The organism is Acinetobacter sp. AND/436 (assembly GCF_049546925.1).
GTDB classification, from domain to species: domain Bacteria; phylum Pseudomonadota; class Gammaproteobacteria; order Pseudomonadales; family Moraxellaceae; genus Acinetobacter; species Acinetobacter indicus.
The window spans coordinates 173,015-276,946 of record NZ_JBMXBO010000002.1 but is presented as its reverse complement, the minus strand read 5'-3'; the positions used below and the strand labels follow the sequence as shown (position 1 = coordinate 276,946).

General features: G+C 45.3%; 97 protein-coding genes, 2 tRNA genes and 3 pseudogenes (1 of these 102 running past the window's edge). 37 read left to right on the top strand and 65 right to left on the bottom strand.

What is annotated here, in order from left to right; all coding sequences use genetic code 11:
* Window positions 1–482 precede the first annotated feature (482 nt).
* Together ACPEPR_RS03100 and ACPEPR_RS03095 are read right to left on the bottom strand one after the other, a co-directional pair.
* Window positions 483–590, bottom strand: a pseudogene (locus tag ACPEPR_RS03100) (transposase domain-containing protein); the annotation flags it as partial.
* A gap of 26 nt (window positions 591–616) precedes the next feature.
* A complete protein-coding gene (locus ACPEPR_RS03095) occupies window positions 617–940 on the bottom strand; it encodes a helix-turn-helix domain-containing protein (RefSeq protein WP_166138935.1) in 324 nt (107 codons plus the stop codon).
* A 286-nt stretch (window positions 941–1,226) separates the two neighbouring features.
* On the opposite strand from ACPEPR_RS03095, the gene ACPEPR_RS03090 reads away from it, so the two are divergent.
* A complete protein-coding gene (locus tag ACPEPR_RS03090; RefSeq protein WP_004782586.1) occupies window positions 1,227–1,535 on the top strand; it encodes a hypothetical protein in 309 nt (102 codons plus the stop codon).
* Window positions 1,536–1,753: 218 nt separating this feature from the next.
* On the opposite strand, the gene ACPEPR_RS03085 is transcribed toward ACPEPR_RS03090, so the two are convergent.
* From ACPEPR_RS03085 to efp, 12 genes are all read right to left on the bottom strand, one after another.
* Window positions 1,754–2,113 carry a hypothetical protein gene (locus ACPEPR_RS03085; protein WP_168406044.1) on the bottom strand — a complete coding sequence of 120 codons (360 nt, stop codon included), beginning with the start codon at window positions 2,111–2,113 and terminating at the stop codon, window positions 1,754–1,756.
* A 140-nt stretch (window positions 2,114–2,253) separates the two neighbouring features.
* Window positions 2,254–2,577: a hypothetical protein gene (locus tag ACPEPR_RS03080; RefSeq protein WP_323126876.1), complete on the bottom strand. Its 324-nt coding sequence runs from the start codon at window positions 2,575–2,577 to the stop codon at window positions 2,254–2,256.
* 22 nt (window positions 2,578–2,599) lie between these two features.
* Entirely contained in the window at window positions 2,600–2,893 is a 294-nt protein-coding gene (locus tag ACPEPR_RS03075) for a helix-turn-helix transcriptional regulator (RefSeq protein WP_086043923.1), read from the bottom strand.
* 125 nt (window positions 2,894–3,018) lie between these two features.
* Window positions 3,019–4,185, bottom strand: coding sequence for a tyrosine-type recombinase/integrase (locus ACPEPR_RS03070; protein ID WP_423561910.1), 1,167 nt, complete (start codon window positions 4,183–4,185; stop codon window positions 3,019–3,021).
* A gap of 95 nt (window positions 4,186–4,280) precedes the next feature.
* Window positions 4,281–5,480, bottom strand: a complete 1,200-nt coding sequence (locus ACPEPR_RS03065) for a tyrosine-type recombinase/integrase (protein WP_086043925.1) — start codon at window positions 5,478–5,480, stop codon at window positions 4,281–4,283.
* 181 nt (window positions 5,481–5,661) lie between these two features.
* Window positions 5,662–5,738, bottom strand: a tRNA-Val gene (locus ACPEPR_RS03060).
* 31 nt (window positions 5,739–5,769) lie between these two features.
* Entirely contained in the window at window positions 5,770–7,779 is a 2,010-nt protein-coding gene (locus ACPEPR_RS03055; protein ID WP_423561909.1) for a transglutaminaseTgpA domain-containing protein, read from the bottom strand.
* 2 nt (window positions 7,780–7,781) lie between these two features.
* Window positions 7,782–8,693 (bottom strand): DUF58 domain-containing protein, encoded by a 912-nt coding sequence (locus ACPEPR_RS03050; RefSeq protein WP_005176842.1) that lies wholly within the window; start codon window positions 8,691–8,693, stop codon window positions 7,782–7,784.
* 2 nt (window positions 8,694–8,695) lie between these two features.
* Window positions 8,696–9,646 carry an AAA family ATPase gene (locus tag ACPEPR_RS03045; RefSeq protein WP_005176839.1) on the bottom strand — a complete coding sequence of 317 codons (951 nt, stop codon included), beginning with the start codon at window positions 9,644–9,646 and terminating at the stop codon, window positions 8,696–8,698.
* A 97-nt stretch (window positions 9,647–9,743) separates the two neighbouring features.
* Window positions 9,744–10,043, bottom strand: coding sequence for a YbdD/YjiX family protein (locus ACPEPR_RS03040; RefSeq protein ID WP_005176838.1), 300 nt, complete (start codon window positions 10,041–10,043; stop codon window positions 9,744–9,746).
* Window positions 10,044–10,054: 11 nt separating this feature from the next.
* A complete protein-coding gene (locus ACPEPR_RS03035; RefSeq protein ID WP_423561908.1) occupies window positions 10,055–12,154 on the bottom strand; it encodes a carbon starvation CstA family protein in 2,100 nt (699 codons plus the stop codon).
* A gap of 172 nt (window positions 12,155–12,326) precedes the next feature.
* Complete coding sequence (efp, locus tag ACPEPR_RS03030) at window positions 12,327–12,896, bottom strand: elongation factor P (protein ID WP_005176835.1); 570 nt, start codon at window positions 12,894–12,896, stop codon at window positions 12,327–12,329.
* A gap of 378 nt (window positions 12,897–13,274) precedes the next feature.
* Here efp and epmB point away from each other — a divergent pair, with 378 nt between their 5' ends.
* From epmB to ACPEPR_RS03015, 3 genes are read left to right on the top strand one after another with little or no spacing between them, the layout of a single operon-like run.
* A complete protein-coding gene (gene epmB / locus ACPEPR_RS03025; RefSeq protein ID WP_104471883.1) occupies window positions 13,275–14,291 on the top strand; it encodes an EF-P beta-lysylation protein EpmB in 1,017 nt (338 codons plus the stop codon).
* Between the two features lie 20 nt (window positions 14,292–14,311).
* Window positions 14,312–16,057, top strand: coding sequence for a GTPase (locus tag ACPEPR_RS03020; RefSeq protein ID WP_423561906.1), 1,746 nt, complete (start codon window positions 14,312–14,314; stop codon window positions 16,055–16,057).
* A complete protein-coding gene (locus tag ACPEPR_RS03015) occupies window positions 16,039–18,156 on the top strand; it encodes an EAL domain-containing protein (RefSeq protein ID WP_168381852.1) in 2,118 nt (705 codons plus the stop codon). The genes ACPEPR_RS03020 and ACPEPR_RS03015 overlap by 19 nt, the downstream gene beginning before the upstream one ends.
* A gap of 71 nt (window positions 18,157–18,227) precedes the next feature.
* Here the strand turns inward: ACPEPR_RS03015 and rpmE are convergent, their stop codons facing one another.
* The 4 genes from rpmE to ACPEPR_RS02995 form a co-directional block, all read right to left on the bottom strand.
* Window positions 18,228–18,455, bottom strand: coding sequence for a 50S ribosomal protein L31 (gene rpmE, locus ACPEPR_RS03010; protein WP_005176824.1), 228 nt, complete (start codon window positions 18,453–18,455; stop codon window positions 18,228–18,230).
* A 206-nt stretch (window positions 18,456–18,661) separates the two neighbouring features.
* Window positions 18,662–19,642: a bile acid:sodium symporter family protein gene (locus tag ACPEPR_RS03005; RefSeq protein WP_104488747.1), complete on the bottom strand. Its 981-nt coding sequence runs from the start codon at window positions 19,640–19,642 to the stop codon at window positions 18,662–18,664.
* Between the two features lie 156 nt (window positions 19,643–19,798).
* Window positions 19,799–20,200, bottom strand: a complete 402-nt coding sequence (gene gloA / locus ACPEPR_RS03000) for a lactoylglutathione lyase (protein WP_005176820.1) — start codon at window positions 20,198–20,200, stop codon at window positions 19,799–19,801.
* A 1-nt stretch (window position 20,201) separates the two neighbouring features.
* Complete coding sequence (locus tag ACPEPR_RS02995; RefSeq protein ID WP_423561905.1) at window positions 20,202–22,358, bottom strand: AmpG family muropeptide MFS transporter; 2,157 nt, start codon at window positions 22,356–22,358, stop codon at window positions 20,202–20,204.
* 201 nt (window positions 22,359–22,559) lie between these two features.
* On the opposite strand from ACPEPR_RS02995, the gene ACPEPR_RS02990 reads away from it, so the two are divergent.
* A complete protein-coding gene (locus ACPEPR_RS02990) occupies window positions 22,560–25,172 on the top strand; it encodes a Lon protease family protein (RefSeq protein WP_216075273.1) in 2,613 nt (870 codons plus the stop codon).
* Window positions 25,173–25,227: 55 nt separating this feature from the next.
* Here the strand turns inward: ACPEPR_RS02990 and grxD are convergent, their stop codons facing one another.
* Entirely contained in the window at window positions 25,228–25,569 is a 342-nt protein-coding gene (gene grxD / locus ACPEPR_RS02985) for a Grx4 family monothiol glutaredoxin (protein WP_005176812.1), read from the bottom strand.
* A 162-nt stretch (window positions 25,570–25,731) separates the two neighbouring features.
* Here grxD and ACPEPR_RS02980 point away from each other — a divergent pair, with 162 nt between their 5' ends.
* Window positions 25,732–26,943, top strand: a complete 1,212-nt coding sequence (locus ACPEPR_RS02980) for an aspartate aminotransferase family protein (RefSeq protein WP_005176809.1) — start codon at window positions 25,732–25,734, stop codon at window positions 26,941–26,943.
* Window positions 26,944–27,025: 82 nt separating this feature from the next.
* Here ACPEPR_RS02980 and ACPEPR_RS02975 read toward each other — a convergent pair whose 3' ends face one another.
* The 3 genes from ACPEPR_RS02975 to surE all read right to left on the bottom strand — a co-directional run bounded on the left by ACPEPR_RS02975 (window position 27,026) and on the right by surE (window position 29,772).
* A complete protein-coding gene (locus ACPEPR_RS02975) occupies window positions 27,026–27,955 on the bottom strand; it encodes a LysR family transcriptional regulator (protein ID WP_005176807.1) in 930 nt (309 codons plus the stop codon).
* A 93-nt stretch (window positions 27,956–28,048) separates the two neighbouring features.
* A complete protein-coding gene (locus ACPEPR_RS02970) occupies window positions 28,049–28,885 on the bottom strand; it encodes a peptidoglycan DD-metalloendopeptidase family protein (RefSeq protein ID WP_045795088.1) in 837 nt (278 codons plus the stop codon).
* A 110-nt stretch (window positions 28,886–28,995) separates the two neighbouring features.
* Window positions 28,996–29,772 carry a 5'/3'-nucleotidase SurE gene (gene surE, locus ACPEPR_RS02965; protein WP_075174788.1) on the bottom strand — a complete coding sequence of 259 codons (777 nt, stop codon included), beginning with the start codon at window positions 29,770–29,772 and terminating at the stop codon, window positions 28,996–28,998.
* Between the two features lie 110 nt (window positions 29,773–29,882).
* Between surE and ACPEPR_RS02960 the strand changes: the two genes are divergently transcribed.
* The 4 genes from ACPEPR_RS02960 to ACPEPR_RS02945 all read left to right on the top strand — a co-directional run bounded on the left by ACPEPR_RS02960 (window position 29,883) and on the right by ACPEPR_RS02945 (window position 32,765).
* A complete protein-coding gene (locus ACPEPR_RS02960) occupies window positions 29,883–30,254 on the top strand; it encodes an MCR_0457 family protein (protein ID WP_005176804.1) in 372 nt (123 codons plus the stop codon).
* A gap of 198 nt (window positions 30,255–30,452) precedes the next feature.
* On the top strand, window positions 30,453–30,848 hold the full coding sequence (locus ACPEPR_RS02955) for an MCR_0457 family protein (RefSeq protein ID WP_016658407.1): 396 nt from the start codon (window positions 30,453–30,455) through the stop codon (window positions 30,846–30,848).
* Between the two features lie 119 nt (window positions 30,849–30,967).
* Window positions 30,968–32,116, top strand: coding sequence for a D-alanyl-D-alanine carboxypeptidase PBP5/6 (gene dacC, locus ACPEPR_RS02950; protein ID WP_160241460.1), 1,149 nt, complete (start codon window positions 30,968–30,970; stop codon window positions 32,114–32,116).
* Window positions 32,117–32,222: 106 nt separating this feature from the next.
* On the top strand, window positions 32,223–32,765 hold the full coding sequence (locus tag ACPEPR_RS02945; RefSeq protein ID WP_423561903.1) for a gamma carbonic anhydrase family protein: 543 nt from the start codon (window positions 32,223–32,225) through the stop codon (window positions 32,763–32,765).
* Window positions 32,766–32,860: 95 nt separating this feature from the next.
* Here ACPEPR_RS02945 and ACPEPR_RS02940 read toward each other — a convergent pair whose 3' ends face one another.
* Window positions 32,861–34,078: a glycerate kinase gene (locus tag ACPEPR_RS02940; RefSeq protein WP_423561902.1), complete on the bottom strand. Its 1,218-nt coding sequence runs from the start codon at window positions 34,076–34,078 to the stop codon at window positions 32,861–32,863.
* 20 nt (window positions 34,079–34,098) lie between these two features.
* The gene (locus tag ACPEPR_RS02935; RefSeq protein ID WP_423561901.1) at window positions 34,099–35,544 is read right to left on the bottom strand and encodes an SLC13 family permease; all 1,446 of its coding nucleotides are present in this window, start codon (window positions 35,542–35,544) and stop codon (window positions 34,099–34,101) included.
* A 410-nt stretch (window positions 35,545–35,954) separates the two neighbouring features.
* Here ACPEPR_RS02935 and ACPEPR_RS02930 point away from each other — a divergent pair, with 410 nt between their 5' ends.
* The 5 genes from ACPEPR_RS02930 to ACPEPR_RS02910 all read left to right on the top strand — a co-directional run bounded on the left by ACPEPR_RS02930 (window position 35,955) and on the right by ACPEPR_RS02910 (window position 40,552).
* Window positions 35,955–36,440, top strand: coding sequence for an NUDIX hydrolase (locus ACPEPR_RS02930; protein WP_005176771.1), 486 nt, complete (start codon window positions 35,955–35,957; stop codon window positions 36,438–36,440).
* A gap of 4 nt (window positions 36,441–36,444) precedes the next feature.
* Entirely contained in the window at window positions 36,445–37,578 is a 1,134-nt protein-coding gene (mnmA, locus tag ACPEPR_RS02925) for a tRNA 2-thiouridine(34) synthase MnmA (protein WP_075166642.1), read from the top strand.
* 14 nt (window positions 37,579–37,592) lie between these two features.
* The gene (hflD, locus tag ACPEPR_RS02920) at window positions 37,593–38,324 is read left to right on the top strand and encodes a high frequency lysogenization protein HflD (RefSeq protein WP_423561900.1); all 732 of its coding nucleotides are present in this window, start codon (window positions 37,593–37,595) and stop codon (window positions 38,322–38,324) included.
* Between the two features lie 50 nt (window positions 38,325–38,374).
* Window positions 38,375–39,763, top strand: a complete 1,389-nt coding sequence (gene purB, locus ACPEPR_RS02915; protein ID WP_075166641.1) for an adenylosuccinate lyase — start codon at window positions 38,375–38,377, stop codon at window positions 39,761–39,763.
* Between the two features lie 150 nt (window positions 39,764–39,913).
* The gene (locus ACPEPR_RS02910; protein ID WP_411688411.1) at window positions 39,914–40,552 is read left to right on the top strand and encodes a DUF2238 domain-containing protein; all 639 of its coding nucleotides are present in this window, start codon (window positions 39,914–39,916) and stop codon (window positions 40,550–40,552) included.
* A gap of 32 nt (window positions 40,553–40,584) precedes the next feature.
* Here ACPEPR_RS02910 and sohB read toward each other — a convergent pair whose 3' ends face one another.
* The 7 genes from sohB to ACPEPR_RS02875 all read right to left on the bottom strand — a co-directional run bounded on the left by sohB (window position 40,585) and on the right by ACPEPR_RS02875 (window position 50,296).
* Window positions 40,585–41,547, bottom strand: coding sequence for a protease SohB (gene sohB, locus ACPEPR_RS02905; RefSeq protein WP_075174762.1), 963 nt, complete (start codon window positions 41,545–41,547; stop codon window positions 40,585–40,587).
* Between the two features lie 397 nt (window positions 41,548–41,944).
* Window positions 41,945–42,874 (bottom strand): phosphate ABC transporter ATP-binding protein PstB, encoded by a 930-nt coding sequence (pstB, locus tag ACPEPR_RS02900; protein WP_005176754.1) that lies wholly within the window; start codon window positions 42,872–42,874, stop codon window positions 41,945–41,947.
* 13 nt (window positions 42,875–42,887) lie between these two features.
* Window positions 42,888–44,282: a phosphate ABC transporter permease PstA gene (gene pstA, locus ACPEPR_RS02895; protein WP_423561899.1), complete on the bottom strand. Its 1,395-nt coding sequence runs from the start codon at window positions 44,280–44,282 to the stop codon at window positions 42,888–42,890.
* Window positions 44,282–45,661, bottom strand: coding sequence for a phosphate ABC transporter permease subunit PstC (gene pstC, locus ACPEPR_RS02890; protein ID WP_423561898.1), 1,380 nt, complete (start codon window positions 45,659–45,661; stop codon window positions 44,282–44,284). The genes pstA and pstC overlap by 1 nt, the downstream gene beginning before the upstream one ends.
* 101 nt (window positions 45,662–45,762) lie before the next feature.
* Window positions 45,763–46,788 (bottom strand): substrate-binding domain-containing protein, encoded by a 1,026-nt coding sequence (locus ACPEPR_RS02885; RefSeq protein WP_005176746.1) that lies wholly within the window; start codon window positions 46,786–46,788, stop codon window positions 45,763–45,765.
* 598 nt (window positions 46,789–47,386) lie between these two features.
* Window positions 47,387–48,919, bottom strand: a complete 1,533-nt coding sequence (locus ACPEPR_RS02880; protein ID WP_005176744.1) for a pyridoxal phosphate-dependent decarboxylase family protein — start codon at window positions 48,917–48,919, stop codon at window positions 47,387–47,389.
* Between the two features lie 3 nt (window positions 48,920–48,922).
* On the bottom strand, window positions 48,923–50,296 hold the full coding sequence (locus ACPEPR_RS02875) for a diaminobutyrate--2-oxoglutarate transaminase (protein WP_005176742.1): 1,374 nt from the start codon (window positions 50,294–50,296) through the stop codon (window positions 48,923–48,925).
* A gap of 468 nt (window positions 50,297–50,764) precedes the next feature.
* On the opposite strand from ACPEPR_RS02875, the gene ACPEPR_RS02870 reads away from it, so the two are divergent.
* Window positions 50,765–51,469 (top strand): SIMPL domain-containing protein, encoded by a 705-nt coding sequence (locus tag ACPEPR_RS02870; protein ID WP_104469874.1) that lies wholly within the window; start codon window positions 50,765–50,767, stop codon window positions 51,467–51,469.
* An 83-nt stretch (window positions 51,470–51,552) separates the two neighbouring features.
* Here ACPEPR_RS02870 and proB read toward each other — a convergent pair whose 3' ends face one another.
* Complete coding sequence (proB, locus tag ACPEPR_RS02865; protein WP_005176735.1) at window positions 51,553–52,686, bottom strand: glutamate 5-kinase; 1,134 nt, start codon at window positions 52,684–52,686, stop codon at window positions 51,553–51,555.
* Between the two features lie 29 nt (window positions 52,687–52,715).
* A complete protein-coding gene (gene cgtA, locus ACPEPR_RS02860) occupies window positions 52,716–53,927 on the bottom strand; it encodes an Obg family GTPase CgtA (RefSeq protein ID WP_016660051.1) in 1,212 nt (403 codons plus the stop codon).
* A 266-nt stretch (window positions 53,928–54,193) separates the two neighbouring features.
* Here cgtA and ACPEPR_RS02855 point away from each other — a divergent pair, with 266 nt between their 5' ends.
* Window positions 54,194–55,381 carry an MFS transporter gene (locus tag ACPEPR_RS02855; RefSeq protein WP_423561897.1) on the top strand — a complete coding sequence of 396 codons (1,188 nt, stop codon included), beginning with the start codon at window positions 54,194–54,196 and terminating at the stop codon, window positions 55,379–55,381.
* Between the two features lie 500 nt (window positions 55,382–55,881).
* On the opposite strand, the gene ACPEPR_RS02850 is transcribed toward ACPEPR_RS02855, so the two are convergent.
* A complete protein-coding gene (locus tag ACPEPR_RS02850) occupies window positions 55,882–56,256 on the bottom strand; it encodes a winged helix-turn-helix transcriptional regulator (protein ID WP_016660049.1) in 375 nt (124 codons plus the stop codon).
* A 115-nt stretch (window positions 56,257–56,371) separates the two neighbouring features.
* Between ACPEPR_RS02850 and ACPEPR_RS02845 the strand changes: the two are divergent.
* Window positions 56,372–57,223, top strand: a pseudogene (locus ACPEPR_RS02845) (SDR family oxidoreductase).
* 13 nt (window positions 57,224–57,236) lie between these two features.
* Here ACPEPR_RS02845 and ACPEPR_RS02840 read toward each other — a convergent pair.
* The 6 genes from ACPEPR_RS02840 to uvrB all read right to left on the bottom strand — a co-directional run bounded on the left by ACPEPR_RS02840 (window position 57,237) and on the right by uvrB (window position 64,331).
* Window positions 57,237–57,911, bottom strand: a complete 675-nt coding sequence (locus ACPEPR_RS02840) for a hypothetical protein (RefSeq protein WP_423561896.1) — start codon at window positions 57,909–57,911, stop codon at window positions 57,237–57,239.
* A gap of 12 nt (window positions 57,912–57,923) precedes the next feature.
* Window positions 57,924–58,634 carry an MFS transporter gene (locus ACPEPR_RS02835; RefSeq protein WP_423561914.1) on the bottom strand — a complete coding sequence of 237 codons (711 nt, stop codon included), beginning with the start codon at window positions 58,632–58,634 and terminating at the stop codon, window positions 57,924–57,926.
* 173 nt (window positions 58,635–58,807) lie between these two features.
* A complete protein-coding gene (locus ACPEPR_RS02830) occupies window positions 58,808–60,265 on the bottom strand; it encodes a glyceraldehyde-3-phosphate dehydrogenase (RefSeq protein WP_075167798.1) in 1,458 nt (485 codons plus the stop codon).
* Window positions 60,266–60,534: 269 nt separating this feature from the next.
* Window positions 60,535–61,464, bottom strand: coding sequence for an EamA family transporter RarD (rarD, locus tag ACPEPR_RS02825; protein WP_005176706.1), 930 nt, complete (start codon window positions 61,462–61,464; stop codon window positions 60,535–60,537).
* Window positions 61,465–61,597: 133 nt separating this feature from the next.
* Complete coding sequence (locus tag ACPEPR_RS02820) at window positions 61,598–62,185, bottom strand: lipocalin family protein (RefSeq protein WP_005176705.1); 588 nt, start codon at window positions 62,183–62,185, stop codon at window positions 61,598–61,600.
* Window positions 62,186–62,309: 124 nt separating this feature from the next.
* Complete coding sequence (gene uvrB / locus ACPEPR_RS02815; RefSeq protein WP_035362953.1) at window positions 62,310–64,331, bottom strand: excinuclease ABC subunit UvrB; 2,022 nt, start codon at window positions 64,329–64,331, stop codon at window positions 62,310–62,312.
* A 309-nt stretch (window positions 64,332–64,640) separates the two neighbouring features.
* Between uvrB and ACPEPR_RS02810 the strand changes: the two genes are divergently transcribed.
* Both ACPEPR_RS02810 and ACPEPR_RS02805 read left to right on the top strand, forming a co-directional pair.
* Window positions 64,641–65,420, top strand: a complete 780-nt coding sequence (locus tag ACPEPR_RS02810) for an A1S_2505 family phage non-structural protein (RefSeq protein WP_045795109.1) — start codon at window positions 64,641–64,643, stop codon at window positions 65,418–65,420.
* Between the two features lie 160 nt (window positions 65,421–65,580).
* A pseudogene (locus ACPEPR_RS02805) lies at window positions 65,581–67,029 on the top strand (diguanylate cyclase domain-containing protein).
* Between the two features lie 46 nt (window positions 67,030–67,075).
* On the opposite strand, the gene ACPEPR_RS02800 reads toward ACPEPR_RS02805, so the two are convergent.
* Entirely contained in the window at window positions 67,076–67,258 is a 183-nt protein-coding gene (locus ACPEPR_RS02800; protein ID WP_005176699.1) for a hypothetical protein, read from the bottom strand.
* 219 nt (window positions 67,259–67,477) lie between these two features.
* On the opposite strand from ACPEPR_RS02800, the gene ACPEPR_RS02795 reads away from it, so the two are divergent.
* On the top strand, window positions 67,478–68,713 hold the full coding sequence (locus ACPEPR_RS02795; protein WP_005176698.1) for a pyridoxal phosphate-dependent aminotransferase: 1,236 nt from the start codon (window positions 67,478–67,480) through the stop codon (window positions 68,711–68,713).
* Window positions 68,714–68,788: 75 nt separating this feature from the next.
* On the opposite strand, the gene ACPEPR_RS02790 is transcribed toward ACPEPR_RS02795, so the two are convergent.
* Complete coding sequence (locus ACPEPR_RS02790) at window positions 68,789–69,268, bottom strand: hypothetical protein (RefSeq protein WP_423561895.1); 480 nt, start codon at window positions 69,266–69,268, stop codon at window positions 68,789–68,791.
* A gap of 236 nt (window positions 69,269–69,504) precedes the next feature.
* On the opposite strand from ACPEPR_RS02790, the gene ACPEPR_RS02785 reads away from it, so the two are divergent.
* Window positions 69,505–69,580, top strand: a tRNA-Asn gene (locus ACPEPR_RS02785).
* A 272-nt stretch (window positions 69,581–69,852) separates the two neighbouring features.
* On the opposite strand, the gene ACPEPR_RS02780 is transcribed toward ACPEPR_RS02785, so the two are convergent.
* The 11 genes from ACPEPR_RS02780 to ACPEPR_RS02730 all read right to left on the bottom strand — a co-directional run bounded on the left by ACPEPR_RS02780 (window position 69,853) and on the right by ACPEPR_RS02730 (window position 79,101).
* Window positions 69,853–70,506: a tRNA-(ms[2]io[6]A)-hydroxylase gene (locus ACPEPR_RS02780; protein ID WP_005176696.1), complete on the bottom strand. Its 654-nt coding sequence runs from the start codon at window positions 70,504–70,506 to the stop codon at window positions 69,853–69,855.
* 15 nt (window positions 70,507–70,521) lie between these two features.
* On the bottom strand, window positions 70,522–71,247 hold the full coding sequence (pdxJ, locus tag ACPEPR_RS02775) for a pyridoxine 5'-phosphate synthase (RefSeq protein ID WP_016660036.1): 726 nt from the start codon (window positions 71,245–71,247) through the stop codon (window positions 70,522–70,524).
* Window positions 71,248–71,260: 13 nt separating this feature from the next.
* Window positions 71,261–71,971 (bottom strand): DNA repair protein RecO, encoded by a 711-nt coding sequence (gene recO, locus ACPEPR_RS02770; protein ID WP_016660035.1) that lies wholly within the window; start codon window positions 71,969–71,971, stop codon window positions 71,261–71,263.
* A gap of 17 nt (window positions 71,972–71,988) precedes the next feature.
* Window positions 71,989–72,177, bottom strand: coding sequence for an NF038104 family lipoprotein (locus ACPEPR_RS02765; RefSeq protein ID WP_005176688.1), 189 nt, complete (start codon window positions 72,175–72,177; stop codon window positions 71,989–71,991).
* A gap of 21 nt (window positions 72,178–72,198) precedes the next feature.
* On the bottom strand, window positions 72,199–73,227 hold the full coding sequence (era, locus tag ACPEPR_RS02760; protein ID WP_423561893.1) for a GTPase Era: 1,029 nt from the start codon (window positions 73,225–73,227) through the stop codon (window positions 72,199–72,201).
* Window positions 73,224–73,925, bottom strand: coding sequence for a ribonuclease III (rnc, locus tag ACPEPR_RS02755; RefSeq protein ID WP_005176685.1), 702 nt, complete (start codon window positions 73,923–73,925; stop codon window positions 73,224–73,226). Before rnc ends, era begins: the two co-directional genes overlap by 4 nt.
* Window positions 73,897–74,268, bottom strand: coding sequence for a DUF4845 domain-containing protein (locus ACPEPR_RS02750; protein WP_005176678.1), 372 nt, complete (start codon window positions 74,266–74,268; stop codon window positions 73,897–73,899). Before ACPEPR_RS02750 ends, rnc begins: the two co-directional genes overlap by 29 nt.
* Window positions 74,269–74,293: 25 nt before the next feature.
* Window positions 74,294–75,121 (bottom strand): signal peptidase I, encoded by an 828-nt coding sequence (gene lepB, locus ACPEPR_RS02745; protein WP_005176674.1) that lies wholly within the window; start codon window positions 75,119–75,121, stop codon window positions 74,294–74,296.
* A gap of 23 nt (window positions 75,122–75,144) precedes the next feature.
* Window positions 75,145–76,962, bottom strand: coding sequence for a translation elongation factor 4 (gene lepA, locus ACPEPR_RS02740; RefSeq protein WP_005176673.1), 1,818 nt, complete (start codon window positions 76,960–76,962; stop codon window positions 75,145–75,147).
* A 174-nt stretch (window positions 76,963–77,136) separates the two neighbouring features.
* Window positions 77,137–77,598 carry an acyl-CoA thioesterase gene (locus ACPEPR_RS02735; RefSeq protein ID WP_005176672.1) on the bottom strand — a complete coding sequence of 154 codons (462 nt, stop codon included), beginning with the start codon at window positions 77,596–77,598 and terminating at the stop codon, window positions 77,137–77,139.
* Between the two features lie 117 nt (window positions 77,599–77,715).
* Window positions 77,716–79,101: a Do family serine endopeptidase gene (locus ACPEPR_RS02730; RefSeq protein ID WP_411687347.1), complete on the bottom strand. Its 1,386-nt coding sequence runs from the start codon at window positions 79,099–79,101 to the stop codon at window positions 77,716–77,718.
* Window positions 79,102–79,329: 228 nt separating this feature from the next.
* Here ACPEPR_RS02730 and nadB point away from each other — a divergent pair, with 228 nt between their 5' ends.
* Complete coding sequence (gene nadB, locus ACPEPR_RS02725) at window positions 79,330–80,976, top strand: L-aspartate oxidase (RefSeq protein WP_075174747.1); 1,647 nt, start codon at window positions 79,330–79,332, stop codon at window positions 80,974–80,976.
* Window positions 80,977–81,081: 105 nt separating this feature from the next.
* On the opposite strand, the gene mtlD is transcribed toward nadB, so the two are convergent.
* The 5 genes from mtlD to pabC all read right to left on the bottom strand — a co-directional run bounded on the left by mtlD (window position 81,082) and on the right by pabC (window position 86,566).
* On the bottom strand, window positions 81,082–83,226 hold the full coding sequence (gene mtlD / locus ACPEPR_RS02720; protein WP_423561891.1) for a bifunctional mannitol-1-phosphate dehydrogenase/phosphatase: 2,145 nt from the start codon (window positions 83,224–83,226) through the stop codon (window positions 81,082–81,084).
* A 372-nt stretch (window positions 83,227–83,598) separates the two neighbouring features.
* The gene (locus tag ACPEPR_RS02715) at window positions 83,599–84,018 is read right to left on the bottom strand and encodes a PaaI family thioesterase (RefSeq protein WP_005176662.1); all 420 of its coding nucleotides are present in this window, start codon (window positions 84,016–84,018) and stop codon (window positions 83,599–83,601) included.
* Window positions 84,019–84,079: 61 nt separating this feature from the next.
* Entirely contained in the window at window positions 84,080–84,691 is a 612-nt protein-coding gene (tmk, locus tag ACPEPR_RS02710; protein ID WP_423561890.1) for a dTMP kinase, read from the bottom strand.
* Between the two features lie 2 nt (window positions 84,692–84,693).
* Window positions 84,694–85,752 (bottom strand): endolytic transglycosylase MltG, encoded by a 1,059-nt coding sequence (mltG, locus tag ACPEPR_RS02705; protein WP_104505507.1) that lies wholly within the window; start codon window positions 85,750–85,752, stop codon window positions 84,694–84,696.
* 1 nt (window position 85,753) lies between these two features.
* Window positions 85,754–86,566: an aminodeoxychorismate lyase gene (pabC, locus tag ACPEPR_RS02700; RefSeq protein WP_180006692.1), complete on the bottom strand. Its 813-nt coding sequence runs from the start codon at window positions 86,564–86,566 to the stop codon at window positions 85,754–85,756.
* 161 nt (window positions 86,567–86,727) lie between these two features.
* Here pabC and ACPEPR_RS02695 point away from each other — a divergent pair, with 161 nt between their 5' ends.
* The 7 genes from ACPEPR_RS02695 (at window position 86,728) to ACPEPR_RS02665 (ending at window position 93,728) form a co-directional block, all read left to right on the top strand.
* Window positions 86,728–87,738, top strand: a complete 1,011-nt coding sequence (locus tag ACPEPR_RS02695) for a sulfate ABC transporter substrate-binding protein (protein ID WP_423561888.1) — start codon at window positions 86,728–86,730, stop codon at window positions 87,736–87,738.
* A gap of 47 nt (window positions 87,739–87,785) precedes the next feature.
* Window positions 87,786–88,391, top strand: coding sequence for an alpha/beta hydrolase (locus tag ACPEPR_RS02690; RefSeq protein WP_423561887.1), 606 nt, complete (start codon window positions 87,786–87,788; stop codon window positions 88,389–88,391).
* Between the two features lie 83 nt (window positions 88,392–88,474).
* The gene (gene cysT, locus ACPEPR_RS02685; RefSeq protein WP_005176654.1) at window positions 88,475–89,308 is read left to right on the top strand and encodes a sulfate ABC transporter permease subunit CysT; all 834 of its coding nucleotides are present in this window, start codon (window positions 88,475–88,477) and stop codon (window positions 89,306–89,308) included.
* Entirely contained in the window at window positions 89,305–90,198 is an 894-nt protein-coding gene (gene cysW / locus ACPEPR_RS02680) for a sulfate ABC transporter permease subunit CysW (RefSeq protein ID WP_075167788.1), read from the top strand. The genes cysT and cysW overlap by 4 nt, the downstream gene beginning before the upstream one ends.
* 11 nt (window positions 90,199–90,209) lie before the next feature.
* Window positions 90,210–91,271 (top strand): sulfate/molybdate ABC transporter ATP-binding protein, encoded by a 1,062-nt coding sequence (locus tag ACPEPR_RS02675; protein WP_005176652.1) that lies wholly within the window; start codon window positions 90,210–90,212, stop codon window positions 91,269–91,271.
* Between the two features lie 54 nt (window positions 91,272–91,325).
* Window positions 91,326–92,249 (top strand): CysB family HTH-type transcriptional regulator, encoded by a 924-nt coding sequence (locus ACPEPR_RS02670; protein WP_075167787.1) that lies wholly within the window; start codon window positions 91,326–91,328, stop codon window positions 92,247–92,249.
* A 264-nt stretch (window positions 92,250–92,513) separates the two neighbouring features.
* Entirely contained in the window at window positions 92,514–93,728 is a 1,215-nt protein-coding gene (locus tag ACPEPR_RS02665; RefSeq protein ID WP_423561886.1) for an OmpP1/FadL family transporter, read from the top strand.
* Between the two features lie 44 nt (window positions 93,729–93,772).
* Here the strand turns inward: ACPEPR_RS02665 and carO are convergent, their stop codons facing one another.
* Window positions 93,773–94,507: an ornithine uptake porin CarO gene (gene carO, locus ACPEPR_RS02660; protein ID WP_168399850.1), complete on the bottom strand. Its 735-nt coding sequence runs from the start codon at window positions 94,505–94,507 to the stop codon at window positions 93,773–93,775.
* A 305-nt stretch (window positions 94,508–94,812) separates the two neighbouring features.
* Here carO and dapD point away from each other — a divergent pair, with 305 nt between their 5' ends.
* The 5 genes from dapD (at window position 94,813) to ACPEPR_RS02635 (ending at window position 98,255) form a co-directional block, all read left to right on the top strand.
* The gene (dapD, locus tag ACPEPR_RS02655) at window positions 94,813–95,634 is read left to right on the top strand and encodes a 2,3,4,5-tetrahydropyridine-2,6-dicarboxylate N-succinyltransferase (RefSeq protein ID WP_005176646.1); all 822 of its coding nucleotides are present in this window, start codon (window positions 94,813–94,815) and stop codon (window positions 95,632–95,634) included.
* 95 nt (window positions 95,635–95,729) lie between these two features.
* Window positions 95,730–96,440: a 7-carboxy-7-deazaguanine synthase QueE gene (gene queE / locus ACPEPR_RS02650; RefSeq protein ID WP_423561885.1), complete on the top strand. Its 711-nt coding sequence runs from the start codon at window positions 95,730–95,732 to the stop codon at window positions 96,438–96,440.
* Between the two features lie 98 nt (window positions 96,441–96,538).
* Complete coding sequence (gene queC / locus ACPEPR_RS02645) at window positions 96,539–97,207, top strand: 7-cyano-7-deazaguanine synthase QueC (protein WP_160241482.1); 669 nt, start codon at window positions 96,539–96,541, stop codon at window positions 97,205–97,207.
* Window positions 97,208–97,223: 16 nt separating this feature from the next.
* Complete coding sequence (locus tag ACPEPR_RS02640; RefSeq protein WP_005176638.1) at window positions 97,224–97,637, top strand: hypothetical protein; 414 nt, start codon at window positions 97,224–97,226, stop codon at window positions 97,635–97,637.
* A 156-nt stretch (window positions 97,638–97,793) separates the two neighbouring features.
* A complete protein-coding gene (locus ACPEPR_RS02635; protein WP_005176635.1) occupies window positions 97,794–98,255 on the top strand; it encodes a peroxiredoxin in 462 nt (153 codons plus the stop codon).
* A gap of 75 nt (window positions 98,256–98,330) precedes the next feature.
* Here ACPEPR_RS02635 and ACPEPR_RS02630 read toward each other — a convergent pair whose 3' ends face one another.
* Both ACPEPR_RS02630 and ACPEPR_RS02625 read right to left on the bottom strand, forming a co-directional pair.
* Entirely contained in the window at window positions 98,331–98,915 is a 585-nt protein-coding gene (locus ACPEPR_RS02630) for a YceI family protein (RefSeq protein WP_423561884.1), read from the bottom strand.
* Window positions 98,916–98,974: 59 nt separating this feature from the next.
* Window positions 98,975–99,544 carry a nicotinate-nicotinamide nucleotide adenylyltransferase gene (locus ACPEPR_RS02625; RefSeq protein ID WP_423561883.1) on the bottom strand — a complete coding sequence of 190 codons (570 nt, stop codon included), beginning with the start codon at window positions 99,542–99,544 and terminating at the stop codon, window positions 98,975–98,977.
* A 100-nt stretch (window positions 99,545–99,644) separates the two neighbouring features.
* Between ACPEPR_RS02625 and ACPEPR_RS02620 the strand changes: the two genes are divergently transcribed.
* Both ACPEPR_RS02620 and ACPEPR_RS02615 read left to right on the top strand, forming a co-directional pair.
* Window positions 99,645–100,445, top strand: coding sequence for an enoyl-CoA hydratase (locus ACPEPR_RS02620; protein WP_005176626.1), 801 nt, complete (start codon window positions 99,645–99,647; stop codon window positions 100,443–100,445).
* A 97-nt stretch (window positions 100,446–100,542) separates the two neighbouring features.
* Window positions 100,543–101,334, top strand: a complete 792-nt coding sequence (locus tag ACPEPR_RS02615; protein ID WP_104488222.1) for a nitroreductase family protein — start codon at window positions 100,543–100,545, stop codon at window positions 101,332–101,334.
* A gap of 108 nt (window positions 101,335–101,442) precedes the next feature.
* On the opposite strand, the gene ACPEPR_RS02610 is transcribed toward ACPEPR_RS02615, so the two are convergent.
* From ACPEPR_RS02610 to purL, 4 genes are all read right to left on the bottom strand, one after another.
* A complete protein-coding gene (locus tag ACPEPR_RS02610; RefSeq protein ID WP_005176621.1) occupies window positions 101,443–101,760 on the bottom strand; it encodes a hypothetical protein in 318 nt (105 codons plus the stop codon).
* 274 nt (window positions 101,761–102,034) lie between these two features.
* Window positions 102,035–102,298, bottom strand: a complete 264-nt coding sequence (locus tag ACPEPR_RS02605; RefSeq protein ID WP_423561882.1) for a hypothetical protein — start codon at window positions 102,296–102,298, stop codon at window positions 102,035–102,037.
* 21 nt (window positions 102,299–102,319) lie between these two features.
* The gene (locus ACPEPR_RS02600; RefSeq protein ID WP_423561881.1) at window positions 102,320–102,901 is read right to left on the bottom strand and encodes a carboxypeptidase-like regulatory domain-containing protein; all 582 of its coding nucleotides are present in this window, start codon (window positions 102,899–102,901) and stop codon (window positions 102,320–102,322) included.
* Between the two features lie 126 nt (window positions 102,902–103,027).
* Window positions 103,028–103,932, bottom strand: partial view of a phosphoribosylformylglycinamidine synthase gene (purL, locus tag ACPEPR_RS02595; RefSeq protein WP_423561880.1) — the end only. Its footprint extends 2,929 nt past the window's final position; 905 of the gene's 3,834 nt are visible here — the last part of the coding sequence; its start codon lies off the right edge, out of view; the stop codon is at window positions 103,028–103,030.

Sequence of the window (103,932 nt, the reverse complement as noted above, 5' to 3'; positions counted from 1 at the left end):
TCATGAAAGACCACATCAAGCTAACAAAGGAAAGCCACCTCTAATGGCTGCTTAACCTCTACTTTTAACTTCGGTTATTTATGGGAGGATTACCACACTATATTTGGCATTTCGTTACACTATAAAAATCAGGCTCAAAAAGTTAATTATTTAAAAAAAAATTCTCTATTTCCACTGTGCAATTTTGGCAGTGAATTACCACAAAATGGTTATGCATTTACACCCTATTGGCAGTAAAAAACACCCGATTGGATCTGTAAGAACACCCTATGATGACACTAAAGTAACAAAGAATGTAAGAGAAATAACATCAAGTACCTGTCTATTCCACTCAATGGATAGGTTTTGCTATGAATTGTCTGCTAGAACCACTTATTGGTATTTAAGTGTAAATAACTGACAATAAAATCCAAGTCCTGGTAATTTAATCAAACCTAATGGCATGAATAAAATAAACATCCGCTGAACACCATAGCTATTTTTTAATTCAATTCAGGTTTCCAGCGGTATGGCAGTAATTCTTTAATCTGGGTCACTTTATGTGTCAGCAATCTTTTCAGGACATCACTTAAATAGGCATATGGATCTAGCATTCAGCTTTACTGAGACGCTCACATTACTTTTGCAAAGACAAGATAAATTTCTGAATCATCTCTTTCTCCAACTCAGGTAACTCTTGAATTGATTTAGCAATAGGATCGTTACCTACATCTGAACAACGTTCTGTACGCCCTAGTAGATAGTCAGCAGACACATTTAAGACAACCACGAGCTTATAAAAATTTTCTAAAGAGGGCTTACGAGAGCCAGCTTCAATATGGGAAATCGACGTAGATGGAATACCAGACTTTTCAGCAAGTTCTTGCTGAGTCAATTTTCTTTGTTTTCTTATTTCTTTGAGCCGAGCACAAAACAACTCAGAATCCATTTCAGCCAGCATAAAACACCACAAATCGACAATAAAACTTGACTATATAGACAATTTTAAATATATATATTGTCAGTATTTTATTGTCTATTTCGACAAAAAGACATCATCAAAAGAAATTAAAAGAGGAAATTTAATATGAAGAATAGTATATGTGCATGAGTGCCTTATCTCGACAATAAAGCACTCATGCTTTTCATCTCAAATCACTGAAATGAAAAGAATGTAAAATTTCGACATTTTACCTTTGCATTCTTTCATAACAGACCATTTAAGTAAAATTATCTTGGAATCTATTATGAGCAGTTCACCGAGTCATATCCCTTTTTCGATCCATCCAGTAATTCGAAATTTAAATGTCCGTCAAATTTCTAAAATTATTGCGACAAAAATCATTGAAGCTACGGCGCTACAACTTCAGTTCAATCCGATATTTTGCAACAAGTTAGATGTAGCACAACACCTCAATACTTTTGAAGCAGTTGCTTACTTTACAGACAACCAGTACTTTGAAAAATATGGCTTTAACAAGCAAGGGATTATCAATTACCAAGAACTCTCTAATGAGTTATTATCAATTTTTTATATGGTTATACAGTCTGAATAAATCATAGTTTTTAGAATAGAGAGCACCCCTAAGAATGCTTATCTGCAATTTGGGTGCTCATCAAGAGATAAAACTGCATACTCAATTTTACCGATACCAAACGATTCATACTCACACCATGATCCGCATCTTCAGACAATCAATAATTGTTTATTTTTTAAATAACTGAAATAAAACCACCCGAAGGTGGCTCATAATTTCATCATGTATTAACTTGTTTAAATTGTTGCTAAGAAATCTACCTCTTGAGGTGATAAGGGTTTATTACCAAACAAGTGACCATATTGGTCTACAACACTATCTTCATTCAAAGTCTCATAAACTTCAGCCATGGTCATGCCTAAATAAAAAATTCCCTCACCACCTGCTTGCATCCAAAATCTACCCTTTAGGTCGTATCTCTCTTTACTGACATAATCTTCATTTTCCTCCCCATATAAATCTTCTTCATCACAAAGGCGGTCATATTCTTGTTGATATGCTCCTGTCAAAAGATAAATATTAGGCTTTTTAAAAACTTCACATCCAGATTCTTTAGCATGATTCACAAGAGTGGTGAATGCTTTGAATTTTTTCATTTTTAACCTACGCTTATTTCAATATTATTGATGTGTACTTTTTATCGATGCCAGTACATCTCTTACACTAACAAGGTTTAAATTTTCATAATTTTTTCATGTAATATTTCCATTTTTTAGCTAAAACCCATAATTAATTTTTAGCAGTATTTCATCGTCTGTAGCTCGTATTGTTCGTCGTCAATTAATGCTTTTTTGCCATATAACTGTTTTACGATTTCATCCATTCCGACGTATTTAAGATGCATGTACATACACAACGCCGTATAGCCACAAAATAGATACATCCCCTTCTTATCCTCAATCCAGAAGCCCTCTTGTAATATGACTGGCTTTTTATTCTTATTTTCTAATATGTCATCAATATCAATTTGATTAACGGTCATATTGATATATGGCTGATACATTTTGGTGACTACAGCGTATTGTTTACTTATCTGACATTTACCATTTTTTTTGGCCACTTCTAGAATCCTCTCTAACTTCTTAAATTTTCTCATTTTGACCTCGGCATCTTTCTTTAAACCCTTGATACCAGGCTTCAATTTCTTCCCGATCAAAATAGACAGCTGCTTGACGTGATAATCCCATTTTTAATGGTTTCGGAAAGCGATCATCTTTCTTCATTAATCTTCGCAATGCGTTTCTTTCTATACCTAGAAGCTTACATACCGTGTTGTAACTCAATAAGAAAGGCTTTATCTGAACAATGTTTAATACTTCAGTCTGTTCAGTGTTCTCAATTAAATTTGATTCGTTTCTATCAATCACACAATCCATTTCTAATCTCAAATAAAGATATTAAATAGAGCGTATCAGAGACCAAAATTTTAAAATTATTTTGATATAAAACTGGAAAAAAAAGTCACCCCATGGGGTGACTCTTAAATTTTCTCAGGGATTGATTAACTCAGTGAATAGACATAGTCTGCCCACCACTGCATTAGATCAACTCGTTCTTGGAAATGCTCTGCTTTATCGTATATACCTTTTGTACCCTGTTTAACGTGAGATAGTGCAGATTCGATAATTTGATACTTATCACTAAATTCATTATTAAGCGTTGTTGATGCCAAATGCCTAAAACCATGTGCATGCTGTTTATTCTCATAGCCTAAAGATATTAACGCTTCATTGAAGGTATCCACACTCATTGCCATCATTGGGTCATTTCGTAAGGGAAATAAATATGGGGATGGTGTCTGTATCTCTTTTAATCTTTTTAACAATATAATTGCTTGGTCTGGCAAAGGCACACGATGTTCTTTTTTATTTTTCATCATCTCTGCAGGTTTAATCCAAATCTTCCGATGAAAGTCGAATTGTTCCCACTTCGCCTGTTGTAACTCACCAGGGCGTGGGAAGAGTAAAAGCAATAATTCTAAACCTATTGCTGTACTACGACTAGAATATGAACGAATTGCAGACAGAAGGTCTGGCAATTCAATTAAATCGACAAATTTGAAATTTCCACTTTTATAACGTTCAAAAAATCCCTGTACCTCTCGCACAGGATTTTCTTTATATTCACAATATATACAAGCCCAATCGTACGCCTCTCTTGCAAAGCTAAGTAGTTTGCGCATTTGTACTGGGATTTTTAAATCATATTCTAATCTCGCAAAAAATTCGTACCATTCCATGGTTTTAATCGTTCTTAAATCACGATTTCCAAATTCAGGATAAATATGTTTTTTAATCGATAATTGCATCTTATAAAAATTTTTAGGGCTCAATTTTTTTTGTTTTTTATCAAGTAAGCTTTCTATAAGTGAAGATAACTTGTACTTATCAACTTCTAAAAATGTACCTGCTTCTATTTCTTTCAGATAGCCGCTCGCAATTACCCTTGCCTCTTTAGCTTTAATAGTCGGGTAAGCTCCTACCCCTTTCCACCCCCATTTTCCATTTCTTTTTTTATACCTAAACTGCCAACTTTTGCTGCCATTTGCTTTTACAAAAAAATATAAATTTGGACTGTCCCATAATCGATAGTCTCGCATTTCCACTTCTAGTGCAGTAAGAACTGTATCTGCCAAATAACCTTTTTTCTTTAACTCGGTACGTCTCATTACTATGTCTGAAAAATTACGTTAATAGCAGTTGATCACAGCTCTTAAAATCTCCAGAGATTTTTTATTCTAAGTTCAAGAAAAAGGTTTACTTTTTAATTGACCAATTCATCTAAATAATCAGCCCACCACTGCATCAACACACGGCGTTCATCTAAATGCTGTGATTTATCATAAACACCCTTGACACCTTTTTTCTTATGCGCCAAACATACTTCTATCACTTGTTCTTGATTACTGAATGCGTCATTCAAAATGGTACTTGCAAGATGTCTAAAACCGTGAGGATTCTGTTTTCCTTTATACCCCAAGCGATTCAGAGCTAGATTGAATGTCATATCACTAATCGTTTTATTGACAGAAAGACGGCTCGGAAACAAGAACTCAGACTCTGGCTGAATGGATCTTAACTCTGTGAGTAATGTAATGACTTGCTTAGATAGTGGGACTTGATGTTCCTGACGTGTTTTGGTCATTTCTGCAGGTTTGGTCCATAAGGCTTTTTTAAAATCGAATTGCTCCCACTTTGCTATCCTTAACTCACCTGGACGTGGGAATAGCATCATAAGCAGCTCAAGACCAATGCCGATGGCGCGCTTTTTATTATTACGAATTTTCTTAAGTAAAGCTGGTAATTCATCAACAGTCACGAAATCCATGTTCCCTGACTCGTAGGCATCTAGATGTTTGCTCATGCCTTCTATTGGATTTGAATTTATCTTGCCTTTAAACTTTGCCCAGTCATAGCAACCACGTACGTATGAAACCAATTTCTCAATCTGAGTATGAATGCCTAAAGTACGTTGTAGTCCTTGGAAAAAATCAAACCACTCTTTTGGCGTAATCTCTTTGTAATTACCTTGACCAAATACTGGAATAATGTGCTTCTCAATAGATTTTTGAGCTTTCGTGTATGTTGCCTCACCCCACTTACTTGATTTAGTGTCCAACCACTCTCTCATTAGGTTTTCAAAGTAAAAGCTTTCAAGCTCTTTTCGTTCCTCGAGCAGTACTTTCTTCGACTTCAGGCTTTCACCTTTAGAAAGAGCTGAAGTAAATTCTCGTGCTTTTTGACGAGCAAGTTGAGCACTCACTTGAGGGTAAGAACCAAGACCCATCCAAGCCCATTTACCTTCAGAATTCTTGTAACGATACTGCCAATTTTTAACACCTGATTTTTTGACTAAAAAATATAAGCCAGCGCCGTCGAGTTCTCTATAGTCTTTTTCCTCAGGTACTAAAGAAGATAATGTTTTTTCACTGAGTGGTCGTTTCTTTATATCTTTCCGTAACATGCCCTATACCTTGTATCACCGAGTTAGATTATTAAACAGTGATACACGTGGTGATACAAATAGGGCTGTATTATATAGATCCATATAAATGCATAGAATATAAAAAAAGCCCCTAAATTGTTGAATTTAGGGGCTTTTAGTGACTATATAAGTACATATAAATACATCTATAATCTAATTTTGGTAGGCATATCCAGACTCGAACTGGAGACCTCTACGATGTCAACGTAGCGCTCTAACCAACTGAGCTATACGCCTATATGTGACGCATCATATTCACTTTTAAATTTTATGACAAGCCTTTTCTATGATTTTTCAATGCAGATGCACAAGAATTCAGCAATGCTTTGAATTTTTTCAAATCTGCCTCAGAAACCTGCTCAGATGCATACTGCATCTGCTCATATAACTGCACGGTCTGCTTAAACACATGATGCTGCTGTGACTCAGCCTGAGCCGCCAAACGAGACATCCACATGTTAAACGTTTCAGCAGGCTTTTTCTGTAATTCAGGCGGTAACGGCTTCGAAAACGTCTGCAACAGCTGGGCAAGTTTTGGCTGCCGGCGAAGATGCTGATAATACAACCAGGCCATATATAGCCCCAGCAGACCTAAAATAGTCAGTATCAGCATCAGGATATTGGCATAGCTGGAATGCAGTCCCAGTTTGGCCAGCCAGCCCCGCTGCGATTCGGCGTTATAACCCACCACCTTGCTTTGCCATTGATAGCTGGCATAGTCGCTCCAGATACGCAGTTTATTCATTAAATGATAATGCCGATAAGTCCAGCCACTGCCGCGCTCGCCCAATACCGCCTGATCTTCCGCAATCAGGTTTTGCATGCCCTGCTCAACCCGCTGCGGGCTAATCATTGCTGTGGGGTCAAAACGCTGCCATTTGCCGTTTAACAGCACTTCGGTCCAGGCATGCGCATCTAACTGGCGTACTTCCCAACTTTTACCATCTGGGGCCAGCTTTCCACCCTGATAACCGGTGACCACCCGCGCCGGAATTCCGACATAACGCATCAGCATCACAAAACTGGAAGCATAATGTTCACAAAAGCCCTGACGTGACTGAAACAGGAACTCATCAACACGATGTTGCCCTAATCGCCCCGGGGTTAAGGTATATACAAAGCCATTTTCCCGATACCAGCGCAGCACCTGCTGCACATAACGCTCAGGATCTTGTCCGCTGTGCAAAAATAAACGCTGGGCCAGTTGCTGTGCCTGCAAGTCCTGCTGTACCGGAAATTGAGTATTGATGCGTAAATTCAAGTGAGCATTACTCACGGTCTGGGTCTGGATATCGCCAATCCAGCGCAACGGAATCGGCTCGATCCGCTGGGTTAAACGCCGCGGTACAATGCCCCAATCCTGCTGGCTATAATAACGGCGCTCCAACGGAACCGATTTCTCTAGCCCCATCACCCAGCGCACACCCGGGTCAGCCGCCAGATATTGATAATCAAAACTACGCGCATGCGCCGGCTGCAATACATCGCTACGCATTAACGGCTGCTGGTTAACAAAGCTGCTACGCCAGCGCTGGCCATCATATTCATCCAGCACCATCGCCCGCCAATACAGCTCATGTCGTGGTGGCAGTTGCTGCACATCGCCAATAATCCGAAAGGCCAGCGCGCTGGATTGCGATAGCTCGGCAATATCGCCCGGCGACATGCTGTCACTAATTCCGGTAATACCTTTATTTTCCGGAATCGGAATATGCCACAGTGGCGGTAGCCGCGGGAAAAACATAAACAGCAAGACAAAAAATGGCAGTGCATACAGCACAAAACGCCCCACATGGCGGGCATCGCGTTTTAAGGCCTGTACAGCCGAAGCCTGATATTCAAATTCGCTGGTTTGCAGGCGATACAGCCCGATCAGACAACTGAGCAGGCTTAAAATGACCATAAAGGCCATCCAGATTGACTGGCTAAACAGGAAGGAACTGGCACTGACAAATAGCGCGAAATTGAACAGGATAATCACATCGCGCCGGGTTCGGGTTTCGAGGGCCTTGGCAAATAAAAAGGTTGATAACACCGCCACGCCGGCCTCTACCCCAATAAAGGCGCGGTACTGTAAATAAATACTCAGCAGCGCCAGCGCAATCAGGCTAAAGGTCCAGTATTTAGCAATCGGCTGACGCCCGGGCTGCAGACTGAAATACAGACTAATCAGGATGATGATAAAAATTATACTGAGCAGCACAGGCAGATAGATCAGCTGTGCCAGTAACAGCAGGCCCAGGCTTGAGAGAATCGAAATACGGATACTGGAATTCATCTTTATGCCTGCGCCAACAGTTGTTTGGCGAGCAGCAATTGCTGCTCGCCACAGGCGGCCGGTAATTCTACCTGCGGCAAATACAGGGCATAGGCACATTGCTGCTGTTCACACTGCTCGACTAGGCCCATCATTAGGCTGAGTTTTTCTTCATGCGATGTGCTGGGCATCTGCGCATAGTCAATTTCAAGCTGCTGCTGATTCTGATATTGCTCAAAGACCTTGACGTATAAGCCCTGGCCACGCGCCACCTGTTTCCAGGACACTGCCTGCAAGGAATCTCCGAGCTGATAACTGCGCAGCTCCCGGAATTCATCTAAATCCGGTTCTTCATTGTGCCGGTTGTGTTTATTTTCAGTGGTGTGCTGCGCCGCTTTCGGTGCAATCCAGGCAAAGTCATTGAAATACAGATAGGTCCAGGCACGTACCAGACCAAAGGGATAAACCGAATATAACTGGATGGCCGGATAATGAAACTTGCCGCGCTGGGCAGTATAAAAAGCTAAGCTATACTGCTGTTTGGCTTCACTCAGCGCCAGTTTATGTAATTGCTGATCAACCTGAATCCACAGATAACGCAGCTGTGGCGTATCCTGCTGAAAAAACAGGTGCAGCTGGACATTTTCCCCGGCCTGCCCGACCTGCTGTGCCACCACCTCAAGCTGCAAGCCATGCAGCTGCTTAAAGGTCAAATAAAAACTGATACATAAAATCGCGCTAATTAAAAAGCAGAAGCCCAGAATCAGGTTATTGGCATAGTTAATACCGGCCACAAAGGTAATCAGGATAAGCACCAGATATAAGTAACCCTGCTGATAAATAAATACCAGCACATCTTTTTGCGTGAGGCGTTTTTTCTGCTGGAATTGAAAGCGTTTCTCCAGCCAGTGCTGCCAAAAATTCTGCCCGAGCATACTTAGCTGACCTGCACCTGTTGCAGCAGCTGCTGGGTTTCACCCTCACTTAAACCAATACGATGTGCCACCACCGCCACAAAAACCGCTTGTACATCATCCGGAGTGACAAAACTGCGCTGTTCAATTAACGCATGTGCCTGGGCGGCTTTTTTCAGGGCCAGTACTCCGCGCGTCGATAGTCCATGCCGGTTTTTACGGCTGGCTTCGGCCAGATCCAGAATATAATCCTGCACGGCGTCACTGACATATAGCCGATGCACCTGCTGTTGTAATTCCAGGATTTCATCTTCACTAAACACATGCTGCAAACTGGCAATCAGGCTCTGCCGGGAAGATTGCTGCAGCAATAGTTTTTCTGCATAACGCGATGGATAGCCCAGTGATAAACGCATTAAAAAGCGATCCAGTTGTGATTCAGGCAATGCATAGGTTCCGCTTTGAAACAGCGGATTCTGGGTAGCAATGACCCAAAATGGTTGCGGCAGTTCGTAACGCACGCCATCGACCGTGACGTTGCCCTCTTCCATTGCTTCCAGCAAGGCACTCTGGGTTTTCGGGCTACAGCGGTTAATTTCATCGGCCAATAAAATCTGGGTAAAAATCGGGCCTTGCTTAAACTCAAACTGATGTTCTTTTTGATTAAACATGTTCACCCCAATTACATCACTGGCCAGCATGTCATTGGTAAACTGAATCCGCTGAAATTTCAGTCCGGCCAAATGCGCCAGACTGCTGGATAAGGTAGTTTTGCCCAGACCGGGTAAATCTTCAAACAGCACATGGCCGCCGGCCAGTAAACAGACCAGTGCCAGTTTGGTCTGCTGCTGTTTATCCAGAACAATCTGATTAACCTGTTCAAGGAACTGCTGGATTTTGGGTGCATAGCGCTGCAGCTCGCTCTGGAGCTGCGCCTGATCGTGTACTGGTTCCGATTTCTTATCCTGTTTCATGCCCCAAATCACCTTCATTCCCCAAATAAAAACGGTGTATGCCCTAACATACACCGTTTTGTTTTTTTTCTAAAGAAATCAGATGATTTCTAGATTTTTAACACGGACACTTCTTCAGGTTTCCGGAAGATGGATAACGTGAATCGACACAGTGCCGGTAAAAGGTTTTGGCATCCATCGCTTCCAGATCCGGATGATGCTGCCGCATATGCTCCAGATAAGTCTGATAGTCAGGCACCCCCACCATCAGTCGGAAACTTTGCTGCAGGCGCTGCCACAATGTGGCAATCCGCGACCAGTTTTTAGGATTCAGGATTAAATCCTTCTGCGACATCACGGTCATTTTGATGATTTTATAAATCACCGTTTTACCCGCTCGAGCAAATTTCAGATTCATCTTCTCGCTCCTTAATGGCCTTTGGCCGGCTGAATATCTTCAGGATCGCGGTAAATTGCTTCTGCTTCATGCACGGTTGGTTCCGGATTGGCCAAGGCACGGCGAATCACCCCAATCGCAGCAAACAGCATCACAAACGCCACAATCATAAAGAAGCCACACAATGCCGCATTAATCTGGTTCGACATTGCCACAGTCTGCATTTCCGCAATACTTTTGGCTGGTGCCAGAATTTCATTATTGGCAATGGCGGTATTGAAACGCTCTGCCTGTGCCAGGAAGCCGATCTTCGGATTTTCGTGGAAAATCTTCTGCCAGCCAGCAGTCATCGAGGTGATAAACAGGAACACGGTCGGGATGATGGTCACCCAGACATATTTCTGTTTCTTCATCTTGAACAGGATGACAGTACCAAGGATGAGCGCCATCGCAGCCAGAATCTGGTTACCAATACCAAATAGCGGCCATAAGCTGTTAATCCCGCCGAGTGGATCGACCACGCCCTGATAGACGAAGAAGCCCCAACCCGCCACCGCAACCGCAGTCCCCAGCAAGTTACCAAAGAAGTTGTGAGATTTTTTCACCGCAGGAATCACAATACCTACGGTATCCTGAACCATAAAACGGCAGGCACGGGTACCGGCATCCACTGCTGTCAGAATGAATAATGCTTCAAACAGAATGGCAAAGTGATACCAGAACGCCATCATTTCGCGGCTATTGAAAATCTCGGTGATGATATGGGCCATACCAATCGCGAAGGTTGGCGCACCACCGGTACGGGACAGAATCGAGTTTTCACCGACTTCCTGAGCCAGCAAGATCAAGGCTTCAGGCGTGACCACAAAACCAAGGTTACGCACCGCTTCTGCTGCCGTATCTACCGACGTACCCAGTAAAGCCGCTGGCGAGTTAATCGCGAAATATACGCCCGGATCAAGTACCGCGGCACAGATGAGTGCCATAATCGCCACGAAAGATTCCATCAACATGCCGCCATAACCAATCATACGGATATCGCGTTCGTTGTTGACCAGTTTTGGCGTGGTGCCTGAAGACACCAGGGCGTGGAAACCAGAAATCGCACCACAGGCAATGGTAATGAACAGGAATGGGAACAGCGAACCGGCAAATACCGGACCAGTACCATCCACGAACTTGGTGACTGCTGGCAGTTTCATTTCCGGCATGGCAAATAAAATACCAATCGCCAGACCTGCAATGACACCAATTTTCAAGAAAGTTGACAGATAATCACGCGGTGCCAATAACAGCCACACTGGTAAAACCGACGCAATAAAACCGTAAATGATCAATGCCCAGGTCAGCTCAGTCCCTGACAAGGTAAAGAACGGTCCCCAGTACGGATGCTGCGCAATGTTTTCACCGTAGATGATGCCAAGCATCATCAGCACAAAACCGATAATCGACACTTCTGCAATTTTACCCGGACGGATAAAACGCATGTAAATGCCCATAAAAATGGCAATCGGAATGGTGGCGGCAATACTGAATACACCCCACGGACTGTTGGTCAAGGCTTTCACCACCACCAGCGCCAGTACCGCCAGGATGATAATCATCACCCCAAGTGCACCCAGCATCACGATAATACCGGCAAAGCTGCCCAGTTCCTGCTTGGCCATTTCACCCAGTGAGCGGCCGTCACGACGGGTCGAAATAAACAGCACCAGGAAATCCTGTACCGCACCGGCCAGCACTACCCCGACCAATAGCCAGATGGTGCCCGGTAAATAACCCATTTGCGCTGCCAGAATAGGACCAACCAGCGGTCCGGCACCGGCAATCGCGGCAAAGTGATGGCCGAACAGGACACTTTTATTGGTCGGCACATAATCTAAACCGTCGGCCAGCCGATGCGCGGGAGTTAAACGCCTGGCATTGAGCTCAAAGACTTTATTGGCAATAAATAAACTGTAGAAGCGGTAAGCAATGCTATAGACACAGGCGGCGGCAAGGACCAGCCAGACTGCGTTTACATGCTCACCACGGCTGAGCGCCAGAATCCCGAAAGACACTGCACCCACAATAGCGACGAGCAGCCAGATAATTTTCGAAGTTAGGCTCGACTTCGTTGGTAATGTTTCCATTCAATCCCTCATATTTTCGATGCATTTAAATCAGCTTGATTGTTGTTGTTCGAGGTACTGCTGTTTTCCTTTGCGACTTTACGCCTGTTATTTTTCTATGCCTCTAAGACTTTGGCATAAAAAAAGGGATGATTGATCATCATCCCTTCGATAATAGTATATTTTTACACCATTATGCACGTTCTAAATATTCACCAGTACGGGTATCTACACGAACGCTTTCTTCTTGCTGAACGAATAATGGAACACGTACCACAGCACCTGTTTCAAGTTTCGCTGGCTTACCGCCACCGCCAGAAGTATCACCACGAACACCTGGATCAGTTTCAACAATTTTTAATACCACGAAGTTCGGAGCGCTAACGTTTAAAGGCACGCCGTTGAACAACATAATGGTACATTTTTCATTAGAATCGTCTTTTAACCATTTTGCAGCATCGCCCATAGCTGTTTTATCAGCTGCGATCTGTTCAAATGTTACAGGATCCATGAAGTTCCACAGTTCGCCGTCATTGTACAAGTAGTCCATTTCTACTTCTACAATGTCAGCAGCTTCTAGTGAATCACCAGATTTGAAAGTTTTTTCTAATACTTTACCTGTTTTAAGGTTACGTAATTTCACACGGTTGAAGGCCTGACCTTTACCTGGTTTTACGTATTCGTTTTCCATGATTGAACATGGGTTACCATCAAGCATAACCTTAAGGCCTGACTTGAATTCATTCGTAGAATAATTGGCCATGACTGGCACACTCCAAACTTACTAACTTTAAGCTATCGATGCTACGGGCTGTTGCGATGTCATTTAGCAAGTCTGACACGAACATTAGTTGCCACATGCACATTCATTTTATGTGACGTATTCTAAATGACCAATATGCCTTGCCGCAATGAAAAATTCTTGTTTAACCGGCCGCTGCTGCCTAAGTTACAAGCAGATATCCATCTACCGGCTTTATTCCCAACTGGCAGATGCTTAAAATCAGCGCAGCTCGTTCTAGACTCCACCTGGCCCGGATGTCCTGATTTTTCGCACACAAAGCACATTCCCAGCGCCTGCAAACTGTTAAACTAGCACGATTAGGCCTTGCCCTCCCACTTCCATGATTCTTTTTCCGGCATGACAAACTATTTGTATCAACAGCAAAACTGGCAATCACAGCTCAGTGATTTAATTACCGATCCTCAGGAGTTGCTGAATCTTCTGCAACTGTCGCCTGAACAGTTACTCTCCGGCGCAATTCTGGCATCTGAACAGTTTAAATTACGTGTGCCGCGTGCATTCGTCGGAAAAATGAAAGTCGCCGATCCCTTTGATCCGCTGCTGTTACAGGTCTTGCCACATCATCTGGAACTGGAAGATCATCCTGAATTTGTCACCGATCCCTTAGGTGAAGAACAGGCCAATCAGCAACCGGGTGTCCTGCACAAATATAAGTCGCGTTTTTTACTGACCCTGACCGGGGCTTGTGCGGTACATTGCCGCTACTGTTTCCGCCGCCATTTTCCCTATCAGGACAACCTGCCTAAAAATGAAGATTGGCTAAACATCAAACAATATATTGAATCTCAGCCCGACATTAATGAAGTGATTTTAAGTGGCGGTGATCCATTAACGTTAACCAATCGACGTTTACAGAGCTGGATTGAACGTCTGGAATCGCTGCCGCAGATTAAATTTTTGAGAATTCATTCACGCGTTCCGATTGTAATCCCCAACCGTGTCGATGAAGCGCTGATTTCCATATTAAAAAACAGTAGGCTACGGATTATTCTGGTGGTACACTCAAATCATGCATCAGAATTGGATGACTTCACTTGCCGTACATTAAATACACTGGTGAAACATCAAATTACCGTCCTGAATCAGGCAGTTTTACTTCGTGGGGTGAATGATTCTGCTCAGGTTCTGGTCGATTTAAGTTATCGCCTGTTCGATGCTGGGGTGATGCCGTATTACTTGCATGTATTAGATAAAGTGAAAGGTGCACATCATTTCGATCTGATGCCACAGGACATCGATCTTATTTATAAAGAGGTTTTAGCGAACTTGCCGGGTTATCTGGTTCCTAAACTCGTTAGGGAAATTGCGGGCGAAAAGAATAAAACACCGCTTTTTGGGGTTTCAACTGCTTGAATTTGAGTTAAATAACAACGATGACTATGAATCATTCAGATATTTTTCAGGTTGCCACTGAGCTGAAATTGGAACAGCTCAGTTTTTGCCAGAATTCTGTCAAAAGTATTCAGGAGTGGGCAGCTGACTTATCCATTTTACAGCTTGGGGACTCGTCAAAAGCCTTGTTCAAAGCCTTACTGGAAATTTCTGAACTCAAATGTCAGGAAACCTTGCGCTTTGACCTGATTCAGGCCATTCACCCGACGCTGGAAAATGTCCTGACCAGCCTGGAAAAACACTTTTTTAACCAGGGTCTGATTAGCAGCGACCGCAATGAGCACATTATCGAGCTGGCGCTGTTGTTACGTAGTCATTTTGCCAAAGTCTATATTGAAATCGCGCGCCGCAGTCACCGCCAGCTGGCCCAGCAGAAGTTTTCCATTTTTGCCTTTAACCTGAAAAAGAACCTGCAGACTGCGCGGACTGTGGCCACCTATTATGCGCTGCAACAACTGACCTTATTGCTGTATCAGCAACAGATGCTATATAGCTCGCCATTTTCCGGGCAATGGCTCACTGCGCATCAACTGTTTAACTGCGCGCTGCAGCACAATTTTCTTCAGAACAATATTAACCATCTGCAAGGCACCCAGCATCAGCTGCAAAATATCAGTCAGGCATATGCGCAATTAATCCTGCTGGATATTTTCAATTCCCATCAGATTCGTCCGGCCGAAATTCAGGGGCTGTATCTCTGCAGTTTTGACTGGGTCAAGCTGATTCAGATTTTGCCCAAAGAAACCACCCTGTCACGCTATATTGTCGATACCAACAAAGACTATCCGCCAATTTATAACTCGCATCAATCGGGTGATTTTGAGCCGGGTATTTTTATTTCGACGCAGACACTGCTGGATCATATTAGTGAAAATCAGGGCCGCAAGGCCGAACATTTCTCCCGCAATGAAAAGCTGTTTTTAACTCCGGCCCTGCATTTTCATATTCATACCCTGCTCACTCATAATCCTGAGCGTCGCCATGAACGTTATGAATATTCGGCCCGGGTCAAAATCTGTTTTGGCTTAAGCGTGGCGCACTTCTATTTGTCTAAAGGCAAGAATTTTCAGGAAACCCTGCAACTGGGTGAAAATTACCAGTTCCAGAGTGAAAGCCAGTTCATCAACCAGATGCACAGTCATGCCACTGCCGACATCAGTAAAATCCAGAATCTGGACCGCGAGGCCAAACAGATTTACGGCGCGGAAGTGCTGGATATCAGTGTGAATGGTTACCGGATTAAATGGGAAGGTGAAACGCCAAAAAACCTTAAAACCGGTGAATTTATTCTGGTGCAGGAAAATCCGCAAAGTCCGTGGCGTGGCGGTGTGATTCGCTGGATTAAACAGTCGACTGACAAAACCCTGGAACTGGGCCTTGAAGTTTTGGCGCAGGACATTATTCCATGTGCCGTCTATGTGAAATCTGACCGGCATAGCGGGCATTATCATCCTGCCCTGCTCATGCAGAGCTCACAGCTAAATGAAGTCAGCACTCATCTTATTTTACCGGGGATTCAATTATTAAGAGACAAGCAGACCGTACAGCTGCGTTTAGGGGATGAAGACATTAAAGTCTTTTTAATTAAACCGTTACTCATTACTCAAAGCTTTATGCGTTTTGACTTTGAACTGTTAAATGACCAGCAGCAAGCCACAGTCGATGCCTTTATTCACAAGCAGATGAATGACGTTAAGAATCAAGATTTATGGGAAGCGTTGAAGTGAGAAATCCTTTACTATCTAAAAAATTTAAACGTACCGAAACACGTTTACTCATTATCGATGATAACCAAATCCGTTTTAATCAGATTTGCGAACAGCTGAATGCACAGGAACATACCGTGCAGGCCACCCTGCTCGATGACCTGCAAAATTTTGAAAAACAGCTGAATTTAACCTGGGATGTGGTGATTTTTGGCCGCGCCTACGACTTGAAAATTGATCAGGCCCTGACCCTGATTCGCGCCTCAAAACAGCCGAATTTACCGCTGGTGTTATTGCAACCTGAAGACTATGATGCCACCCAATATAGCGCCCTCATCCGCAAAGGCATTTATGATCTGGTCAACCTGAACGATAGTGACAGTTTCTATCTGGGTCTGCTTCGTGCCCTCTCTTTCAGCCGTTTGCAGCAAACCCATGCCCAGCTCAAAGAAGAGCTGGAAAATGCCCAGACGCAGGCGCAGTCTCTGGTGGAAGACAGCAACAAGGCGGTGGCGATTATTCAGGAAGGCATTCATGTACAGGCCAATCAGGAATATTTACAGCTGTTTGGCTTTCAGAATGAAGATGAGATTATTGGTCTGCCTTTGCTTGACCTGTTGCAACCGGAAGATCTAGCCGATTTTAAACTGCGCTTTAAAAAAGTATCGCAAGGTCAGTTTGATTTAGGCCGTTTCAGCTACAGCTCTTTAAATAGTCATGTCGCCGCGCAAAATCCGCTACAGCTGGAATTTTTACCGGCCACTGATGAAGATGCCTTGCAGCTGACCATTGATATTCAGCAAGCTGCTACAGCACCAGCCAAGGCCAGCAATGAAAGCACAGCTGGTCAGCAGCCGACCCATCAGCTGATTAACCGCACCCTGAACAATCAGCCATCCAAAATTAATGCGCTGGTGGTATTTGCCCTGGCCTCCTGCCCTGAAAAAGTCTTGCAATCGGACTGGGTTACGCTGAAAAACTATTTCGGTAATATTAAAACCTTCCTGAAAGAACAGACCAATGTGCCTTTATTCAAGGTCAATTCATCGATCTATATTGGCTTGTTTCAGGCAGAATCAACCACCATTTTGCATTCCAAACTGATTGGTCTCAGCTCACTGAGTAAACCGCAGTTATTGAGTGTTAATGGGCAAAGTTATCCGCTGAATTTCCGTATGGGCTATGCGGTACTAGAAGGTGAAATTGCCGACAGCACCCAGTTTGAACAGCTGATGGAACGTGCCTTTGTAACCGCACTGCCTTATCAGCAAAAAGATGAGCAAAGCCTCGGACTGGATTTATCCATGACCGATCTGTCGCTGGAAATTGTCGAGCCAAAGGTTGCACCTGTGGTCGAAACCGCTGCTTCATCGCTATTAGGCGCCTTACGCCACAGCCTGGATCGTAATGAAATTCATCTGAAATACCAGCAACTGTATGACAAACAGGACAGCAATTTATATACCTATGAAGTCAGCAGCGGCTTTATTCATCAAGCAGAATGGAAAAGTCTGACCGGGCTGGTTGATCTGGCTGAAGATCCGGAACTCTCAATTAAACTGGATCGCTGGATTCTGGTCGAAGCCTGCAAACAGCTACACAACTTCATTACCCAATATCCGGAAGCCAAGCTGATTGTTAACCTGAACAAGCATGTGCTGTTACAAGACCGCGCGTTCCCGGAATTTGTGTCCAAACTGATTACCATTGTGGGCAGTCAGCAGGCTTATCCGTTAATTCTGCAATTCTCTGAAGAAGATGTGAGCCAGAACCTGATGGATGCCCAAAAGCAGATGCATTTGCTGCATCAGCACGGTGCGGAGATTTCTATCCGTGAATTTGGCCAGTCGATGTATAGCGAATCCATTCTTAAACAGCTGGATGTGCAATATGTGACCCTGCATCCATCGCTGACCAGCAAACTGATGCAAGATAGCGCGACTCAGGAGTTACAGGAACAGATTCAGCAGTTTAGCGAAATCAAGCCGGTGGAAGTGGTGCTACATGAACTAAACGATATGAACCTGTTTGCCAACGCCTGGAATGTGGATGCCCGTTATATTCAGGGTGATTACTTCCAGAAGAAACTGGATCATCTCATTGATGTACAAGACCAATAAGGTCTTGTACTTTTCGCCTGAAGTGCAGGCACAAAAAAACGGGCAAATGCCCGTTTTTTTCATTCTGGGTATTAACCACGTTTGATAGAACGTGACATACCAGCAAAACGTTGTTTGAACTTGTCGATACGACCGCCAGTGTCAACGTTCTTTTGCTTACCAGTGTAGAATGGGTGGCAAGCTGAACATACGTCTAGGTAAAGAGTGTCTTTACCAACAGCTGAACGAGTTTCGATCACGTTACCACATGAACAAGTAGCAACTAATTTTTCATATTTTGGGTGAATATCGGCGCGCATCGTCGATTACTCCATAAGATTAAAGAAGGTTTTGCTGTCGTCGCAATTGATCACTCTCAAGACTGAGGAAAAAAGCTGTTTATTCGAGATAAACCGCAGACCAACACCACAACAGACCATTCTTTTGGCCCACCGAGACGGATACCGTCAGAGCTAAGCACAACAAGTTGGGGCATATTATACGTGAATCTATGCCAATATGCGAATTATTCTTTGTCCTCAATTTCAGGCTGCTTCGACCAGTAATTGGCAATAATGCCGCAGACCATCAGCTGGATTTGATGGAAAATCATGATTGGCAGCACAATCATGCCCAAAGGCTGGCCAATAAACAGAATCTGCGCCATCGGTACACCACTGGCTAGGGTTTTTTTAGAGCCGCAGAAGAAAATCGCGATCTGGTCTTCACGTTTAAAGCCCAACCATTTCGGGATGTACAGCGCCAGCAGCATGATGATAGTCAGTAGTACCGAACAGGCCACAGTTAAAATCAGTAACGTTGTGCCACTGACTTCATTCCACAGTCCGGCCACCACGGCGCCACTAAAGGCGCCATAGACCACCATTAAAATGGTGCCCTGATCAAAGCCTTTAACCAGACTTGGGAACTTGACCAGAAATGGATAGACCCACGGCCGCAGCAATTGCCCCAGAATAAAAGGCACCAATAACAATAAGGTAATCTGAATAATGGATGAGGTCGGATCATAATCGTGCTGCGACTGGCCAAAAATAAACAGGCTGACCAGAACCGGGGTAATGAACATGCCGGCAATATTGGAAAAAGACGCGCTACAGACTGCACTGGCGACATTGCCGCGTGCAACCGAGGTAAAGGCAATAGAAGACTGCACTGTAGAGGGCAGGAAGCACATAAATAAAAAGCCCCAGTACAGCTCCTGCCCCAGCAATGGCAGTAATACGGGTTTGGCCATGAGACCCAACACTGGAAATAACAAGAAGGTAAATGCAAACACCAGCGTATGCAGTTGCCAGTGCATGATACCTTGTACCACCGCCTCTCTGGACAGCTTTGCGCCATGTAAAAAAAACAGCACCGCAATGGCCGCCGTGGTAATAACGCCAAAGACTTCAGCGACCTGTCCAGACACCGGCACGATACTGGCCAGTATCACCATCACAATTAACAATATGGTAAAGCGATCCAATGCAAGTAGTTTTAGCATGTCTACATCCTGTGATTTTATTTTTGCATCGACATAAAAAAGCCCAGTCGGCGGGTTTTACCTCACGGTAAAGTTCCATCTTACTGGGCCGGAACAATAAAGCTAGTCTGCTGGCTTAATGTTCACTATTTTGTGGCGCTATACTACTGTGCCAACTTAGTTATTGCGGGCATTGTCATCCTGCTGGATCAGCTCGATTTTATAACCGTCCGGATCTTCCACAAAGGCAATTACGGTCACGCCGCCTTTCATTGGCCCCGCTTCACGCACCACATTGCCGCCGCGTGCCTTGATTTCTTCACAGGCTTTGTAGGCATCTTCCACTGCAATGGCAATATGACCATAGCCATTGCCCAGCTCATAGCTGTCTGTATCCCAATTATGGGTCAGTTCCAGCACGGTATGGTTGTCTTCATCACCATAGCCGACAAATGCCAGGGTAAAGCGGCCTTCTTCGTAGTCACGTTTACGGAGTAAAGTCATGCCAAGTACTTCAGTATAGAACTGCAATGACCGTTCTAAATTGCCTACACGTAACATGGTATGCAGCATGCGCATATTATTCGTCCTTTTGTTGAATTTGAGCGTGTTCATGAGCACGCAATAATTTTGCCACCCACACCACCAGAATCAGAATCGGAATTCCAAGCAGCGTGGTCATGAGGAAGAAACTCGGATAACCGATATTATTGACTATGGTACCTGAATATCCACCTAAAATTTTAGGAGTGAGGGTCATTAGCGAACTAAAGATCGCATATTGTACAGCGGTAAACGACACACTGGTTAAGCTGGACAGGAAGGCAATAAATGCCGCACCGGCCAGACCGGAGGCCAGGTTATCAATAATAATTGCCAGATAGAGCCATAAACTGCTATACGGTTTAATCACCTTACCGCGAACTTCTACCGCTGCATCAGCGTTGATATCCACCGGTGTCAGGGCCTGAATATCAATATCCAGCGCCGGATGTTGCTGTGCCAGCTGATAACCGCGGCTGGCACTGAGCGTACTGCCATCCAGCAATCGGGCCTGGACCTGAATCGTTCTATTTTGTGCTGTCTGTAACTGCTGGCCTTCAATCACGCCACTAAACAGGCCACCCTCTTCCAGCTTGGCCGGATATTCCTTGCCATCCAGAACCAAACTCAGCGGCTGTTCAGGTTGTAGCTGTGCAGCATCAAGACCACTCAACTGACCACGAATCACCAGACTTTGCTCGGCTTCCTGTACAGAAATCCGGTCATCCGAAGTAATCGGTAATAACTGGATTTGGGCTGTGCCGGTCTGCTGCAAATACGGCATGCTTAATTGTGCCTGATCGGCCTGATTGGCATATTGTGCCTGTACCTGAATCTGATTGGCCTGAGCCAGCACATTGCTCGGTACCTGTATGCTCCAGTAACCGGCTTCATCGGCCTGTACCTTATATTGCTGCGCCCCGACATTCACCTGCACATCACTCAGGCTTTGCCCGGATTTGACCAGTCCAATAAAAATCAGGTTGGTCGAGCTGGCCAGCACTGCGCCCAGAAACATCAGTTTCATGATATTCATTTTTTGGGCCAGCAAACCACCCAGGAAGCCACCCACCAACGAGAAAATCACCCCGTAGACTTTGACTGCTTCAGCAATCTGTTCTTTGCTGAAGTTCAGGTCCTGATAAAACACATTGGAAATGACCCCTGCAATAATATCCGAAACCCGATAAAACCCGATCAGCAGCAGTAACACCAAAGCCAGCTTTAAACCATAGCGCTTAAAGAAATCCGCGACCGGATGCACCCAGGTTTCAAAAGCCATCTGTTTATTGACTGCACCCAGTTTGACCAGCACAGTTCCGACCAGTAAAGCCACCGCACCCGAGCCAATAAAGCGAATCGCCTCCAGCGTAAACAGCAGGAAGGAATCCTGAATACTGAGCTGGTTTTTCAGCGCATCCAGCGCCTGACCGGAATAGATATAACTCAGCACAAAACTGATCACGGCAACAAAAAACACCACCACCAGTCGATAATAATCGCTGCGTTTATATTCTTTACGGACACGCTCCACCACCGGCTCACGAATCACTAGCGTGGTACACATCCCGATCAGCATCACCGCCGCCATCACCAGATAGGTGTATTTCCAGGCCTCATAAATATAGTTGCCTTTAGCCGTGCCCAGATACGCCGCCAGAAATAAAGCGCCCGCACCAGCTACAATCATCCCGATACGATAACCGGCGTTATAGGTCGAAGCCAATACAGTTTGCATCTGGGTTTCAGCCAGCTCAATACGATAGGCATCAATCACAATATCTTGCGTGGCCGCAGCAAAACCGAGCAGCACCGCACCCACCGCCATCTGGTAGAGATGCGTCTGCCCTAAGGCCGGATCTGAAAAGGCCATAATACAGATGGCGCATATAATCAGGACCTGGGCAATTAAAAGCCAGGCCCGGCGCCGGCCCAGTTTTTGGGTTAAATATGGCACTGGTAACTCATCAATTAATGGTGCCCAGACAAACTTAAATGAATAACCCAGCGCCGCCCAGCTAAAGAAAGTTACGGCATTACGGCTAATGCCGGCTTCACCTAACCATAACGATAAACTGGAAAAAATAAGAAGAATGGGAATACCGGCCGAGAAGCCAAGAAACAGCATGATCAGCGCACGCCGATCTAAAAAGGCGGTAAAGGCAGATTTCCATCCTGTAGATTGTGTTGTCATTACATTATTTTTGTCAAAAAACTGAATGTTGCTATTCAATCGTTTAATGGATTTGGTTTCAACCTGATTTATGCAAACGCCCTGTGATTTTCTGGAAAATGCAGCGGCCTGGCTTGAAATTTTCTATTAAACCTGTATACCTTAAATCTCTATTGCAATAATTTCGTTTTGGATTTCACAGTGACGCAAAGACACGAGCACATGACCTCTTCTTTATCTGCTTCAATTACCGAACAACAAACATTAGTTTTACAACCAGAACAAACTCTTACCTCAGCCTTCGAACAAGCCGAAATTCAAACGACACTTAATAACACCCGCTTAACTCCGGAACAGCTGACCCATATTCCCGATCTGGACAAAATTCCGGCCTCCACCAAACGGATTAAACCTTTAAATAATTTTCTGGGTCAGGATCGCGCCCGCGCTTCAGTAGAAGCCGGCATTGCCTTGCCGTATTCCGGCTATAACATTTTTGCGGTCGGTACGGCAGGACTGGGTAAACGCACTATGATCCGGCGTTTACTGCAACAACATGCCAAAACCATGGCCACGCCAAATGACTGGGTGTATGTCAATAATTTTAAAAACCCGCGTCAGCCCATTGCCCTGCGACTGCCGGCCGGTCAGGCACCAAAATTCCAGACCCAGCTGCATCAGAGCTGGCAGACCATTTTAAAACAGCTGGAACGCCGTTTTAGCGCCGAAACCTATCACAACCGCATTGAACAGATTCGCCAGCAAACTGGCGATGAACAGCAACAGGCCCTCATTGAACTGACCAAAGAAGGTGAAACGCTGGATTTAAAACTGGTCTCGCGCAATGACGAGCACTGCTTTATTCCGGTGCAGTTTAAAGATGACCAGCTGCAGGAAATGACCCAGGAAGATGTCAATGCCTTAAGCAGCAAAGAGCGCGCCGAAATTGCCGCCAATATGCGCTATATGGATAAAAAACTGGAACGTTTGGGTCTGCATCTGGGCGATCTGGAAGATGATGCCCGCGATCGGGTTCAGGTCCTGAATCGTGACATTGCCAAACAGGTGGTGATGCCGCGGATTGATTTATTGCTGAATAAATTTTCAGAGGTTCAAGGGCTTGAAGACTATCTGAAATACTATGCCGAAGACATTATCAACAATGTTGAAATGGTGCTGGAACAGGAAGAAGATGACTTCACTCCGGCAGTGTTTAGCCGGGTGCCAGCGCGTTATCAGGCCAATATTGTTGTCACGCATAAACCGAATTCGGGTGCGCCGGTGATCTTTGAAGATTTCCCGACCCACTACAACCTGCTCGGTCATGTGGAACAGATGACCCAGAACGGCACCATCACCACTGACTTCACCTTAATCCGTTCCGGTGCCTTACATCGTGCCAATGGCGGTTTTTTAATTCTGGAAGCCGAACAGTTACTGGAACAGCCTTATGCCTGGCAAGGGCTGAAACGTGCCTTGAAATCGGGCCAGCTAAAACTGTCCTCACTGGAACATATGCTGACTTTAACCGGCAGTATTTCGATTGAACCGGAATCAATTCCCCTGACCTTAAAGGTCATTCTACTGGCCGAGCCGGAAATCTATTATGAAATTCTGGAAGTCGAACCAGAGCTGGGCAGCGTCTTTAAAATCCGTGCTGACTTCACCGATACATTACAACGTAATGACACCAATGAGCAGGCTTATATGCAGCTGATTGCTGATTATGTTCAGGCTGATAAACTGCTGCCCTTTGACCGCTCTGCCCTGGCTGCGCTGTTAACCGACTCGAGTCGTCTGGCCGAAGACCAAAGCTCGTTGTCCTTACATGCGCTAACGCTAGGTGATCTGATTCGGGAATCACATCATCATGCCGTACAAGCCGGCAAAAAAATGGTGTCAGAAGAACATATCAACATGGCGCTGGATCATCGCAAATATCGCTTAGGCTATTTACGTGAACTGTACTGGCAAGACCTGTCACGCGGCACCCAGCTGATTGAAACCAAAGGTCATCGTCTGGGTCAGATCAATGCCCTGTCCGTGATTCATTATGCCGATGTCGAGTTTGGCCTGCCTTCGCGCCTGACGGCATCGGTCTATCAGGGCGGCGGCGATATTCTGGATATTGAACGCAGTGTTGAATTGGGCGGCTCGCTGCATGCCAAAGGCGTGCTGTTAATGTCCAGCTTCCTGAAAGCCCATTTTGGCCGCGAACAGATTCTGCACTTCTCTGCCGCACTGGCCTTTGAACAGAGCTATGGTCAGGTCGATGGTGATAGCGCCACCGTTGCGGAACTGTCTGCCCTGATTTCAGCAATCAGCCAGTTACCAATTGATCAGTCCTGGGCCATTACCGGTTCCATGAACCAGCTGGGTCAGGTGCAACCTGTTGGCGGCGTCAATGCCAAAATTGAAGGCTTCTATGATGCCTGTAAATTACAAGGTTTAACCGGCAAGCAAGGCGTTATTATTCCGCGTCAAAACATGCAGCATCTCATGCTGCGTAAAGATGTGATTGAAGCGGTGCAAAAAGGCGAATTCCATATTCATGCCATTGATGTGATTGATCAGGCGCTAGAAATTCTGATGGCGCGTCCGGTCGGTAAACTGGACAAAAAAGGCCGTTATAGCAAAGGCTCGATTTATGACATGGTGATGGCACAGCTTGAATACTGGCAAGCCATTGAAGATGGCGCAGAAATTGAAGAGGAAGAGCCAAAGAAAAAGAAAAAAGCCAAGAAAGAAAAAAAGGCCAAGAAAAAAGATCAGCCTGCTGAAGCAGCAATTGAGGCTATTCCGGTAGAAGATGCCCGTAACCAGACTGGCTCATAATGGCCGGTCTAAAAAAGAAAAAAAGCGCCGAAAGGCGCTTTTTTATACGACTGAATTAAGCTTCAGGCGCTGGGCTGTACTGTTCAACCAAAGGCTGTAACTCACCTTTTTGGAACATATCCAGCATAATATCGCTACCGCCAATTAACTCGCCATTGATCCACAATTGCGGGAAAGTTGGCCAGTTGGCAATTTTCGGCAAAGTTGCACGAATATCCTGGTTTTCAAGAATATTCACATAGGCAAATGGACGACCAATTTGACTGAGCGCTTCTACTGCACGAGCTGAGAAACCACATTGTGGGAATTGCGGTGTGCCTTTCATGTAAAGAAGAACTGCATGTTTAGCAATTTGGTCACGAATTAACGCTTCGGTATCGCGTGCTTGTTCAGTCATTGATAAATCCTCAACTAATCTGTTTTGCATTATACCGAAAACACAGCAAAACAGTATGCTTAAAGCAATATTTCCATTTTTATTTACATTTACACTTTCAATCGGGGGCAGATTTTGCTTATATAAGTTTTTTCCTTTCTTTCTTACAGATAAGAGTTAGTCATGAACAACGTTACCCTTGCCCCTGTGCAAACTGATCAACCGTCTCATTTGATGCCCGTCTTCGGCCGTCAGCCGATCAGCTTTGTCCGCGGCCGAGGCGCTTATCTGTACACTGAAGATGGCACCGAATATCTGGATGCCCTGACCGGTATTGCAGTCTGTGGTTTAGGTCATGCTCATCCGGAAATTGCTGCTGCCATCGCGGATCAGGCCGCGACCCTGATTCATACCAGCAACCTGTTTGAAGTGCCTTGGCAAACTGCCGCTGCACAAAAACTGGCAGAAGTCGCTGGTATGGAAGAAGTCTTCTTCTCTAACAGTGGTGCAGAATCGAATGAAGGTGCCATTAAAATTGCACGTAAATTTGGTTATTTACAAGGCATTGCCAATCCGAAAATTATTGTCGCCGATCAGTCGTTCCACGGCCGTACCCTGGCAACCCTATCTGCCACCGGCAATAAAAAAGTCCAGGAAGGTTTTGCACCGCTGGTAGAAGGTTTTATCCGTGTACCGTTTGGTGATGTTGAAGCCATTGAAGAAGCCGCCATTCAGTATCCGGACATCGTCGCGATTCTGGTTGAGCCAATTCAGGGCGAAGGCGGTGTTAATACCGCGCCTCAAGGCTTTAGCTACCTAGAAGATATCCGCCGCATCTGTAACCAGCACAACTGGCTGATGATGCTGGATGAAGTGCAAACTGGTAACGGCCGTACCGGTAAATATTTTGCCTATCAGCACACCAATATTGTGCCAGATGTCTTAACCACTGCCAAAGGCCTGGGCAATGGCTTCCCGATTGGTGCAGTGATGACCCAAGGTCGCGGTGTGGGTGTACTCACTGCCGGTAACCATGGTTCAACCTACAGTGGTACTGCCCTGGGGTCACGTGTGGTCTACACCGTGATTGATATTATCCAGAAAGAAAATCTGGTCGAGAATGCCGCAAAAATGGGTAGCTATATTGTTGAGCAGCTACGCAACCAGCTGGCTGACCAAAATGTCAGCGTGCGTGGTTTTGGCCTGATGATCGGGATTGAATTACCTAAAGCCTGCGCAGAACTGGTGGATATTGCCCGTGATGAATACAAACTGATTGTCAATGTGACCGCCGGCTCCGTGGTGCGTTTACTGCCAACCTTGAACATTAGCCAGGAACAGGCCGATCAGCTGGTTGAACGTCTGGTGAAAATGATCAAAACGTTCCTGGCTTAAGCCGCGTGTTGATCTCAACAGATCTCAATCTGCATAAAAAAGCCGCATGATGCGGCTTTTTTAATTTCTGAATTGTTATATTTTATGAGGCTTCCTGGTAAATTCTGCCGCCAGGTAACTGACAAAAATACTGTTTTAAAGCATCCAGACAACGATGCACTTTCATTGGCTGCTGCTCACGTTTTGGCGTAATCGCATACAATGTAAAGGTCGGCAATTTCCATTCAGGTAATACTTCGACCAAAGAACCGTTAATTAAATCTTTTTGTACATCTAGATATAAAAGTCTCGCGATTCCGTGCCCTTGTAAACATAATGATTTGGCAATCAGAACATTATTTGTGGTGAGGCGAGAGCTCATGTCCAGTCCGACCACTTCACCCGTACTGGCGTGATGAAATGAAAAACTGGCATAATTTTTCATCAAATTTACTGGAATCAGGTCATGATTTTTTAAATCTTCAGGACGTGACACCGGTGTGGTCTGGTTCAGATAACTTGGTGATGCCACCAGAACCTGCTCAACGCGCGCCAGTGGCACTACATTCAGCTGACTATCTTCAATTTTTGAACTCATGCGCAAAGCAATATCAATCCGACCTTCAATCAGGTCAATAAACTGATTGTCTGCTTCGACATGTATGGCTAGGCCACGATGGGCTGACATCCAGTGCGACAATGCCGGAATGACATGATTCGCACCCAGTTCCGGGGTGGTTGCGATACGCAAATCACCTACCAGGTCATCGCGTAATTCATTAATGCGTATTTTACCACGCTCCGCAGCGGCGAGCATTTCCTGACAGCTGTGGAAAAAAGCTTGTCCAGCTTCAGTCAAACTCAGTTTTCGGGTGGAACGGTGTAACAGCGTTACTTCCATTTCATTTTCCAAAGAACGAATTTGCTGACTTACAGCACTTGTGGTGATACCGAGTTCACGCGCAGCGCCACTAAACGAGCTTTTTTCAACAACACAAGCAAATACACCCATTGCTCGAAGTTGATCTAACATAAATTTCCCTCTGAACTTATGAGATGCTCCTACCTTTGATAAAAGCAACTCATTGTATTATACGGTGAAATTTACGTTTTGCACTTAAAAAAATTAATTTATTGGTAAAACATTAGTCGGGTTGATCGGCTTGCCATCAAGGCGGACCTGGAATTCCAGCATGGTGCGGGTGGTGCCCGATGAGCCCATTTCGGCAATTTTCTGCCCTGCTGCTACATTTTGTCCACTATTCACGTTAAGTTTACTGTTGTGTGCATAAGCGGTGATATAGCCATTAATATGCTTAATTAACACCAGGTTACCGTATTCTTTCAGGCCATCTGCGGCATACACCACCTGCCCGTCTGCAGCTGCAAAGACCGGATCACCAACATTGCCGCCATAACGAATCCCTTTCACATTCGACGCTAAATTGAAGTTTTCAATTACTGCACCATTGGATGGTTTCACCCAGCGTAAAGAACCTACGGTAGAACTCACTGTCGGCGCCGGAGTAGTGGTTCGTGGTGTGGTTGTGGTCGTCGTGGTCACCGGTGCGGTCGGTACTGGCGTAGTTTTTGGAATAGCAATGGTCTGACGCTGGATTGGTGCTGGCTGCGTTACCGGACGCGTCGTGGTGGTACGCGGTGCACTGCCACTTTTCAGACGAATCGACTGGCCCACATAAATCCGGTACGGCGCGGCAATATCGTTCATTTCCGCAATACTGAGATAACTTAAACCATAACGTGCTGCAATGCCGCTTAAAGTATCACCTGAGCGTACGGTATAGAAATTTGGCGCAGCCGCATAACGTGCAGAATTATGTACTTGAGGTTTAGACGCACAGCCACTGATGATGAGCGTAGAAATAACGGCTGTAGATACAAATAAAGTTTTCAACAATGTTGTCGGTGCTGCAAATAAACGACCGTGTGACACCAAAGGCATTAATCTTCCTCTCTACATCTTAAATGTAATTATTGAACTGCGCTAAGATTAACAAAAAAGCACCGAAAAAGAGTTTCAGACGGTACTTTTTCACAAAGTTATAACATTCTTTACAGGGCTGGACTCAAGCTGTCATGCAGATGCCCCAGAATATCGTAATTGGTCGCATCCATCTGAATTGGGGTGATGCTGACATAGCCATTGGCCACAGCAAAGAAATCCGACTGGATTTCACCCACATCTTTACGCGGGTCTGCAACGGCTTCTCCGGCCAGTCCAATCCAGTACACCTGGCGACCGCGCGGATCGACATGGCTGGTAATCGGTTTAGATTGACTGCGACGGCCCTGATAGGTAATTTTTGCGCCTTTTAATTCCGCCACATCTGGAATATTAATATTCAAAATGTGGCGTGGCGGCAAGGTTGGCAAGCCGTTGGCAATAAAATCATGCACCCACTGCGCGGCAACTGCATAATCGGCCGGATGCTGATAAGCTCGGACATTAGGGCCAGCCAGTGATACAGCTATGGCCGGCTGCGTCATTAAACGCCCTTCAAAAGCAGCACCAACGGTACCTGAATACAGTACATCATCACCCAGATTGGCGCCGCTGTTAATCCCGCTCACCACCAGATCAAATTCAAAATCAAACAGGCCATTCATAGATAAATAGACACAGTCTGCCGGAGTGCCATTCACCGCCCAGATATCTTCAGCAATCGGAATTGGACGTAAAGGACGATCTAAGGTCAAGGCACTGGAAAACCCGCTACGCTCACTTTCTGGCGCGACAATTACCACACGGCCCAAAGGTTTTAATGCGTGTGCAAGCGCCTGGATCCCTGGCGCAAAAACGCCATCATCATTGGCAATTAAGATATTCACAAATTTACTCTTCAAATTAAATAAATGACCGGTCAGCACATTTCATTGAAATATAATGAGAAGTATATATATTTAGTGTCGAACTTCCATCAATAAAAAGTGTGTATAACATGATTCGTCGCTTATCTGTACGTCGTTTACTGGGGCTTGGTTTTGCGGTAATTCTCTCTCAAGCGGTCAATGCTGAAGGCTTGACGGTAGAAGAAGCCAATACCATTGTGAAAGAAGACATTGCTGCCGCTCAGGTGATGGCTGAGGTTTGTCCGGCCATTATTGGCAAAAACGCCAAACTGGATAGCAATATTCAGGCTTTAATTGAAACTTACCTGGCAGACTTAAAAGGTCAGACTTTAAGCTACAGCGCACTGCAGGCCGATGCAGAATATAAAAACATTCTGATTGAAGCACGTGATGCTGCTAAAGAAACCACGGCAGATGAACAGAAAACTGTTTGTCAGGATGCTGCTGCAATCGAACTTTAAGTTTGCGCTGACACACCATCTTCACATCAAGAGTAATCAGCATAGGTTGATTGCTCTTTTTTTATTGCATTTCTGATTTGGCTTTTTAATTTTGAGTGTGTGTCAGCCTGCTCAGATACACTTCTTTTCTTTTCATTCTGTCAAAAATCATTAAGCTTATGGGCATGTGGTATTTTTAAGTTTTAGGTCTATTTTTTTATGTACACTTCCCAATTAAAAACGAAATCTTTGCAACTTCTGGCTGGTATCGCCATTACTTTGGGTTTGGGGCAAACCGCACTGGCACAGAATGAAAATATTGAAGTCACACCACTTCAAAAAGTCACCCAGCAGGAACTGGCAGCCATTTATGTATTATCTGAAGTGTGCCCAGCGTTAATTCAGGACAAAGACCAGACTAAATTTAATCAGGGCTATGCCAAACTGGCCAAAGAATATATGCCGGCAGAAAAAGATCCGGTTGCAGCTTTACAAGCCCTAAGCAAGCAAAAAAGTTTTAAGCCGATGCTGGTTGAAGCACAGGCCGATGCCAAAAAAGCGGGAAGCCAGAAAAATAAGGCCATTTGCCAGGAATTGACCGCGTACAGCAAATAAAACTATTTGGTTACAATACTTTTTCCGATAAGCCGATTTCTCCCATAGAAGTCGGCTTTGCTTTATCCTAAAATGCTAGGCTCTTCGTGCTTACATCAAGATATAGGAACCCACTAGAAATGACCCAAAAAACTGCCCTTGCTGCATTATTATTAGTTCCTAGTTTTAGCTTTGCAGCAACTGTCCTATCTGCACCACCAGAATTGAATAATAAATCCTACGTGCTAATGGACTACGAGACAGGGCAACTTCTCGCTTCAAAAAATGAAAATGAAAAATTAGCCCCGGCGTCAATGACCAAGATGATGACCAGCTACATCATCGAACAAAAACTATTGAGCGGTGAACTCACTGAAGATGAACAAGTGCGCATGAACGAGTCAGCATGGTGTCGCGGCAGTAGCGCGGAATCATGTATGTATGTTCCGCTGAATGGCACTGCAACTGTACTTGAAATGCTGCGTGGAATTATTGTTCAGTCGGGTAATGATGCCTCTAAAGCCATGGCGGAACACATTGCCGGCAATGAAGGCACCTTCGCACACATGATGAACGAAGAAGCCAAAAAAATTGGCATGACCAATACCCAGTTTATTAACTCGACCGGTATGCCAGCAGACGGCCATTATTCAACAGCCAAAGATATGGCAACCTTGGCCCAGCACATCATTAAAGACAGTTCTAAATATTATCCGATTTATTCAGAAAAAGAATTTACCTTTAATGGCATCCGTCAAGGCAACCGTAATGCCCTGCTCTATACAGACCCAAGTGTTGATGGTTTAAAAACCGGCCATACCAATGAAGCCGGCTACTGTTTAACGACTTCTGCAAAACGTGGCCCAACGCGTCTGATTTCTGTGATTTTTGGTGCGCCAACCATGCAGGAACGTGCGACACAAACACGTGAATTGCTGGCTTGGGGTTATGCCAACTTTGAAACCAAAAATGTACAGCCTGCAAATCAGGTCCTGGCCAAATCTAAAGTCTGGTTTGGTCAGTCGGATGAAGTACAAATTGGTCTGGCTGAAAACTTTAATGTGACCATGCCTAAAGGCAAAGCCAATGAAATTAAAACGCAATTGGTGGTTCAGCCGAAATTGACTGCGCCGCTACAAAAAGGCCAGGTCATTGGTAAATATGTCGCAAGCCTAGATGGTAAAGTAATTGCAGAAAAACCACTGGTGGCTTTAAACGCAGTTGAAGAAGCTGGCTTCTTCTCGCGCCTCATTGACCATATCAAGCAGTTCTTTAGCAACCTGTTCTAAGTTTAAAGCACGACTTTAGACTTAAGTGAAGGTACTCATTCAGCGAATGGGTGCTTTTTCTTTTATACTATTGTCTTGATCATTCCACTTTTACGAGCAGATCACTATGAGTCAGAACATTCGTCCTTATTTAGATACCCATCCACAGATTGAGGATTCCTGTTATATCGACCCGATGGGCGTGGTCATTGGTGATGTGGTTCTCGGCGAAAATGTCTCGGTTTGGCCGTTTGCCGTAATTCGCGGGGATGTGAATTCTATTCGTATTGGTAAAAACTCCAATGTGCAAGATCATTCAATGTTGCATGTCAGCCATAAAAAAGCCGACAAGCCAAATGGTTCACCTTTGATTATTGGTGAAGAAGTGACAATAGGACATCATGTAAAATTGCATGGTTGTACGATCGGTAATCGTGTTCTGGTGGGTATTGGAACCATTATTTTAGATGATGTCATTGTTCAAGATGATGTGATCATTGGTGCAGGTTCTCTCGTGCCGCCAAACAAAGTCTTAGAAAGTGGTTACTTGTATGTTGGAAGTCCAGTACGAAGAGTCCGCCCACTGACAGAAAAAGAAAAAGCTTCTTTAACCTACTCTGCACAATATTATGTGAAAGTTGCAGCGAACTATTCAAATCCTTCAAATTAAAAAGCATCTTTAACAGCAGAAGTTTTTATTTCAATTTCTGCTGTTAAATCAATAAGGCAATTAAATCATTAAGGCTGTCTTTTTTATAAGATTGATTAAACCGCCATTTTTCGTCTTTCTGCTATTTTCATGCCTAAAATGACGCTTTTCATAAGGCGTTCACTGGCTTGAATCACGAGCTCTTCACTTTGTTCAATTGCTTGTTGTAAAGACATAGGGCTAGACATAATTGAGCTGATTGCATGAATCCCAATGTCATAAACACATTCGGCATCGTGTGCAAGCGTACCTGCCAATGCAATAACAGGTTTATTAAATTGTGCTGCTCGTGCTGCAACCTCAGCTGGTACTTTACCTTTAAGCGTTTGGCAATCAATCGCACCTTCTGCTGTAATAATTAAATCTGCACGCTTAATTTCTTGATCTAAATCATAGCCCAGTAAATCTTTACCCAACAACACATCAAACCGAGGACAAAGTTGAGCACCAATAGCAGCAAGACCGGCACCTAATCCACCCGATGCACCTGTACCCATTCCGTAAGCAAAATCAAAATGTGAAATAGCATTTCTATGATTCATTTTTAGTTGTTCAGCCCAATGTTCAAAGCCTTCTGACAACTGTTTTACTTGTTGTGCAGATGCTCCCTTTTGGGGGGCAAATACAGGTGCGACTCCTTTGGGACCACATAAAATATTAAACGGATTCAGGGCTAAAATAAGATTAATCTGATAGTCATGTAATTGAGGAACAAGACCTGAATAATCAATTTGATTCACTTGATTTAAATACTCACCACCATAAGGAATATCACGTTGTGAGTGATCTGTGATTTTGACACCGAGTGCCTGTAATGCCCCCATTCCACCATCACTTATACCTGAGTCCCCACAACCTAAAATGATCTTTCTTGCCCCTTCATTTATTGCAGCAATGATCAGTTCACCCACGCCATAACTGGTGGTCTGCATAGGATTGCGTTTATCAAAGGGAATTAATTTTAGACCTGCGGCTGCAGCAACCTCTATAACGGCAATATTAGAAAATGCACCACCCAACATTGCAAAATGGGCATCAATGGGCTGACCTAAAGGTCCTGTTACTGTTTTATTGATTATTCTTCCATAAGTTTGCTGTGCCAATATAAACGCAGTATGTTCACCACCATCTGGAATTGGAATTGCACGAATTGAAGCTTGAGGTAAGGCTTTGGATATTCCAATTTTTATTGCTTGAGCAACTTGGGTTGCGGTTAATGATTCCTTAAAACCACTGGGTAAAATTAATATATTTTCTAAAACGTGAGCACTCATAAGAAATCAAACTATTCAGGCTATAGCAATAACGGCATACCCAATAATGGCCAAATCAATAGAGAAAAAATAACTAGCAGCACGAACATCAAGGGTGCTAAATAAAAACTTAATTTAAGTAAATCGTCCGCATTAAACATAGACTGTGTTTCAGTTTGATGAAAAATTGCAATTGGTTTTGCAGATGATGTGAGTGAATGACAAAAACCTGCGGCAGCTGTTGAAATAAATGCGATGGCCACAGGAGAAACTTGAAACTGGGGTGCAAGCGAAATCGCAAGCGGTATAAGCACAACTGAACGTGCCGAACGTGACTGAATCAATACATGTGCAAACAAAGAAATAATGATCATTAAACAAATGAACGTGATCGATGCACTCGGGTGCTGTGTATCAAACCTTGAAAAAATTGAATGAGTCAATAATTGGGTTGCACCACTCTCAATTAATGCCGCCCCCATTGCTAAGGTTGCAGCCATGAAAATGAGTAATGCCCAAGGTACTGTTTTCACGGCTTGAGAGAACTTAATACACCCCACACTTGGTGTCACCATTAATAAAGCACCGAAAATGGCAACCATGGTGGCAGATATATGATGCAATGGCTCAGTCAACCACAAGCCAAGAATCATAGCTAAAATACAAATAATACGCTTTTGCAATGCAGATAATTTTTGTCCTGCACTTTCTTCATGACCATCTACCACGCTCAAATGGCTTAAATTTAAGGGCTTCGATCTGTCTTCTTTGCTCGTAAATAAACTTAAGATGAGTTCGGTACATGCCAATGATGACACCAACGCAAAAGGAAAGCCTAACCATAGCCAACTAAGTAAACTAAATGCAGGATATTCCTGCTCCACTAAAATTTGGTTGGTAATTAAATGAGCCCCGGCACCTAAGTAGGAGCCAATTGCACTCAACAATATGATAGATGGGCACAGCAATGCCAATGCTTTAAGAATTTGTGTATGGTGTTTCAGAATCTCTACCAGACCCAGAAAAATAGGCAAGATGATTGCCGCACGACCTGACGTAGATGGAATAATAAATGCCGACAGTACAATAAAAATAGTGAGCAGATAACACAGCATTCGGGTGTTATGTGCATATTTTAAAAGTTGAGTTGCACAATACGATGCTAGCCCTGTTTTGACCACACCTGCCGCAATAATAAATGCTGCAATGAGCAGCCAAATCAGATCTTGTCCCCAAGCTTGGTATAGATGTTCTTCGGTTAAGTTGCCAGTTAAGATCAGGGCAAACACAGCTAAAAGTGCAATATAAGTTTCTTCGAGTTTGGTGCAGATCCACAGCCATGTTGCTGTTAAAAACACACCTATGGTCAAAATTGCATTTTGCTGAACCTGATCTAAATTGAATGCGCTAAAGGCTAAACCAACATAAATGACCAGTAGTGGAGTAACTGACCATAATGGAAAACGGAGTAATGAAGCATTGAACATCTGATGTCATACGTTCTATTGTTTGGGTGGCATTTGACCACAATTTAAGTCAACATCAAAATGCTATTTAAGTTTGAGATGTGAGTTTTGACAACTCTTTGCATATATATTTTAGTTAAAAATAACAAGGAGTTAATAAAAATTATAGACATACCAATTATATTACTATTATTTGATGATTTTACCATTTAGATGGCTTTGTTGCACAAAGATTTCATAACTATATGATTTTAGAAGTTTTGATTATTTTTTGATCCAAAATTAAATTTATTTAAATCAGATGCTTACATATTTATGCAACAAAGCCGTTTTTAGAACACACCTTTCGCGTCATTAATTGACGTCTAAATTGCATAGCCACATCCCCCTAAATTTTGTAGAATATGCGTTTTACCCCATGGTGCTTTTTTATGACCGCTTGGACTGCGCATGTGACTGTTGCCACCGTTGTTGAAAAAGACGGTAAATTTCTGTTCGTAGAAGAACAGACTGAAGGCGTTACACATACCGTCTTTAACCAGCCTGCAGGTCATGTAGAAGCCGGTGAAACCATTATTGAAGCAGCGGTTCGCGAAACCCTGGAAGAAACCGGATACGATGTACGTATTCAGGCTTTACTGGGCATTTATACCTATACTCCGCCCATGTTTCCAGATCGTACCTATTACCGTTTCTGCTTTCTGGCCGAAGCCATTCACCATCATGCAGATGCACAGCTAGACACTGGTATTGTCCGTGCCGTCTGGATGAGCCCGGATGAACTGCTTGAATCGGCCCGCGCCCGCAGTCCTTTGGTGATTAAAGCCGTACAGGATGCTCAGACCGGACAAAAATATCCTTTATCGCTCATTTACGAGCACCAAAATTCTCCCTTAATTCATAGTGTGGATGCCTAATCCTATGCAACAACGTGTCATCGTCGGTATGTCAGGTGGTGTAGATTCTTCTGTTTCTGCAGCACTCCTCCTTCAACAAGGTTATCAGGTTGAAGGATTGTTCATGAAAAACTGGGAAGAAGATGATGGCACGGAATACTGTACAGCCATGGAAGATCTGGCCGATGCCCAGGCCGTATGCGATAAAATTGGCATCAAACTGCACACTGCCAACTTTGCCATGGAATACTGGGATCGGGTTTTCGAGCATTTCCTGGCAGAATACGCAGCCGGTCGTACCCCTAACCCGGATATTTTGTGCAATAAAGAAATCAAGTTCCGTGCGTTTTTAGATCATGCCATTAACCTGGGTGCTGACTTTATTGCCACAGGTCACTACTGCCGTCGTGGTGAAACCATGACCAACTCTAAAGGTGATCAATATGCACCTTTATTGCGTGGTGTCGACAACAACAAAGATCAGACTTACTTCCTGCATGCAGTACATGGTCGTGAAATTAACAAGACCCTGTTCCCTGTCGGTGAAATTGAAAAGCCACAAGTACGTAAAATTGCAGAAGAATTGGGCTTGGCGACTGCAAAGAAAAAAGACTCCACTGGTATCTGTTTTATTGGTGAACGCCGCTTTAATGACTTCTTAAAACAATATTTACCCGCACAACCCGGAAAAATCGTGCTGGAAGATGGCAAAGAGGTTGGTGAACATCACGGCTTAATGTACTATACGCTCGGTCAACGCGGTGGTATTGGTATTGGCGGCATGAAAGGTGCAGCTGAAGGTGCCTGGTTTGTACTGCATAAAGATGTAGCCGGCAATCGTCTGGTGGTTGGTCAAGGTCATGATCATCCACTGATGCAAAGCACGATTCTGTGGAGCGAATCCATTGACTGGGTCGCAGGTGAACAGGATATTCCTGACACCGGTTTCCGCTGCACGGCAAAAACCCGCTATCGCCAACCTGACCAAGACTGCGTATTATTTAAAGATCCAGAAACACCAAATGGTGTACGTGTTGAATTTGATCAGCCACAACGTGCAGTAACACCAGGTCAAAGCGTGGTGTTCTACGCAGGTGAAGTGTGCTTAGGGGGTGGCGTGATCCATCATACCAATGCCCCTCACCCGGATTTTGTTTAAAGGATTGTTTCGGCATGACAGAGTTACCGTTTCAACAGCCTCGAACTCTGAATGTTCGCCAGAATCGTGCTTTGGCCCTCGCTGCTGTGTTTCAGGCCACGCAGCTGACCCATATGACCGCACTGACTGGCCGACAAAGTATTGGCGATAGCGGTAACTTTTATCTGGAGCGCCTGATTCAGGCCAGCCTGAATATCCGTCCAAGTAATAATCAGAATGGCCAAACCTTAGACTTTTTTAGTCAGCTGGCCGATATCTCCCTTGGTTTAAAAACCCTCGAAAATAGCATTACCCATCCGTTTACCACCTCACCCAAATCCAGATTACCGAAAATGTCCAATGCCAAGTTGCCGATGTCCTATGCCATGGCGCTGCTGCAACTGGAAAAGAAAGTCTATAGTAATCCGCAATTTGTTGAAATTATTGAGCAATCCCAGCAAAAAATCTTAAAACAGCTGTCCTTTTTTGATAATAACTATTTACATCCAAGTATTCTCGCCAATCTTGCCCAAACCTATGTTGATACTGCTGGACAGATTAATCCGCGGATTATGGTGCGTGGCAATGCCGAGGCCTTTAAAGATTCTGCCCATACCAACCGTATTCGTGCCTCGCTATTTACCGGCCTGCAAATGGCACATTTGTGGCGTCAACTCGGTGGCAGCTCATGGGCGATGATTTTTAGCAAACGCAAACTGCTTCAAGATATTCAGGATCTTGCCCGTTTACAGTATCAGGTGGTCTGATCTGTACGGACATTTGTTTTAGGTTTAGTTCCAAAGTTTAAGGAATCGTTATGAACGCTTTAACTGCACTTTCTCCATTAGATGGACGTTATGCGAGCAAATGTGATGCTCTTCGTCCTTTCCTTTCTGAGTTTGGTTTAATCCATGCTCGTGTGACTGTTGAAGTGCGTTGGTTACAAGCGCTTGCGAACCGTCCGGAAATTACTGAAGTCCCAGCTTTTTCTGCAGAAACCAATGCGGCCTTAGATGCGATTGTGGCAAATTTCTCTGAAGAAGATGCGAACCGCATTAAAGAGATTGAACGTACCACTAACCACGACGTTAAAGCGGTTGAATATTTCCTGAAAGAAAAAATCGCCAACATCGACGAGCTGAAAAATGCCGGTGAATTCATTCACTTTGCTTGTACTTCTGAAGACATCAACAACCTGTCACACGCGTTAATGCTGAAAAACGGCCGTGATGTACTGGTTGCATCTATGCAGCAAATCATCGACGCAATTGTGGCGCTGGCTGAAAAACATGCTGATCAACCGATGTTATCTCGTACTCATGGTCAAACAGCAAGCCCAACCACTTTGGGTAAAGAAATGGCTAACGTAGCTTACCGTTTAGCTCGTCAAATCAAGCAATTCAACAATGTTGAACTGCTGGGTAAAATCAACGGTGCAGTGGGTAACTACAACGCTCACCTGTCTGCCTATCCAGACATCAACTGGCCTGCACATTCACAAGCATTTGTTGAATCTTTAGGTTTAACTTTCAACCCGTACACCACGCAAATTGAACCGCATGACTATATGGCGGAACTATTTGATGCGCTGCGTCGTTTCAACACCATCTTAATCGACTTTAACCGTGACGTTTGGGGTTATATCTCGCTGGGCTTCTTCAAACAAAAACTGAAAGAAGGCGAAGTCGGTTCTTCAACCATGCCGCACAAAGTCAACCCGATTGACTTCGAAAACTCTGAAGGTAACCTGGGTATTGCCAATGCTGTTCTTGCGCACCTGGGCGAAAAACTTCCAATTTCTCGCTGGCAGCGTGACTTAACCGACTCAACTGTACTTCGTAACATGGGTGTTGGTTTTGCACAGAGCTTGATCGCATTTGAAGCCTGCTTAAAAGGTATTGGTAAACTAGAACTGAATGCTGACCGTATTCTGGAAGACCTGGACAATGCACAAGAAGTATTGGCTGAACCGATTCAAACGGTTATGCGTCGTTACAACGTTGAAAAACCATACGAAAAATTAAAAGCGCTGACTCGTGGTCAAGCGATGACTCGCGACATGATGGTGAGCTTCGTCAACGGTAACGAACTCGAAGCTGTTCCGGCTGCGGATCGTGCACGTTTAGCTGAAATGACCCCTGCGTCTTACACCGGTAATGCCGCTGAACAGGCAAAACAAATTAAAGATTTGATTGCTAAAATCTAATGAAATGATTTGAGTTTTTCACAACATCTTCTTTCTTCCTCTGGAAGCAACATAAAGAGGGTGTAATTTTGAAAAACTCAGCATCAAAAAGCGAAGCTCCGGTTTCGCTTTTTTATTATGATAATTACAAATCCCAATCCTATAACCAGAATGATCGACTACCAATTACAGGCCAAACATTGGCTGATGCTGGTCCTGTTAGGCCTGACCATGCTGCTTGCCAGTATCAACCCGATGGAATTTTCAGCCTATGTGCTACATCAGGTTGGAACGATCCTCATGCTAATTGTGCTGCTATTGCTCTTCAAAAAAGTCGGTTTAAGCTTTTCGAGTTTTGTTTTCTATCTTATCTTTCTGTTGATTCATATTTTAGGCGCGCATTATCTCTATTCTTATGTGCCCTATAACGACTGGCTGCTGCAATACTTCGGCTTTGATTTAAATCAGTGGCTGGGCTGGGAACGCAATATGTATGATCGCTTTGTGCATTTTGCCTATGGCGTGCTGCTCTACCCGCTGTTTTTCCGCTTACATCGGCTCTGCTTTCCAAAAGCCAAAGACTGGGTGATTTTTCTGCTGGTCGTGCAATGGGTCATGAGCAGCAGTTTGATTTACGAATGGCTGGAATGGTTACTCGCGGTAACCCTCTCCCCGGAAGCGGCTGAAAATTATAACGGTCAGCAAGGTGATGTCTGGGATGCGCATAAAGATATGCTCCTGGCTACGCTCGGCGCGATTCTGGCAGGAAGCTGGAACTTATACAAAGACAGAAAAAAAGCACTCGATTGAGTGCTTTTTCATGTTTCATAAGCAAAATTGGATTAGAGCTTAGGATCGCGCATTTGCACCAGGTTGGCACTGGCTTTGCTTAAAGTATCCATGACTTTATTCATGACCGCAGGTACCAGAGAATCTGCCACCTGTGCGGCTTGTAGGCCGAGTTTTTCACCCAAGGTTGGCTTGCGACGGGTTTCAATGACATAAACATCATGCTGTGGCAATAACCCTAACAGGTATTCATCTGAGGTTTGCAGTTTATCGACCAGGTTCAGATCGGAAGCATCCTGACCATACCAGTGTTCACCTGTAGCGACTTTTTCAACATTGAGCTGCGGACGGTACTTTTCAACAAAGTGCTTGAACAGGCTGTGAGTTTGTTGCAACTCTTCTTCAAACTTGGCCTTGCCTTCTTCGGTATTTTCACCAAACATGGTCACGGTGCGTTTGTATTGACCAGCCGTATACAGTTCAAAATCTATATTGTGCTGTTTCAGCAGGCGGTTAAAGTTTGGCACCTGTGCCACTACGCCAATTGAACCCACAATAGCAAACGGTGCAGAGATAATTTCATTGGCGATACAAGCCATCATATAGCCACCGCTAGCAGCGACTTTATCAACACAGATGGTCAAATGAAAACCGGCATCACGCAGACGTACCAGTTGTGCAGCGGCTAAACCATAACCATGCACCATCCCGCCCGGACTTTCCAGACGCACCACCACGCGGTCACGTCCAGCTTTGGCGGTGGCCAGAATTAAGGTAATTTCTTCACGCAGATTCTCTACCGCAGAGGCGGCCATATCCCCTTTAAAATCGAGTACGTAAATTTTCTGGTTATTCTTTTTACGCAGGCGTGCTTCTTTGGACAATTGCTGGCTAAATTGCAACAGCTCCAGTTTGGAGGCCGTAGTCTGCGCTATTTTTTTTCGTTGTTCGTTAATACGCGCATTTAAATGACGGATACGAATTTCGGCAGGTAGTTTTGGGGAATGAAATAACATATAAAAATCTGTTCTCAATTTTATTTTGGCTAAGCTTTAGATGAGGGCGGATATTGAGAATTCAATATTAGCGCATTTATTTGCTTAATTTAATCCACTTCCGTGTTAACCGTAGTGTCATTTTTGCAACAACTAAAAAATACAGCCCTGTTGAACAGGACGGGATTTTTAAAAGCTGGGAAAGCTCAACATTAAAACCACCAACTGGATAGCAGATGGAATGATCTGCTCCGGATTCAGCCCTTCAAACTGAAATCTATTTTGAGCTTTGTTTTAAGCGTGTTGATAGATGGATAATCCACCAGATCCGCTATGACCCTCCCCCTACCCCTCAACCAGAGCCATAAAAAAACCGCAAATATTGATTTGCGGTTTTTTGATATACAGCGGTTGGCAATTAACCAAAACGACCTGTAATGTACGCTTCCGTTAATTGATGGTCTGGTTGAGTAAAGACTTTTTCAGTCGAGTTCACTTCAATCAGATCACCCAGGTGGAAGTATGCGGTACGGTCTGATACACGCGCTGCCTGTTGCATCGAGTGCGTAACAATCGCAATAGTGTACTGGGTAGACAGCTCAGAAATCAGTTCTTCAACTTTTGCAGTTGCAATCGGGTCCAGTGCTGAACATGGTTCATCCATCAGAATGACTTCTGGTGAAACCGCAATGGTACGCGCGATACATAAACGTTGCTGCTGACCACCTGATAGACCGGTACCTGGCTGGCTTAAACGGTCTTTAACTTCATCCCACAGACCAGCTTTACGCAGGCTGTTTTCAACAATTTCTTCAAGATCGTATTTGTCACGCGCCAAACCGTGCAGTTTCGGGCCGTAAGCCACGTTTTCAAAAATTGATTTCGGGAACGGGTTTGGCTTCTGGAACACCATACCGACTTGGGCACGTAGCAACACCACGTCCAGGTTCGGATCATAGATGTCCTGATTATCCAGCATGACTTTACCGGTAACGCGGCATGAATCAATGGTGTCATTCATACGGTTTAAGGTACGAAGGAAAGTCGATTTACCACAACCTGATGGACCAATGAAGGCAATGACTTCATTTTCATAAATGTTCAGGTCAATGCCTTTAATTGCTTCAGATTCACCATAGTACACATGAACATCGGAGGTGCTGAGTTTGACATTGTTCGATTTGGCTTCTTTTTTGCTCGCCGCCTGGGTATCAAACTGAGACACAAACGAAGTTGCAGGCTGTTTGTGTTCTTCGCCTTCGGTTGACGTAAATTGTGTTTGCTCTGGATTCACTGCTTTATCCTGTTCTAAGGAATTCGGTTTGTCTGTGCTTAATACAGTAGTCATATTTTTCCCTCAATTACCAACGTACTTCAAATTTCTTACGTAACCAGATCGCCAGACTGTTCAGGCCGATCATGAGTGCAAGAAGTACGATAATGGCGGCAGCGGTACGTCCTTCAAAGAAGTTACGCAATTCATTGCCCTGCCATAGGAAAATTTGTACCGGTAATGCGGTAGATTGATCAAATGGAGATGCCGGTACGCTCGCAACGAAGGCACTCATACCAATTAATAGAAGTGGTGCGGTTTCACCCAATGCTTGTGCAACACCAATAATCGCACCGGTTAAAATCCCTGGTAATGCCAGTGGCAATACATGATGGAATACGGTTTGTAGACGTGATGCACCCAAGCCCAATGCAGCCTGACGAATAGATGGCGGCACCGCTTTTAGTGAAGCACGTGTGGTAATAATTACGGTTGGTAAAGTCATTAAACTTAGAACTAGACCACCCACCAGTGGCGCAGATAACGGTAAATGCATCCAGCCAATGAAGATGGCAGCACCCAACAGACCAAATACAATCGATGGAACTGCGGCCAGGTTGTTAATGTTCACTTCAATAATATCAGTAATGACATTTTTTGGTGCAAATTCTTCCAGATAAATTGCAGATGCCACACCAATTGGAATCGAGATAAAGATCACGATCAGCATCATGAACACTGAACCCATGAAGGCACCAGCCAAACCAGAAGTTGCAGGCGAACTACGCGAGTCCGGGCTGACAAAGATGTTGGTATTGAAAGTATTTTCTATAATACCTTGGGCTTTCAGATCATCTGCCAGCTGACGGATTTCCGGGCTTAGCTGCTGCTGTTCTGCCGGCAGGTCACGGTCAATATTGCCCGCAAGCCATACATCTACATTGGCATCGGCCAGAATTTTCACTTCTTTGGTTTGACCAATCAGCGATGGATCTGCCAGTACCATATCACGTAAGCGATAGGCTTCAGAACTGGTGTACATGTAGCCTAAATCATCACGCTTGGCTTCAAGCGCCGCATCTTTAGCGACGATACCGTTAACGATAAGTGCATCCCAATCAACCATCCCCATTTCAGTCTGCCAGGCAATCATACGGTCATTAAATTGTGCCGGAGATTCACCTGCCTGCTGTTTTGGCTGGGCGCCCACATTAATAATGCTTGGGTCAAAGTAGACTGGCACTGCCATACTGCTTTGCCAGAATGCCGGTAAACCTTTGGCCAGAATACTGCCGAACAGTAACACGACAAAGAATAAACCTGCCAGTACCGAGGCCAGACCAAACATGCGGAAAGTGCTTTCTTTACGATGGCGTTTTGCTAACGAGCTTTCAATTTTCTGTTTACGTTGTGCGCGTAATTCAGCGGCCGCCCGTGGATCAAGCGGTTGTTGATCCATTGAAGTAGTATTTGAAGTACTCATTAGTCGTATTGCTCACGATATTTACGCACGATGTAAAGTGCCACAATGTTCAAACACAAGGTAATAACAAACAGGGTTAAACCTAATGCGAACGCCACCAATGCCTGCGGACTTGCGAAGTCGGTATCACCGGTTAACTGGTTAACAATCGTCATGGTCACGGTTGCAACCGCTTCTAGCGGGTTGGCATGTAACAACGGACTGTTACCTGCGGCCAGGACCACAATCATGGTTTCACCAATTGCACGAGATGCAGCCAGCAAGAAGGCACCGATAATCCCTGGCAAGGCAGCCGGCATCACCACTTTACGAATGGTTTCCGACTTAGTCGCACCCAGACCCAACGAACCATCACGTAGAGCACGTGGTACCTGGGTAATGATGTCATCAGATAAAGACGATACAAATGGAATGATCATAATGCCCATTACCAGACCGGCAGTTAAAGCACTGGTAGCATTGATATCAATACCCAGCAGTGCACCGGCACTTTTCAGGAATGGACCAATAATCATTAAGGCAAATACACCATATACAATGGTCGGAATACCGGCCAACACTTCAATGGTTGGTTTTGCCCAAGAACGGAATTTCGGAGATGCATACTCTGCCAGGTAAATGGCAATCATCAGACCAATAGGTACTGCAACCAGCAATGCAATCGCACTGACCAGCAAGGTTCCCCATAACAGCGGTAACAGACCATATTCACCATCGGCACTACCGGTGGTACTAAAACCTGGGTTCCACTGGGTACCAAAGAAGAAGTCCATTGGGCTGACGAAGCTAAAGAAGCGCATGGCTTCCCCGAACATCGACATCACGATACCAACGGTGGTCAGAATGGCCACACCAGAACAGAGGGCTAAAGAAATGTTAATGATCTTTTCAACCTGGTTACGGGCACGGTACTGTTGAGAGACACGTTTTTTCGCCCATAGCAAACCAATTAACGCTGCACAAATCACAACGGCCAGTTTGATATAAGAACCAATGGTTTCAAATTTTGCTAATTGTTCAGCAGCTGCCAGTTCATAGGCGGCTGGTGTATCAGTGACACCAAAGCCAGAAGCCAGTGCTTGCACACGGTCTACCAGAACGCTGGTGCTGGCTGCATTCAGGTTGGCAGCAACATCTGCCGGTACATGACTCAGTACTACCTGTTCCAAAATGGTTGGTTCAACCAGATTCCAAACAATCAAAATTAAAAAAGCAGGGATCGCACACCACAACGCCACCAACGCACCATAATAACCAGGGCGTGAGTGCAACATTACAGAATTATTTCCCTTACCTGCTAGGTTACGGCTTTTGCTTAACCCGATTTGATAGGCTATGGCAATAATTGCCAGTAACACACCTATAAGTAGCAGATTCATGTATTCTCCACCGTTTTTTCAATTTTCATTATTTGAAAAAACATTTCTCTTCGCAAAAAGCTGATGGCAGGAAACCCTGCCATCAGCTGTTTTAACCACAATTATTTAACAGCTTTACCTGCTTTGAAGTTCGCCAGGATTTGCGCACGCTCTTTGTCAGATAAAGAGATCAGACCTGCTTTGTCTAACTTAGAACCTTTACCAGATACTTTCTTGCTTAAGAAGAATTCTGTGTACTGTTGTAAGCCTTTGATTGATTTCAGGTGCTCACCTTTCACGTAGAAGAACAATGGACGTGAAACAGGGTAAGAACCGTTCAGAATTGTTTGCTCAGATGGCGCAACGTTGTTTACAGTTGCAACACGTAGCTTGTCACGGTTTTGGTCATAGAAACCTAGACCGAATACACCTACTGCACTTGGAGAAGTTCTTAAACGTGCCAGTGTTTCAGTGTAGTCACCAGCGATTTCAATCACACGGCCATCTTTACGGAAAGTTGTACATGCTTTTTTCTTCGCATCTTTGTCTAATGCTTTGATTGCTGCGTAAGCTTCACAACCTGCATCAACCATTTTCTCCTGGAACACTTCACGTGTACCGTGGTTAGATGCTGGAATTACCAGAGTAATTGGCTCGTTTGGAAGTGATTTGTCAATCTGGTTCCAACGTGTATATGGGTTAGCAACCATTTTACCTTTCGATGGAAGCTCAGCAGCCAAAGCAGCAAATACATGGTAAGGTTTTAATTTATAAGCAGCTTTGTTTGAGTTTGACGCGAATACGATACCGTCATAACCAATTTTAACTTCTAAGATCTGGTTCACGCCTGCTTTTTTACATGCAGCGATTTCTGAATCTTTAATTTGACGAGATGAGTTTGCGATATCAATTGTGTTATCGCCCACACCGTTACAGAATTGTTTCAAACCACCTGAAGAACCGCCAGAACCAACAACAGGCGCTTTGAATTGTGGGAATGTGTTACCGAACTCTTCTGCTACAATACTTGCGTATGGCAATACTGTAGAAGAACCAGCGATTTGGATGGTGTCACGAGCTGCGTTCGCAGTTGTTGCTACAGCTGCCCCAGATAGTGCTAATGCAAGTGCGATATTGGTAAAGCGCATTCTGTTCTCTCTCAATTTATGCAAATTCGGAGTACGCCACTTTTTATTAAGTTTTGTACTTATTTCGTTATGTGCATTGTGAGTTTAAAATATGACAATAAAGTTACACCTTTATGACACTTTAATGATGTTTTATTTTGCAGCTTGTTTTTATAGTTTCTAGAAGCCTGCTTTATACCAAAATATTAACTTAAGATAATGATTTTAATAACATTTAACTACCTTATTAAAATTTCGAAAGATGTCTAAAAAAATATGAAAGCGCTGTAAAAATATGACAAAATGCCAATCCAGCACCGGTTCACTTTCTTACAATTGTCATAATTCTCTCTGGTTGATGACAATCACCCGATATTCTATAAAAAGCGAAATTGATTGTTTTTCTTAAACTTAATATATTCATCTGTTGCCTGAAACACACGCTCTCAGCCAATTGATCACTTCACTGTACTCAGCCACTTTATTCACTTCTATCCCCTTCTTTTGGCCCGTTTGGCTTGTTAACAGATACATGACATTCATCTTCATTTTTTTCAATTCAATGACCCGAGATAAAAAAAAGAGGCCTTGTAGGCCTCTCTTTCTTTGCAGCATGTGATTAAGCAATTGGTGGTGTGTAAGTACCATCTGCAATTGAAGCTTTAATACGCTCTGCTTCTGCCAGCACAAGTGCCAGCAGGTTTTTCACGTTGTCTAATGTTGCAACCGGGCTTAACGTGGTCATTTTCAATGACTGAACCTGACCCACTTTGGTTACACCAATATTCGCTTCACCACGCGCAAACAGTTCATCTGCGACGTTCTGGTTCAAGGCATCGACAAATTCAGCCGGATAGCCTTCAGGCACCACACGGAACAATACCGATGCAAATTGCGGCTCTACCAGCAGCTCAAGACCATCTGTTGCTTTAATATAAGCAGCAACATCACGGGTTAAATCCACACCATGATCGATCATTGAACCATAAAGCTCTTCGCCCAAGGCTTCAACTGTCATCCACAATTTCAAGGCATCAAAACGACGCGTGGTTTGCAGTGACTTCGATACCAGGTTTGGTACGCCATGTTCTTCATCATATGCAGAGTTCAGATACTCAGCTTCATAATGCATGAAACGGTAGTTGGCTTCGTCTTTTAACAAGAACGCACCACATGAAATGGTCTGGAAATAATGCTTGTGGAAATCAAGCGTCACAGAATCCGACAATTCGATGCCATCGAGCATAGAACGATAGTCATTCGACAGAATCAGTGCACCACCCCACGCCGCGTCAATGTGCATCCACGCGCCATATTTGTTGGTGATTTCACGAATTTCTTTTAATGGATCAATCGCGCCCGCATCGGTTGTACCTGCAGTTGCCACCACACATGCCACAATTTTGCCTTCAGACTGAAGGTGTGCCATGGTTTTCTCAAGTGCAACCACATCCATCTGTGCATTGTCATTCACAGGAACGGTCACCACAGACTGGAAGCCCATGCCCATCATCGCCATGTTCTTTTGCACAGAGAAGTGTGCGTTTTCAGAACAGATAACTTTGACATTACGCATTGCATCCGCCGGTACACCATCACGCTGCACTGACCACGGCTTGCCGTTTTCATCTTTCCAGTTTTTCGCGATGCAGGCATCACGCGCCAGCAGTACACCCATCAGGTTAGACTGCGTACCACCTGAAGTGAATACACCGGCCTGACCTGAACCGTAACCGACTTTTTGGCGTAACCAGTCGATTAACTGCACTTCCATTAATGAACCGGCCGGGCTTTGATCCCATGAGTCCATGGACTGGTTAGTGGCGTTAATTAACACTTCTGCGATCTGGCTGGCCACCATGGTTGGACAGTGCAAATGCGCCAGTGAATGCGGATGGTGAACTTTCAAGCTCTTGTTCAGGAACAGCTCGACCATGCGCTCTAAAGATTTCTGTACACCCAGACCTTCTTTCGATGGATTGAATGAAATGGCACTGCGTAGCTCTTTAATGCTACCACCGGTGTACATTTTATCGTTTTGCAACCATGCTGCGACAGCTTTTGTCGCTTGGTCCATTGCTGACTCATAGTCAGCAATAGATTGAGCATCATTGCAGAGTAAGGCTTTACGATGTTCTGCAAAATCTACCATGTATTATGCGCCTCGTACTGCTTTCAGTGCTTCAGCCACAGCTTTCTTGAAGCGGGCAATCACTTCTACACACTCTTCCTGATTAATGATCAGCGGGCAAAGTAAACGGATTACCGTACCGCCACGACCACCTTTTTCTAACAACAGTTTGTTGTCAAAACATGCAGCCTGAATTGCAGCAGCCAGTTGTGAATCTGCAGGATAAGCACCTAAACGGTCTTTTTCCTGACGCTCATCTACAATTTCAACACCAATCATTAAACCGCGGCCACGTACGTTACCGATACATGGGAATTCAACTGCCAGTTTTTTCAGTTCAGCTTGCAGGAAGTCGCCACGCTCTTGCGCATTTTGCGCCAGGTTTTGTTCTTTAATGGTGTTGATTGTCGCCAGACCAGTACCCATTGCCAGCTGGTTACCACGGAAAGTACCGGTATGGCCTGCTGGTTGCCAAGCATCAAACTTACGTTTAATCCCTAACACCGCCAGTGGCAAGCTACCACCAACCGCTTTCGACATAACCACTACGTCTGGCTCAATACCAGCATGTTCATAAGCAAACATTTTGCCTGAACGCGCAAAGCCTGCTTGAACTTCGTCAAGAATCAACACGATGTTGTGTTTTTCAGTCACTTCACGGATTTTTTTCAGCCATTTGGTAGGCGCAGTAACCACACCGCCTTCACCCTGAATTGCTTCAAGAATTACAGCAGCCGGTTTAGTAACACCGCTTTCCACATCTTCAATGAAGTTTTCGAAATAGTAAGTTAGTGCATCCACACCTGCTTCACCGCCAAGACCCAACGGGCAACGGTATTCATGTGGATACGGCATAAATTGTACGCCCGGCATTAAACCGTTTACGGCATTCTTGGCAGACAGGTTACCTGTCATTGCCAGCGAACCGTGAGTCATACCGTGGTAGCCACCTGAGAAGCTGATTACAGAGCTACGGCCGGTAAATGTTTTTGCAAGCTTGATTGCTGCTTCTGTTGCATCTGCACCAGATGGACCACAGAACTGCAAGCAATACTCTTCTTTACCACCTGGCAGGTAAGCAAGAAGCGCTTCAGTAAATGCATCTTTTAAAGGTGTAGTTAAATCTAAAGTATGTAAAGGAAGACCACTCGCGATGGTGTCTTGAATACTTTGAATCACCGCAGGATGATTATGGCCCAAAGCCAATGTACCTGCCCCAGCTAAACAATCTAGGTACGTCGTACCCTCAACATCGGTAACCCAGCAACCTTGTGCCTTCGCTATCGCTAACGGTAATTTACGAGGATAACTACGCACATTCGATTCCATCTGACTTTGGCGAGTCAAGTAGTATTCGTTTGTGGAATTGGTGGCAGGGTTTACAGAAGTAACGCTCATATCGAATTACCATCTCTGATATGGGTTGAAGAAATAAGTCGGGTGACTTGTGGTCCTTTGACTCGGTGCTTTATAAAAATCTAGTTAGATGATCTAGATAATATTCAATAACTAGGAGCGCGATGATACCTAATTTTTCAGGAAAATAAACCGCTTTTGGCATTTTATCGAGCTAATTTTATCGAAAAGTTCTATCGGTCTAACCATTAGATTGAATTATCATCTTACAATGTGACAGCAGAAAGAAAACCGCATTCTTGATATTTTTTTTAACCCTATGTAAGTTGCCTGCAGAATTAAACCCACTATTAAATATAACATATTGTTTTAAAATAAATAATCAAACCATTCCGAGTCAGTAGATTTTATTATTTTTTTACAATCCCACCACAAACTCTGCAAAAATTAGCCATATTGCTTGGCTAATATGCTTTGATAGATAAATACCTATAAAAACAGGACAAAATCATGCGTTTTATTACTCTCTCCAGTTGCCTATTGGCTGCTGCAGTTTCAGGTAGTGCCTTGGCGCAGACCACCGAAAAACTGAACTACAATCTGATCAATGTTCAGGCAGAAGCCAGCCGTCAGGTATCCAATGACCAGATGAACGCAGTGCTGTATATCGAGCGCAGTCATAAACAGCCTTCTGAACTGGCCAATCAGATCACCCAAATTATGAATCAGGCGATGGCCACAGCGCGAAAATATCCAACGGTTAAAGTAGAAAGTGGTTCACAGTCGACTTATCCGGTTTATGACAATGACAGTCAGAAACTGAAAGAATGGCGCGGTCGTGCCGAAATTCATCTGGAAAGTACCGACTTTAAAGCCGCCAGCCAGCTCATTGGCGAGCTGCAGCAGCGCCTGCAAACTCAATCAGTACATTTTAGTGTGTCAGATAGCCAGCGTAAGAAAGTCGAAAATGAGCTACTAGTTGAAGCTTCGAAAAACTTCCAGCAACGCGCACAGTTATTGACCCAGGCCTGGAATAAATCAGGCTATCAACTGGTCAATCTGAACATGAATACCAATAACTATACCCCGCGCCCGATTGCAATGCGCGCCAATACCGCCAAGTTTGCAGTGGCTGAAGCAGCACCTGCACCGGATATGGCTGCCGGTGAATCGAAGATGACGGTGAATGCCAACGGGACGATTCAGTTTAAGTAAATTGCTCGTTACCTCTATTTCCAAAATAAAAAATCCCGCTCGGAAGCGGGATTTTTGTATTTCTTAAGTTGAATCTGTATGGCTTAGTAAATCGCCATATGATTGCGATGGATCATTTCCAGCGAACGTGCTTCACCTAACACCTGATGCACTTTGTCCGAGGCCAGACCTTTAATAATGTCTGCTGAACGCGAGCTAAAGTTCACCCGCCCGACAGCCACCCGATGGCCTTGACGATCGACACATTCCACCACATCACCACGCTCGAAATGCCCTTCCACGGCGCGTACACCCACCGGTAACAGGCTACGATGATTTTCCTTGATGGCTTTTACCGCACCTTCATCCAATACCAGACGGCCTGCGGTTTGCAGATGCGCCGCTAGCCATTGCTGATGTGCGGTGATACGATCATTGTCGGTAATAAACAGCGTACCGAGCATTTCGCCATCCATCAGACGGGCCAGTACATTATCACTTTCACCGCTGGCAATTAAGGTTGGACAACCCGATTTGGCTGCTAAACGCGCTGCACGGACTTTGGTCAGCATACCGCCACGGCCAAACTTGCCACCACCACCGGCCATATCGAACAGGCTTTCATCTAAAGCACGTACGGTATGGAACAGTTTGGCATCCGGATTAGAGCGCGGATCAGAATCAAACATGCCTTGCTGATCGGTCAGGATAATCAACAGATCCGCATGTACCTGTCCGGCCACCATAGCTGCCAGGGTATCGTTATCACCAAAACGGATTTCGTCAGTGGAAACCGTGTCATTTTCATTAATCACCGGAATCACGCGCCAGTCAATCAGGTGCTGCAAGGCATCACATGAATTGAGATAACGGCGACGATCTGCCAGGTCATCATGAGTTAATAACACTTGCGCAGTTTTAATGTCGTGTTTTTCCAGCACGCTGGACCAGGTTTGTACCAGGCCCATTTGACCAATGGCCGCACAAGCCTGAAGACTGGGTAGATCAGTGGGTCGATTCTCTAGTTTCATTCGAACCATGCCTTCAGCCACAGCACCGGAGGACACCAGAATAATCTCGTGTCCTGCATTATGCAGATCTGCAATCTGATTCGCCCAATGCGAAATTGCATCCAGATCTAAGCCTTTCCCGTTTGCTGTGAGTAAAGATGATCCGATTTTAACAACGATTCGTTTACAACCCTGGAGCTGACGTTGCCCATCTACCACTTCTATCATCTTGTCCTCAGTTACTCTTCATCAAGAGCTTAACGTACGTAATATACTTCCATTTCGCCATCATCTTCATCGTCATCATCGAAGTCATCGCCCTGACCCGCCAGACGTTGCTGACGACGCATTTCACGATAAGCTTCTTTAGCGGCGATGGTTTGCTCGCGTGTTTCAGCTTCAAGCTGGTCACGGAAGGCTTTCATTTCTGCTGCATAGTCTGGATCTTCAACTTCGCGTTCGCGTTGCTGTTCAATCTGATCCATCAGGTAGTACACCACTTCTTTGGTACCTTCAGACATTAGGCCCGAGGTCTGGAATACCGGACCCTCCCATTGCAGTTCTTCCAGAATATGTTTACACCATTCTTCGCGTGAATCTTCCGGTAATTGGTCGAGCTTGTTCAGCACCAAGACTACTGGCAGTTTGGCCAGCGTTGGCGAGAATTTTTCCAGCTCGTTCAAAATGGCACGGGCATTGTGTGCCGGATCTGAACCATCAATTGGCTGTACATCGACAATGTGCAGCAGAATACGGGTACGCGCTAGGTGCTTCAGGAAGCGAATCCCTAAACCAGCCCCTTCTGCGGCGCCTTCAATCAGACCTGGAATATCGGCCATCACAAAAGAACGATGACGATCGGCATCGACCACACCCAGGTTTGGCACCATGGTGGTAAACGGATAGTCTGCAACTTTTGGTTTTGCTGCCGATACTGCACGAATAAAGGTTGATTTACCGGCGTTTGGCATACCCAGTAAGCCAACATCTGCCAGCACTTTCAGCTCTAAACGGATTTCGCGGAATTCACCTTTCACACCTGTGGTAAATTTACGCGGGGTACGGTTAGTCGATGATTTGAAGTGAGTATTCCCCAAACCACCATCACCGCCCTGGGCAACCAGTACTTTCTGACCGTCTTCGACCAAGTCAGCAATAATGTCACCAGAATCTGTATCTACAATCGTGGTGCCTACCGGTACTTTCAGCACCACAGATTCACCACCACGGCCAGCACAGTTTGCGCCTGCACCATTTTTACCGCGCTCAGCACGGAATTTACGGGTATAACGATAATCTACGAGTGTACTGGTGTCGTCATCGGCCTGAATATAAATGCTACCGCCACGACCACCATCACCACCATCTGGACCACCAAATGGTACGAATTTTTCACGGCGAAAACTGGCTACGCCATTGCCACCGTCGCCAGCCTCTACGGTAATGACTGCTTCATCAACAAAGCGCATCTTGCCAATCCTCTAAAAACTTTAAAACCGCCTATTCTGCCATATTTTAAAGGATTTCTCGAATAATTTATGCAGCAAATCTATTGTGCTCACAATTCTTTTTACAATTTGTGTGTCGCCATCTAAAAAGCGCAATCTAGCTAAAACCGGACAGCGCTTATTTTTTTCCAAGCATGATATTCAGCAATCAAATGATTGTTTTTTCTTATTTCTATTTTCAGTCCACAACACCTATAGTGTGCTACTCGCTGACTTGAGAAATTGTTATGTCCTCCCCAACCGCCACGCCAGTGCTGTCCCCTCAATTTGTATTACTGATGGCGCTGGCCTGTGGCCTCTGTGCCGGTTCTGCCTATTTTAACCAGCCACTCATTTATTCAATTGAAAAAAGTCTGGGCATTAGCACCAGTCAAGCCGGCTTTGCTGTAGTAGTCGCGCAAATTGGTTATGGTTTAGGACTTATGCTATTGGTGCCACTGGGTGATTTACTCAATAAACGCAAGCTAATTGTTAGTCTGATGGTCTTCGCGGCAATTTCACAAATCCTGCTGTCTTTGAGCAGCAGCCTGTCTGGACTGTATTTCTTTACCTTATGTGCCACTTTTGGTGCGATTTCTGCGCAGGTGTTAATTCCGTTTGCCTCGACCATTAGTCCGCCGGAATCGAGTGCTGCCATTGTGGGTAAACTGATGAGTGGTCTGGTAATGGGGATTATTCTGTCGCGCACCTTTGCCGGTTTTGTATCGACTTACTGGTCATGGGAAGGTGTGTATTTATCTAGCGGAATACTGACCTTGGGCTTTGCCCTGCTGATGTGGCACAAACTGCCGAATACCGAGCCACAATCCGGTTTAACGGTGATGGGAATTTACCGTTCCTTATTTAAACTGGCGCAGCATCATCCGCATTTAATTCGCCGTGCCTGTGCCGGCGCCTTAGGCTTTGGCATTTTGTCGATGGTCTTTACCTCAATGACCTTTGTCTTGGGCAGCGCGCCTTATCATTTTAGTGATTTTGAAATTGGCCTGTTTGGCTTACTTGGCGTGATCGGGATTTATTCGGCCAGCTGGTCGGGGAAAACCGTGGGACAAGGCCAGGAAAATCTGGTTGCAACGCTCTGTATTTCCCTGATGCTGTTGTCCTGTATTCCGCTGTTTTTTGCCCAGCAGAATATTGTGGTCTACGCGATTGGGGTACTGATGAGCTATTTTGGCCTGACCGCATTTCACGTATTAAACCAGAACCTGGTCTATCGGATTGATATTAAAGCGCGTTCAAGAATTAATGCGGTATATATGACCATTTACTTTTCAGGGGCAGCCATTGGTTCACTCGGTGCGGTGTATGCCTGGGAACATTTTGAATGGATTGGCTGTGTGGCACTTGGACTAGTCTTTGCGCTTGGTATTTTAGTGATTGACCGTTTTGATTTTAAAAAGATGAAACAGGCTTAAAATATTTTGATTCATCACTGCTCATGACTCATTCATAAGATAAATCCTGCAAGTTCCTTCTCCCTTTGGGAGAAGGCTAGGATGAGGGGCTGTTATGCTGAATGAGAAGTTTAAACTAGCTTATAAAAATATTTCTTTTTATTATTGTTGATCAATTGCATAGCGCATTAACTTCTGACCTAACGCGATAAAAGTATGACCCATTTCTTTTCCAAGCCTAGATACTCGATAATCAATAAACTCGATATTTTTCGACGTTAACCTCCGCGAATAGCTTGAATATAATCCTATTCTTTTATGATTAAATTATTTAATCCTATCCTTTAAGCTTTGATCTCCAGTCGTGTCTTCCAGAAATTGAAAATGAGCCCAACATGTTTGTGCTTAAGTTATGGAATTCGGCTATGAAATAAAAGTCAAAATAATGGCATAGACCACTAAAAGTGACGCGGCCAGATGTTCAGAGGGTTTCATTCTTGCTTCCCCACAAGCAACTTAATCTATTTTGAAACGCGCGCTTTATTCTCTAAAATCTCAGGCAAACTACGCTCTACCCATCCAATCAAGTAATTTAACTTTTCAGACGCTTGCGAACCCAAAATCGTCAGCTGATATTCTACTTTTGGTGGCACAACGGGATAAACCGTTCTTAATATAAAACCATCTTGTTCCAGCATTTTTAAAGTCTGCGCTAACATTTTCTCGCTCACCCCTTCAATGCGCTGTTTTAACTCGCTAAAACGATGTACACCATCACTTAAACAGCGCAGAACCAATACCGACCATTTATTGGTTAAGTGTTCCAAAATTTCACGCGATGGACAATCTGTGGATAAAACTTGACCAAGCAATTTACTGGTTTCATAAGCTGACATAAAAATCTTTCCTGTGGGTAATAAGCTTACTTTTTGGTATGTACTTACATTTAGTAAGTTAACAGATTAGTATTTAACCATCAAGATTATTTTTCAAACAATATTGGAGTTAGATATGAATATTGCGATTACAGGTGCAACTGGTCAGTTGGGTCAATTGGTGATCCACCATCTTCTAAATTTAAGTTCAGAACATCACCTTATTGCGTTGGTCCGTAATATTGAAAAAGCCCAGGCACAATTACCGAAAGGCATCGAAATCCGCCATTTCGACTACGACAAGCCTGAAAGTTTAAGTACCGCATTATTGGGCGTAGATAAGTTACTTTTAATTTCAGCCAATGAAATTGGTCGTCGTACTGCACAACACTAAGCTGTAATTGAAGCCGCCCAGGCGAGTCAAGTTCCTTATATTGCCTATACCAGTTTGTTAAATGCAGATCACTCCAGTTTAGGCTTGGCACAGGAACATCGTGAAACTGAAAAATTGATTCAAGAAAGTGGATTGAGCTATACCCTGCTTCGCAACAACTGGTATATCGAGAACTATTTGGGTGGCTTAACCCAAGAGATCCAACATGGCACAATATATGGTGCAAGTGGGGATGGTCAAATTAGTGCCGCGTCTCGTGACGAATATGCTGAAGCAATTGCACGTGTATTACTCACGGATACCCATCTGAATAAAACCTATGAGTTGGCATCAAGCCAAAGCTTTACGAAGGCTGATCTTGCTCAAGCCATCTCCGAGGTGAGTCAACAACCAGTGCAGTACAATAACTTAAGCCCTGAAGCCTTTGAGCAACTGTTGCTACAGGTGGGCTTAGATGAGGATTTTGCCAGTTTCTTGGCGGATGTCGATGCTCAAACCCAAGATGGCGTCATGTATAGCCAAAGCCAGGATTTGCAAACATTACTGGGACGTCCAACCGCAAGTATCACAAGTATTTTGCAGAAACTGATCTAAAGTCAGCTTCAGTTTATGGATGGATCTGGCTCAGTTTCAGATCCATTTTCATATCCAGATTGGCATGTGTGCGTCGTTCAACATTACGCATCGTGGCATTAAAACCGGAAACTTTCTGCAAGGTCATTGGATCATTCAGATTTAATTGCGGCGCAAATTGATGCAGCAAGCGGACCTTTAACAGCTCATGAAATTCCAGACCGACCGGGCCATTAAATAAAATCTTGACCGGCAGCCGATAGGTGCGCTGCAAATGAAACGGCACACTCATTTTAATTGGAATATCCAGCTGTAACGGCAGTTTGGGCAATAACGGATTCTGATAGATTAAATCGGTGCTGGTCTGTAGCGGCATCAGCTGATCAATTTGAATATGGGTTTTATAGTCCACTTTTACATCAATCGGTGTGGTGACTACAAATTGCAGATTGGCCGGATATTTACCTTCTAACGGCAATTGCACCTGCTGATCCAGCTGAGTTTCAGTATCTAAATGGCCTTGGGTATGGGCCTGTAAATAATTGCCGACCTCAATATGAGTAGGTAAATCTTCCGGTAACAACAACCGCGCTTTTTGGGCATTGACATACATCGAGGCCTGAATATTTAAATACAGCCAGAACAGAAGTGCGACCAGCGCAGCCACAATCAAGCCCAACACAAGCTGATGGCGAAGTGAAGAAAACATCTACACGCTCCTCTACTCGACCATTTGTACAGTAGTCTGTGGCTGCGCCGTTTCGGCCGTCGCCAGACGGATACTGTTTAAAGGAATATTCAGCTCACCCTGCTCAATCTTAATTGGTAAGGTATTTTTTACATCCACCGAGGCCTTCAGCGCAGCTTGAATTGGCACATTTAAATGACCTTGTACCGGAATCTGGGTATTCAGTGTGGTTTTTAAAGGAATATTCAGGTTTTCTTTTAATACCGTTTTTACCGGCGCATTAAATTTCAAATGGACTTTTTGTGCCAGCGGCACATCCATATGAATAGGCACATCCAGCACAATGGGAATGGTGCCTTTGAGCGGTAAACTGATGTCTTTTCCCATCAACCTGACTTTGACCTGGGTATCAACCGCCAAGGGCTGGTTAATTTTTAAGGTTTCCCGCACCGGAATGGTGGTACGAATTGGCACATGCGTATCAAAATACACCCGTGGATTTAAGGTCTGGGTCAACGGAATATCCAGATTTTCCTGAATGGGAATAACCGCATTGACCCGGCCACTGACATCGACATCCAGTGCATCATGAATTTTAACTTCGGCTTGGAGTGCTTCCTGCAAATCAATATTGACCTGCTGGTTTTCGAGCGGAATATAAATCTGAAAATGCCGAAAAATCCATAAGGCAATTGCTACACCTACCATGGCTGCCAGCACCATCAAGATTATGCCGCGGAGCATCAATCTGTTTGGCAACGGTTTATCCTATCTGTCATTTTTGTTTTTCTCGACAGAAATTGTGCCCAAAAACCGTGATACGGTTTGCAATTTTTTGTATAGCATCTTTGCTTATTATTTTAATGGAAGATAAAAAAAGAGCCTCAAATGAGGCTCTTTCTGATCTGCACTACAAATTAAGCATTTGTTTCAGCAGGAACTTTTGGATAGCTTACGCCACCCATCTGTTCAGCGATACGCAGTACCTGGCAGCTATAGCCAACTTCGTTGTCGTACCATACATAAGCCGTTAAACGGTTACCTGAAGTGATGGTTGCTTGCGCGTCGAATACACCTGCAGTACGTGAACCGATGAAGTCAGAAGATACCACTTCAGTCGAGTTGGTATAACCGATCTGACCTTGCAGGTTCGAGCTGATTGAGATTTGACGGATGTATTCGTTCACTTCGTCACGCTCAACTTCTTTCTCCAGCGTCAGGTTCAGAATTGCCAGTGATACGTTTGGTGTTGGAACACGTACAGAGTTACCGGTTAACTTGCCTTTCAGCGCTGGAAGTGCTTTCGCCACTGCTTTCGCTGCGCCAGTTTCAGTAATTACCATGTTCAATGTAGCAGCACGGCCACGACGGTCAGCTTTGTGGTAGTTGTCGATCAGGTTCTGGTCGTTAGTGAACGAGTGAACTGTTTCAACGTGACCGTTAAGCACCTTGTATTTGTCGTCTAACACTTTCAAGGTTGGCGTGATTGCGTTTGTAGTACAGCTTGCTGCAGAGATGATGGCATCTTCATCAAGAATGTCGCCCTGGTTTACACCATAAACAACGTTCTTCATGTCACCTTTACCAGGTGCAGTCAGAATGACACGTGCTGCGCCTGGGCATTGCAGGTGCTGAGCCAGACCGTCAGCATCACGCCATTTACCGGTGTTGTCGATTACCAGTGCATTGTTAATACCGTATGCAGTGTAATCTACTTCAGACGGGTTAGATGCATAGATCACTTTAATGAACTGACCGTTCGCAATAATTGCTTCGTTTTCTTCATCAACAGAAATGGTGCCAGAGAATGGACCATGGATCGAGTCACGACGTAATAAAGACGCACGTTTTTCCAAATCACCATCTGCAGATTTACGCACTACGATGGCTTTTAAGTTCAAGCCACGGCCAAGACCAGACTGACCAATCATTAAACGTGCCAGGATACGACCGATACGACCGAAACCGTAAAGTACAACATCACGGCCTTCTACAGAAGTTGGACGACCTTCAACCGCTTTGACTGCAGCTGCTACAAATGCATCTGCATCGCCGCCTTGCTCTTTAAAGGCAACCGCAAGTTTACCCAGGTCGATTTCAGCAGTACCAATGTTTTCAACTTTTGCTAATGCTTCAAGAATCGGGAAAGTGTGTACAACTGAAAGCTCAACGTCCATCATACGCGTGAAACGGTGTGCTTTTAAAATCTGAATCACTGAACGGTTAACTAAAGAACGTCCAAATACTGAAACAACAATATTTTTCTCACGGTACAGCTTACCGATCAAAGCGATCATTTGTTCCGCGATTTCTTCACGGTTTTTCCAGCGACCTTGGTGCTCTGCGTGTAGGGCGATGATAGTCTCTTTGCTCACAGATACGTCCTCTAATTAATTGTATATCTAGGCATAAAATTCAAAACCCGACAATTGTAATGGAATTGGCGGCAAGATTGAATCAAAAGCTGTCTAAGACCGCTCTATTTTGCTATATATTCAGTATAAATTTGCAAAATAGTTGTAATTATTTTTATGATTTCGCACCTAAATCTTTAAAAAACGCTATTTTTCATATAAAAAAGAGCAAGTTATCTGTTTGTTGCTTTATCAGACAAATTTTACCGACTGATAATAATATTTTTTTGCTATTCCAGCCGGTCCTGATAGTTCTGGACATTTTTTTGCAAGGCCCGCTCCTGCCGTTTCTGTTTCAGTACATGCAGTACACCTTCAATCACCAGCAGCAATACCGCCAGCCAGATTGGAATGTAGGTCAGCCATTCATCGGCTTCAACACGCTCGCCCAGCATCATCGAGGCGAAAGCCAGCAACACCGGTTCCAGATAGCTAAGCAAACCAAAAATCACAAAAGGCAAATAACGGCTGGCCAGAATATAACTGCCCAAACCTAAGGCACTTAAAAAGCCCAGTCCCAGCACAGCCCAGATCAGATGCGAGTAATTCAACAGCAATGCCATGCTGTCGCTATAAACAAAGCCCAGATAAAACGCGACTGGTAAAATCAGGAACAGATCCCACCAGAAACCGCCTAAATTGTCGGTTTTAAACTGACGGCGTAAAAAGAAATACAAAGGATAAGCCAGCGCCACATACACAGTTTCCCAGGCCACACTACCAATGCGCCAGATTTCATGTCCGACGCCCAGTACGGCTAGCGCCACCGCCAGCATTTGCCAGCTGGACAGTTTTTCCTTATACAGCACACAGCCAACCAGCACCATCACCAGTGGCAACAGGAAATAACCGAGCGACACTTCCAGACCACGGCCGTTAATTGGCCCCCATAAAAACAGCCACAGTTGCGTGGTACATAAGAACGAACTGATCAGCAGCCACAGCAATAAAAGCGGCTGTTGTAGCACCCGCCTGAAAATCTCGGCCACATGCTTTAAATCACCACTCCACCACATAAACAGGGTGATAAAAGGCAAGGTGGACAGCATGCGCCAGGCAAAAGTTTCTTCACTGTCTAAAGGTTGCAGAAACTGGGTATAGAAATACAGCACACCAAAAGTGATGGATGCCAATACAGACAAAGCAACGCCTTTATACATCTTTCACTCCTGATCTTTGCCGAGCGCTGATTATACTCAGTTCATCTCCGGAAAACTCTGTTCGTGCATGAATTATTGACCGAAAAATAAAAAACCATGCCGGAGCATGGTGTATTTTTAGTAGGAGATTGCTTTAACGGGCTGTCTGTTTGGTGTGAATAATATCATCCAGGTTATAGCCTAAAGATTTGGCATATTCGAGATATTCATTGATCACTTCGGGATTGGCCTGCGGGGTACGCGACAACACCCACATATATTTGCGATGTGGCTCACCGACCAGCACGGTCTGATAATCTTCATCCAGTTTTAGCACCCAGTAATCACCGCGACCAATTGGCATCCAGCGGATAAATTCTGGCAGGAAGCTGACTTTCAGTTTGGTATTAAACGGCGCATTTTGTACAAAGGCTTCACCAATAGAGACGGTTTGTTCGCCATTTTTGGTGATACAGCGATTATCGACCTTGATATTGCCATTTTCATTTAAGGTATAGGTCGCCGTGACATCCCGATCACATTTATTCTGGAAGGACATCGGTTTACGTGCCACCTCATACCAGACCCCTAGGTAACGATCCAATTCCACTTTTTCAACGGTGGGTAGTGGCTCTTTCTGGGCATAAGCCATGGTGGCCAGCCCTAAACCGACCAGCACTGCCCCGCCTACGGCAATTTTTGCCAATTTATAACTCGCTTTAGGGAGATTATTCGTTTTCATCAGGTCACCTTATAGCTTCAATATTGTTCTGGAGTTCTCAGCATACTTGGCTAAATTAACGGTAAATTCAGGTATTTACTGTTGTGTTATGTAAGGAGTTTTTTAACAGTTCCCACACTTTTCTTTACTGCAGCATTTGTGCCTTCAAACGAATAATTTCATCACGCAGACGTGCGGCCTGTTCAAACTGCAATTCTTTTGAGGCTTTGAGCATCTCTTTTTCCAGCTTGGCCACATGCTTGGCAAACAGTTTCGGGTCCGACACGATATGCCGTTCATCCGCGGTTAATGCCAAGGTTTGTGCTGCCATCTGCTCATCAATTACATCTTCTTCCAGCACCTCGCCGGTATCAATTTCTTTAATGACCTGACGCACAGCACTGCGCGGAGTAATACCATGTAGCTGGTTAAATTCAATTTGCTTGGCACGGCGACGTTCAGTTTCATCAATGGCTTTTTGCATGGAATCGGTTATCCGGTCGGCATATAAAATTGCTTTGCCGGCAATATTCCGCGCAGCACGACCAATAGTCTGAATCAGCGAACGTTCGGAACGCAGGAAGCCTTCCTTGTCGGCATCCAGAATCGCCACCAGCGAGACTTCAGGCATGTCCAGACCTTCACGCAGCAGGTTAATCCCCACCAGCACATCATAAATCCCGGTGCGCAGCTCATGAATAATCTTGACCCGCTCGACCGTATCAATATCGGAGTGCAGATAGGCCACTTTAATGCCGTATTCTTTTAAATAGGAACTTAAATCTTCGGCCATGCGCTTGGTTAAGGTCGTGACCAGAACCCGCTCGTTTTTATCTTTACGCAGGTTAATTTCCGACAGGACATCATCGACCTGGGTCAGCACCGGACGGATTTCAATTTCCGGATCAATCAAACCGGTTGGACGCACCACCTGCTCGACAATCTGCTCGGCTTTTTCCAGTTCATACTGCGCCGGTGTGGCACTGACATAAATGGTGCTTGGAATAATCCGTTCCCATTCTTCAAATTTCATTGGCCGGTTATCCAGCGCGCTTGGTAAACGGAAACCATAATTGACCAGGTTTTCCTTACGCGAACGGTCCCCTTTATACATGGCACCAATTTGCGGCACGGTAACATGCGACTCATCAATAATCAGCAAGGCATCATCCGGCACATAATCAAACAGGGTTGGTGGCGCTTCACCGGCCGGACGACCGGATAAATGACGGGAATAGTTTTCAATGCCGTTGGTATAGCCGAGCTGCTGCATCATTTCCAGATCATAACGGGTACGCTGCTCAATACGCTGTGCTTCCAGCAGCTTGTCATGTGCACGGAAAAAGCCTAAACGTTCTTTCAGTTCTTCACGAATAGTTTCAATGGCGCGCTGCAAATGGTCTTTGGGCGTGACATAGTGGCTTTTCGGGTAGATGGTGACGCGTGGCACTTTGCGGATCATTTTGCCGGTCAGCGGATCAAACCAGCGGATCGAATCAACCTCATCATCAAACAGTTCAATCCGGATGGCATTCTGCTCCGATTCTGCCGGAAAAATATCAATAATTTCACCGCGAATCCGGTAGGTCCCGCGCAAAAACTCTAGTTCATTGCGGCTATATTGCATTTCCACCAGCCGGCGGATGATGTCTTCACGTTGAATCCGGTCGCCCTGCACCACATGCAGCAACATGCTCATATAGGCATTCGGATCACCCAGACCGTAAATAGCCGATACCGATGCCACAATAATCGAGTCACGACGTTCCAGTAATGCCCGCGTCGCCGACAGTCGCATCTGGTCAATGTGATCATTAATGGCAGCATCTTTTTCAATAAAGGTATCGGAAGATGGCACATAGGCTTCCGGCTGATAGTAGTCATAATAACTGACAAAATATTCAACCGAGTTATGCGGGAAAAAGGCTTTAAATTCGCCGTAGAGCTGGGCCGCCAGAGTCTTGTTATGCGCCATCACAATAGTTGGCCGCTGTAACTGGGCAATCACGTTGGCCATGGTATAGGTCTTGCCGGAACCGGTTACCCCCAGCAGCAACTGATCATGCATGCCCTTTTGAATTCCCTGCACCAGCTTTTCAATGGCCTGCGGCTGATCTCCAGCAGGTTGATAATGGGTAACCAATTCAAAAGGTTGATGATCACTCACGGATAGCGTACTCATACAGATCGAAAAAAATAGTCTAACAGATTCAGCCTATTATCTGGCTTCAGATTGTAATTTTTGTACACTTTCTTGTCACCGGCAGCATCGGCAAGGTTCTGTTTTTAGTCCGCAGTGCAACTGAAATAAAGACCTTCACCCGCTGCTGTTTGGCACACTCTCACCAGACATACCCAGATCAAAGCAAAATCTTCATGTGAAACAGAAAAACACCCTCGTCTTGTGCTTTTTCACTTGATTCTGCCCCGCTTCACGGGCAACATGAACACAAGGGATCACATAGATTTAATGACAATGACTTACCGATATCATGATGAAAGTATTATTAAAAGCTTGCCTGAAGATACGATTTTTGTCTTTGGCAGTAATCTGGCGGGTGATCATGCCGGCGGTGCAGCGCGCACTGCCCTGCAACACTTTGGCGCCGTGCGCGGCGTAGGGCGTGGCTGGGCCGGACAAAGCTTTGCCATTCCAACCATGAACGAGCATTTGCAGCAAATGCCGCTGTCGCAAATTCAGCACTATATAGATGACTTTAAAACCTATACCAAAAATCATCCGAAAATGAAGTATTTTCTGACTTCAATTGGCTGTGGTATTGCCGGTTATAAAGTCGAGGAAATCGCCCCGATGTTTAAAGGCATTTCCCACAATGTGATTTTCCCGGCCTCCTTCCGGCCTTTTGTCGAGAAATCTTTACCGAAACTGAACCAGCATTTTCTGCATACCATTTTTCGTGATCCGGTGATTTTTGCCAGCAATCCGGATGAGCTGATTGAAGTACTGGCTTTAAATGACAATGAAAAAAGTCTGGCTAAAATTTTGCTGAATACCCAGATGTACCCGACCGACAGCAATGGCCGTGACCGGATTTTTGAAATTGAAGATATTTTATATGGCCTGAAAGACAAGGTCTTCGAATGGCAAAGCAACTCTGAAGGTTCCATGCTGTTTGGCGGGGTGATTCTAGCCTTACTGGAACTGTATAGTATTAATGAACAGGATTTTGCCGAAGTCTGGCATGGTCAACGTGAAATTACCCCACCGCGTCCGGCGCATCGGGCCAAAAAATAATCCCTCTTTTTAATACCAGAGCAGCCGGCCACTGAGCCGGCCGCTTTTTAATTCAGTGATGCAAATCACATTTATAAAAATAAACACAATTCTTATCACATAATAAAAAACTTGATTATAATTCTATTTTTCATTCACTAGAATAATCGAGCTTCAGACTATGACAATACTGGACACGCCTGTTTTTACCCTTGCGCCGATTGCCCTGTGGCTGGAAGACTTTAGTGAAATTAAAAAACAGTTTGAGCTGTGGCGCGCATAAGGCATTCAGGATTTACGTGGCTATTTACTGGAAGATCCAAGCCGTGTCATTGAATGTGCCCGTAAAATTAAAATTCTGAGCGTAAACCAGAAAACCCTGGAACTGTATGAAGCCCAAGATCTGCAGCATTTAATTAGCAACCTGGAGCAGATTTTTAAAGGTGATATGGCCAGTACCCATATTGATGAGCTGATCAGCTTGTGGGAAGGTCAAACCGAATTTTCCAGTCAGGCGGTCAATTACAGCCTGAACGGTAAACGGCTGGATATCCAGTTACGCGGCACCGTAGTCCCTTCACATGAGCATGACCTGTCTTTGGTGCTGGTCAGTACCGAAAACATTACCCCTTATACCGCAGCGCGCCGGCAGGCAGATCAGCAGCGTTTACTGGCTGAATCGCGCTTTGTCTATTCTCCCACCTCCTTGTGGGTGGAAGATTTTAGCCGGATTAAAAGCCGGCTCGATCAGCTGCGCCATTTGGGCATAGATGATTTCAATACCTTTTTAGATGTGCATCCGGATTTTATCCAGCAATGTATCCGCGATGTACTGATTATTGATGTCAATCAGGCCACGCTGGATTTATTTGGCGCCCCGGACAAAAACACCCTGCTGCAAAATATTCATAAAATTTTTGCCGGTGAAATGCAGCATACGTTCAGGGAACAGCTGATCGAGCTCTGGAACGGCAATATTCACCATCAGCGTGAAGCCATCAATTATGCGCTGGATGGCAGCATCCGCCATGTATTGCTGCAATTTACCGTATTTCCCGGCTATGAAGAGGACTGGAGCACGGTTCAGGTGGCCTTGACCGATATTACCGCGCGTAAAAAAGCCGAAAATTATCTGGAATATCTGGGCAAGCATGATGTGCTGACCAAGCTGCTGAATCGCTCGCATTATAGCGAAGAAGTGAATCGCTTAGAGCGCAGCAGTCTACGGCCTGTATCCAGTATCTATATTGATATGAATGGCTTAAAAGTTGTGAATGATGCCTTTGGCCATGATAGCGGTGATGATCTGCTCAGACGCACCGGTGAACTGCTGAATCAGCTTGTCCAGAATACCCAGTACAGTGCCTGCCGCATTGGTGGTGATGAATTTGTGATTTTGCTGCCGGGTGCCGATGAGATTGCCCTGCACAACTGTTTGGCAGGCTTGCAGGAACTGCTGTTAATTGACTGTCAGTTTCATGGTAATCAGATGCTGAATCTGTCGATTGGGTCTGCGACCACACTACCACAGGAAAGTATTGAAGAGATGCTAAAACGCGCCGATCAGGCCATGTACACCCAAAAACGCGCCTATTATGTCCAGTTTGACCGGCGTGAAACCCAGGATTAAACCCATCAAGCGCCCATAAAAAATGCCACAGAACGTGGCATTTTTCTTAGCGTTTACCCATAGATTTACGGGTCCCACGTGGTGGTGGAAACAGCTTGTCGGCATAACCTTCATCTTTAGGACGAACCTGATTATGCAAGGCATCCATCTGGGCTTTTTCTTCCGCAGATGGCATTGGGAATGGGAGTTTTACCACAGGTTTTTTTGAAGTAGGCTGCTGCTTACTCATGACGATAACTCAAATCAAATTAGCGCTATTTTAAGGTTTTTTGCAGTCAGAAGCGAGCCTCCGGCTTTTTATTCTCAAAAATGCCTTATTTTGAGGCGCAGAAGCACAAATTTCGTGATTTTTTATTAATTTGTTGAGATTTTAAACGACGAAGTGACTATTTTTGAGCTAAGATAGTGTGCTTTTTATTTTTTAATCCCTATAAGAAGGAATACTGCCGTGGACGTACGTCTCTCTGATCGTGTAAATGCCATCAAACCGTCCCCAACGCTTGCTGTGACAAACAAAGCTGCTGAATTGAAAGCTGCTGGTCATAACGTAATTGGCTTGGGTGCAGGCGAACCGGATTTCGATACACCACAACACATCAAAGATGCAGCAATTGCAGCGATTAACAACGGTTTTACCAAATATACCGCTGTTGACGGTACGCCAGGCCTGAAAAAAGCCATTATTGCGAAACTAAAACGTGACAATAACCTTGACTACCAAGCCAACCAGATTCTGGTGTCTTGCGGTGGTAAACAATCATTCTTTAACTTGGCACTTGCACTGTTAAACAAAGGTGATGAAGTGATCATCCCTGCGCCATTCTGGGTAAGCTATCCAGATATGGTCATCATCGCTGAAGGCGTGCCAGTGATTGTAAAATGTGGCGAAGAACAACGCTTCAAAATCACTCCTGCTCAGTTAGAAGCAGCCATCACAGACAAAACCCGTTTAGTGGTACTGAACAGCCCGTCTAACCCGACAGGTATGATCTACACCAAAGCTGAACTGGAAGCTCTGGCTGAAGTACTGCGTAAATACCCAGAAGTGTATATCGCATCTGACGACATGTACGAACCAATCCGCTGGGATGACGAGTTCTACAACATCGCTACTGTTGCACCAGACCTGTATGACCGCACTATCGTGTTAAACGGTGTGTCTAAAGCCTATGCCATGACTGGCTGGCGTATCGGCTATGCAGCGGGCCCTGCTAAATTGATCGGCGCGATGAAAAAAATCCAGTCTCAGTCTACGTCTAACCCGACGTCTATTTCACAAGTAGCTGCAGAAGCTGCATTAAACGGTCCTCAAGACGTTCTACAACCAATGATTGAAGCGTTTAAACGCCGTCATGACCTGGTGGTAAACGGCCTGAACGACATCAAAGGTATTTCTTGCTTACCTGCAGATGGTGCGTTCTATGCTTACGCCAACATCAAACCACTGATTCGTGCTAAAGGCTTAAAATCTTGCACAGAATTCTCTGCATGGTTACTGGAAGAAACGGGCGTGGCCGTGGTTCCAGGTGATGCATTCGGTTTAGGCGGTTTCATGCGTATCTCTTATGCAACGGCTGATGAAGTGCTGGTAGATGCGTTAGCGCGTATCAAGAAAGCGGCGGATTCAATCGAAGGCGTTGATGAAGCGATTGCGTCGATCGAAGCTGAAAAAGCTGCTCAATAATCTCTTCTGAGCAATAAAAAAACCGCGACCTGTTCGCGGTTTTTTTATGGCCTGATTTAACTCTAAACGCTCAATTCAGCGGACCATAGATAACGGATAGATGGCCTTTTTCAGCGCCTGAATGAGCTGACTGCGTGAGATGTCAGGACGGTCTGTACCCTTATAAATACAGTAATATTTAAAGGCACTATCCAGACTCACCCGCAGTTCTTTTTGTTCAGAAGCCGACCAGACCCGGCAGCGGTTACTACCCGACAAGGCACTGCCGGCAAGCTGATACAGGTATAAATCCTGGCTGCGCTGTAATGGCGTGCGGGTTGCATGATCCGGATGCTCTGAAAGCTGGAAACATGGCCCATTGATCAGCCATTTTTCACTAAACCACAGCTGCAGCAAATCGCCCAGATACAGATCGACATGCCCGACTGGCCATATGTTGATATAGGCCGAAGCAACAGGCGTATAATAATCTGCTGGATTGCTGATAAGAGAAAGGTAGTTGTCTTTGTAAAAATTGAGATTTGCAAAAATTTCAGGGATGCTGAGCGTATTCATTCGCTGTCTCCGATTTAGCCATTTTTGTGCTGGCAAGTTGGTTTAAATCCACACTGTTTAACCATTTGGTCAAACGACTTTCTGGATTTAATCTAACAACAGATTTTTTGCTTTGCAAGATTTTTTCGTGTTTTATTTTATTTTGCACAAATAAAAAGCATATAAACTTTAAATGTAAAAAAGATGACAGTTTTCGCTTGACCCCTGCTGAAATCCCTCTATAATCGCATTCAGATTCTCCCATAGCTCAGTCGGTAGAGCGACGGACTGTTAATCCGCAGGTCCCTGGTTCGAGCCCAGGTGGGAGAGCCAAATTCAAGAAAGCCCAAGCATTTAAGACTTGGGCTTTTTTATTGCCAAAATTTATAGCTTTCAATCTTTTTAATTCCTACAGCGATTCACATCTGAAGGTTATAAAAAAAGAAGATTAGGATCTTCCCGAGCGATCTAATGGCGAGACGTCAATCGCCAGATCAGCAGAGCATCTATCTTCAAAAACAGGTAAATCAGCCCTGATTCCCCTTCTCACAGCCATAAAAAAACGGAACCGAAGTCCCGTTTTCTCTCAAAAAATATTGACTGTTTCAAGCTGCCTGCGCCGGCACACCGCTATGGAAACGGAAAGTATCATCCGGGCTTAAAATCAGATTTTTTTCCACTTCACGAATATGCTGAATCCGGCCCTGAATATCTTCTTCCGGATTTTTTAGCTTGGCAGTTTTGGCAACGTCCAATGCTAGTGCCAGATAATCTTCATAATGACGCGATTCAGATTTCAGCAAATAGCGGTAGTAACGCCCCAGCTCTTCATCAACATGCGGTGCCAAGGCATAAAACCGCTCGCAGGAACGCGCTTCTACAAAGGCGCCAATCACCAGTACATCAATTAACGCTTCTGGCTCGTAGGTACGGATTTCTTTGCGTAAGCCGCCAGCATAACGACCTGCGCTTAAGCCTTTCCACTCCTGTCCGCGTTTGTTCATGAATTCCAGCACCTGTTCATAGTGCAGCATTTCTTCACGAACCAGTTGCGCCAGCTTGACCTGCAAATCGGTAAAGAAGCTGTAGCGGAACATCAGGTTCATGGCTGTACCGGCGGCTTTTTTCTCGCAGTTAGCATGATCCTGCATCAGGATTTCCAGATTATTCAGTGCTTCGTCCAGCCAGGCTTGCGGGGTTTCACAGCCCAGGAAGCCGATCACCGGCTTCATGAGCTCATCATAATTGATTGTCGACATACAAAAACTTCAAGATTATCGTGCAGCTTTAATCGCTGCTTTCATTTGCTGTACAGCTTGGGCCAGACCCACAAACACCGCATCGGCAATGAGCGAGTGACCAATATTCAGTTCGTGAATTTGCGGAATTGCGGCAATCGGCGTCACGTTATCTAAATTCAGGCCATGGCCGGCATTCACCACCAGACCTTTGGCCGCGGCATATTCGGCACCTTTCACAATACGTTCCAGCTCAGCCTGCTGCGCCTCTGCGGTTTCAGCATCGGCGTAGGCACCGGTATGAATTTCAATGGTTGGTGCACCACAAGCAACTGCGGCATCAATCTGGGCAAAGTCAGCATCAATAAACAGGGATACATCACAACCCAGAACAGAGAGAGCCTGCGTTGCCGCTTTTACCGCAGCAAAATTACCGACCACATCCAGTCCACCTTCAGTGGTGACTTCCTGGCGTTTTTCCGGAACAAAGCAAACATGATGCGGTTTGATTTCTTTGGCGAACTCGACCATTTCATCAGTCACCGCCATTTCCAGATTCATGCGGGTTTTCAGCAATGGACGCATACGACGCACATCATCATCCTGAATATGACGACGATCTTCACGCAGATGCAAGGTAATACCCTCTGCACCAGCCTGTTCACAAATCAGTGCGGCATTGACCGGATCTGGGTAAGTGGTGCCACGTGCTTGTCGCAATGTTGCAACATGGTCAATATTTACACCAAGTAATGCAGCCATACTCTTTTCCTAATTACGATTGTGTTTGGGAGTTCTGTATCCACAATTGACGACTTTTTAACGGCCGATCTCCCAGCAGGGAGCTGATCATCTGCCGATATAATTTAGACAGTAATTGTAACTGTTCTGGATTAAAATCCCTACCCTTTTCATGGTCACGCATACTCAAAATCTGCGCGCCACTTAAACCAGAACGGGAAGCCTGCGCCGTTGGCATAAAGCCTTCATTTAATAAAAACTGGTACTGCTGCGTTGCACCAATCGGCTGCTGGTTGGCATCCACTTCAAAGTCGATGGCATAACCCAGTTCTTGCAGCAACACATGCTCAAACTGGCGCAGAATCTGTCTTAAAAAGCTGTTCGGCTGCGGATGGCTCGACAGCTGCTGCAATTGCTGCAAAGTCGTGGCATATTGCAGAAAAGTCTCGGGCATCTCGACTTCGAGCGGACACAGACGCAGCAAAATTTCATTCAGATAAAAACCGGAGAAAAAGGCATCGCCAAAGAAAAATACGGGCTGGTTGATAATTTCCAGTTTGGTAAAATTTTTCAGTTCAGATTTACCCGAGGCCTGTAGGCTAATCGGTTGATATTGTGGTGGCGGGGTTTGTCTTAAAATACCATCAATCCGCCCATATTCCTGGGTAAACAGATGCACAATATGACTACGCTCGCGGTATTTACGATGATGGATCAGGTAGCCATGCAAGACTTCATTACGCATGCGGGCAGGATATCAGCCTAATCATCTTTCTTTTTGCTTTCATCTTCTTCATCCCCATCGGGAATGACTGCACCGACCACAGCGGCCGTGCCTTTGACCACGCCTTTGGTGGTTTTATAGGCCACTTTAACCGGAACTGTAACCACCTTATGAATACAGCCTTGCAGCATGAACATGCAGGCTAAAATCACAGCAATTTTGGTCATTACAGTTCCTCGTTTCATGGCTTAGATATCGCTATATCCCAAGCTTTTTAATGCACGTTCATCATCTGACCAGCCACCTTTGACTTTCACCCAAAGCGTGAGCATGATTTTCTGTTCGAACATTTTTTCCATATCGACACGGGCATCCATCCCGATTTTTTTCAGCTTAGCACCTTTTTCACCAATCACAATGGCTTTTTGCCCCGGACGGTCTACAAAGATGGTGGCATCAATATAGGTACAAGCCGGTTTCATACGACCGGTTTTTTCATTTAAAGCCGGCTCTTCGGTTTTAAATGATTCAATCTGTACGGTTAAATCGTATGGCAGTTCTTCACCGAGCTGACGCATGATTTTTTCACGAATAATTTCAGAGGCCAGGAAGCGCTCGGAACGGTCGGTAACCTGATCAAATGAATATAGCGGTGGCTGGAATGGCAGATACTGCTCAATGGTGTCACGCAGATGTTCCAGATTGGCACCACGCAGCGCAGATACCGGTACAATTTCTGCGAAGTTCATCAGCTTGGCGCGCTCCTGAATCAGCGGCAGCGCCTGATTTTTATTCTCGAAGGTATCCAGTTTATTGATCACCAGAATGACTGGCATGTCTGCATTTTTCAATTTCTCCAGTACGAGTTCATCGTTCTGGGTCCATTTTTGTGCATCGACGACGAATAATACCAGGTTCACATCACGCAGCGCCGAGTGCGCGGCACGGTTCATCATTTTGTTGATGGCACGCACTTCTTTTTTGTGCATCCCCGGGGTATCGACATAGACCGCCTGAGATTTTTCACGCGAATCAATCCCGACAATTTTATAGCGGGTGGTTTGCGGCTTACGTGAAGTAATAGACAGTTTTTGACCCAACAAGTGGTTCATCAGGGTAGATTTACCCACGTTTGGCCGGCCCACAATGGCCACAAATCCGCTACGGTAATCCGATGGAATTTCCTGACCTTGTGAACTGAAGAATTGATTGATTAAATCGTGGCTGTCGCTTTGCGACTCGTGATCAGCATCGTTGTGATCGGAATGGATTGTCATTGAGACGTTTGCTCCAAGAGTTTTAAAATTTCCGCGGCAACTGCCTGCTCGGCAAAGCGGCGGCTAGAACCTTCACCTTTCATTACCGGTAAAGCATCGACCCGGCATTCCACCTTGAAATGCTGGTTCGGGGCATCACCCTGAATATCTACAACCTCGTAAACTGGGAGAGGTTTTTTACGTGCTTGTAAATACTCTTGTAGGCGTGATTTTGGATCTTTGAGCTGATCGGTCGGCTCAATATGATCCAGATAAGGCACGTACCATTTTAACACAATCGTCTGTAGCAGGTTTAAATCCCCACAGTCGATATAAATCGCACCAATAATCGCCTCGACTGCATCTGCAAGTATAGACTCGCGATGATGACCGCCTGATTTCAATTCACCGGTACTGAGAATTAAATTTTGACTGAGTTTTAAATCATTGGCGATTTTACCCAGCGCTTCCTGACGCACCAGCGTTGCGCGCATACGGGTCAGCCGCCCTTCGTTTTCCTGCGGATAGGCGGTGTAGAGATAATTGGCAATAATCATCCCTAAAAGTGAATCGCCTAGAAATTCTAGGCGTTCATAGTTGTGTTTGTGACTGACCGAACGATGCGTCAGCGCCAGCTTGAGCAGATCCGGCTGTTTAAACTGGTATCCGATGCGGCTGGCCAAACGCGTTTCATTGAGCTTGGACTGAGCTTTGATCAAAACTTTTCTCGAATTTCATGACAATATCAATATTCAATAAGAACGGTTTTCTTATCTCATAGTCTTTCTTCACCTGTAGACCATCTACATTGGTGACCTGGGCAACATCCGCAAATTTAATATCACGAATATTGTTCATACTTAAACGCTTATCCATTTCCCCAATGAATTTTTGCGGACTCAGGTTTTTGGGTCCATGAATCAACTGCTCTTTAATCTGGTTATCCAGCATTCGATCATCGAAATACGGTCCCCAAACCGCAACTGCAATTTTTGCCATAAAAGCAAAACCAATAATTGCAACCAGAATTGCAATATACGATGCCCCTTGTTGATGACGCATTTTGTTATTTTCCTAATGGATGATTTTAATCTATGCTGCCGTTTCGGCTAAAAGACGGCAATTTAAAACCAGGCTCTTTGTGCATCCAGATATAGACGGCACGGCCGGTCAGGTTTTCTTCAGGTACAAAACCCCAGAAACGGCTGTCAGCACTCTGATCGCGGTTATCCCCTAACGCGAAGTAATGACCTTCTGGAACTTTGACTTCCCAATATAAACCATTTGTAGAAGCATATTTACCATTTTCGACATAATTAATAAAGGGTGCCTGACGCGCCACGTTTACGCCTTCCAGTTCACGCATGGTAAAAGTATGCTTGCCTAAAGTTTCCTGATGGTAAATCGAGTTGGGTGTATCGAGGCTGTCTTTTTCACGGCTAAATTCCAGTGCAACTTTCTGCACCTTTTCGCCGTTAATGGTAAATTGGCCATGATCATAAACAATATGATCACCCGGTAAACCCACAATCCGCTTAATGTAGCTAATGCTTGGTTGTGGCGGATAACGGAACACCGCCACATCACCGCGTTCTGGCGAACCGGTATCAATAATTTTGCTGTTGACGATTGGCAAACGCACGCCATAGTCAAATTTATTTACCAGAATAAAATCCCCGGTCTCCAGGGTTGGCACCATTGAATCTGACGGGATATTAAACGGCTCATATAAAAACGAACGCAGCACCAGCACAACGGCCAGTACCGGCCAGAAGTCATACGCCCATGTGATAATGAAATTTTCATTGCCCCGCCCTTTGGTCTGTCTTTGCTTGAAGACAAATTTATCCAGCAACCACACAGCAATAAAAAACAGCGTGGCAGGAACGAGGATCAAATTAAAATCAAAATCCATGGGCGTTTATCCTTCTAATCTTATTAGCGTTCGACTTTTAATACAGCTAAGAACGCTTCTTGTGGGATTTCAACGCTACCCACTTGCTTCATACGTTTCTTACCTTCTTTCTGCTTGGCCAGCAGTTTCTTCTTACGCGACACGTCACCGCCATAACATTTGGCCAATACGTTCTTACGCATGGCTTTTACCGTTGAACGGGCAATGATTTGCGCACCAATGGCCGCCTGAATTGCGACATCAAACATCTGACGTGGAATCAGGTCTTTCATTTTTTCAACCAGTGCAATACCACGATGACGGGCATCCTGACGGTGACAGATCATTGCCAGCGCATCGACTTTTTCACCGTTAATCAAGACATCGACTTTCACCAGCGATGAACTTTCAAAACGCACGAAGTTGTAATCTAGTGATGCAAAACCACGTGAGCAGGATTTCAATTTATCAAAGAAATCCATCACCACTTCGGCCATTGGAATTTCAAAGGTAATGGATACCTGATTACTCATGAATTTCATGTCTTTTTGCACACCACGACGCTCGATACACAAGGTCATGACGTTACCCAAGTATTCTTGCGGCACCAGAATGTGACATTCGGCAATCGGTTCACGTAAGTCTTCAACGGTGGAACCGTCTGGCATTTTCGATGGACTGTCGATGTACACGGTCTGGCCATTTTTCATTACGGCTTCATAAATAACCGTAGGCGCAGAAGAAATCAGGTCCAGATCGTATTCACGTTCTAAACGTTCCTGAACGATTTCCATGTGCAGCATACCAAGGAAGCCACAGCGGAAACCAAAACCGAGCGCATCCGAACTTTCTGGTTCAAAGAACAGCGCCGAGTCATTGATTTGCAGCTTTTGCAGTGCTTCACGGAACGGTTCAAAATCGCTGGCATCAATCGGGAACAAACCGGCATAGACCTGCGGTTTTACTTTCTTGAAGCCCGGTAACACTTCCACTTCTGGCGTGGTTGCCAAAGTGATGGTATCGCCGACTGGTGCACCAAAAATGTCTTTAATGCCGGCAATCACGAAGCCGACTTCGCCCGCTTCCAGAATATCGGTTTCAGTATGTTTCGGATTGAAAATACCCACCGAGGTAATGATGTGCGTTTGACCGGTTGATTTCATCAACATCTTGTCGCCTTTACGCACACGTCCCTGCTTCACACGCACCAGAGACACAACGCCCAGGTAGTTATCAAACCATGAGTCGACGATTAAAGCTTGCAATGGCGCATCACGATCACCGGTTGGTGCTGGAATGACATCGACCAGACGCTCTAACACACCCGCAATCCCCAGACCGGTTTTGGCTGAACAGGTCGGCGCATCGGTTGCTTCAATACCAATAATATCTTCAATTTCCTGAATCACACGTTCAGGCTCTGCTTGCGGCAGGTCAATCTTGTTCAGAATTGGTAAAACTTCCAGCCCTTGCTCAATCGCGGTATAGCAGTTGGCAACCGATTGTGCTTCTACGCCCTGGGCAGCATCAACCACCAGTAGTGCGCCTTCACACGCTGCCAGTGAACGTGAAACTTCATAAGAAAAGTCAACGTGTCCCGGGGTGTCAATGAAATTTAACTGGTATTCCTGACCATTCGGATGGGTATAGTACAAGGTCACCGAAGTCGCTTTAATGGTAATCCCACGTTCACGCTCAAGTTCCATTGAGTCCAGTACTTGCGCCTGCATTTCGCGATCCTGCAAACCGCCACAGGTCTGAATGAAACGATCCGCAAGGGTCGACTTGCCATGATCGATATGTGCAATGATCGAGAAGTTACGAATGTTTTTAATATCAACAGATTTTTTAGCTTGCGCCATGGGCTACCTTAAAAAATAACGCGCTATGCAAACCAGATTCAGTGCACAGCAAAAGCCGAATAGAAATTGCGAAGGATTATAGCAGATGGATTTTTTAAAGTATCCAAAATAATGCAAAGCTTTTCGGCCCGGCCGGTTTTAGATCATCCGATACAAACCGGCCAGTGACGATGCTTATGCCGGCTGTGGCGGATACTGGTTAAAATCCATCGGATTCAGATCGGCTGGAATAGGCTGATACGCCTGGGAAAAACTTGGCGACATGCGTTTTGGACGGCCGCTGTCTATTTCCACACAGGCCCATTTGGTCTGCGCGACAAACAGCACGCTCTGGTCCTGCGGACGATAAAACACATACTGGCGAAACAGGTACAGCGCATTAATTTCACTGAGCCAGGTTCTTAAAATCAGCTCTTCACCGGCAAATGCAGCCTTGCGATACTGCACATGATGCTCTACCGCCACCATGGCATGTTTCATTTCCAGAAACTGCGCCATGCCCAGGCCTAAGGTTTCAATATGGGCGCTGGCCACATCCTGCATCCACTGCACATAAACCACGTTGTTGACATGGCCCAGACTGTCAATATGCTCGGGTTGAACCTGAAGTTTTAAATCAAAAAATGTACTGCTCATGCTCTGTTACTGTACTGTGGTATCGGGTATCGAGGCCCCTAGTCTACTGAAAATTGGCCCTGGATAAATTGAAAAATAAAAAAACCACAGCAGGCTGTGGTTTTTAACTGGCTCAGATCAGGAAATTCGCATACCGACAATGGCACGTTGTCCCTGACGGATTAAGGTCACACGCGCCACGCTGCCCTTTTTCAGCTGCGAAACCGCCTGAACAAAACTGTTGCTGTCGGTGACTGGGCTATTGTTCAGCTGTACGATGACATCACCCGGTAAAATTCGCGACTGCGCTGCAATACTGCCCGGACGGACTTCCTGAATCAGCACGCCGCCTTTAATTTCCAGCTGACGCATTTCTGCTGCTGACAGGTTCCGGATTGCGACCCCAAGTACCGGGCCTTTATTCTGACTTGGCGTAACATTGCTCTTGGCCGGGGTGTCATCCGGTGCAGTACTTAAAGTAGCCGAGATATTCCGGCGACGGTCATCGCGTAAAACTTCCAGCTGGATGGTCTGTTTAGGTGCAGTACGGTTCAGATAATTGAGTAATTCGCTGGTGCGCGAAATTGGGGTACCGTTGTATTTTAAGATTACATCACCGGCACGCAGTCCGGCTTTGGCGGCTGGAGAATCCAGTGCCACCTGGGTAATTAATGACCCTTCCGGTTTATCCAGCCGATACGATTCTGCCAGCGTCCGGTCAATATCCTGCAGGCTCACGCCTAAATAGGAACGGGTGACTTTACCATGCTGTTTTAACTGGTCTGCCACTTCCATCGCCACATCAATCGGAATCGAGAAAGACAGGCCCATATAGCCGCCCGTTCCACTAAAGATGCGCGAGTTGACCCCAACCACTTCACCGCGCTGGTTAAATAGCGGTCCACCCGAGTTACCCGGGTTTAAGGCAACGTCAGTCTGAATAAACGGTACCGAGGTTTCCCCCATCATGTTACGCATTTTGGCACTGACAATACCAGCAGAGGCGGAATAGTCAAAACCAAATGGTGAACCAATTGCCAGCACCGGCTCACCGACTTTCAGGCGATCGACATTACCGGTACGCAGTTCAGGGAAGTTGCTGCCAGATACCTTCAGCAAAGCCACATCGGTCCGTTCATCACTGCCGACCACGGTAGCATCAATTTCACGGCGATCATTCAGAACAATGGTGACTTTGGAGGCATTTTCAATCACATGGTGGTTAGTGAGCAGGTAGCCATCTTTGCTGATAAAGAAGGCACTGCCATAACCGGTTTTTTCCTGTGGCGCCTGACGCTGCGGAATCACCACCCCATCGCCAAAGAAACGGCGTAACAGTTCCGGAACCTGTTGTTGTAACAGCTCTTCCTGGCTTAAACGTTTGACCACATTGACACTGACAACACCGGGGCTGACCTGTTCAACCAGGTTGGAAAAATCTACTGAAGTAGAGGCCTGTGCTTGAACAGATGCCATAGTGAACACAGCTGCATAGAAACCCTTCTGTAAGTAGCGATTATTCATATATAGCATTCACTCAATTTGTTTATAAAAATGTGATGTTCTGTTTTTAACATAACGCTTTTTAAGATTTCGTAATAATATGTTCAATTCCTCAACAGGATACAAGTGCTTATGCCATTTTTTATAAAATGGAGTTTTATTGCTTTTTCTCATCATTAATAAGCATCTTGACCCTTGCCTTTTGTTTTAAAAAGCGTTGTCATTACCAGACTTTTTTCAAATTAGCTGATGGACATGTCTAATTTACATGCAACTCATCATTTTGATGTGATCATTGTGGGTAGTGGCGGCGCAGGTTTAAGTCTGGCACTGTCATTACCAGCTCATTTTAAAATTGCCGTGCTGGCCAAGTCGGCCCTGACTGATGCCAGCACCTTTTATGCCCAAGGTGGGGTCGCAGCCGTACTGGATGAAACCGACTCTATTCAACAGCATATAGATGACACAATGATTGCAGGCGCGCATTTATGTGAACTGAATGCCGTGCAACAAACTGTAGAGGGCGGTAAACCTTCGGTCGATTTCCTGCTTGAACATGGCGTTCAATTTACCCTCGATGAACAGGAACAACTGCATTTAACCCGTGAAGGCGGCCACTCCCAGCGCCGGATCATTCACGCAGCAGATGCCACGGGACGTGCCATTTCAACGACACTGGTCCAGCGGGCCAGAGAAAAACAGAATATCCAGATTTTTGAAAACTTTGTTGCCATTGACCTGATTACCACACAGAAACTCGGTCAAACCGGTAACAATCGTGCATTGGGCCTGTATGCCCTGGATGAAAACACCGACCAGATTGATACCTTCCTGGCGCCCTTTACCGCACTGGCCTGCGGCGGTGCCATGAAAGCCTATCTGTACACCTCTAACCCGGATATTGCCACCGGTGATGGGATTGCCATGGCCTACCGCGCCGGTTGCCGTGTTGCCAATATGGAATTTAACCAGTTCCATCCGACCTGCTTATACCATCCGCAAGCCCGTTCCTTCTTGATTACCGAAGCCATGCGCGGCGAAGGCGCCTATTTACGCCTGCCAGATGGTGAACGTTTTATGCTACGTTTTGACGAACGTGCCGAACTGGCACCACGTGATATTGTGGCACGTGCAATTGACTTTGAAATCAAGCGTCTGGGGATTCGTCATGTCTGGCTAGACATCACCCATAAACCGGCCGAATTTGTTAAAGAACACTTCCCGACCCTGTATGCGCGTTTACTGGAACTGGGCATCGACATTACCAAAGATATGATTCCGGTGGTCCCGGCAGCGCATTATACCTGTGGCGGTGTAGTGGTTGATGAACACAGCCAGACCGATATTGCCGGCCTGTATGCCATTGGTGAAACGTCTTATACCGGCCTGCATGGTGCTAACCGTATGGCCAGTAACTCACTTTTAGAATGTTTTGTATATGGCATGAGTGCTGCTGAACATATTCAGGCTGAATTCAAGCCCGATTATCAATCACCAAATGTGCCGGCCTGGGATGATTCTCAAGTGACCCATCCCGATGAAGATGTGGTAATTCTACAAAACTGGGATGAACTGCGCGCCACCATGTGGAACTACGTCGGAATTGTCCGCACCACCAAGCGTTTGCAACGTGCCCTGCACCGTATTGAAATGCTGAAACGTGAAATTACCGAGTATTATCAGGACTACAAAGTCAGTAAAAACCTGATTGAACTGCGTAATCTGGTGCTGGTTTCAGAAATGATTGTGCGCTGTGCCATGCAGCGTAAAGAATCGCGTGGCCTGCATTACACCCTGGATTATCCAGAACTGGCAGATGAGCTGCGTAAAACTGTCCTCACGCCGCCAAACTTCCAGGTAGAAACGCCATTGGTGAATGAGGATGTGCCGGCTTAAAACGCTTATGCCATCTTCAGTTCTGAAAGATAAAAAACCGAATCGCAGGATGTGATTCGGTTTTTTATTGGGATCAGCCAAAAATGGTTTCAGCCGGATGGTTCCTCAAGTTGAAGCATATTGCGCTGCACTCGAGGTTGGCTTTAATAATGGCAACTGCTCAGGTTCTAGCACTCCGGACAGCAATTGCGGCAGATAGGTCTGCACATAATTACGTAAAGTCAGTGCCACTTGTGCCGAGAAATGTGGCTGCTGCAATTGTGTCTGTAAATGTGCCAAAGCCTGCGCCTCGGTCAGCTGATGGGTTTGCACCGCATAGACATAGCCCAATAAAGCACCTTGTGCCAAAAACTGATACGGCAACCCGGCCTGGGCATTGCTGGCAATTGAACCTAACACCCGCTCGGATGCACTGAGCTTGCGTAGCGGATCACGCGCCACCCGCGCACACGGGTCTTTATAGGCATGGACACAGGAGTTTGCAAAACTTTGTGCCAGTGCATGCAGGTCGTGTTGCCGGTGTGGTAACACCACCGCCAGTCCCTGCTGAACCTGCTGTAACAACTGCTGCATGAACTGTTCAATCTGCGGGTCGGCCAGAGCCACACCAATGGTTTGATGACCACGCAGGCTGGCATACCAGGCAAGCATGGCATGCACCCCGTTCCAGAGCCGGTTTTTAATCAGCTGGATTTCACTGATGTCTTCGACCAGAATCATCTGCCGCATTTTTTGCAGTAACGGACTGGCATTTTCTACATAAATTGGCATGTCGATTTCTGCATTAAACAGAATAAGATCCATGGTCTGTAGAATATGACTCGGCTGGAAATTACGGCGCAAATCTTCCACATACAGGCTGGCCTGACGTTCCTGCTCCGGCTGCAAACGGGTGTTATCCTCAATTTCAACCGGCTCGGCTTCATCTTCCGTTTGCGACTGCTTGAAGATGTTGTATTTAATCCGTAGCTGGCGGTACAGGTTCTGGTCAGTCAGTTTGGATACCATACGGTTGACCACGGTATCGCAGAAATAATGCTGCGCTAAAATGGCTTGTGCGGTCTGCACATCACTTAAGGCCACCAGGGCTTTACGGATATGCTCCAGCAATAACTGCTTGGCACCAACTTTATTTAAAATAATCAGCACGGTTAAAGGCGCAGTCGGCTGATCCTGATGGGCCAGATAACGTGCATACAGGCCTTGCGCAATCACCTCAGCTTCACTGCTCAGCGCTTTTTCTGGCAGACACAAGGCAATCAGGCTGGACTCGATATACATTTCCTGCATATGCTGCAGGTTATCTGCATCAATAATGCTCATGTTTTCAATACGCTCATCATAGGACATTTGCCCATAACGAATGCAATAGGTGCCAAAAGCATTCACCGCAGAGCGATACAGCTGGTTACGGGTAGAGGCATAAATCCGTTTCGGACGCGTATAACCATCCCAATGCGATAATACCTGTGCCAGATACCCCCCGCCAATCGCGCCAAAACCATGGATTCCGACGGTTAGCTGGTTCAAGGTTTGTGGAAAAGCTTCCTGCAGGCTGGGCATGCCCAAGGCCGGAATATACAGGTTTAAATCTTCCAGATAATCTTCCATGCTTTCATAGTAGTAATGCGCCTTGGACAGCATCTGTTCATTCGGTGCTTTTATGTCCCGCAGCAGCACGGTAATGCCCTGCGCCTCATAGGCCGAGGTCACACCATTGTCTGAATCTTCAAACATAAAACAGTCACTGGCGGAGAGATTCAGCTTTTGCGCAGCGGTCAGGAAAATTTCCGGATGCGGTTTGCCACGTTGGACTTCATCTCCGCACACCAGTACATCAAAAAATTTATAGACATTGGCATTAATTAAATATTCCTCGGCAATGGCGCGGCGACTGGACGTCGCCACTGCCATGCGCAGTCCGGATTTACGCAGGCGCTCCAGTACCTGTAGCAAACCGGTTTTAATCGGCACGCCAAACTGACGCACACTTTCTAGTTCCAGCTCATCGGCACGCTGGCGAATTTCGGTATAGGGAATATCTTCACCATATTCAGCCTGTGCCAGCTGTTTGGCACTCCGTGCACTCAGCCCCAGACAACCCATTAAATAGTCATCGCTGAACTCGACTCCAATCAATTCCCGAGATGCCTGTTTCAAGGTTTGAAACCGTAAACGCTCAGTATCAAACATTGTGCCATCCATATCGAAAATTGCGCCCTGGATCATTTTATTTTTAAATTTAAGCATTCCCCCCCTCATTTGATCATTTTTCAACAGGCCTAGAGCCTAGAGCAATTTTTGAGGGAACAACACCTTAGACAAAGAATGAAATATTTAAGGTTAAAAATTAACCACTTGATTGGAGTAAGATTTAAGATATGTAACTTTGAGTAATTAATAAGTAACATCATGTAAATCAATAAAGCGATTTTGCTGAAATATAAGGATAAGTTTTAAACAATTCAGGAGAATGAGACTTTTCAGCTGAAAGAAGGTACTTCAAAAAATAAAAAGCTGGAAACGCCAGATTGGCGAAGAAACTGAAGCAGGCAAAATTAAGACGAGTAAGAAAAGGATAAAATCAAGCGAGCCAGATCAAAAGAACAAGTGACCTGAGAATCAAGCCACTTGGGGTGGAATTGAATAGGTTCCGGTCACATGCGCCACCGGTTCCTCCTGCCCGACTGAATAAATCCAGACTTCACCCACGGCCAGACTTTTACCCAGTTTCATGAGCCGGCATTCCGCCCGCAGGTTTTTTCCACCAGCGGGTTTGCGTAAAAAATTGATATTCAGGTTGGTGGTGACCGCCAACCCGACAATCCCAATCTGGCCCAGAATGGCTACATATAAAGCCAGATCTGCAGCCGTCATCATGGTCGGACCAGAGATCGTGCCACCCGGACGTAATTCACTTTCCCCAACCCGATAGGTCAAGCAGGCACCCATTGGCGTGACCGCATCAATCTCACATTTTTCCAGACTCTGGGGAAATTCTTGTTGTAAAAATTCAATAATTTCAGCACGGTTACTTTTCATTGTGATCAAAAAATCCTCTATCATCACGCTACTATAGAAGATTTTTAGTCTTGACCCAAATTTAAGCAGCGACTGTCTGTAAATATTTGAGCGCCTCGGCAAAGACCAGATCCGGACTTTGGGTGGCATCTAAACGTTTAATCCGTTCTGGTTCTGCCTGCCACAACTCCTGATAACCAGCACGCACCTTTTCAAAAAAGGTGACTTTTTCCTGTTCAAAACGGTCCAGCGCACCACGTTCACGCGCACGGGACATGCCCAGTTCAATCGGTGCATCCAGCCAGAAAGTCAGAGCCGGCATGTGCGAAACAAAATTCTGGTTCAGCAGTTGCAACTTTTCCCGGCTTAGGCCACGCCCAGCACACTGATAGGCAAAGCTGGCATCAGTAAAGCGGTCACAGAGTACCGTTTTGCCAGCTGCCAGTGCAGGCAGAATCACCTGCGCCAGATGCTGGGCGCGCGCTGCGTACATCAGCAGTAATTCAGTATCATTACAGATCTGCTCGTCATGATTGACTGAAAGCAGCAGACTGCGAATCTGCTCGGCCATCGGGGTGCCACCCGGTTCACGGGTTAGCACTACTTCGCTGCCTTGGGCCTGCAAATGTTCATAAATACGACGGATGAGCGTGGTTTTACCTACCCCTTCGGTGCCTTCAAAGCTAATAAACATGCTCACTCCTTGTTCTTCGCACGAATGACCGCCAGATATTCCTGAACTGCGCGGTTATGATCTTGCAGATTGGTACTGAATTTATGTCCGCCATCACCGGTGGCGACAAAATAGAGATTGTCGGAATCATCCGGATGCATTGCTGCTTCAATCGCGCGTTTGCTTGGCAGTGCAATTGGTGTTGGCGGTAAACCATAGATGGTATAGGTATTGTACGGCGTTGGGGTACGTAAATCCTTACGGGTAATATTGCCCTGATATTTGTCGCCCATCCCGTAAATGACGGTCGGGTCAGTTTGTAAACGCATACCAATCTTTAAACGGCGCACAAATACGCCAGAGACCTGACGCAGTTCGCTATCGACATGGGTTTCTTTTTCAATAATCGACGCCATCACCAGCGCTTCATATTTATTCTTGTACGGTAAATCTGGTGCACGGTTGGCCCAGGCTTCATCCAGTGCTTTCATCTGACGCTGATATAAATCGGTCAGAATTTTACGATCCGATTCGCCCTTGGCAAAGAAATAGGTATCTGGCGCAAACAGGCCTTCCGGATGCTCAAACGGAATATTCAGTGCTTTTAATAATTGATCGGTCGGCAGATGGCTGACTTCTTTAGTCACCAGCTCATCCTTTTGCAGATGCTGCACCAATTGTTTAAAGGTGGTGCCTTCAATGACCAGAATCCGGTTCATCTGCGCATTTTCTGCATTGGAGATCATTTCCATGACTTCACGGATGCTCATACCCTGCTGGATTTCATAAACCCCGGCTTTCATCGAATCATGAATCATGATTTTCTGATACAGCTTCAGAATAATCGGAAAACTGACCTGATCATTTTTTTCCAGACGATCAATAAAACCGGAATAGGTATCGCCATCGCCAATGGCCAGTAATTCTTTCTGGCCTTTTACCGGATAGTCTTTAAACAGGCTGGACCAGAGGATGACTACGACAATGAGGAGTACGCCCAGTAACAGGGTTAAAATGCCTTTCATCGGCAATGGGGAACGAGGCTTGTTTTTCTTTTTCGTTTTAGAGCGGGATGAAGACATATTAATGCATCTGATTCAATTGAAGACGATTAAACAGTTCAATACAGGCTTGAACATCTAAAAGGCGTGCATCGAGCTGGGTCACGATTTTCATCGGACTGAGCGCATTACAGAAAAACAGACTCTGGAACTGCGCAATTTCTTCCATATCGACATAACGCTGGCGACAGGAAATGCCGTGCTGCTGCATACGGGCCAGAATTTCAGCCCGCATCACGCCGTGGACGCCATTATAACGAAGTTCCGGCGTAATCCATTCATTGTTTATAAGAATGAAACAATTACTGCTCACCCCTTCAACAACCGAGCCTTGCACATCAGTCACCAAGGCTTCCGGCCAACCCTGCGCATCGGCTTCTTTTTTCAGTATCACTTGTTCTAAACGGTTCAGGCTTTTGATGCCGACCAGATGTGGCATACTCAGCCCCATCGCTTGTTTCAACACACCACTGGCGATTTTTTCATAGTGAAAATCATCCACTGCTTTGGGATAAAAGAAGACCCAGACATCAGCCTCTTGTGCGGGCAGGCTATAACCGCGCTGTCCATCTCCCCGACTAATGATGATTTTTAAGGTGCCATTAACCTGCGGATAATGCTGCTGCAGCTGTTGAATCGACTGCTGGATAAACGCCAGATTGGCATTTAAATACAAACGCTCACAGCCGCGTTGTAGCCGCAGCAGATGTAAGGCCTCCAGTTCAATCTGGCCATTGCGGATGCGCGCGGTGCTAAAGCAGCCATCGCCATAATGAAAGGCACGGTCCAGCACTGAAACGGCCGATATTTCCTCAGCATTCTTAAAACATTGCATACAACAAGTATCCATTTGAGCTGGCTTTAGTGTAAGAATGGAAGATCTATTTATATTTCTTTTTTATTCATATAAAATACATTTTTTATTATTTTTTTAGGAATAAGACTGGCGCTATTCTTGCCTCATGTTACAAAACAGCGAAAAATTCGAGGTTAGTCATGAGTTTTACAAAATTAAAAATTGGGGTACTGGCCGCATTAATTTCGGCATCCTCTTTTGGTGTTGCTGCAAAAGATTTTCTGAACGTGTCGTATGACCCGACCCGTGAATTATATGATGATGTGAATAAACAGTTCGGCAAATACTGGGAAAGCCGGACCGGACAAAAAATTAACTTTAAACAGTCGCATGGTGGTTCAGGCAAACAGGCCCGTGCCGTAATTGATGGCCTGAGTGCCGATGTGGTGACGCTGGCTTTGGCTGCCGATATTGATGTAATTGCGGAAAAAGCCAAACTGTTTCCGGCAGACTGGCAAAAGAAATTACCGTATAACTCGACGCCTTATACCTCGACCATTGTATTTTTAGTACGTAAAGGTAATCCGAAAGGGATTCAGGACTGGGGCGATCTGGTCAAGCCGGGCGTAGGTATTATTACCCCGAACCCGAAAACCTCAGGCGGTGCACGCTGGAACTATCTGGCCGCCTGGGCTTGGGCTAAACATCAGCCGGGTGGCAATGATCAAACTGCACAGGAATTTGTCCGTAAAATTTATAAAAACACCAAAGTTCTGGATTCAGGCGCCCGCGGTTCAACCACCACGTTTGCCGAGCGTGGCATTGGTGATGTACTGCTGGCCTGGGAAAATGAAGCGCACTTAGCCATTCGTGAGCAGCCGGGTAAATTTGAAATTATTACCCCAAACCTGTCGGTACTGGCAGAACCGCCGGTGGCCATTGTTGAGAAAAATGCCGAAAAACACGGCAACAAATATTTGGCCCAAGGCTATTTAAACTTCCTGTATTCCCCACTCGGACAGGATTTAGCCGGCAAACATTATTATCGTCCTCGTAGCGAAGCAGCATTAAAGAAATACAGCCAGGTCTTTAAGCCGTTAAAGCTGGTCACGGTAGATCAGGAATTTGGGGGCTGGGCCAAAGTCCAGTCTGCACATTTTGAAAATGGCGGTATTTTCGACCAAATTGTAAAAGCCAATAGCGCGAAATAATTCAGCTGTAGCATCAGCAACTGCAGGGTAAGCAAAGGAGCATCGACATGATTCATACCGTAATTGTTCCGGGCGTGGGTGGCAGTGAATATGGCCACTGGCAATCCTGGTTACAACGACAGCTCATGTCCTGCTCCCGCGTCGAGCAGCAGGACTGGAATGCCCCGGTACTCGAAACCTGGGTAGAACAGTTCCGAAGCACCGTGGCGGCGATTGATGCACCGCTGCAAATTGTGGCGCATAGCTTTGGCTGCCTGACTACCGTGGCCGCTCTGGCGCAATACCCGGCGCTGCAATACAAGGTCAAGAATCTGGTACTGGTGGCGCCGGCCAATCCGGGCCGTTTTGGTGAAGCCGGTTTTGCCCGTGACAGCCAGCATGACTATCGGGACTATTTTCATCAGCTGCAAGTGCAGGTTCCCGCCAGCATGCTGATCAGTGAAAATGATCCCTGGTTAAATGCCGAACATGCACTGGAACTGGCGCAGTCCTGGCAATTAGAGCCAGTGAGCTTGGGCCATGTCGGGCATATTAATGTCGCCTCTGGTTTTGGTCCTTTTCCTGAACTCTGGAACTACCTGATTTCAGAAAAGGCTATGCAGCATATCAGTATTACTGATGACAGCAAGTATTTATTTAAATTTGCAATTTAACCCTCGCAAATTATGCTTGTGCCGAAATTTATTTATTTTTCGCTGGCTGATTTCAGCCCGCATTCTCTCTTTGAGGAGTAATCATGTCGCAGCGGTCCCGAGTGCTGCCAGGATTTGGTCTTTCTCTAGGCTTTACCCTAGCGTATTTATCATTAATCGTTCTGATTCCTTTGTCTGCCGTATTTTTAAAATCGCTGGACATTGGCTGGGAAGGTTTATGGGAAATTTTAAGTTCTGAACGTATCTTAAAATCTTTGCAGTTAAGTTTTAGTGCTGCGCTGATCGCAGCGCTGGTGAACGTCGTTTTTGGTTTATTGCTGGCCTGGTGTCTGGTGCGTTACCGCTTTCCGGGCAAACGCCTGATTGATGCGCTGGTCGATTTACCTTTTGCCTTACCGACCGCCGTGGCCGGTATTGCCCTGACCTCTTTATATGCACCGACCGGCTGGATTGGTCAGTATCTGGAACCTTTAGGCATTCAGGTGGCCTATACCCCAATCGGGATTACCTTGGCCCTGATCTTCATTGGTATTCCATTTGTGGTGCGTACCGTACAACCGGTACTCAGCGATTTGGAAACCGAGCTGGAAGAAGCGGCATCTGCCTTGGGCGCAAACCGTCTGCAGATTGTTACCAAAGTGATTTTCCCGATTTTACTGCCGGCATTAATTACCGGTTTTGCCCTGGCCTTTGCCCGTGGCGTGGGTGAATATGGTTCGGTAATCTTCATTGCCGGGAACCAGCCTTTTGAAACTGAAATTGCCCCGCTGATGATTATCTCCCGTTTAGAAGAATATGATTATGCCGGTGCAACCACTATTGCGGTGGTAATGCTGCTGATTTCATTTGTGATGCTGTTCCTGATTAACTTGTTACAAGCATGGGCCAGCCGTCGTACAGGGAGAACAGCCCGATGAGTTTAAATACCAATAGCAATGCTTTGGCCGACAAGCTGCAATCGCGTGATGCCACCCGTGAACCGACCTGGGTTCGCTACACCTTACTGGCCATTGCCCTGATTTTCTTCCTGAGCTGCCTGATTCTGCCGTTAATTCTGGTGTTCGTTGAAGCCTTTAAACAAGGTGTGGGCGTGTATACCCAGGCGCTGGTACATCCAGATACCTTATCTGCAGTCAAACTGACCTTACTCACCGCGGCCATTGCCGTTCCACTCAACGTGGTGTTTGGTGTAGCCGCAGCCTGGTCGGTGGCCAAGTTTAACTTCCCGGGTAAATCGATTCTGACCACCATCATTGATTTGCCGTTCTCGGTCTCTCCGGTCATTGCCGGGATGATGCTGGTACTGATTTTTGGTACTCAGGGCTGGATGGGCAACTGGTTAATGGACAACGACATCAAGATTTTGTATGCCGTGCCAGCGATTGTCATTGCCACCATCTTTATTACCGTACCGTTTGTGGCACGTGAACTGATTCCACTTATGGAAGCACAAGGCACCGAAGAAGAAGAAGCGGCCATTGTACTGGGTGCCTCTGGCTGGCAAACCTTCTGGAAAGTTACCTTGCCGAATATTAAATGGGGCCTGATTTACGGTGTCATTCTGTGTAATGCCCGGGCGATGGGTGAGTTTGGTGCGGTATCAGTCGTGTCTGGACACATTCGCGGTGAAACCAATACTTTGCCCTTACACGTTGAGATTCTCTATAACGAATATACCTTCAGTGCTGCGTTTGCGGTGTCATCCCTGCTGGCCCTGCTGGCGATTGTGACCCTGATCCTGAAAACCTGGGTCGAAATCCGTCAGGAAAAGCAGGACAAACGTAATGAAGATTCAACAGTTTCTTAAGGAATGACCTCATGAGTATTCAAGTTAAAAATATTGAAAAACACTTTGGTGCATTCCATGCACTGAACAACATCTCCCTTGATTTTCCAGACGGCCAACTGGTGGCTCTCCTAGGTCCATCGGGCTGTGGTAAAACCACCCTGCTGCGGATTATTGCCGGTTTGGAATCTGCCGATGGCGGTCAGGTGATTCTGGAAGGTCAGGATGCCACCGATGTTCACGTGCGTGAACGTCAGGTCGGTTTCGTCTTCCAGCATTATGCGCTGTTCCGTCACATGACTGTTTTTGACAACATTGCCTTTGGTTTACGTGTGCGTCCGCGTGCCACCCGTCCATCGGAAGCTGAAATAAAAAAACGCGTGACCCGTTTGCTTGATCTGGTGCAACTCGGCTTTCTGGCCGACCGTTATCCGGCACAATTGTCTGGCGGTCAGCGTCAGCGTATTGCCCTGGCGCGTGCCTTAGCCGTTGAACCACGTGTTTTGCTGTTGGATGAACCGTTTGGTGCGCTGGATGCCAAAGTGCGTAAAGAACTGCGCCGCTGGTTACGTACCTTGCATGATGAATTGCACATCACCTCTATTTTTGTTACCCATGATCAGGAAGAAGCCTTAGAAGTGGCGGATCAAATCGTGGTGATGAACAAAGGCAACATCGAACAGATTGGTTCACCACGCGAAGTCTACGAAAAACCGGCGACGCCGTTTGTGTTTGACTTCCTGGGTCAGGCCAACCGTTTTGAAGGCCAGAACAGCAATGGCCTGATTCAGCTGGGTGAAGACCGCATTCAGCTGGCCAGCGCACAACAGGGGCCTCAGGGGGAGATTATTGCCTTTGCCCGCCCGGATGAGCTGACCATTCATGCCCAGCCACAGGACAATGCCATTCAGGCCACCTTCTTACGTGAAGTCTGGATTGCAGGAAAAGTACTGGCAGAACTGAATGACCGTCAAGGGAACTTAATTGAAATTTCCCTCACCCCAGAAGAAGCACGCTTGCATCAGTTCCGTCCAAACCAGACCGTCTGGCTGACAGCAAGTCAATTACATTTATTTGAAAATCAAGTCGCTTAACCGCGCACCGATGGGGCATTTCAAGCCCCATCCTTTTTTGAGGGAAAAAAGGACATGAACTTCCAACAGCTCAGAATTATTCGAGAAACTGTGCGCCAGAACTTCAATTTAACCGAAGCCTCTGCGGCGCTGTACACCTCCCAGTCCGGAGTGAGCAAGCATATTAAAGACCTGGAAGATGAACTGGGTGTGCAACTGTTTATCCGTAAAGGCAAACGCCTGCTCGGTTTGACTGAACCTGGTCAGGCCCTACTCGGTATTGTTGAGCGCATGTTGGTAGATGCCGATAATATTAAACGTCTGGCCGATGATTTTAATAAAGTGGATGAAGGCACCCTAACCATTGCCACCACCCACACTCAGGCACGTTATGTACTCCCGCCGATTGTGAACCAGTTTAAAAAAGAATTTCCCAAGGTCCATCTGATTCTGCAACAGGCCAGTCCGGTTGAAATTACCGAGATGCTGCTACAAGGCGAAGCCGATATTGGTATTGCAACAGAATCCTTAACCACAGAAAGCAATCTAGCCAGTGTGCCTTACTATACCTGGCAGCACAGTATTATTACCCCGCAAAACCATCCGCTGGCCCATAAAGCCGAGATCAGCATTCAGGATTTGGCGGAATATCCGATTATTACCTACCACGGCGGTTTTACCGGCCGTTCTAAAATTGACAAAGCCTTTGAAGATGCCGGCATTGATGTTGATATCGTGATGTCTGCCCTAGATGCCGACGTCATTAAAACCTATGTCGAATTAGGCATGGGCGTGGGTGTAGTCAACAATGTAGCCTATGACCAGGAACGTGATTATCGTTTAAAGCAGATAGAAACCGATATTTTTGGCCTGAATACCACCTGGCTGGCGGTGCGTAAAGGACATTTACTACGTGGTTATGGCTATGAGTTTATTTCCCTGTGCTCACCTGAAGCCGACATTAAAGCCCTGAAAAAAGTCGCGTATCCGGAAGACTAACCCCAACAAAAAATGGAAATGGAGAGGATGGCATCAGCATCCTCTTTTTTATATCACTCCAGTTGATCTACTAAGCAGATGAACCCAATCCGCACTTATTAAATTTTATGCTAACGCTCATTTTGCACTACATTACAGCATCCCTAAAAAATGGGATAAAGATCACTTAAACCTGTTTATTTTTTCAGAAAATTCAGTTTTAATAGCTAGATAATTTTTAAATATCAATACTTTATAATTTAACCAAAAATTAAAGGACAGCCAATGAAGGTCCATTTTTTCTGGGTGTCGATGAGCCTGCTTTTACCAGTGCAAGCTGTCTCTGCAGCAGCGCTGGAGCAGTCCGGACAATCCATGCATATTTTTTTCCAGCCCGATCATTATGCCGAAATCTCCCTGGTGCATTTAGAGGCCGATGTCGCAGGACAAGTCGAAAATCAGGCTGCACTGGCCGAGTTAGGAATTTATGACTATTCCACCGGCAACCTGGCACCCGAGCAGCGTTTTGTTCTCGGTGGTTTTAAACTGCAGCTGAATCCAGAGTTTTCCTTTGCCCTGCTTTATGATCAGCCCTTTGGTGTTAAGGTCAACTATAACTACAACCCGGATTTTTATGGTCAACCATTAGACGTCGAAGCTGCCGACATTCGCTTTAAAACAGAAAATATTAGCGCACTTATCGGGTATCATCCGGATACGCACTGGACTTTTTATGCAGGACTCAGTCATCAGTCTTTTCAGGGAAACCTAGAGCTTTGGGGACAAAACTATTATATTTTTCATGGCTATCAGGCCTATTTCCCTGAAGATGATGCCTGGGGTTGGCTGGCCGGGGTACGCTACCAGATTCCTGAATATGCCATGAGTGCGGCGTTCACTTATCGTTCGGCCATTCATCATCAGCTAGCGGTACAGGAACAGTCCCCACAAGGCCAATTGCAGATCGTGGCGGACCAGAATACCGCGGTTCGCACACCCGAATCGCTGAATCTGGATTTACACACCGGCATCAGTGCCAATAACCTGCTCTATGCAGGTATACGCTGGGTCAACTGGAAAGATTTTTATATACAACCGACTCAATTTGGCGCCGTGATTGATGCTTACGCAACATTCGTTCCTGAAATTAAAGACTTTAAATTAATTCATTATCAGAAAGATCAATGGTCGGCCAAACTGGGCGGGTTACATCGCTGGAATGCACGCTGGATCAGTCAGTTAGAACTGGGCTGGGACTCCGGGATTGGCAATCCGGCCTCGACCCTAAATCCGGCAGATGGGCACTATAGCCTCGGCGCAGGCCAGCTATTTTATTTTCGACCCGACAGTTTTATGGCTGCAGGGGCCTATTATTTAAAGTTTAAACAACCACATATTCAACCCAGTAATTTTGCCGGCACTCAAATTTCCAGTCTAGCCTCGGTCAATCGGGACAATCATGCCTGGGTGTATGGACTAAGATTTGGCCATCATTTCTAAAGGCATAAAAAAACGAGCCGAAGCTCGTTTTTTATAGAAATGGTTTAGAAGCGGAAGCTGACGCCCAGTTTCGCCACTGGTAACCATTCATATTCGTTGTCATTGGCAATTTCACGTTCTTCATTACGTAAAGCTGTATCAAAATCAGGTGCATTTGGATCGAGTGCTTCAAAGTTACCTGTTGAAGATAAGTTTACACTTGGGTTGCCATTATAAAACGCACCAATTTCACCAAATACGCCCCAACGGTCGGTAATTGCTGGAGAGAAACCAATCCCTACATAAGGGGCAATATTATTCTTGTAAGATAGATCTCCTGTTACACGTCCAGTTGAAGCACCAACTGTCTGATAACGGTTACCATCAACAGTAATTACACCACCGGCACCGGTACGGCTTTCTAAGCCATAATCATTATCAATATAGCCAACACCTGCTGCCATATAGAACCAGTTTGCCCAAGGACGAATTTCAGCATTTAAATATGTCAGGTTATTGTCCATATCTAGATCATATTTAGTACCGTTTACAGAAATATCATCTGACCAGGAAATATCGCCACCGTTATAACCTAAAGTTACACCTACGTATGGGTTTGCACTCCAAGAAATCGCACCACCATAACCTGTTGTACCAACTTCAGCACGGACTGCAGCGGGTTTAAAGAAAGAGAAAGTTGAAACACCTTCATCTGTCACGACTGTCTGATCTGCTGCCATTGCTGAACCTGCTGCTGTAGCAAGCACTGAAATGGCTAAAATTTTATGTAAAGATTTCATCGTAATATGCTCCTCAAAATAAAAACTTATTTTTCATGTTTCGTACTATTGTTGATAAGCTTAAATATAAAGAAGTTCCCGCACAGTTTTTATGCACATTTTGCTCATTTTTTGTTATTTTTTGATACAAATCTATGTTTCTTTTTGAAAGATAACTCTTTTTTGAGGCGAAAGTTTAAGCAGATGTTTCTTCTATTGAGCGAAAACATTTTTCTTTATTATTAATTTCGATCTTAGCGCCAATTTTCATCTAACCCGTGTTCAATTTAGTGTAAAATCTTGAAAATTTTTTTGGAAGGAAGATCATGTCTCAGCTTTCAACGATTATTGAACAAGCGTTTGAAGATCGTGCTAATTTCACCGCGGCAGACTGCCCGGCTGAAATCCGTCAGGCAGTAGAGGAAGCTATTGCTGGCTTAGATAACGGTACACTGCGTGTAGCGGAAAAAATTGACGGTGAATGGGTTGTACACCAATGGTTGAAAAAAGCCGTTTTGTTATCTTTTAAACTAAACGACAATAAACCAATTGAGTCATGTGATCTTCGTTTCTATGACAAAGTCGATACCAAATTCAAAGGCTGGACTGAAGAACAGTTTAAAGCGGCTGGCGTACGTGTAGTACCCCCTGCAGTTGCACGTAAAGGTTCGTTCCAGGCGAAAAATGTGGTGCTGATGCCATCGTATGTCAACATTGGTGCATATGTAGATGAAGGCACTATGGTCGACACTTGGGCCACTGTCGGTTCATGTGCACAAATTGGTAAAAATGTACACTTGTCTGGTGGTGTCGGTATTGGTGGTGTACTTGAGCCACTCCAAGCCAATCCGACCATTATTGAAGATAACTGCTTCATCGGCGCACGTTCTGAAATCGTGGAAGGCGTGATTGTTGAAGAAGGTTCTGTGATTTCAATGGGCGTTTACATTGGTCAATCTACCAAGATTTATGACCGTGAAACTGGCGAAATCCACTACGGCCGTGTTCCTGCCGGTTCTGTAGTTGTTTCTGGCAGCCTGCCATCTAAATGCGGCACATACAGCTTATATGCTGCCATTATCGTGAAAAAAGTTGACGCGCAAACACGTGCGAAAACCAGCCTGAACGATTTATTACGCGAAGACTAATTTTTCTTTAGTTTAAGCGGAGCTATCGCTCCTCATCTCTACGGTTAGCAATGATCGTAGAGATTTTTGTTTTTCTACCCGGTGGTTAATTTGTTATGAGTACGCTTCGATCTTCCGCTATTCCTGTTTCTGATCCGTCTGCGGGTTTACGCATTACGGAGATCTTCTATTCATTACAAGGCGAAGCCAATACCTCAGGGCTGCCTACCGTATTTATCCGTTTAACCGGTTGTCCGCTGCGCTGTACTTATTGTGATACCACCTATTCTTTTGAAGGCAGCGAACGTCAGTCACTTGAAGCGATTATTCAGACCACGCTGGACTTTAACACACCGTATGTCTGCGTGACAGGCGGTGAACCGCTGGCACAGCCGAATGCACTGCCTTTAATGCAGCGATTAGTAGATTTAGGCTGTGAAGTGTCCCTAGAAACCAGCGGTGCTTTAGATGTATCTAAGGTAGACCCGCGTGTTTCCAAAGTTTTAGATTTAAAAACCCCAACCTCGGGGGAAGTTGCACGAAATTTGCTTTCAAATCTGGACTATTTGACTGCACATGATCAAATCAAGTTCGTAATTTGTAACCGTGAAGATTATGAATGGTCGAAGCAGCAAGTAGAGTTATATCAACTGCATAAAAAAGTCAGTACCGTCTGGTTTTCCCCTGCCTTTGAAGTTGAAAATGGTGCCGCACGCATGCCGCAACTGGCCCGTGATTTGGCCCAATGGATTTTAGAAGACCATCTCCCCGTTCGTTTTCAGCTACAGTTACACAAACTGCTGTGGAATGACGAAACTGGTCGTTAATCAGGCTGCTGTATAATTGCTCTGTTTGCAAAATTAAGCTGCGAAACGCAAAGCTTTATACACGGCTCAAATTGCTTTTTATTATTTTGGAGATTCTGATGCGCCCTCGTGCCATTGTATTGTTATCTGGTGGTTTAGACTCAACAACCTGTTTAGCGTGGGCGCAAGCGCGTTATGAATGTATCGCCCTCAGTTTTCGTTATGGCCAGCGTTCCACCACTGAACTGGACGCTGCCAAAGCCTTAACCCAGCGTGCGGGTGTAGAACATCGTGTTATTAATATAGATTTAGGTAACTTAGGTGGCTCTGCCCTGACCGATCATAATATTGAGGTACCCGAGCAGGAACAGGATGGTATTCCGGTGACTTATGTTCCGGCACGTAACACCATCTTCCTGTCTTATGCACTGGCAGCAGCGGAAGTATTTGATGCAGAAGCCATTGTTATTGGTATTAACGCGGTGGATTATTCCGGCTATCCGGACTGTCGTCCTGAGTTTATTGAGGCTTTTGCCAATATGGCGCGTTTGGCGACCAAAGTGGGCGTAGAAGGAAAATCACTCAAATTTGAAACACCTTTGTTACATTTATCCAAAGCAAATATCATTCGCTTAGGTCTTGATCATGGCGTAGACTATAGTCAAACGGTGTCTTGCTACCAGGCAGATGACCAAGGACGTGCTTGTGGAAAATGCGATAGCTGTCGTTTACGTAAACAGGGTTTCCTAGACGCAGGTGTGGCTGATCCAACACGTTATATACCGTAATGACAAGGTAGAATCTATGAAGAATTTAAAATCAAACATTATCCTTTCTGCGATTGTGTCTACTGTAGCCGTATTCGCAACATCTGCTCAGGCCAACACAGACAAATTGCAACAGGCATATAAAAGCACCAATGTAAAATCGGCGCTGATTAATGTTTGTAAAGAAGAAACTGCCAAAGGTAAAAAGTTAAGCGCTGCTGAAGTCAGCAAATACTGTACCTGTGCGGTTGAAGCAGATGGCAAGCTGACCAATGCACAAAAATGGGAAATCCAAAGTACCATTAACCAGAAGAAAAGCCCAAGTACTCTTGCTTTTGTCCAAAAACAAAACAAAGACTTACAGGCATGTTTTGGTCCTCAGTTAACCGGTAAATTAAAAACCTTAACTGAAGAAGCCATGAAAGCCGCGCAAGCGCAGCAAAAGAAATAATCATATATTTCCTCCAGAGGCCTGCATCCATTGCAGGCTTTTTTTTGCCCAGTTTGCTGCGTTCATTTTTCTCTACCGGTAATTTGTGAGAAAACGCAGGAAATTCGGTATGATAGAGGCAATTTAAAAACTGACACAATCTAAAAGGACGATATCATGAGCGACTTGAACTTACCGAATCAGACTTTTCCGACCACCACGGCGGAAATCAACTTGGCTGAACTACAGGCGGAATGGTTAATTGTGTATTTTTATCCAAAGGATTCCACTCCAGGCTGTACCACGCAGGCGGTAGATTTTTCTGGCCTGAAAGATCAGTTTGAGGCATTGGGTGCGACCATTCTTGGCGTGTCGCGTGATTCGGTGAAAGCGCATCAGAACTTTACTGCCAAACAGAACCTGACGATTGATCTGATCAGTGATAAGGAAGAAGTGCTGTGCCAGCATTTTGATGTGATTAAAGAAAAAAATATGTATGGCAAAAAAGTCATGGGAATTGAGCGCTCTACCTTTATTTTCCATAACGGCCAGCTGGTCAAGGAATACCGTAAAGTCAAGGCTGCAGGACATGCCGAGCAGGTACTGGAAGATTTAAAAACCTTACAAGCCAACAGTTAAACAATTGCTGGATCGGAAAAAAGCCTGATACAAGCTCAGGCTTTTAATTCACTCATCACGTCTATTGTTATCTCATTATTGAACACGCCACTGACCTTTAAGCTGAATATTGACCTTTTCTCCAACACCACCCATCGCCTTTTTCATACCGAAATCACTACGCTGAATTTGGGTTGATGATTGCACATCCAGCAATTTCGGGTTTCCTGTATTCGGTTTTAAACTGGTATGAAAAACAACCGGACGCGTCACGCCGCGTAGGGTTAAATTACCGGCAATACGATATTGATCAGGACCTAAAGCGGTAAAACGCGTGCTTTTAAAACTGACGGTTTTATATTTTTGAGCATAGAATAAGTCCTCACCCAGAATCATATGTCTTAAAGACGGTTTACTCAGCTGCAGACTGTCCACATTTAGCACAAATTGGGTTGAGGCCTGCTGCGGTGCTGTTGGATCAAAATGCATGACTGACTGCACCTCTTTAAACTGCCCTCCGACCAGTTGCACGCCCATGGACTTAATCTCAAAACCGACTTCACTTTTTGAGGTCAAAGTCCAGCGCTCGGCATAGGCCGGGCTGATACCCAGCAGCATAACGGCCGCACCCAGCAAGTATTTTACTGTTGGAACTATGGTATGTGAGGGGTTCAACTTCATCGCTTATCTCCTTGCGGCGCAACTGGCTTTATCTTGTTAACAAGATGGAGCTGGCGAGCTTAGGTGAGATTACTACGGTCTTGCGCATGATATTTGTCTTGTAATTGTTGATAAACCGGCGTGTGCTGAAAATTCTGTAAAAATTTGATTGTGCCCGGCGGGAAAGCATCAGTCCAGATTTCTCCACGAAAATAGGCTTCACGTACCGGTGTAGCAGACATGGCACCTTCCAGACTGTCGAGTTCGACCATCTCCCACTCCGGAAAAAATTGCAGATAATAGGAAGACTCATCTTTAAAATGGCCAATTAAACCGACTTTGGCTTCTGGTCCGGCCACCGTGGCCACCAGCATTTTCACCAGTTTCTGCCATTTTTCATCGTTATATACATCGACCACATGCACAAATTTGATCCGCTGCTGCTGCTCTAGGCTAAAGTTGGACAGAATCATCTGCTGGCGTTCAGCGGCAGTAAACGGATTTTTGATATTGCGTTCATCTTGTGCAGAGCCCAGTGCCAAAATCACGTTTTCACTTTGCTCCAGCGCGATTAAAATGGTCTGCATATGTGCCAGATGAAAAGGCTGGAAGCGGCCAATAAACACAAGATAATCAAATTTATAATTCATAGCACATCAACTTTTATGAACTCACCAGTTGTGGCGTCAATAATAATTTTCGCCATAATAAGCCCATAAATTCAAATTAATTGAAAGCAAGGATAGTACGATGACACTGAGCTGTATTCAACAACCCCATCCACATTTGAATGCGAATTTAGACAATGGCGTACTGACCTTAGCCATTCAGCGCCCGGAAGCCAAAAATGCCCTGTATGGTGAACTGTATCTCTGGATTGCGCAGGCACTGGACGAAGCCGATCAGAATAAAGACGTCCGCGTAGTAATTTTACGCGGAGCCGATGCTGATTTCAGTGCCGGTAACGACATGCAGGACTTCATGAAGTTTATTCAAACACCATTGCAAGGCAAAGCTGGAGATACGCCACCCTTTGTATTGCTAAAAGCTGCTGCACGTTTTTCCAAACCGCTAATTGCTGCGGTGCGTGGTGTAGCCATTGGCATTGGGGTCACGCTGTTATTACATGCAGATTTAGTCTATAGCGACAACACTGCCCTGTTCCAGATTCCATTTGTGAGCCTCGGCCTGTCCCCAGAAGGTGCGTCCAGCAAACTGCTGGTACAGCAGGCCGGTTTCCATAAAGCCGCAGAGCTGCTGCTAACTGCTCAGAAGTTTAACAGCGACAAAGCGCTAAACGCCGGTCTGGTCAATAGTATTGAAGAGGATGTATATGCCACTGCCCAGCAACAGGCGCACATTTTGGCCGCCTTGCCACTGGCCTCTCTCAAACAGACCAAAGCGCTAATGAAACACAATCTGGATGAGATCATTGACTGTATTGATCATGAAGCGGAAATCTTTATGAAACGGGTCGGCTCACCGGAAATGATGGAAGCTGTACAGGCTTTTATGCAAAAACGTAAACCTGACTTTACCCAGTTTAATTAAGTATTATGCTCATCAACGTAGGTGCAATTGCCGTGCCTACGTTTTTTTATGGTTTAGCTGTTTTCTCTTTCTTTTATCTTTTTTGTGATGGTTCCCTATGTCAAATTCCTCAGATCCCTCATCTTTAAACTCTGCATCATCTTCAACCGAGAAAAAACGCTATTACGAACCGGCACCACAAGATATTGATGTCGAAAACTTTCGTAAAGTCATCACCAGTCGCCGTTCGGTACGTAAATTTACCGACAAGCCCATTCCAGCGGATATTTTAGATGCCTGCCTGGATTTAGCCTTACTGGCACCGAACTCCTCCAATTTACAGCCGTGGACCTTTTATGTGGTCCAGAATCCGGCCAAGAAAAAGCAGCTGGTCAAAGCCTGTCTGAGTCAGCTGGCAGCCAGAACTGCGGCCGAGCTGATTGTTTGTGTAGCACGCACCGACCGCATTGATGAAATGGCCAAACTCAATATTTCCGAGTTCCCGTTTCCTGAAGCGCCAGCCCCGGTAAAAAAATACTATAAATTTATTCCCTATAATTATAAAACTGGCTATTTCAATGCCTTCGGTCATTTCAAAAAAGTGGCCTTTAAAGTGGCACGTAGCTTGGACAAGCAATTGCCAGTGTCGGCATTTCATCCGGCCGATGCCAAACTGTGGGCCTCGAAAACTACCGCTTTGGCCTGTGAAAATCTGGTGCTGGCCTTACGCGCTTATGGCTTTGACAGCTGTATGATGGAAGGTTTTGATGAACCAATGGTGCGTAAAATCTTAAAGCTGAATGAACAGCAATATGTGGTGATGGTAATTGCTGCCGGCGAACGTGCGAAAGATGGCGTGTTCTTCCCGCAATACCGTTTTGACCGGGCGCTGTTTATTCAGAAAGTTTAAACAAGATGTAAAAAGTCCCACTTTTCTTTAAGAGAAGCGGGACTGCTGCACAAGGGAGAGCTGATTAAAAGGCTCTCCCTCTCTGTCAGATATTCCAATATTCAATAATTAAAACTGCACATCTATCATCTGAATAAACTCGAATGCCGGTTCTTCATAAGGATGGCTATCTTTTAAGGCACGGGCTACATTTGCTGCGTTATCTTCCGGTACAATGATTTCCACCCGCCATTCCTCTACTTTTTCAAGCGTGCCGACTTCCCCAATATACGGGTCTGCACCACGTAAGGGTTTAAATTGCCCGGTGCCCAGCACCTGCCAGGCACAGTGTTCATAATCGCCGATTCCCCCACCACCGGCTTTAAATACAGCAGCTTTGGTGGCTTCCAGATGCGATTCAGGCACATAAAAAATCAGTTTTAGCATAGTCACTCCCGGTATTGATCTATCTTTCATACCGTATTGACTGGCCTGTTGTCATCTGCTGTTTGCAAGAAATGACCTAAATCCTGAATAGCGCTACATCTGTTTGAATAGATACAGTACTGATCCCAAACAATTGCCCAGCTTTAGCTATGGGTTTGGATGAAACATGGCAATGGAATAGCGAGAATTATTGAATCTTCAAAATCGATTAGATCCTTTCTTTGCTTAGGCTATTCCATTGAGCCCATTATTTATCTCAGCAAGGTAATCTGCTTTAAATTTTTCTTAAGACACCCACAATATTCAGCATCTCAAAATTATCCTGATCGGTGTCCAAGGTATGTGACTTAATTTGCACCTGAATATGATCATTCACCTGAAAATGCCTTAACGGAAAACAGTGCTCATTGGCACTATAGGCGCCCGAACTCGGACTGTCCGACAGCAATTGGGTAATACTTAAACGCAGGTCATTTTTTCTGGAGATGGAAATCTTATCCTGATTGGTATACTGACTCTGAATGCCCTTGCCATACAACTGGATACAGAGCTGGTTATACTATTTTTGCAGCGCCTGCGTGTACTGAAAACCATCACTCCAGACCAGTCCTTGTGGCGCGGTCTGAATTCGGGTTTCCGGGTTTTTCACCAGTGAATCATCACCCAGATGAATTAAATGTAGCCCCTGCTGAAACACCACATGCGCTTCGGTTAAAGGCTTGAGCTGGACCAGATGGCTATGCTGATCAATATATAAATGCTGGTTCTGATAGGACAGCAACAGGATTTCCGGTTGATACCCCTCCATCCAGACCGTGCCGGCAATATGATCCGGATAATCATATTCACGAGGCAGATATAAAGTGTAACGGCCATCGGTCTGAGAATGGGTGTAATAGTTGTGTTCGCCCAGCTGCACATAGATTTTGGCTTGGGCGATAGGTTGCCCGCTGGCATCAAATACCTGACCTGAAACTGACCACTTTTCGCCTTGTGACTGCGTACCAGACTGGGACTGGGTTAAACTGGAATGCAGCGGCTGAGCATATCTGACAGATTCCTGAATCTTGGCACTCTCACCACCACAACCGTTCAGCATAATCAAGCTGGTAAAAATAGGAATGACCGTTCGCATCTGCATTTTTGTTATCCACTTTTATAATTATGCTGTTTATTGTACGGTGCCGGGCAAAATCAGCTATCCCCATTTTGGGATGAAACGCCGATAAAAAAGCCACCCGAAGGTGGCTTTTCAAAATAAGGTCAATTAACCAATGAATTTACGTGCGTTACGGAACATACGTAACCATGCACCATCTTCAGTCCATTCTTCAGGTTTCCAAGAATGTTGTACGGCACGGAAGTTACGCTCCGGGTGCGGCATCATAATCGTGGCACGACCATCTTTAGAGGTCACACCAGTAATCCCTTCTGGAGAACCGTTCGGGTTCAGTGGATAGTGCTGGGTCACATTGCCCTGACTGTCGACATAACGCAGGCTGATCTGGTTGCCAGCATTTAATGCGGCAAAGTCTTCAGCGCTGGCCACAGCACGGCCTTCCCCATGCGCAACCGCGATTGGCAGAATTGAACCTTCCATACCATCAAACAGAATCGAGTTTGATTTTTCTACACGCACGTTCACAGTACGCGCTTCAAACACTTCAGAGGTATTGCGATGGAAACGTGGCCAATGCTCTGCACCCGGAATCAGTGGTGCCAATTGTGACAGCATTTGACAGCCGTTACAGATACCCACACTGAAAGTTTCTTGACGGTTAAAGAATTTCTCGAACTGGTCACGCAGTTTGGCATTAAACAGCACCGATTTTGCCCAGCCACCGCCGGCACCTAAAACGTCACCGTAAGAGAAGCCACCACAAGTCACTAGACCTTCAAAGTCATCCAGGCTGATACGACCCGCCAGCAAGTCACTCATGTGTACGTCAACGGTGTTGAAACCGACTTTATCAAACGCAGCCGCCATTTCAACATGACCGTTAACCCCCTGCTCACGCAGAATCGCCATGTTTGGACGACGGGTGTTGATGTACGGTGCTTCAACCGGCTCGTTCAGGTCATAAGTTGGCTGCGCGATAATCCCCTGATGGGCTTTATCTGCAATTAAGGCAAATTCCTGATCAGCATTTTCAACGTTGTCACGTAAACGCT

What these genes read in the sequence shown, in the direction of transcription:
- proB (WP_005176735.1), bottom strand. Translation starts at nt 52,686, where the DNA reads ATGATAGAAGTGGTAGATGGGCAACGTCAGCTCCAGGGTTGTAAACGA.
- ACPEPR_RS02970 (WP_045795088.1), bottom strand. Translation starts at nt 28,885, where the DNA reads ATGCCTTTGGTGTCACACGGTCGTTTATTTGCAGCACCGACAACATTG.
- ACPEPR_RS02615 (WP_104488222.1), top strand. Translation starts at nt 100,543, where the DNA reads ATGTCAAATTCCTCAGATCCCTCATCTTTAAACTCTGCATCATCTTCA.
- lepB (WP_005176674.1), bottom strand. Translation starts at nt 75,121, where the DNA reads ATGGATTTTGATTTTAATTTGATCCTCGTTCCTGCCACGCTGTTTTTT.
- pstB (WP_005176754.1), bottom strand. Translation starts at nt 42,874, where the DNA reads ATGACTACTGTATTAAGCACAGACAAACCGAATTCCTTAGAACAGGAT.
- ACPEPR_RS02715 (WP_005176662.1), bottom strand. Translation starts at nt 84,018, where the DNA reads ATGAAAAGTAACCGTGCTGAAATTATTGAATTTTTACAACAAGAATTT.
- ACPEPR_RS02735 (WP_005176672.1), bottom strand. Translation starts at nt 77,598, where the DNA reads ATGAGCAGTACATTTTTTGATTTAAAACTTCAGGTTCAACCCGAGCAT.
- ACPEPR_RS03050 (WP_005176842.1), bottom strand. Translation starts at nt 8,693, where the DNA reads ATGCTCGGGCAGAATTTTTGGCAGCACTGGCTGGAGAAACGCTTTCAA.
- ACPEPR_RS02600 (WP_423561881.1), bottom strand. Translation starts at nt 102,901, where the DNA reads ATGCAGATGCGAACGGTCATTCCTATTTTTACCAGCTTGATTATGCTG.
- queC (WP_160241482.1), top strand. Translation starts at nt 96,539, where the DNA reads ATGCGCCCTCGTGCCATTGTATTGTTATCTGGTGGTTTAGACTCAACA.
- pstA (WP_423561899.1), bottom strand. Translation starts at nt 44,282, where the DNA reads ATGAGTACTTCAAATACTACTTCAATGGATCAACAACCGCTTGATCCA.
- ACPEPR_RS02975 (WP_005176807.1), bottom strand. Translation starts at nt 27,955, where the DNA reads ATGTTAGATCAACTTCGAGCAATGGGTGTATTTGCTTGTGTTGTTGAA.
- ACPEPR_RS02780 (WP_005176696.1), bottom strand. Translation starts at nt 70,506, where the DNA reads ATGTCGACAATCAATTATGATGAGCTCATGAAGCCGGTGATCGGCTTC.
- purB (WP_075166641.1), top strand. Translation starts at nt 38,375, where the DNA reads ATGAACGCTTTAACTGCACTTTCTCCATTAGATGGACGTTATGCGAGC.
- ACPEPR_RS02870 (WP_104469874.1), top strand. Translation starts at nt 50,765, where the DNA reads ATGCGTTTTATTACTCTCTCCAGTTGCCTATTGGCTGCTGCAGTTTCA.
- epmB (WP_104471883.1), top strand. Translation starts at nt 13,275, where the DNA reads ATGACAAACTATTTGTATCAACAGCAAAACTGGCAATCACAGCTCAGT.
- ACPEPR_RS02850 (WP_016660049.1), bottom strand. Translation starts at nt 56,256, where the DNA reads ATGTCAGCTTATGAAACCAGTAAATTGCTTGGTCAAGTTTTATCCACA.
- ACPEPR_RS02610 (WP_005176621.1), bottom strand. Translation starts at nt 101,760, where the DNA reads ATGCTAAAACTGATTTTTTATGTGCCTGAATCGCATCTGGAAGCCACC.
- ACPEPR_RS03040 (WP_005176838.1), bottom strand. Translation starts at nt 10,043, where the DNA reads ATGAATCTGAAATTTGCTCGAGCGGGTAAAACGGTGATTTATAAAATC.
- ACPEPR_RS02810 (WP_045795109.1), top strand. Translation starts at nt 64,641, where the DNA reads ATGACTTACCGATATCATGATGAAAGTATTATTAAAAGCTTGCCTGAA.
- ACPEPR_RS02930 (WP_005176771.1), top strand. Translation starts at nt 35,955, where the DNA reads ATGACCGCTTGGACTGCGCATGTGACTGTTGCCACCGTTGTTGAAAAA.
- ACPEPR_RS02670 (WP_075167787.1), top strand. Translation starts at nt 91,326, where the DNA reads ATGAACTTCCAACAGCTCAGAATTATTCGAGAAACTGTGCGCCAGAAC.
- ACPEPR_RS03075 (WP_086043923.1), bottom strand. Translation starts at nt 2,893, where the DNA reads ATGGATTGTGTGATTGATAGAAACGAATCAAATTTAATTGAGAACACT.
- ACPEPR_RS02935 (WP_423561901.1), bottom strand. Translation starts at nt 35,544, where the DNA reads ATGTTCAATGCTTCATTACTCCGTTTTCCATTATGGTCAGTTACTCCA.
- carO (WP_168399850.1), bottom strand. Translation starts at nt 94,507, where the DNA reads ATGAAATCTTTACATAAAATTTTAGCCATTTCAGTGCTTGCTACAGCA.
- ACPEPR_RS03090 (WP_004782586.1), top strand. Translation starts at nt 1,227, where the DNA reads ATGAGCAGTTCACCGAGTCATATCCCTTTTTCGATCCATCCAGTAATT.
- queE (WP_423561885.1), top strand. Translation starts at nt 95,730, where the DNA reads ATGAGTACGCTTCGATCTTCCGCTATTCCTGTTTCTGATCCGTCTGCG.
- ACPEPR_RS03055 (WP_423561909.1), bottom strand. Translation starts at nt 7,779, where the DNA reads ATGAATTCCAGTATCCGTATTTCGATTCTCTCAAGCCTGGGCCTGCTG.
- ACPEPR_RS02750 (WP_005176678.1), bottom strand. Translation starts at nt 74,268, where the DNA reads ATGCGTCATCAACAAGGGGCATCGTATATTGCAATTCTGGTTGCAATT.
- ACPEPR_RS02855 (WP_423561897.1), top strand. Translation starts at nt 54,194, where the DNA reads ATGTCCTCCCCAACCGCCACGCCAGTGCTGTCCCCTCAATTTGTATTA.
- ACPEPR_RS02980 (WP_005176809.1), top strand. Translation starts at nt 25,732, where the DNA reads ATGAACAACGTTACCCTTGCCCCTGTGCAAACTGATCAACCGTCTCAT.
- pstC (WP_423561898.1), bottom strand. Translation starts at nt 45,661, where the DNA reads ATGAATCTGCTACTTATAGGTGTGTTACTGGCAATTATTGCCATAGCC.
- ACPEPR_RS03095 (WP_166138935.1), bottom strand. Translation starts at nt 940, where the DNA reads ATGCTGGCTGAAATGGATTCTGAGTTGTTTTGTGCTCGGCTCAAAGAA.
- ACPEPR_RS02885 (WP_005176746.1), bottom strand. Translation starts at nt 46,788, where the DNA reads ATGCGCTTTACCAATATCGCACTTGCATTAGCACTATCTGGGGCAGCT.
- ACPEPR_RS02955 (WP_016658407.1), top strand. Translation starts at nt 30,453, where the DNA reads ATGTACACTTCCCAATTAAAAACGAAATCTTTGCAACTTCTGGCTGGT.
- rpmE (WP_005176824.1), bottom strand. Translation starts at nt 18,455, where the DNA reads ATGCGCGCCGATATTCACCCAAAATATGAAAAATTAGTTGCTACTTGT.
- era (WP_423561893.1), bottom strand. Translation starts at nt 73,227, where the DNA reads ATGACAATCCATTCCGATCACAACGATGCTGATCACGAGTCGCAAAGC.
- ACPEPR_RS02630 (WP_423561884.1), bottom strand. Translation starts at nt 98,915, where the DNA reads ATGAAGTTGAACCCCTCACATACCATAGTTCCAACAGTAAAATACTTG.
- cysT (WP_005176654.1), top strand. Translation starts at nt 88,475, where the DNA reads ATGTCGCAGCGGTCCCGAGTGCTGCCAGGATTTGGTCTTTCTCTAGGC.
- dapD (WP_005176646.1), top strand. Translation starts at nt 94,813, where the DNA reads ATGTCTCAGCTTTCAACGATTATTGAACAAGCGTTTGAAGATCGTGCT.
- ACPEPR_RS02765 (WP_005176688.1), bottom strand. Translation starts at nt 72,177, where the DNA reads ATGACCAAAATTGCTGTGATTTTAGCCTGCATGTTCATGCTGCAAGGC.
- sohB (WP_075174762.1), bottom strand. Translation starts at nt 41,547, where the DNA reads ATGTTATTTCATTCCCCAAAACTACCTGCCGAAATTCGTATCCGTCAT.
- ACPEPR_RS02995 (WP_423561905.1), bottom strand. Translation starts at nt 22,358, where the DNA reads ATGACAACACAATCTACAGGATGGAAATCTGCCTTTACCGCCTTTTTA.
- recO (WP_016660035.1), bottom strand. Translation starts at nt 71,971, where the DNA reads ATGCGTAATGAAGTCTTGCATGGCTACCTGATCCATCATCGTAAATAC.
- ACPEPR_RS02665 (WP_423561886.1), top strand. Translation starts at nt 92,514, where the DNA reads ATGAAGGTCCATTTTTTCTGGGTGTCGATGAGCCTGCTTTTACCAGTG.
- ACPEPR_RS02820 (WP_005176705.1), bottom strand. Translation starts at nt 62,185, where the DNA reads ATGAAAACGAATAATCTCCCTAAAGCGAGTTATAAATTGGCAAAAATT.
- ACPEPR_RS02880 (WP_005176744.1), bottom strand. Translation starts at nt 48,919, where the DNA reads ATGGTAGATTTTGCAGAACATCGTAAAGCCTTACTCTGCAATGATGCT.
- ACPEPR_RS02835 (WP_423561914.1), bottom strand. Translation starts at nt 58,634, where the DNA reads ATGCTCCGCGGCATAATCTTGATGGTGCTGGCAGCCATGGTAGGTGTA.
- ACPEPR_RS02625 (WP_423561883.1), bottom strand. Translation starts at nt 99,544, where the DNA reads ATGAATTATAAATTTGATTATCTTGTGTTTATTGGCCGCTTCCAGCCT.
- ACPEPR_RS02840 (WP_423561896.1), bottom strand. Translation starts at nt 57,911, where the DNA reads ATGTTTTCTTCACTTCGCCATCAGCTTGTGTTGGGCTTGATTGTGGCT.
- ACPEPR_RS03065 (WP_086043925.1), bottom strand. Translation starts at nt 5,480, where the DNA reads ATGTTACGGAAAGATATAAAGAAACGACCACTCAGTGAAAAAACATTA.
- ACPEPR_RS02800 (WP_005176699.1), bottom strand. Translation starts at nt 67,258, where the DNA reads ATGAGTAAGCAGCAGCCTACTTCAAAAAAACCTGTGGTAAAACTCCCA.
- efp (WP_005176835.1), bottom strand. Translation starts at nt 12,896, where the DNA reads ATGGCCAATTATTCTACGAATGAATTCAAGTCAGGCCTTAAGGTTATG.
- ACPEPR_RS02960 (WP_005176804.1), top strand. Translation starts at nt 29,883, where the DNA reads ATGATTCGTCGCTTATCTGTACGTCGTTTACTGGGGCTTGGTTTTGCG.
- ACPEPR_RS03005 (WP_104488747.1), bottom strand. Translation starts at nt 19,642, where the DNA reads ATGCTAAAACTACTTGCATTGGATCGCTTTACCATATTGTTAATTGTG.
- ACPEPR_RS02620 (WP_005176626.1), top strand. Translation starts at nt 99,645, where the DNA reads ATGACACTGAGCTGTATTCAACAACCCCATCCACATTTGAATGCGAAT.
- cgtA (WP_016660051.1), bottom strand. Translation starts at nt 53,927, where the DNA reads ATGCGCTTTGTTGATGAAGCAGTCATTACCGTAGAGGCTGGCGACGGT.
- rarD (WP_005176706.1), bottom strand. Translation starts at nt 61,464, where the DNA reads ATGTATAAAGGCGTTGCTTTGTCTGTATTGGCATCCATCACTTTTGGT.
- cysW (WP_075167788.1), top strand. Translation starts at nt 89,305, where the DNA reads ATGAGTTTAAATACCAATAGCAATGCTTTGGCCGACAAGCTGCAATCG.
- dacC (WP_160241460.1), top strand. Translation starts at nt 30,968, where the DNA reads ATGACCCAAAAAACTGCCCTTGCTGCATTATTATTAGTTCCTAGTTTT.
- mltG (WP_104505507.1), bottom strand. Translation starts at nt 85,752, where the DNA reads ATGTCTTCATCCCGCTCTAAAACGAAAAAGAAAAACAAGCCTCGTTCC.
- lepA (WP_005176673.1), bottom strand. Translation starts at nt 76,962, where the DNA reads ATGGCGCAAGCTAAAAAATCTGTTGATATTAAAAACATTCGTAACTTC.
- ACPEPR_RS03085 (WP_168406044.1), bottom strand. Translation starts at nt 2,113, where the DNA reads ATGAAAAAATTCAAAGCATTCACCACTCTTGTGAATCATGCTAAAGAA.
- ACPEPR_RS02690 (WP_423561887.1), top strand. Translation starts at nt 87,786, where the DNA reads ATGATTCATACCGTAATTGTTCCGGGCGTGGGTGGCAGTGAATATGGC.
- pdxJ (WP_016660036.1), bottom strand. Translation starts at nt 71,247, where the DNA reads ATGGCTGCATTACTTGGTGTAAATATTGACCATGTTGCAACATTGCGA.
- ACPEPR_RS03035 (WP_423561908.1), bottom strand. Translation starts at nt 12,154, where the DNA reads ATGGAAACATTACCAACGAAGTCGAGCCTAACTTCGAAAATTATCTGG.
- ACPEPR_RS02730 (WP_411687347.1), bottom strand. Translation starts at nt 79,101, where the DNA reads ATGAATAATCGCTACTTACAGAAGGGTTTCTATGCAGCTGTGTTCACT.
- ACPEPR_RS02910 (WP_411688411.1), top strand. Translation starts at nt 39,914, where the DNA reads ATGATCGACTACCAATTACAGGCCAAACATTGGCTGATGCTGGTCCTG.
- ACPEPR_RS03020 (WP_423561906.1), top strand. Translation starts at nt 14,312, where the DNA reads ATGACTATGAATCATTCAGATATTTTTCAGGTTGCCACTGAGCTGAAA.
- ACPEPR_RS03045 (WP_005176839.1), bottom strand. Translation starts at nt 9,646, where the DNA reads ATGAAACAGGATAAGAAATCGGAACCAGTACACGATCAGGCGCAGCTC.
- ACPEPR_RS02695 (WP_423561888.1), top strand. Translation starts at nt 86,728, where the DNA reads ATGAGTTTTACAAAATTAAAAATTGGGGTACTGGCCGCATTAATTTCG.
- gloA (WP_005176820.1), bottom strand. Translation starts at nt 20,200, where the DNA reads ATGCGCATGCTGCATACCATGTTACGTGTAGGCAATTTAGAACGGTCA.
- ACPEPR_RS02940 (WP_423561902.1), bottom strand. Translation starts at nt 34,078, where the DNA reads ATGAGTGCTCACGTTTTAGAAAATATATTAATTTTACCCAGTGGTTTT.
- ACPEPR_RS02635 (WP_005176635.1), top strand. Translation starts at nt 97,794, where the DNA reads ATGAGCGACTTGAACTTACCGAATCAGACTTTTCCGACCACCACGGCG.
- mnmA (WP_075166642.1), top strand. Translation starts at nt 36,445, where the DNA reads ATGCAACAACGTGTCATCGTCGGTATGTCAGGTGGTGTAGATTCTTCT.
- mtlD (WP_423561891.1), bottom strand. Translation starts at nt 83,226, where the DNA reads ATGCTTAAATTTAAAAATAAAATGATCCAGGGCGCAATTTTCGATATG.
- ACPEPR_RS03015 (WP_168381852.1), top strand. Translation starts at nt 16,039, where the DNA reads ATGGGAAGCGTTGAAGTGAGAAATCCTTTACTATCTAAAAAATTTAAA.
- ACPEPR_RS02640 (WP_005176638.1), top strand. Translation starts at nt 97,224, where the DNA reads ATGAAGAATTTAAAATCAAACATTATCCTTTCTGCGATTGTGTCTACT.
- ACPEPR_RS02790 (WP_423561895.1), bottom strand. Translation starts at nt 69,268, where the DNA reads ATGAATACGCTCAGCATCCCTGAAATTTTTGCAAATCTCAATTTTTAC.
- hflD (WP_423561900.1), top strand. Translation starts at nt 37,593, where the DNA reads ATGACAGAGTTACCGTTTCAACAGCCTCGAACTCTGAATGTTCGCCAG.
- ACPEPR_RS02675 (WP_005176652.1), top strand. Translation starts at nt 90,210, where the DNA reads ATGAGTATTCAAGTTAAAAATATTGAAAAACACTTTGGTGCATTCCAT.
- nadB (WP_075174747.1), top strand. Translation starts at nt 79,330, where the DNA reads ATGGACATGTCTAATTTACATGCAACTCATCATTTTGATGTGATCATT.
- tmk (WP_423561890.1), bottom strand. Translation starts at nt 84,691, where the DNA reads ATGTTTATTAGCTTTGAAGGCACCGAAGGGGTAGGTAAAACCACGCTC.
- grxD (WP_005176812.1), bottom strand. Translation starts at nt 25,569, where the DNA reads ATGACTGAACAAGCACGCGATACCGAAGCGTTAATTCGTGACCAAATT.
- ACPEPR_RS02875 (WP_005176742.1), bottom strand. Translation starts at nt 50,296, where the DNA reads ATGAGCGTTACTTCTGTAAACCCTGCCACCAATTCCACAAACGAATAC.
- pabC (WP_180006692.1), bottom strand. Translation starts at nt 86,566, where the DNA reads ATGCAATGTTTTAAGAATGCTGAGGAAATATCGGCCGTTTCAGTGCTG.
- ACPEPR_RS02990 (WP_216075273.1), top strand. Translation starts at nt 22,560, where the DNA reads ATGACCTCTTCTTTATCTGCTTCAATTACCGAACAACAAACATTAGTT.
- ACPEPR_RS03070 (WP_423561910.1), bottom strand. Translation starts at nt 4,185, where the DNA reads ATGAGACGTACCGAGTTAAAGAAAAAAGGTTATTTGGCAGATACAGTT.
- ACPEPR_RS02945 (WP_423561903.1), top strand. Translation starts at nt 32,223, where the DNA reads ATGAGTCAGAACATTCGTCCTTATTTAGATACCCATCCACAGATTGAG.